This window comes from Neglectibacter sp. CSJ-5 (assembly GCF_032490475.1).
GTDB classification, from domain to species: Bacteria; Bacillota; Clostridia; order Oscillospirales; family Acutalibacteraceae; genus Hominenteromicrobium; species Hominenteromicrobium mulieris.
Genome location: NZ_JAVYJC010000003.1, coordinates 1 through 115,343 on the forward strand (window position 1 = coordinate 1; position 115,343 = coordinate 115,343).

107 protein-coding genes, 3 tRNA genes, 3 pseudogenes and 2 other annotated features (1 of these 115 running past the window's edge) are annotated in these 115,343 nt (G+C 53.7%); of the genes and pseudogenes, 38 read left to right on the top strand and 75 right to left on the bottom strand.

The window, feature by feature from the left end; genetic code table 11:
• The first annotated feature begins 279 nt into the window (after positions 1-279).
• The 3 genes from R2K26_RS06750 (at position 280) to R2K26_RS06760 (ending at position 4,148) form a co-directional block, all read left to right on the top strand.
• The gene (locus R2K26_RS06750) at positions 280-1,599 is read left to right on the top strand and encodes an ATP-binding protein (RefSeq protein ID WP_316519338.1); all 1,320 of its coding nucleotides are present in this window, start codon (positions 280-282) and stop codon (positions 1,597-1,599) included.
• Between the two features lie 442 nt (positions 1,600-2,041).
• A complete protein-coding gene (locus tag R2K26_RS06755) occupies positions 2,042-2,263 on the top strand; it encodes a hypothetical protein (protein WP_316519339.1) in 222 nt (73 codons plus the stop codon).
• 205 nt (positions 2,264-2,468) lie between these two features.
• On the top strand, positions 2,469-4,148 hold the full coding sequence (locus R2K26_RS06760) for a recombinase family protein (RefSeq protein ID WP_316519340.1): 1,680 nt from the start codon (positions 2,469-2,471) through the stop codon (positions 4,146-4,148).
• Here the strand turns inward: R2K26_RS06760 and R2K26_RS06765 are convergent.
• The 5 genes and pseudogenes from R2K26_RS06765 to R2K26_RS06785 form a co-directional block, all read right to left on the bottom strand.
• Positions 4,112-4,297: pseudogene (locus R2K26_RS06765) on the bottom strand (manganese catalase family protein); the annotation flags it as partial. The gene R2K26_RS06760 and the pseudogene R2K26_RS06765 overlap by 37 nt on opposite strands.
• A complete protein-coding gene (locus R2K26_RS06770; protein ID WP_176821399.1) occupies positions 4,297-4,551 on the bottom strand; it encodes a spore coat protein CotJB in 255 nt (84 codons plus the stop codon). The gene R2K26_RS06770 and the pseudogene R2K26_RS06765, both read right to left, overlap by 1 nt.
• Complete coding sequence (locus R2K26_RS06775; RefSeq protein WP_308448886.1) at positions 4,548-4,745, bottom strand: spore coat associated protein CotJA; 198 nt, start codon at positions 4,743-4,745, stop codon at positions 4,548-4,550. The genes R2K26_RS06770 and R2K26_RS06775 overlap by 4 nt, the downstream gene beginning before the upstream one ends.
• A 78-nt stretch (positions 4,746-4,823) precedes the next feature.
• Complete coding sequence (locus tag R2K26_RS06780; protein ID WP_316519341.1) at positions 4,824-5,912, bottom strand: cadherin-like beta sandwich domain-containing protein; 1,089 nt, start codon at positions 5,910-5,912, stop codon at positions 4,824-4,826.
• Between the two features lie 152 nt (positions 5,913-6,064).
• Complete coding sequence (locus tag R2K26_RS06785) at positions 6,065-6,418, bottom strand: integrase core domain-containing protein (RefSeq protein ID WP_316519342.1); 354 nt, start codon at positions 6,416-6,418, stop codon at positions 6,065-6,067.
• A 506-nt stretch (positions 6,419-6,924) separates the two neighbouring features.
• On the opposite strand from R2K26_RS06785, the gene R2K26_RS06790 reads away from it, so the two are divergent.
• The gene (locus R2K26_RS06790) at positions 6,925-8,526 is read left to right on the top strand and encodes an FGGY-family carbohydrate kinase (RefSeq protein WP_316519343.1); all 1,602 of its coding nucleotides are present in this window, start codon (positions 6,925-6,927) and stop codon (positions 8,524-8,526) included.
• Between the two features lie 81 nt (positions 8,527-8,607).
• Here R2K26_RS06790 and R2K26_RS06795 read toward each other — a convergent pair whose 3' ends face one another.
• The gene (locus R2K26_RS06795) at positions 8,608-9,075 is read right to left on the bottom strand and encodes an Hsp20/alpha crystallin family protein (protein WP_308448888.1); all 468 of its coding nucleotides are present in this window, start codon (positions 9,073-9,075) and stop codon (positions 8,608-8,610) included.
• 317 nt (positions 9,076-9,392) lie between these two features.
• Between R2K26_RS06795 and R2K26_RS15445 the strand changes: the two genes are divergently transcribed.
• The 4 genes from R2K26_RS15445 to R2K26_RS06810 all read left to right on the top strand — a co-directional run bounded on the left by R2K26_RS15445 (position 9,393) and on the right by R2K26_RS06810 (position 12,047).
• Positions 9,393-9,620 (top strand): integrase core domain-containing protein, encoded by a 228-nt coding sequence (locus tag R2K26_RS15445; RefSeq protein ID WP_396897229.1) that lies wholly within the window; start codon positions 9,393-9,395, stop codon positions 9,618-9,620.
• A gap of 141 nt (positions 9,621-9,761) precedes the next feature.
• Positions 9,762-9,835: transfer RNA gene (locus R2K26_RS06800), tRNA-Gly, on the top strand.
• Positions 9,836-10,067: 232 nt separating this feature from the next.
• On the top strand, positions 10,068-11,432 hold the full coding sequence (locus R2K26_RS06805) for a DUF4417 domain-containing protein (protein ID WP_316519344.1): 1,365 nt from the start codon (positions 10,068-10,070) through the stop codon (positions 11,430-11,432).
• Positions 11,433-11,483: 51 nt separating this feature from the next.
• Complete coding sequence (locus R2K26_RS06810; protein ID WP_316519345.1) at positions 11,484-12,047, top strand: histidine phosphatase family protein; 564 nt, start codon at positions 11,484-11,486, stop codon at positions 12,045-12,047.
• 71 nt (positions 12,048-12,118) lie between these two features.
• Here the strand turns inward: R2K26_RS06810 and R2K26_RS06815 are convergent, their stop codons facing one another.
• The 7 genes from R2K26_RS06815 to R2K26_RS06845 form a co-directional block, all read right to left on the bottom strand.
• Positions 12,119-12,580, bottom strand: a complete 462-nt coding sequence (locus tag R2K26_RS06815; protein WP_316519346.1) for an HD domain-containing protein — start codon at positions 12,578-12,580, stop codon at positions 12,119-12,121.
• Complete coding sequence (locus tag R2K26_RS06820) at positions 12,580-12,996, bottom strand: (deoxy)nucleoside triphosphate pyrophosphohydrolase (RefSeq protein ID WP_316519347.1); 417 nt, start codon at positions 12,994-12,996, stop codon at positions 12,580-12,582. The genes R2K26_RS06815 and R2K26_RS06820 overlap by 1 nt, the downstream gene beginning before the upstream one ends.
• 231 nt (positions 12,997-13,227) lie before the next feature.
• Positions 13,228-13,398 carry a FeoB-associated Cys-rich membrane protein gene (locus R2K26_RS06825; protein ID WP_316519348.1) on the bottom strand — a complete coding sequence of 57 codons (171 nt, stop codon included), beginning with the start codon at positions 13,396-13,398 and terminating at the stop codon, positions 13,228-13,230.
• A 62-nt stretch (positions 13,399-13,460) separates the two neighbouring features.
• Positions 13,461-15,953 (bottom strand): ferrous iron transport protein B, encoded by a 2,493-nt coding sequence (gene feoB / locus R2K26_RS06830; protein WP_316519349.1) that lies wholly within the window; start codon positions 15,951-15,953, stop codon positions 13,461-13,463.
• Positions 15,954-16,047: 94 nt separating this feature from the next.
• The gene (locus tag R2K26_RS06835) at positions 16,048-16,269 is read right to left on the bottom strand and encodes a FeoA family protein (RefSeq protein WP_176820351.1); all 222 of its coding nucleotides are present in this window, start codon (positions 16,267-16,269) and stop codon (positions 16,048-16,050) included.
• Positions 16,270-16,282: 13 nt separating this feature from the next.
• Complete coding sequence (locus R2K26_RS06840; protein ID WP_176820350.1) at positions 16,283-16,495, bottom strand: FeoA family protein; 213 nt, start codon at positions 16,493-16,495, stop codon at positions 16,283-16,285.
• 132 nt (positions 16,496-16,627) lie between these two features.
• Positions 16,628-16,927: a hypothetical protein gene (locus R2K26_RS06845; protein ID WP_316519350.1), complete on the bottom strand. Its 300-nt coding sequence runs from the start codon at positions 16,925-16,927 to the stop codon at positions 16,628-16,630.
• Between the two features lie 79 nt (positions 16,928-17,006).
• Positions 17,007-17,240: a binding site (T-box leader), on the top strand.
• Between the two features lie 318 nt (positions 17,241-17,558).
• Between R2K26_RS06845 and R2K26_RS06850 the strand changes: the two genes are divergently transcribed.
• The 4 genes from R2K26_RS06850 (at position 17,559) to R2K26_RS06865 (ending at position 20,988) form a co-directional block, all read left to right on the top strand.
• Positions 17,559-18,671 carry an iron-containing alcohol dehydrogenase family protein gene (locus R2K26_RS06850; RefSeq protein WP_316519351.1) on the top strand — a complete coding sequence of 371 codons (1,113 nt, stop codon included), beginning with the start codon at positions 17,559-17,561 and terminating at the stop codon, positions 18,669-18,671.
• 94 nt (positions 18,672-18,765) lie between these two features.
• Positions 18,766-19,851: a bile acid:sodium symporter family protein gene (locus R2K26_RS06855; protein ID WP_316519352.1), complete on the top strand. Its 1,086-nt coding sequence runs from the start codon at positions 18,766-18,768 to the stop codon at positions 19,849-19,851.
• Positions 19,848-20,264 (top strand): CidA/LrgA family protein, encoded by a 417-nt coding sequence (locus R2K26_RS06860; RefSeq protein WP_316519353.1) that lies wholly within the window; start codon positions 19,848-19,850, stop codon positions 20,262-20,264. Before R2K26_RS06855 ends, R2K26_RS06860 begins: the two co-directional genes overlap by 4 nt.
• On the top strand, positions 20,254-20,988 hold the full coding sequence (locus R2K26_RS06865; protein WP_316519354.1) for an LrgB family protein: 735 nt from the start codon (positions 20,254-20,256) through the stop codon (positions 20,986-20,988). The genes R2K26_RS06860 and R2K26_RS06865 overlap by 11 nt, the downstream gene beginning before the upstream one ends.
• A gap of 114 nt (positions 20,989-21,102) precedes the next feature.
• Here the strand turns inward: R2K26_RS06865 and R2K26_RS06870 are convergent, their stop codons facing one another.
• On the bottom strand, positions 21,103-21,723 hold the full coding sequence (locus R2K26_RS06870) for a cyclic nucleotide-binding domain-containing protein (RefSeq protein WP_316519355.1): 621 nt from the start codon (positions 21,721-21,723) through the stop codon (positions 21,103-21,105).
• 95 nt (positions 21,724-21,818) lie between these two features.
• Between R2K26_RS06870 and R2K26_RS06875 the strand changes: the two genes are divergently transcribed.
• Positions 21,819-23,150 (top strand): MATE family efflux transporter, encoded by a 1,332-nt coding sequence (locus R2K26_RS06875; protein WP_316519356.1) that lies wholly within the window; start codon positions 21,819-21,821, stop codon positions 23,148-23,150.
• Positions 23,151-23,248: 98 nt separating this feature from the next.
• On the opposite strand, the gene R2K26_RS06880 is transcribed toward R2K26_RS06875, so the two are convergent.
• The gene (locus R2K26_RS06880; protein ID WP_316519357.1) at positions 23,249-24,754 is read right to left on the bottom strand and encodes an MBL fold metallo-hydrolase; all 1,506 of its coding nucleotides are present in this window, start codon (positions 24,752-24,754) and stop codon (positions 23,249-23,251) included.
• 24 nt (positions 24,755-24,778) lie between these two features.
• Positions 24,779-25,399 (bottom strand): GDSL-type esterase/lipase family protein, encoded by a 621-nt coding sequence (locus tag R2K26_RS06885; protein WP_316519358.1) that lies wholly within the window; start codon positions 25,397-25,399, stop codon positions 24,779-24,781.
• Positions 25,400-25,656: 257 nt separating this feature from the next.
• Here R2K26_RS06885 and R2K26_RS06890 point away from each other — a divergent pair, with 257 nt between their 5' ends.
• Positions 25,657-26,640, top strand: a complete 984-nt coding sequence (locus R2K26_RS06890; RefSeq protein ID WP_316519359.1) for a D-isomer specific 2-hydroxyacid dehydrogenase family protein — start codon at positions 25,657-25,659, stop codon at positions 26,638-26,640.
• Between the two features lie 129 nt (positions 26,641-26,769).
• On the opposite strand, the gene R2K26_RS06895 is transcribed toward R2K26_RS06890, so the two are convergent.
• The 6 genes from R2K26_RS06895 to R2K26_RS06920 all read right to left on the bottom strand — a co-directional run bounded on the left by R2K26_RS06895 (position 26,770) and on the right by R2K26_RS06920 (position 33,639).
• Positions 26,770-26,967, bottom strand: a complete 198-nt coding sequence (locus tag R2K26_RS06895; RefSeq protein WP_308448901.1) for a hypothetical protein — start codon at positions 26,965-26,967, stop codon at positions 26,770-26,772.
• Between the two features lie 91 nt (positions 26,968-27,058).
• Positions 27,059-28,276, bottom strand: coding sequence for an aspartate kinase (locus tag R2K26_RS06900; RefSeq protein ID WP_316519360.1), 1,218 nt, complete (start codon positions 28,274-28,276; stop codon positions 27,059-27,061).
• Between the two features lie 42 nt (positions 28,277-28,318).
• Entirely contained in the window at positions 28,319-29,215 is an 897-nt protein-coding gene (gene thrB / locus R2K26_RS06905; protein WP_176820339.1) for a homoserine kinase, read from the bottom strand.
• A 24-nt stretch (positions 29,216-29,239) separates the two neighbouring features.
• Complete coding sequence (locus tag R2K26_RS06910; protein WP_316519361.1) at positions 29,240-30,484, bottom strand: homoserine dehydrogenase; 1,245 nt, start codon at positions 30,482-30,484, stop codon at positions 29,240-29,242.
• Between the two features lie 24 nt (positions 30,485-30,508).
• Positions 30,509-30,946, bottom strand: coding sequence for an ACT domain-containing protein (locus tag R2K26_RS06915; protein ID WP_308448902.1), 438 nt, complete (start codon positions 30,944-30,946; stop codon positions 30,509-30,511).
• Positions 30,947-31,152: 206 nt separating this feature from the next.
• Positions 31,153-33,639, bottom strand: a complete 2,487-nt coding sequence (locus R2K26_RS06920; protein WP_316519362.1) for a transglycosylase domain-containing protein — start codon at positions 33,637-33,639, stop codon at positions 31,153-31,155.
• A gap of 118 nt (positions 33,640-33,757) precedes the next feature.
• On the opposite strand from R2K26_RS06920, the gene R2K26_RS06925 reads away from it, so the two are divergent.
• A complete protein-coding gene (locus tag R2K26_RS06925; protein WP_316519363.1) occupies positions 33,758-34,192 on the top strand; it encodes a hypothetical protein in 435 nt (144 codons plus the stop codon).
• 55 nt (positions 34,193-34,247) lie between these two features.
• On the opposite strand, the gene R2K26_RS06930 is transcribed toward R2K26_RS06925, so the two are convergent.
• The 6 genes from R2K26_RS06930 to R2K26_RS06955 form a co-directional block, all read right to left on the bottom strand.
• Positions 34,248-34,442: an alpha/beta-type small acid-soluble spore protein gene (locus R2K26_RS06930; protein ID WP_176820334.1), complete on the bottom strand. Its 195-nt coding sequence runs from the start codon at positions 34,440-34,442 to the stop codon at positions 34,248-34,250.
• A 395-nt stretch (positions 34,443-34,837) separates the two neighbouring features.
• Positions 34,838-35,959: a 5-methyltetrahydropteroyltriglutamate--homocysteine S-methyltransferase gene (locus tag R2K26_RS06935; protein ID WP_308448905.1), complete on the bottom strand. Its 1,122-nt coding sequence runs from the start codon at positions 35,957-35,959 to the stop codon at positions 34,838-34,840.
• Positions 35,960-36,080: 121 nt separating this feature from the next.
• Positions 36,081-36,983, bottom strand: coding sequence for a LysR family transcriptional regulator (locus R2K26_RS06940; RefSeq protein ID WP_308448906.1), 903 nt, complete (start codon positions 36,981-36,983; stop codon positions 36,081-36,083).
• Positions 36,980-37,276 (bottom strand): cysteine-rich small domain-containing protein, encoded by a 297-nt coding sequence (locus R2K26_RS06945; protein WP_176820330.1) that lies wholly within the window; start codon positions 37,274-37,276, stop codon positions 36,980-36,982. Before R2K26_RS06945 ends, R2K26_RS06940 begins: the two co-directional genes overlap by 4 nt.
• Positions 37,277-37,352: 76 nt before the next feature.
• On the bottom strand, positions 37,353-37,769 hold the full coding sequence (locus R2K26_RS06950; RefSeq protein ID WP_176820329.1) for an RNHCP domain-containing protein: 417 nt from the start codon (positions 37,767-37,769) through the stop codon (positions 37,353-37,355).
• Entirely contained in the window at positions 37,759-38,142 is a 384-nt protein-coding gene (locus tag R2K26_RS06955; protein ID WP_316519364.1) for an RNHCP domain-containing protein, read from the bottom strand. The genes R2K26_RS06950 and R2K26_RS06955 overlap by 11 nt, the downstream gene beginning before the upstream one ends.
• A gap of 339 nt (positions 38,143-38,481) precedes the next feature.
• On the opposite strand from R2K26_RS06955, the gene R2K26_RS06960 reads away from it, so the two are divergent.
• Together R2K26_RS06960 and R2K26_RS06965 are read left to right on the top strand one after the other, a co-directional pair.
• Positions 38,482-39,276 (top strand): LytTR family DNA-binding domain-containing protein, encoded by a 795-nt coding sequence (locus R2K26_RS06960; RefSeq protein ID WP_316519365.1) that lies wholly within the window; start codon positions 38,482-38,484, stop codon positions 39,274-39,276.
• Between the two features lie 236 nt (positions 39,277-39,512).
• Positions 39,513-39,589, top strand: a tRNA-Met gene (locus R2K26_RS06965).
• Between the two features lie 259 nt (positions 39,590-39,848).
• Here R2K26_RS06965 and R2K26_RS06970 read toward each other — a convergent pair.
• Positions 39,849-40,022 (bottom strand): annotated as a pseudogene (locus tag R2K26_RS06970) (site-specific integrase); the annotation flags it as partial.
• Positions 40,023-40,282: 260 nt separating this feature from the next.
• On the opposite strand from R2K26_RS06970, the gene R2K26_RS06975 reads away from it, so the two are divergent.
• Positions 40,283-40,420, top strand: a complete 138-nt coding sequence (locus R2K26_RS06975) for a hypothetical protein (protein ID WP_316519366.1) — start codon at positions 40,283-40,285, stop codon at positions 40,418-40,420.
• 379 nt (positions 40,421-40,799) lie between these two features.
• On the opposite strand, the pseudogene R2K26_RS06980 reads toward R2K26_RS06975, so the two are convergent.
• The 13 genes and pseudogenes from R2K26_RS06980 to R2K26_RS07040 all read right to left on the bottom strand — a co-directional run.
• Positions 40,800-41,143, bottom strand: a pseudogene (locus R2K26_RS06980) (recombinase family protein); the annotation flags it as partial.
• Between the two features lie 356 nt (positions 41,144-41,499).
• A complete protein-coding gene (locus R2K26_RS06985; RefSeq protein ID WP_316519367.1) occupies positions 41,500-44,616 on the bottom strand; it encodes an S-layer homology domain-containing protein in 3,117 nt (1,038 codons plus the stop codon).
• Between the two features lie 227 nt (positions 44,617-44,843).
• Positions 44,844-45,158, bottom strand: coding sequence for a hypothetical protein (locus R2K26_RS06990; protein ID WP_316519368.1), 315 nt, complete (start codon positions 45,156-45,158; stop codon positions 44,844-44,846).
• A gap of 598 nt (positions 45,159-45,756) precedes the next feature.
• Positions 45,757-46,968, bottom strand: a complete 1,212-nt coding sequence (locus tag R2K26_RS06995) for a LuxR C-terminal-related transcriptional regulator (RefSeq protein WP_316519369.1) — start codon at positions 46,966-46,968, stop codon at positions 45,757-45,759.
• Between the two features lie 417 nt (positions 46,969-47,385).
• Positions 47,386-47,562: a hypothetical protein gene (locus tag R2K26_RS07000; RefSeq protein WP_316519370.1), complete on the bottom strand. Its 177-nt coding sequence runs from the start codon at positions 47,560-47,562 to the stop codon at positions 47,386-47,388.
• Entirely contained in the window at positions 47,559-48,521 is a 963-nt protein-coding gene (locus tag R2K26_RS07005; protein ID WP_316519371.1) for a carbohydrate kinase family protein, read from the bottom strand. The genes R2K26_RS07000 and R2K26_RS07005 overlap by 4 nt, the downstream gene beginning before the upstream one ends.
• A 36-nt stretch (positions 48,522-48,557) precedes the next feature.
• Positions 48,558-49,412 carry a class II fructose-bisphosphate aldolase gene (locus R2K26_RS07010; RefSeq protein WP_316519372.1) on the bottom strand — a complete coding sequence of 285 codons (855 nt, stop codon included), beginning with the start codon at positions 49,410-49,412 and terminating at the stop codon, positions 48,558-48,560.
• Between the two features lie 19 nt (positions 49,413-49,431).
• The gene (locus tag R2K26_RS07015; protein ID WP_316519373.1) at positions 49,432-50,391 is read right to left on the bottom strand and encodes an aldo/keto reductase; all 960 of its coding nucleotides are present in this window, start codon (positions 50,389-50,391) and stop codon (positions 49,432-49,434) included.
• 251 nt (positions 50,392-50,642) lie between these two features.
• Positions 50,643-52,472 (bottom strand): extracellular solute-binding protein, encoded by a 1,830-nt coding sequence (locus R2K26_RS07020; protein ID WP_316519374.1) that lies wholly within the window; start codon positions 52,470-52,472, stop codon positions 50,643-50,645.
• Between the two features lie 42 nt (positions 52,473-52,514).
• The gene (locus R2K26_RS07025; RefSeq protein WP_316519375.1) at positions 52,515-53,423 is read right to left on the bottom strand and encodes a carbohydrate ABC transporter permease; all 909 of its coding nucleotides are present in this window, start codon (positions 53,421-53,423) and stop codon (positions 52,515-52,517) included.
• Positions 53,424-53,439: 16 nt separating this feature from the next.
• Positions 53,440-54,363 carry an ABC transporter permease subunit gene (locus tag R2K26_RS07030; protein ID WP_316519376.1) on the bottom strand — a complete coding sequence of 308 codons (924 nt, stop codon included), beginning with the start codon at positions 54,361-54,363 and terminating at the stop codon, positions 53,440-53,442.
• Positions 54,364-54,409: 46 nt separating this feature from the next.
• Complete coding sequence (locus R2K26_RS07035; RefSeq protein ID WP_316519377.1) at positions 54,410-55,834, bottom strand: glycoside hydrolase family 32 protein; 1,425 nt, start codon at positions 55,832-55,834, stop codon at positions 54,410-54,412.
• Positions 55,835-55,865: 31 nt separating this feature from the next.
• Positions 55,866-57,284: a hypothetical protein gene (locus R2K26_RS07040; RefSeq protein ID WP_316519378.1), complete on the bottom strand. Its 1,419-nt coding sequence runs from the start codon at positions 57,282-57,284 to the stop codon at positions 55,866-55,868.
• A gap of 315 nt (positions 57,285-57,599) precedes the next feature.
• Between R2K26_RS07040 and R2K26_RS07045 the strand changes: the two genes are divergently transcribed.
• The 3 genes from R2K26_RS07045 to R2K26_RS07055 all read left to right on the top strand — a co-directional run bounded on the left by R2K26_RS07045 (position 57,600) and on the right by R2K26_RS07055 (position 59,547).
• Positions 57,600-58,580 carry a LacI family DNA-binding transcriptional regulator gene (locus tag R2K26_RS07045; protein ID WP_316519379.1) on the top strand — a complete coding sequence of 327 codons (981 nt, stop codon included), beginning with the start codon at positions 57,600-57,602 and terminating at the stop codon, positions 58,578-58,580.
• 95 nt (positions 58,581-58,675) lie between these two features.
• Positions 58,676-58,864 (top strand): hypothetical protein, encoded by a 189-nt coding sequence (locus R2K26_RS07050; protein WP_316519380.1) that lies wholly within the window; start codon positions 58,676-58,678, stop codon positions 58,862-58,864.
• Positions 58,865-59,046: 182 nt separating this feature from the next.
• On the top strand, positions 59,047-59,547 hold the full coding sequence (locus tag R2K26_RS07055; RefSeq protein WP_316519381.1) for a transposase: 501 nt from the start codon (positions 59,047-59,049) through the stop codon (positions 59,545-59,547).
• A gap of 333 nt (positions 59,548-59,880) precedes the next feature.
• On the opposite strand, the gene R2K26_RS07060 is transcribed toward R2K26_RS07055, so the two are convergent.
• Positions 59,881-61,371: a D-alanyl-D-alanine carboxypeptidase family protein gene (locus R2K26_RS07060; RefSeq protein ID WP_316519382.1), complete on the bottom strand. Its 1,491-nt coding sequence runs from the start codon at positions 61,369-61,371 to the stop codon at positions 59,881-59,883.
• A gap of 132 nt (positions 61,372-61,503) precedes the next feature.
• Here R2K26_RS07060 and R2K26_RS07065 point away from each other — a divergent pair, with 132 nt between their 5' ends.
• The 3 genes from R2K26_RS07065 to R2K26_RS07075 all read left to right on the top strand — a co-directional run bounded on the left by R2K26_RS07065 (position 61,504) and on the right by R2K26_RS07075 (position 67,757).
• Complete coding sequence (locus R2K26_RS07065) at positions 61,504-62,622, top strand: exonuclease SbcCD subunit D (protein ID WP_316519383.1); 1,119 nt, start codon at positions 61,504-61,506, stop codon at positions 62,620-62,622.
• On the top strand, positions 62,619-65,342 hold the full coding sequence (locus tag R2K26_RS07070; protein WP_316519384.1) for an SMC family ATPase: 2,724 nt from the start codon (positions 62,619-62,621) through the stop codon (positions 65,340-65,342). Before R2K26_RS07065 ends, R2K26_RS07070 begins: the two co-directional genes overlap by 4 nt.
• 159 nt (positions 65,343-65,501) lie before the next feature.
• Complete coding sequence (locus R2K26_RS07075) at positions 65,502-67,757, top strand: hydratase (RefSeq protein ID WP_316519631.1); 2,256 nt, start codon at positions 65,502-65,504, stop codon at positions 67,755-67,757.
• A gap of 292 nt (positions 67,758-68,049) precedes the next feature.
• Here R2K26_RS07075 and R2K26_RS07080 read toward each other — a convergent pair whose 3' ends face one another.
• From R2K26_RS07080 to R2K26_RS07135, 12 genes are all read right to left on the bottom strand, one after another.
• Positions 68,050-69,075, bottom strand: a complete 1,026-nt coding sequence (locus R2K26_RS07080) for a hypothetical protein (protein WP_316519385.1) — start codon at positions 69,073-69,075, stop codon at positions 68,050-68,052.
• 124 nt (positions 69,076-69,199) lie between these two features.
• Positions 69,200-71,056 (bottom strand): ABC transporter ATP-binding protein, encoded by a 1,857-nt coding sequence (locus R2K26_RS07085; protein WP_316519386.1) that lies wholly within the window; start codon positions 71,054-71,056, stop codon positions 69,200-69,202.
• Positions 71,053-73,269 (bottom strand): ABC transporter ATP-binding protein, encoded by a 2,217-nt coding sequence (locus R2K26_RS07090; protein ID WP_316519387.1) that lies wholly within the window; start codon positions 73,267-73,269, stop codon positions 71,053-71,055. The genes R2K26_RS07085 and R2K26_RS07090 overlap by 4 nt, the downstream gene beginning before the upstream one ends.
• Positions 73,266-73,766: a MarR family transcriptional regulator gene (locus R2K26_RS07095; protein WP_316519388.1), complete on the bottom strand. Its 501-nt coding sequence runs from the start codon at positions 73,764-73,766 to the stop codon at positions 73,266-73,268. The genes R2K26_RS07090 and R2K26_RS07095 overlap by 4 nt, the downstream gene beginning before the upstream one ends.
• Positions 73,767-74,041: 275 nt before the next feature.
• On the bottom strand, positions 74,042-74,410 hold the full coding sequence (gene rplL, locus R2K26_RS07100) for a 50S ribosomal protein L7/L12 (RefSeq protein WP_176820374.1): 369 nt from the start codon (positions 74,408-74,410) through the stop codon (positions 74,042-74,044).
• Positions 74,411-74,455: 45 nt separating this feature from the next.
• Entirely contained in the window at positions 74,456-74,959 is a 504-nt protein-coding gene (rplJ, locus tag R2K26_RS07105) for a 50S ribosomal protein L10 (protein ID WP_176820373.1), read from the bottom strand.
• Positions 74,960-75,021: 62 nt separating this feature from the next.
• Positions 75,022-75,166 (bottom strand) — a sequence feature (ribosomal protein L10 leader region).
• Positions 75,167-75,218: 52 nt separating this feature from the next.
• The gene (gene rplA / locus R2K26_RS07110) at positions 75,219-75,911 is read right to left on the bottom strand and encodes a 50S ribosomal protein L1 (protein WP_176820372.1); all 693 of its coding nucleotides are present in this window, start codon (positions 75,909-75,911) and stop codon (positions 75,219-75,221) included.
• A 68-nt stretch (positions 75,912-75,979) separates the two neighbouring features.
• Positions 75,980-76,405: a 50S ribosomal protein L11 gene (gene rplK, locus R2K26_RS07115; RefSeq protein WP_176820371.1), complete on the bottom strand. Its 426-nt coding sequence runs from the start codon at positions 76,403-76,405 to the stop codon at positions 75,980-75,982.
• A gap of 119 nt (positions 76,406-76,524) precedes the next feature.
• A complete protein-coding gene (nusG, locus tag R2K26_RS07120; protein ID WP_316519389.1) occupies positions 76,525-77,049 on the bottom strand; it encodes a transcription termination/antitermination protein NusG in 525 nt (174 codons plus the stop codon).
• Positions 77,050-77,095: 46 nt separating this feature from the next.
• The gene (secE, locus tag R2K26_RS07125) at positions 77,096-77,329 is read right to left on the bottom strand and encodes a preprotein translocase subunit SecE (protein WP_176820369.1); all 234 of its coding nucleotides are present in this window, start codon (positions 77,327-77,329) and stop codon (positions 77,096-77,098) included.
• Between the two features lie 16 nt (positions 77,330-77,345).
• Positions 77,346-77,495: a 50S ribosomal protein L33 gene (gene rpmG / locus R2K26_RS07130; protein ID WP_176820368.1), complete on the bottom strand. Its 150-nt coding sequence runs from the start codon at positions 77,493-77,495 to the stop codon at positions 77,346-77,348.
• 156 nt (positions 77,496-77,651) lie between these two features.
• Entirely contained in the window at positions 77,652-78,446 is a 795-nt protein-coding gene (locus R2K26_RS07135) for a hypothetical protein (RefSeq protein WP_176820367.1), read from the bottom strand.
• Positions 78,447-78,645: 199 nt separating this feature from the next.
• Here R2K26_RS07135 and R2K26_RS07140 point away from each other — a divergent pair, with 199 nt between their 5' ends.
• Complete coding sequence (locus R2K26_RS07140) at positions 78,646-79,668, top strand: ROK family protein (protein WP_316519390.1); 1,023 nt, start codon at positions 78,646-78,648, stop codon at positions 79,666-79,668.
• A gap of 294 nt (positions 79,669-79,962) precedes the next feature.
• Here R2K26_RS07140 and R2K26_RS07145 read toward each other — a convergent pair whose 3' ends face one another.
• The gene (locus R2K26_RS07145) at positions 79,963-80,589 is read right to left on the bottom strand and encodes a bifunctional 4-hydroxy-2-oxoglutarate aldolase/2-dehydro-3-deoxy-phosphogluconate aldolase (RefSeq protein WP_316519391.1); all 627 of its coding nucleotides are present in this window, start codon (positions 80,587-80,589) and stop codon (positions 79,963-79,965) included.
• A gap of 169 nt (positions 80,590-80,758) precedes the next feature.
• On the opposite strand from R2K26_RS07145, the gene R2K26_RS07150 reads away from it, so the two are divergent.
• Both R2K26_RS07150 and R2K26_RS07155 read left to right on the top strand, forming a co-directional pair.
• Positions 80,759-81,310 carry a TetR/AcrR family transcriptional regulator gene (locus R2K26_RS07150; RefSeq protein ID WP_316519392.1) on the top strand — a complete coding sequence of 184 codons (552 nt, stop codon included), beginning with the start codon at positions 80,759-80,761 and terminating at the stop codon, positions 81,308-81,310.
• A 36-nt stretch (positions 81,311-81,346) separates the two neighbouring features.
• Entirely contained in the window at positions 81,347-82,051 is a 705-nt protein-coding gene (locus R2K26_RS07155) for a class I SAM-dependent methyltransferase (RefSeq protein WP_316519393.1), read from the top strand.
• A gap of 266 nt (positions 82,052-82,317) precedes the next feature.
• Here the strand turns inward: R2K26_RS07155 and pyk are convergent, their stop codons facing one another.
• Positions 82,318-84,075, bottom strand: coding sequence for a pyruvate kinase (gene pyk / locus R2K26_RS07160; protein ID WP_316519394.1), 1,758 nt, complete (start codon positions 84,073-84,075; stop codon positions 82,318-82,320).
• Positions 84,076-84,202: 127 nt separating this feature from the next.
• On the bottom strand, positions 84,203-86,875 hold the full coding sequence (locus tag R2K26_RS07165; protein ID WP_316519395.1) for a calcium-translocating P-type ATPase, PMCA-type: 2,673 nt from the start codon (positions 86,873-86,875) through the stop codon (positions 84,203-84,205).
• A gap of 143 nt (positions 86,876-87,018) precedes the next feature.
• On the opposite strand from R2K26_RS07165, the gene R2K26_RS07170 reads away from it, so the two are divergent.
• Entirely contained in the window at positions 87,019-87,582 is a 564-nt protein-coding gene (locus tag R2K26_RS07170; protein WP_176820361.1) for a phosphatase PAP2 family protein, read from the top strand.
• A gap of 67 nt (positions 87,583-87,649) precedes the next feature.
• Here the strand turns inward: R2K26_RS07170 and R2K26_RS07175 are convergent, their stop codons facing one another.
• From R2K26_RS07175 to R2K26_RS07210, 8 genes are all read right to left on the bottom strand, one after another.
• On the bottom strand, positions 87,650-88,207 hold the full coding sequence (locus R2K26_RS07175) for a Sir2 family NAD-dependent protein deacetylase (RefSeq protein WP_316519396.1): 558 nt from the start codon (positions 88,205-88,207) through the stop codon (positions 87,650-87,652).
• An 81-nt stretch (positions 88,208-88,288) separates the two neighbouring features.
• On the bottom strand, positions 88,289-88,822 hold the full coding sequence (locus tag R2K26_RS07180) for a 2-oxoacid:acceptor oxidoreductase family protein (RefSeq protein WP_176820005.1): 534 nt from the start codon (positions 88,820-88,822) through the stop codon (positions 88,289-88,291).
• Entirely contained in the window at positions 88,819-89,574 is a 756-nt protein-coding gene (locus R2K26_RS07185) for a thiamine pyrophosphate-dependent enzyme (protein ID WP_176820004.1), read from the bottom strand. Before R2K26_RS07185 ends, R2K26_RS07180 begins: the two co-directional genes overlap by 4 nt.
• A 19-nt stretch (positions 89,575-89,593) precedes the next feature.
• Positions 89,594-90,649, bottom strand: coding sequence for a 3-methyl-2-oxobutanoate dehydrogenase subunit VorB (locus tag R2K26_RS07190; RefSeq protein WP_308448923.1), 1,056 nt, complete (start codon positions 90,647-90,649; stop codon positions 89,594-89,596).
• A gap of 17 nt (positions 90,650-90,666) precedes the next feature.
• Positions 90,667-90,873, bottom strand: coding sequence for a ferredoxin family protein (locus R2K26_RS07195; protein ID WP_176820002.1), 207 nt, complete (start codon positions 90,871-90,873; stop codon positions 90,667-90,669).
• 18 nt (positions 90,874-90,891) lie between these two features.
• Positions 90,892-91,560 carry a hypothetical protein gene (locus R2K26_RS07200; protein ID WP_316519397.1) on the bottom strand — a complete coding sequence of 223 codons (669 nt, stop codon included), beginning with the start codon at positions 91,558-91,560 and terminating at the stop codon, positions 90,892-90,894.
• A gap of 148 nt (positions 91,561-91,708) precedes the next feature.
• Positions 91,709-92,056 (bottom strand): four helix bundle protein, encoded by a 348-nt coding sequence (locus R2K26_RS07205; protein ID WP_308448925.1) that lies wholly within the window; start codon positions 92,054-92,056, stop codon positions 91,709-91,711.
• Positions 92,057-92,356: 300 nt separating this feature from the next.
• A tRNA-Gly gene (locus R2K26_RS07210) sits at positions 92,357-92,432 on the bottom strand.
• Positions 92,433-92,638: 206 nt separating this feature from the next.
• Here R2K26_RS07210 and R2K26_RS07215 point away from each other — a divergent pair.
• The 4 genes from R2K26_RS07215 (at position 92,639) to thiE (ending at position 95,427) form a co-directional block, all read left to right on the top strand.
• The gene (locus R2K26_RS07215; protein ID WP_316519398.1) at positions 92,639-93,109 is read left to right on the top strand and encodes a hypothetical protein; all 471 of its coding nucleotides are present in this window, start codon (positions 92,639-92,641) and stop codon (positions 93,107-93,109) included.
• 342 nt (positions 93,110-93,451) lie between these two features.
• Positions 93,452-94,006 carry an energy coupling factor transporter S component ThiW gene (thiW, locus tag R2K26_RS07220; protein ID WP_316519399.1) on the top strand — a complete coding sequence of 185 codons (555 nt, stop codon included), beginning with the start codon at positions 93,452-93,454 and terminating at the stop codon, positions 94,004-94,006.
• The gene (thiM, locus tag R2K26_RS07225; protein WP_316519400.1) at positions 93,963-94,772 is read left to right on the top strand and encodes a hydroxyethylthiazole kinase; all 810 of its coding nucleotides are present in this window, start codon (positions 93,963-93,965) and stop codon (positions 94,770-94,772) included. The genes thiW and thiM overlap by 44 nt, the downstream gene beginning before the upstream one ends.
• A 16-nt stretch (positions 94,773-94,788) precedes the next feature.
• A complete protein-coding gene (thiE, locus tag R2K26_RS07230) occupies positions 94,789-95,427 on the top strand; it encodes a thiamine phosphate synthase (RefSeq protein ID WP_316519401.1) in 639 nt (212 codons plus the stop codon).
• A gap of 301 nt (positions 95,428-95,728) precedes the next feature.
• On the opposite strand, the gene R2K26_RS07235 is transcribed toward thiE, so the two are convergent.
• Positions 95,729-98,368: a family 78 glycoside hydrolase catalytic domain gene (locus R2K26_RS07235; protein ID WP_316519402.1), complete on the bottom strand. Its 2,640-nt coding sequence runs from the start codon at positions 98,366-98,368 to the stop codon at positions 95,729-95,731.
• A 463-nt stretch (positions 98,369-98,831) separates the two neighbouring features.
• Here R2K26_RS07235 and R2K26_RS07240 point away from each other — a divergent pair, with 463 nt between their 5' ends.
• Complete coding sequence (locus tag R2K26_RS07240) at positions 98,832-99,404, top strand: manganese efflux pump MntP family protein (RefSeq protein ID WP_316519403.1); 573 nt, start codon at positions 98,832-98,834, stop codon at positions 99,402-99,404.
• Positions 99,405-99,493: 89 nt separating this feature from the next.
• On the opposite strand, the gene R2K26_RS07245 is transcribed toward R2K26_RS07240, so the two are convergent.
• From R2K26_RS07245 to R2K26_RS07255, 3 genes are read right to left on the bottom strand one after another with little or no spacing between them, the layout of a single operon-like run.
• On the bottom strand, positions 99,494-101,284 hold the full coding sequence (locus R2K26_RS07245) for a hypothetical protein (protein WP_316519404.1): 1,791 nt from the start codon (positions 101,282-101,284) through the stop codon (positions 99,494-99,496).
• Positions 101,285-101,343: 59 nt separating this feature from the next.
• Positions 101,344-102,270 carry a carbohydrate ABC transporter permease gene (locus tag R2K26_RS07250; protein WP_316519405.1) on the bottom strand — a complete coding sequence of 309 codons (927 nt, stop codon included), beginning with the start codon at positions 102,268-102,270 and terminating at the stop codon, positions 101,344-101,346.
• Positions 102,271-102,285: 15 nt separating this feature from the next.
• The gene (locus tag R2K26_RS07255) at positions 102,286-103,254 is read right to left on the bottom strand and encodes an ABC transporter permease subunit (RefSeq protein ID WP_316519406.1); all 969 of its coding nucleotides are present in this window, start codon (positions 103,252-103,254) and stop codon (positions 102,286-102,288) included.
• Between the two features lie 545 nt (positions 103,255-103,799).
• Between R2K26_RS07255 and R2K26_RS07260 the strand changes: the two genes are divergently transcribed.
• Entirely contained in the window at positions 103,800-104,447 is a 648-nt protein-coding gene (locus R2K26_RS07260; RefSeq protein WP_316519407.1) for an AraC family transcriptional regulator, read from the top strand.
• Between the two features lie 99 nt (positions 104,448-104,546).
• Here the strand turns inward: R2K26_RS07260 and thrS are convergent, their stop codons facing one another.
• Entirely contained in the window at positions 104,547-106,481 is a 1,935-nt protein-coding gene (gene thrS, locus R2K26_RS07265) for a threonine--tRNA ligase (protein WP_316519408.1), read from the bottom strand.
• Positions 106,482-106,915: 434 nt separating this feature from the next.
• On the opposite strand from thrS, the gene R2K26_RS07270 reads away from it, so the two are divergent.
• Positions 106,916-107,155 carry a helix-turn-helix transcriptional regulator gene (locus tag R2K26_RS07270; protein WP_316519409.1) on the top strand — a complete coding sequence of 80 codons (240 nt, stop codon included), beginning with the start codon at positions 106,916-106,918 and terminating at the stop codon, positions 107,153-107,155.
• A gap of 285 nt (positions 107,156-107,440) precedes the next feature.
• Positions 107,441-109,003 carry a ribonuclease Y gene (rny, locus tag R2K26_RS07275; RefSeq protein WP_316519410.1) on the top strand — a complete coding sequence of 521 codons (1,563 nt, stop codon included), beginning with the start codon at positions 107,441-107,443 and terminating at the stop codon, positions 109,001-109,003.
• Between the two features lie 303 nt (positions 109,004-109,306).
• On the opposite strand, the gene spo0A is transcribed toward rny, so the two are convergent.
• Together spo0A and spoIVB are read right to left on the bottom strand one after the other, a co-directional pair.
• Positions 109,307-110,065: a sporulation transcription factor Spo0A gene (gene spo0A, locus R2K26_RS07280; protein WP_316519411.1), complete on the bottom strand. Its 759-nt coding sequence runs from the start codon at positions 110,063-110,065 to the stop codon at positions 109,307-109,309.
• Between the two features lie 352 nt (positions 110,066-110,417).
• Positions 110,418-111,539 carry a SpoIVB peptidase gene (gene spoIVB / locus R2K26_RS07285; protein ID WP_316519412.1) on the bottom strand — a complete coding sequence of 374 codons (1,122 nt, stop codon included), beginning with the start codon at positions 111,537-111,539 and terminating at the stop codon, positions 110,418-110,420.
• A 650-nt stretch (positions 111,540-112,189) separates the two neighbouring features.
• Here spoIVB and R2K26_RS07290 point away from each other — a divergent pair.
• The gene (locus R2K26_RS07290; protein ID WP_176820205.1) at positions 112,190-112,399 is read left to right on the top strand and encodes a cold-shock protein; all 210 of its coding nucleotides are present in this window, start codon (positions 112,190-112,192) and stop codon (positions 112,397-112,399) included.
• A gap of 115 nt (positions 112,400-112,514) precedes the next feature.
• Complete coding sequence (locus tag R2K26_RS07295; RefSeq protein ID WP_316519413.1) at positions 112,515-112,757, top strand: hypothetical protein; 243 nt, start codon at positions 112,515-112,517, stop codon at positions 112,755-112,757.
• A 69-nt stretch (positions 112,758-112,826) separates the two neighbouring features.
• Here R2K26_RS07295 and R2K26_RS07300 read toward each other — a convergent pair whose 3' ends face one another.
• Both R2K26_RS07300 and R2K26_RS07305 read right to left on the bottom strand, forming a co-directional pair.
• Complete coding sequence (locus tag R2K26_RS07300) at positions 112,827-114,596, bottom strand: ABC transporter ATP-binding protein (RefSeq protein WP_316519414.1); 1,770 nt, start codon at positions 114,594-114,596, stop codon at positions 112,827-112,829.
• Positions 114,596-115,343, bottom strand: partial view of an ABC transporter ATP-binding protein gene (locus R2K26_RS07305; RefSeq protein ID WP_316519415.1) — the end only. The gene runs 1,025 nt beyond the window's last position; only the last 748 of its 1,773 coding nucleotides appear in the window; the start codon falls outside the window, past its right edge — the gene reads right to left on this strand; it ends in the stop codon at positions 114,596-114,598. The genes R2K26_RS07300 and R2K26_RS07305 overlap by 1 nt, the downstream gene beginning before the upstream one ends.

The following is a 115,343-nucleotide window of genomic DNA, read 5'->3' on the forward strand; positions in this document are numbered from 1 at the left end:
TTATTGTCCGTGTCCACTTTTGAAAAAACAACTTCTGCAAAAATATTCCTCATGTCTACTTTTGAAAAAGCAAATCAAAAATAAATATTTTTCGTGTCTACTTTTCTTGACTACTACAAATTTTCGTAGTTTTTGCAAAAAGTCGTTTTAAAAAGTTTTATTTTATCGCAAAAAGTCGTCCGAAAAAGTTTTCAATTTGTAATTAAAGTCCCTTGAAAAAGTTCACAATTTGTGATATGCTATGCGCAAAGTTAGGAAAACGATTCGGAGGGAGCCGCGATGTTAAAACGAAAAATAGAAAAGCGATTGACTGAATGGAAAAACACACCGGGACACAAACCATTGATCATTAAAGGATGCAGACAGTGCGGAAAAACCTTTTCCGTGCTGGAGTTTGCTAAGAAAAATTATAAGCATGTGGTCTATCTGAATTTCTTCGAGAATCCGGACTATGCTTCCGTTTTTGCGGGGTCTCTGGACATTGACAACATCGTCATGTTGCTTTCTGCGCTGCTTGGGAAAGAGGCAGATTTTGAGACCGGAGAGACCGTTCTGGTGTTGGACGAGATACAGGATTGCCCCGAGGCCCGAACCGCATTGAAATTCTTTCGGATCGACGGTCGGTACGATGTGATCGGTACCGGCTCTCTGCTCGGCGTAAAAGGCTATGGCAAGGAGCCGAAATCAGTTCCCGTAGGTTCGGAAACCGTAATTGATATGTATCCGCTAGATTTTGAGGAATTCCTGTGGGCAAACGGGATCTCCGAGCCGGTCATTGATATGTTGCAAAAAGCATTGGATACGGAAACGCCGGTGCCGGACGCATTACACAGCCGCATGAAGCAGCTCCTGCTGCAATATGCCGTCGTCGGCGGAATGCCGGATGCGGTACAGACTTTTGTGGACAGCAAGCAGATGAACGAAGTGCTGCGTATCCAGCGTGACATCGTGCGTTCTTATGAAGACGACATGGTGAAATACGCGGAAAAGAAAGACAAGTCCCGCATCAAGGAGTGTTTCCAGTCCATCCCCCGTCAGTTAGCCAAGGAAAATAAGAAATTCCAGTATTCTGTTGTCCGAAAAGGCTCCACAGCTGCGAAATATGCCGGGAGCCTGCAATGGATCGAGGATGCGGGAATCATCTCCCGCTGCTATAACCTCTCCATTACCGAACTGCCGCTGGACGGCAACGCCGAAGAGGACACTTTCAAGGTATATATGCGCGATATGGGTCTGTTCGTCAGTATGCTGGAAGACGGCACGCAGTATGACATTCTGCAGGGTAATCTTTTCGGCTACAAAGGTGCCATCTTTGAAAACCTGATTGCCGATATTTTTACAAAGATGGGACGGAAGCTCTATTATTTCCACAAGGATTCCGGCTTGGAAGTAGATTTTGTAATCCGCTACAAAGGCGAGTGTACGCTCGTGGAAGTAAAAGCTGCGACCGGCAACATCAAGAGTACGAAGACGATTTTGAATCATCCGGAAAAATATCACGTCAGCAGCGCCATCAAGCTTGGAGACTATAATGTTGGTCGCATGGGGCAAGTTCTGACGCTTCCATTGTATATGGCATTTCTGCTGAGGGCACTGTAATAACTTTCTTTTCACTTTATTTAATATTGGCTGATTTCAGAAAAAATTGCTTATCGCGCAGAGATTCGTATTATAGCAATCGAATACATCTGTATATCTTCCGTCGAAAAAAAGGTTCGCGCAAATTCTAATTTTTTGACAGAGGCACATTCTCCAATACTTGTCACATACAACAGAATAGATTTGCAAATAAAACAGTCAACGCCTATGCAGATAACTACATAGCCGAGAGGTTTTCACTATGAAAGCCCCTCGGCTTTTTCATGTCAGAATGTAGGTGAAACATATACCATATATCCCGTCGGAAGTGGTGGTAAACATCTATAAAGCCCTCGCCGTAAGTATCGGGTTATGGGATAAATGCTGAAAACATAAAGACTTTGTTTTTATTTGTTATCCGGTACAAGTAAGCTCCCATATACTTGCACCACGAGGTGGTAATTTGGCGCACAGAGAATTTATCTATATCGGTGAACCGCTTCCAAAATTGGATGAAAAGGAGCATGCAGCTTTCTTTCTGAACTTGCGGAAAAGCATTCTTCTCTCCTTAAAACAGCGAAATCTGCTGACACCCGCTCAATATCAAGAATGTTTAGCTGAACTGGGAAAAAGAGAAAGCAAAAATCAAATCTGTAATACCATAAAACAGAAACATTCCTTGTGAAAGAAAATTTCACCGATTTTTACACGAATATTTAACTGCCAACAGCATTCTCTAATGTGATCGAGAAAATTAACAACTTCAGGGGGCGGTATTGTGGAAAGCCATCCGAAACAAACTGTAAAAACAAATTTGCACATTCGACAAACCAATTTTCGCTTTCTATAATAATAGGCACAGAAACACTCACTGTAAAAGGGGGATTTATATGAACCGATATGAACGCATGAATCAAGAGCGAAAAATAGTCGATGTGCGAAAGCGTGTGGCTGCCTATTGCCGCGTTTCCACCGACCACGAAGATCAGGCAAATTCCTTTGAGAGCCAGCAGCGCTATTTCAGACAGTATATTGAGCGCAACCCCGATTGGGAGCTTTACGAGATTTTTGCCGACGAAGGCATCTCCGGCACCAACACCAAAAAGCGCAGCGAATTCAAGCGCATGATCGCCTGCGCCAAAGAGGGCGATTTCGATTTGATCATCACGAAAGAGATTTCCCGTTTCGCAAGAAATACGCTCGACAGCATCTATTACACGCGCGACCTCAAAAAACACGGCGTCGGCGTGATTTTTATGAACGACAACATCAACACCTTAGACGGCGATGCAGAGCTCCGCTTGGCGATCATGTCCTCTATTGCGCAGGAAGAAAGCCGTAAGACGTCCGAACGTGTGAAGTGGGGGCAAAAGCGCCGCATGGAACAAGGCGTTGTGTTCGGCAGGAGCATGTTAGGCTACGATGTTAAAGACGGCAAAATGACCATCAACGAAGACGGCGCCAAAATCGTGCGGCTTATCTTCCATAAGTTTGCAAACGAAAACAAAGGCACACACGTCATCGCGCGCGAGCTTCGCGAAGCAGGCATCACGCCTATGCGCGTCAAAGAGTGGAGCAACACCGTCATTTTGCGCGTGATCCGCAACGAAAAGTATTGCGGCGACCTCGTGCAAAAGAAAACTTTCACGCCGGATTTTCTCTCTCACGAAAAGAAATATAACCGCGGCGAAGAAGAATTTGTCATCATCAAAGACCACCACGAACCCATCGTTTCCCGAGAACTTTTTGAGAAAGCCAACCGTATTTTAGATGAAAAATCTCTAACGCAGGAAGGCAAGGCAAAGCACTCTAACCGCTATCCGTTCTCCGGCAAAATCAAGTGCGGCTGCTGCGGCTCCAGCTATGTGGCAAGATATAAAAATCGAAATAACGGAACCCGCTACAAAGCATGGAGATGCTACAAGTCCGCTACACAAGGCAGCTCGCACACCGATAAAGCCGGAAATCCGCTTGGCTGCTCAAATCCAAGCATTCGCAATGAAGATGCCGTTCATATCATGTACCTCGTGACCCGCAGTCTGCAATTAGAGGAAAAGAAAATCACCGCTAATTTGCTTTCGGTCATTCAATCCGTGCTTTCCGTAAACACCGACTATTCGCATATTGAAAAGCTCAAAGAACAAATTCAAACTGTCGAGGATAAGCGCACGCAGCTGATCGACCTGTGCATATCCGGCGCGATCACCAAGCAGGAATTCATCACTAAACGCGAAGCCTGCGATAAGGAGATTTGCGAGCTGCAAGATACGATCAGCGGCATAGACCAGCAGCACCTCCTCGCCGATCAGCAGGAAAGCGTGATGAAAGAAATCACCGCTGCCATTCATGAAATCGTCAGCGGTGTCGAATATGAAGATGCGTTTTATTCACAGATTTTAGACAAAATGGTCGTCCAAAGCAAGGATACCGTTGATGTTTACCTGAATTTGCTCCCAATTAAGTGGAGTTACGCCGTCGCAAAGGCCTCAAAAGGCGTTTTAGACCCCAAAAGCGGCATTTCTGAAACAGAGATACCGATATCCGTCAATATCGCCCGAAGCTCCGGGTAGGGCATGGAGTAGCGCTGGCTGAGGTAGCGCAGGGAAGCGCCTAATTCTCCGTGAGGACCGCCGTATTGGCTTATGATGAGCTTTGCGAGCGCGGGGTTCGGGTTTTTGATGCGTACGGGGTACTGCAGCTTCTTCTCATAAATCCACATTACTCGTTCGCCTCCGTTTCCCACGGCCACGGGTCGCTGATCCACGCCCAGCGGCTCGTTGAGCGCGAAGTCTCGTTTAAGGGGCCGTACGCTTTTTCGTACTCGGCCGTAAGCTTATCGTATTCCTCGCGGTAAGCAGCAAGCTTTTTCGCCGCTTCTTTGCAATACGGATGCGAATCAAGATACAAATGCAGCTCCCACATCGCGAACTGCACGGCGGAAATGTGCCGCCTTAAACGCTGCTGTTCGTTCACCGCGGCTCACCCCGCCTTCCGTAAAACGGTTTATTCAAAACCGGGAACAGTGTGCCGTCATCGAGCGCGCGCGCCGGCTCGTAGGTTTCGCTCCACTGCTGAAACGGCACGTAGGCCATGCCGGGCACGGGGTCCTCGGGCAGCGGCGTACAGGTGGTGCGGCAGCCGCGCAGCATGGTGTTTTCATCTGCCATGTGCTGTGTCTCCTTTCAAACTATACTTGCAAGACAAGCTCGCAGTTCATAGTATGAAAACGGAGCGCAGCGTGTGCATCATGCGCCGTGGCGCGGACCGGACTTTTCCCCCTTCTTTTCGGAAACACGCTGCCATAAAACGGCGAGCATAAAGCCAAACGCCACCGCAAGCAGCACGATGGCAGCCGTAACAAGACGGTCTGTCTGTGCCGCACGGGCGTTTTTCTCCGCTTCCGTATGGGTCAGATTCGCGTCGCGCGCTTCTCCTGTCACAACGGTTGTTTCGGCCGGTGCTTCTTCTGCATTGGCTTCGGCGGCCTCACTTTCCGCAGGCTTTTCACTGCTTGCCGCGTCTTTCCCCTTTGCGGCGGACGACGTGCCCGTCTTTCCTGCCACCGCCGTCACGGGTTTTGTCTCACGCGTGACGGCCACGGTGTACACTGCCGTTTCGCCACTTTCGGACGTCACGGTGAATTCAAAATCGACCGTGCTGCCGCCCGCGCCGAGATTTTTGCGGTTCACGCGCACAGAACAGTCTTCAGCCGGCTGGGCGTCGAAAACGAGTGACGTGACGGAAAACGGCACCGAGAGCGAATATTGGAACCTCTCCGGGTCAAAACTCGGGGAAAGCGTGCCCGTCGGCGGGATGAGCGAAAGCAGTGCCGCGCCGATCTCCGGCTCTTTTACGTAAGTGAACGTCTTTTCCGCCGTCTGCACCGTATCTATTAGTTCTTGCCCCACAGCGTTCGCCGCATCGGTCACGGAAAAGCTGACCGTCACCGCATCAAACTCCGCGCCGCGCTCCGTACGGAACACCAGCGTGAACGGCTCCGTGAGTACGCCGCCGTCCTTCGCCGTGTAAACGAGCGCAAAACGTCCGTCCTGCTGCGAGGTATACACGTGACGCGATTTCACACTTTCCGGCAACTCGGCCTTCGCATTGGCTATGACTTCCGCGTCAAAATCCGCAAACAGAACGAACGCGCCGATGTCCCCGCGCGCCGGCGTGCAGGTCACGGCGAACGATCCGCCGGGACGCACCTCTTCTGCCTGTGCTGCGAATGCGAACAGCGGCTCCGTCTCTTCTGCCATGGCCGAAACACCCGGTATAAAAAGAAACAGGAGTTCACACAGAAGAAACCACGCGCCAAAGTCGTGCTTCTTCATAGTGCACCTCCCGCAAATCATTTTTATATTGCTTTCAGTATAGAAATCGCCGAGCACACTGTCAATAAGTTGTGAACTTTAATCACTTTTTTTGTCTGCGTTGTAAATAGATATGACCCACAAAGAGATAAAAAGAGTGGGATAGAAAAGAATCAGGCGTTAGAAAGTATTTCACGGAGGAGATCAAGAGGGCTTTTGCCGCCTAACGTGCGCATGGGCTTTCTGTTGCTCCAGTGCAAATGATCTTTGAGCTTTCGGTTTAGATCTTTTACACTTGCAAACTTTTCCCAGTTGTAAAAATAGCGCCGGTCGTTTCGATGACTCCGCTCTACCTTGCCGTTGTGCCATGGCGTTCTGGGTGGAATCAGCTTGTGCTGCACGCCGGCGTTCTTCAAAGCGATGTCAAACGGACAGAGTTCCGTATCGCTGATGTACTTGTATGTAAACTCCGTCCCGTTATCCGTCTGGATTGTCTGAATCTTGAACGGAAATACTTTTTGAAGCATTTTGAAGAACTTTACCGAGTTTTCCAGTGTATGCTCCTCAAACCCGTAAATAAATCGTATTCAGGTGCATTCGTCTATGGCTGTCCATCGGTATAAGTGCTTTTCGTCCCGTCTCGCTGCGCCTTTCAGGCAGTTATTGTGCTGTTTTCACTACGGCTTGGCGCTTATATGCTTCTTGTGTTATCCTGTTCATGAGAAGTTACCTCTTTGTGGCGTTTTGGTGGTTTGTGGTGATTCTACTATACCACTTTGAGGTTTACTTCTCTTCTTTTTTTGGGTCATATCATTTTAGCACGGACAGGAAGTTCGTTTTGGGACATTTTTTGTTTTGAAGCAAACGGTTTCACACACGATACAAATTCCGCAGAGGAATTTCGGCAATGTTTTCTCTTGAAAAATGCGATGATTTTCGGTATGATTATATAGAGTTGTTCGTACAAGTGATACGAGTGACGGAATGAGAAAATCATACAAACGGCGGGTTTGCCGTGAAAGGACGGGTATATATGGAACGCAACGAGACTGCCGCGCTGATCCGCGGGGGCGAAGCGGTATTCGGTTTGGAGCTTGGCTCTACGCGCATTAAGGCGGTGCTCATCGGGCCGCACGGCGAGGTGCTGGCTTCCGGCAGCTATGACTGGGAAAACCGCTTGGAGCAAGGTGTGTGGACGTACCACATGGACGACGTTTGGCACGGCATTCAGGAGAGCTACAAGAACCTTGCGGCATCGGTAGAGGAGAAATACGGCGAGAAGATCACGCATTTGAAGGCGCTGGGGTTTTCCGCGATGATGCACGGCTATTTGGCGTTTGACCGCGAGGGTGAGCTGCTTGTGCCGTTCCGCACATGGCGAAACACGATGACGGAGGAGGCTGCCGCCGACCTTACGTCGCGCTTTGGCTTTAACATTCCGCAGCGCTGGAGCATTGCGCATCTGCATCAGGCGATTTTAAACAACGAGCCGCATGTGAAGGACATTGCGTTCATCACGACGCTTGCGGGCTATGTGCACTGGAAGCTGACGGGTGAGAAGGTGCTCGGTATCGGCGATGCCTCCGGCATGTTCCCAATTGACAGCGAGCACAACGTGTACGATTCCGGCATGATGGACACGTTTGATATTCTGCACAAGGAGCACAACCTGCCGTGGCGGCTGCGCGACATTCTGCCGCAGATTCGCCTTGCGGGCGAGGACGCGGGCGAGCTGACCGACGCGGGTGCGCTTTTGCTTGACCCCACCGGCACCTTAAAGCCCGGTGCGCCGTTGTGTCCGCCGGAAGGTGACGCCGGCACGGGCATGACGGCAACGAACAGCGTCCGTGTGCGCACGGGCAATATCTCCGCAGGCACGTCTGTTTTTGCGATGATCGTGCTCGAAAAGGCACTTTCTAAAGTACACACGGAGATCGACATGGTGACGACGCCGACCGGCAAGCCCGTTGCGATGGTGCATTGCAACAACTGCACGTCCGACATCAACGCGTGGGCGGGGTTGTTTAAGTCGTTTGCGGAGCTCATCGGCGCGAAGTGCTCCATGCCGCAGGCGCTTGATACGATGTTCTTTGAGGCTTTAAAGGGCGACGCCGATTGCGGCGGGCTCGTTTCGTGCAACTACTTCTCCGGCGAGCCGATCACTGGCATGGAGGAGGGCAGACCGCTGTTTATGCGCCTGCCGGACAGCGCGTTTACGTTCCAGAACTTTGCGCGCACGCAGCTTTACTCCGCGATGGCGACATTGAAAATCGGCATGGATATTCTGATTGAAAAGGAGCACGCGGAGGTTGATTCGCTGCTTGGCCACGGCGGGTTCTTCAAGGCGAAGGGCGTGGGTCAAAAGCTGATGGCAGGTGCGCTGCATACGCCGGTCTCCGTGATGGAAACGGCGGGCGAGGGCGGCCCGTGGGGCATGGCGCTGCTGGCTTCTTACCTTGTGAACGCAGAGGACGGCGAAACGCTGGAAGATTACCTCGATAAGAACGTTTTCGCCGAGGCAAAGAGCGAGACCGCAGAGCCCGATGAAACCGACATGCAGGGCTTTGAGAAGTTCCTGGGGCGCTATAAGGCAACACTGCCGGTGGAGAAATCCGCAGTGGAAACGCTGAAATAAAACAGAAACGGGGAGCCGCGCAAGGTACACGCACGGCTCCCCATTTCATTCTATATTATTCTGCGTCAAAGGACGGTAGGCTTATTCGATCTCAATGTGGCGCGCGCTGTCCGGCAGGGCCTTCTTCGGCATTTCAAGCTTCAAAACGCCGTTGTCGTAGGTCGCCTTCATGTGGTCGGCGTCTACGCTGCTCAGGTCAAACTGACGGCTGTACGAGCCAAAGGAGCGCTCGCAGCGGACGTAGTTGTTCTTGTCGTCCTTTTCTTCCTGCTCTGCCTTGCGCTCGGCGTGAATGGTCAGCGTGTCGCCGTTGACATCGAGATGGATGTCCTTCTTGTCAAAGCCCGGCAGGTCGGCCTCCAGCGTGTAGCTGTCGCCGTTATCCTTGATGTCGGTCTTGAACGATGCGAGCGCGCTGTGGTCGAACCAGCTGCCGAACGGATCGTTAAAGAAATTACGCTCAAACGCGTCCATTTCACGGAACGGGTTGTAAGCACTCAGGTTGTTTCTTCTATCATTATTGTTACGATACGGTCTCATGTCAAACATAAGTCATTCTCCTCTTTGTTGTGATGTTTTCGTCTTAAAAGCTGCATGTTTTCACGTTTATCGTGTTCACTTTATGTTCCAAGGGAACCACCTCTTTGTATTCATCTTTTCTTTTCGATTATCAGTATAGTGGTACTTTTCGCTTTTTGTGTTATGCGTTTTTTACAAAATTGTTAAACCTGCACTTTTTTCTTTTGAAAAATCATTGCACGGAAAATAACGCTGTGTTATACTGAAAAAAACGGGGTGCAGCCCCGCAGAAAGGGAGCAGGAGTTGATAGAACTTTTGAACAGAAAAAGTGATTAAAGTTCACAATGTGCGGCACAAGCTGATCCCACCCAGAACGCTTTGGCACAACGGCAAGGTAGAGCGGAGTCATCGAAACGACCGGCGCTATTTTTACAACTGGGAAAAGTTTGCAAGTGTAAAAGATCTAAACCGAAAGCTCAAAGATCATTTGCACTGGAGCAACAGAAAGCCCATGCGCACGCTGGGCAGCAAAAGCCCTCTTGATCTCCTCCGTGAAATTCTTTCTAACGCCTGATTCTTTTATATCCCTCTTTTCTTTACCTTCTGTGGGTCATATCTATTTACAACGCAAAACAAAAAAATGCCCCAAAACGAACTTCCCTCTTGATTTTTTCCTCAATTTATATTAGAATAGATAATATAGCAAAATGAATACGCGGGCGTAGTTTAATGGCAGAACATCAGCTTCCCAAGCTGAATACGAGGGTTCGATTCCCTTCGCCCGCTCCAAAAATCACGAGTCTTTTTGATTCGTGGTTTTTTCTTTTGAAAAAAGCTTTTGCACATTTCAAAGCTTCTTCTTTTCCAAAATCGTTAGTGAATGCCGTTTCGTTTCTAAAACTATTCATCAAAATATTTTTTGCAGAAAATGCAGCGAAAGTTTCCTTTTTCAGGGAAACTTTTGCCGTGTTTTCCTCTATAGGTAGAAAGACTTCATTTTACTTATAGAGGAGATGTAAAAATGACTGAAGAGAATCGAGAATATCGCACAAGTCAAATCATGCTAAGAAACCAGTTTCATGGCAAAGACAAATTTAAGATTCCTATTATTCCCAAAGGAAATTTCGGGGATAAAGACTTTCAAAATCTGCTGTTAATCGGCTTTGACCGCACCAACATCAGAGATGAGCATCACTTAAACCGCATGGTTCATTTCTTTTTATATGATTATAAATTTGAACGGATATGGAAAAAACCGGACTATGATATAGAAAAACTGAAACGCTACAGAGCCGTTCTATCTCCAGATTTCAGTATCTATAGAGAGATGAACCCTTCAATGCAGCTTTATAACACTTTTAGAAACCGCTGGTGCGGCGCATATTTTGCTTCAAAAGGAATTCGGGTTATTCCAACCGTAAGTTGGGGAGACGAAAATACCTTTGATTTCTGTTTCAAGGGCATTCCAAAGGGGAGTGTTGTGGCGGTATCCACTTACATGGTTTCTGAGCATGGCAATCACGCCGATCAAAAAGACTTTTTCCTAAAAGGTTATCGCGAAATGCTTCGGCAAATCGAACCCGAACGGATTATTTGTTACAATACCCCATTTCCTGAAATGGAAGGCAACATCATTTTTGTAGATTATGAACTTTCTTCTTGGAAATATCAAAACCATAGCAAGTCTTCAAAATATGCAAAATATCTCACAGGACAGTTGTCTCCTGTCAAAAGCCGTGCTATACTGATAAAAAGAGGTTATGTATTCCCCCAGCAAGAAGAAAAAGGCATGGGCAGTGCTTATGGCGGCGAATGGAAACCTAAGAAACCGGACGATGAAAGATTTATAGGTAAACCGGGAGAAATTAAAACTACCAAAGACAAAAATGGAAATCTTCGACTTACCAAAATCGGTGAAGATGGCAAAGCGGTTTCAGAACGACATTTTTCGGATCACGGTTACCCACGCCACCATTCCATACCGCACGACCACGAACTAGTCTGGGAACACAACCATTTTCATTGGGGCGACACTAAAAATTATTGGGACGGAAATGTCCCCGAATTCAAACAATATGGAGGTAACGATATGGACACTATTTTTCCTGCTTGCAACACTCTGGAAGACGATCGTTTTGAATCTATTGCGGAATTCAAGGACTGCATAGGGCGCGGAGATGAAATTGAATTCGAATGGAAAGGCGTTCATTTCGGAATGAGCGGCTGCCAACCGAAACCGGAGCATCGGATCATGGCCTATCTCTGGAACCAGCCGGATACCGAACAATACTTTGATACGCCGGACGACGCGCTGGAATACATCGTTGCCGGAGACCGCCTGCGCGATATCATCACACAGATAGACGTTCTCTCGCGTGCTTTTTGACGAACCCTATTTGCAGTGTGCAGCGACCGTATACTTTTAGGAGGTTTTTCCATGACCCATCTTTATTACGTCCGCCATGCGCAGCCGGATTACAGTGTTCACGACGATCTGACCCGCCCGCTGACCGAAAAAGGTATGCGCGACTGCGCCCTTGTGACCGCTTTTCTTGCGGACAAGTCTATTGATCGCGTGTTCTCCAGTCCTTATAAGCGCGCCGTGGACACCGTGCAGCCGTTTGCCGCACAGGCGCATCTTCCCATCACCCTGATAGACGACCTGCGCGAACGCCGCATTGATTCCGCTTGGATCGATGATTTCGACAGCTTCTGCAAAGCACAGTGGGCAGACTTTGACTACCGCTACACAGACGGCGAATGCCTGCACACGGTGCAGGAGCGCAACATCGATGCGCTGCAAAAAATTCTGTTGACCTGCGCCGGGCAGAACATCGTCATCGGCGGTCACGGTACAGCGCTGAGCACGATCATCAACTTCTATGATTCGGCTTTCGGCTATGAAGATTTTATCCGTATGCGCTCCAAAGCACCGTGGATCGTGCACTTCACCTTTGACGGAACAAGGTGCATCTCCATCGAAACACACGACTTGATTTAAATCGGATATTCAAAATCAGCCGGATACAAAAAAGCTCCCGCAAATTTTCTCCGCGGGAGCTTTTGTTGTTTTCACTTATTCGCTTTTTTCCGCTGCAAAACGGTCTCGCGCAGCGCGCAGTATTTATCGGCAAGGCACAAAACAGCCGTTTCTTTGAACCGCGGCGGGGCGGGATTTAACGGAAACATGTGCTTTTTGATCATGTCGCGCTCCGTGTCATTCAGCTCAAAGTCGCGGTCGGCATTGCGCAGGGCCGTTCCGGCGTGCCGAAACCCGTGCAGCCTGTGCGCGGGGTCGGGCGTGTGCCAATCGTAGAGGAAATAATCGTGCAGCAAAGCGCCGCGCACAAGAGCGCGCTGGTTCACTTTGAGGTGCAGTCGGTGCACAAGCCACAGGCACACAAGAGCCACGCACACGGAGTGCTCAAACACGCTCACAGACCCGTGCTGCATGTTCTCTTTTGCAATCTGCATACCCGGGGATTTCAAAATATCACCGCCGTGCAAAAACAGCGTGCGCAAAGTGGGGCGCATCAGTTTGCTCCCCCGGCAGGAAACTCCGCCTTGATCTTCGCGAGCACATCCACATCTGCGGGGCAGAACACAACGTCGTCGATCTCCCCGGGCGTGATCCAGCGAAAATCCTGATGCTCAAGCCGCTGCGGCTCGCCCTCTGTAATCTTCGTGTTATAGACAAACAGGTGTACGAACAGATCCGGGTAGTCATGCAGCACGTCCATAAAAAGCGTGCCCACTTCTACCGTAACGCCGATCTCTTCCCTGCACTCGCGGATGAGGGCTTCCTCGTTCGTTTCATTCGGCTCCGTTTTGCCGCCGATGAATTCCCACATACCTGCGCGGGCTTTGCCTTCCGGCCGCTGCCCGATGAGAAATTGATTCCCCTCACGCACAAGCGCCGCCACTACGGTGACGCTTCTTTTATTCTCCACTAAAAAGACCTCCCGTCTTTTGTAAAACAAACCGAATGCAGCGCATATCTCTGCATTTTCATTATAGCACGCAAATTGGGGAATTCAACTGAAAAGTTTCTTACAATACGCAAAACGGGCACAACCTGTTTCCAAGCTGTGCCCGCCTTTCAGGAGGTAGAGGCAACACCGAACAAAGAACGCCTATCGGTGCTGCCTCCATGTTTATGGTTAACGGAGGCCTCGCGGTCTTTACTTCTGTGCGTGCGCGCAGCCGCCGCGGCAAGCCGCGCAGTTGCCGCCGCAGGAGGACTTGCCGTTTTTCTTATCCCGCCTCATCGATTTTACGATCGCAGCGACGATGAGAACAACGACCAGCAACACGATTATTGTTCCTATGTTTTGCGAAAGCCAAGTCAGCATAACGATCTCTCCTTTCGGCTTGGATAATTCCTGAATTTGCGAATTTAAATTACGGAGTAAGATTACTTAACCTTAACAGCTCTGTCGGACAGCGTGGTGCTCTCCTTGTACGGGCGAACCAGCAGGAAGATAAAGAGCGCGATGAGCACGATGGAAACGATGATGCCGAAGACATTCGCCGTGCCGAGTGCAATGCTGCCGAGCTGGTTGACGACGAACGCTACAAGATAAGCAAAGCCGCACTGATAACCGATTGCGAACCAGGTCCACTTTGCGTTGTTCATCTCACGCTTGATTGCACCGATTGCCGCAAAGCAAGGTGCGCACAGGAGGTTGAACGCAAGGAACGCATAGCCGCTGACCACCGTGAAGTGGGAAGCCATGTTGCTGTAAACCGTGCCGTCGCCGCCGCCATAGAGGATACCAAGCGTACCGACAATGTTCTCCTTCGCAACAAGACCGGTGATGGAAGCCACAGCAGCCTGCCAGTTGCCCCAGCCAAGCGGTGCAAAGATCCAAGCAATCGCGTTGCCGATGGTAGCAAGAATGCTGTTGCTGATCTCGTCTTCGGTGAGCATTCTGAACGCGCCGTCGACAACACCGAAATAGGTGGTGAACCAAACAATGATGGTAGACAGAAGGATGATGGTGCCTGCCTTCTTAATGAAGGACCAGCCGCGCTCCCACATAGAGCGGAGCACATTGCTGACGGTCGGCCAGTGGTAAGCCGGCAGCTCCATAACGAACGGAGCCGGATCGCCCGCAAACATCTTTGTCTTCTTCAGAATGATACCGGAGCAGATAATCGCTGCAATGCCGAGGAAGTATGCGCTCGGAGCAACCCACGGTGCGCCGCCGAAGATAGCGCCCGCGATCATTGCGATAAACGGAAGCTTGGCGCCGCAGGGGATAAACGTGGTCGTCATGATGGTCATACGGCGGTCACGCTCGTTTTCAATCGTACGGGAAGCCATGATGCCCGGCACGCCGCAGCCTGTACCGATGAGGATCGGAATGAAGGACTTGCCGGAAAGGCCGAACTTACGGAAGATACGGTCCATAACGAACGCGATACGCGCCATGTAACCGCAAGACTCGAGGAATGCAAGGAAGATGAACAGAACGAGCATCTGCGGAACGAAGCCGAGAACCGCGCCAACACCGGCTACGATACCGTCAAGAATGAGGCCCTTCAGCCAGTCTGCGCAATTTACAGCGTCCAAACCGCTTTCGATGATACCCGGCAGACCCGGAACCCAAACGCCGTAGTCAGCAGGATCCGGCTCTTCGCAGCCGTAGGACTCATAAGTCGCAACCGCTTCCTTGAGCTCTGCGCCTGTGTAAGTGACATCCTCTTCAGCCAGCGTTTCTTCATCAACGAGGGTGTAATCCGCTGTTGCATCGTCCGGAACAGACTCTGCAAACGTATCCAGCGCAGAAGCCGCTGCCGCCGCGTCAAACGCTTCGTTCTCGGTGTCGATGGCGTCTGCAACGTCGTCCGCACCTTCAGCCGTTACGAATGCGTCGATGACATTTGCCGCATCGCCGAACTCGCCGGAAACGTCTTCGTACTCGCCTGCGCCGATGCCGAACAGATGCCAGCCGTCGCCGAACACGCCGTCGTTCGCCCAGTCGGTCGCAACCGTACCGACCGTCGTAACGGAGATGTAATAAACAATAAACATAACAACTGCGAAGATCGGCAGAGCCAGAATACGGTTCGTTACGACCTTATCGATCTTATCGGAAACGGTAAGACCGCCGTTGTTCTTTTTCTTATAGCACTGCTTGATGATGGAAGCAATGTAAACATAGCGCTCGTTCGTGATGATGCTTTCCGCGTCGTCATCAAGCTCTTTTTCAGCCGCTTCAATGTCCGTTTCAATGTGCTTGCGATTGTCCTGCGTAAGGCCCAGCTGCTCAATGATCTTCTCGTCGCGCTCAAAGATCTTAATCGCGAAGAAGCGCTGCTGCTCCTCGGGGAGGGTATGTACGGCAACCTCTTCAATGTGTGCAATCGCGTGCTCAACCACACCGCTGAAGCTGTGCTGCGGGACCGTCTTCGTGTTCTGGGCTGCATGGATAGCGGCTTCTGCTGCTTCCTCAATGCCGGTGCCCTTCAAAGCGGAAATCTCAACGACCTTGCAGCCGAGCGCCTTGCCCAGTGCGTTGGTGTCGATCTTGTCGCCGTTCTTATTTACGACGTCCATCATGTTGACTGCAACAACGACCGGAATACCGAGCTCAACGAGCTGGGTGGTCAGGTAGAGGTTGCGTTCAAGGTTCGTACCATCGATAATATTAAGGATGGCTTCAGGTCTCTCCTGAATGAGGTAGTTACGTGCAACAACTTCTTCCAGCGTGTACGGAGAAAGGGAGTAGATACCCGGCAAGTCCGTGATCACAACGTCGTCGTGCTTCTTCAGCTTGCCTTCCTTCTTCTCGACCGTAACGCCCGGCCAGTTGCCGACGAACTGGTTGGAGCCGGTCAGCGCGTTGAACAGCGTTGTTTTACCGCAGTTCGGGTTGCCGGCAAGGGCAATTTTGATCTTCATCTGTTACTCATATCCTTCCGATAAGATTAAACCCAAAGGTTAGAATTTACTAACCTTCAAGTAAAAGATAACTAAGTCGGTGTTTTGCGAGGGCTTATTCGACCTCGATCATCTCGGCATCCGCTTTGCGCAGGGAAAGCTCATAGCCGCGAACCGTTACTTCCACCGGGTCGCCGAGCGGCGCAACCTTGCGGACGAAAACGTCCACACCCTTCGTGATGCCCATGTCCATGATGCGGCGCTTTACGGCACCCTCGCCATGCAGACGAACAACCTTGCAGGTCTCGCCGATCTTGACTTCTTTCAGTGTCTTCATTGGTTCTTCCTCCTTATATCATGATCTTAGCGGCCATCTCGCGGCTGATTGCTACACGAGAGTCCTTAATGTTAACAATGATATTTCCGCCCATGGAGGTAATGACCTTCACGGCGGCACCGGCTACAAAGCCGAGGTTTTCGAGGTGAGCACGGACTTCCGCTTTTCCGCCTACCTGCTTGATGATGTTTTCTTCGCCCTCTGTGGCAAATGACAACGGCATCACAGTTTTTCCCTCTTTCCTGAAAATTCTCCGCGCCGAAACGGCACGGTTAGGCTGCACAAATTAGTTTTTGCTAACCCAGATGCTGTGAAATAGGTTAGATCACTCTAACCGTCACTAATCATACCGCCTTATTCATAATTTGTCAACACTTTTTGCCCCAAAAAGACGCACGCAGCCCCATTTTCGGCGTTTAGTCAAACACAAAGTTAGTTGCAGCAAATGCCTTTGTGCAGACTGCGCAAATTTTTCCGGTTCAAAGCCGCATAACGCGCCTGTTTGGGGCCAAACTGTGTTATTGTACATGAAAATGTCGCCTTTTGCCCCTTTGGCATAAACCGTGCCGCGGCAGAAAATTTGCATACCTGCCACCCCAAATAAGCAGGAAGCAGCGATGCAACTTGTAAATTCAAAGTGCTTTTTGATGAAATCCACAAATAAATGCAATTTCAGTTTAAACATCTTTCAAATTATGATGCTTGTTTTTTTGCCGGAAGACGTATAAAATAATAGTCACAAAGTGTTGATGGAGACAAGCGCACGGCATCTTCCTCAAAGCGAGCGGCGGGTGGTGAAAGCGCCGCAGGCAACCCCGTGTGATCATCCCTCCGGAGCAGCAGCTTCCAAAGAGAACGAGTAGAGGCTGACGGGATCTTCCCGTTACAGAAGAAGGAATTGCTGGATTCCGTTAAGTGCAGGGCAACCGCCCTGAATTCAGGTGGTACCGCGTGATTTACACGTCCTGAAGGTCTTAAAGAGACTTTCAGGACTTTTTTATTTTGAAGCAATACCGCGCAAAGAACGCCTGACGGCTCAGCACACAATATGCTTGCATATTTTCCGCCATTCCGCACATAAATCCCTTGACAGGCGCCAGCCTGCCTGCGGAATTTCTGTACGCCCTGACGAAAAATCTGTTTACGCATCTTGTGCACTGTCTTCGCGTGGTACTGCTTCTTTACTCCACTGTTCCACACCCTAACTTCCAGTAAAGCGTTTTTTATTTCATTTTCTTATTTCAATTTATTTAAGCGATCTCAAAAGGAGATCCAAAGGAGCGTTTATCATGGAAAACTACAATGTCAATTACAGCGTACATCTGCCGAGCTATTCCATCGGCCCGGATTGCTACAACGAAGTGCCGTATGTCACGCGCTTCTTCGGCAAAACGGCTGTTGTCCTCGGCGGCGAGACCGCTATGGAAAAAGCAAAGCCGGCTCTGCTTAAAGGCGTAGAAGGCTCCGACGTCGAGCTTTTGGGCTTCCTCCCCTACGGCGGCGATTCCACCTACGAAAACGGCGATGCCCTTATCGCAAACCCGCTCGTGCAGAAAGCCGACATGATCTTTGCTATGGGCGGCGGCCGCGCCTGCGATACCGGCAAGTATGTTGCCGATAAGCTCGATAAGCCGCTCTTTACCTTCCCGACCGTTGCGTCGAACTGCGCTTCCGTCACCGCCATCTACGTGATCTATAATACAGACGGCTCCTTCCGCGAGTATTATTACCCGAAGCTCACAAACCACTGCTTCATCAACTCCGCCGTCATCGCAGATTCCCCGGAGCAGCTCCTTTGGGCCGGCATCGGCGACGCGCTGAGCAAGGAGTGTGAAGCCATCTTCTCATCGAAAGACGACACGCTCGCCCACACCCCGCTCATGGGCCGTCAGGTCAGCCGCGTCTGCACCGATCCGCTCGTGCAGTACGGCAAAGAGGCGCTCGCTTCCATCCGCAACAAAACGGCATCCTTCGCGCTCGACCAGGTCACGCTGGATATCATCGTTTCCACCGGCATCGTCTCCAACATGATGACCACCGTAAATGATTATTATTACAACTCCACGCTCGCCCACTGCGTCTACTACGGCTCCACCGTCACAGAGCACGGCCACCATCACCTGCACGGCGAGGTCGTTTCGCTCGGCGTGCTGTGCCTCTTAGAGCATGCCGGCCAGTTCGAGGAAGAAGACCGCCTGATGCAGTTCAACGATTCCATCGGCCTGCCGGTCTGCTTCGACGACGTGGAAATCCAGGAATCCGAGTTCGACAAAATGGCGGATAAATTCATGCAGACGACCGAGTGGGCGCACATGCCGCAGGGCGTTACGCGTGAGAACTTCCTCGAGTCCATGCGCCGCGAAAACGCCAAGGGCCGTGCTTTCAAAGCCGCAAAGAAATGATTTAAGGATCCTATAAAAGGTAAGAAAAAACGAAACAGGGCGGCACGAGTTCGTCTCTGCCGCCTGTTTTACGCTCAAAAAGGGGTAATTTCCAATGTCCGCATTACAGAAATTCAAAACTTTCTTCTCCAAAAATGTGCTCCTGTGTTTGACGGTCCCCATGGTCGTCTTCTCCCTGCTTGTTCCGCAGCCGTTTGTGTGGATGGGTCAGAACATCTCGATTGACCTTTCCGGCATCCCGTTCCTGAAAGAAAACTTCCCGAGCTTCGGCTTCGTCAACATGCTCCTGTGCGTCATCATGTTCGGCATGGGCATGACGCTTAAAGCCGACGACTTCAAGTACATCCTCAAAAAGCCGACCGATGTGCTTATCGGCATTTGCAGCCAGTACGTCTTCATGGCAGGCTTCGGCTGGCTTGTCGCATCGCTGCTGTCCCTCACGGGTGTGGGTGACCCCACCGTCCGCGCACAGATTGCCGTCGGCCTCGTTCTGCTCGGCTGCGTGCCCGGCGGCACCGCGTCAAACGTCATGACGTTCCTTGCAAAGGGTGACGTGGCGCTCTCCATCACCATCACCATGTGCACCACATTGCTTGCGCCGGTGCTCACCCCGTCCCTCACGCTCGTGCTCGCCGGTCAGTGGATTGACGTCAACTTCTGGAACATGTTCATCAGCATCGTGCTCGTCGTCCTGCTGCCGATCCTCCTCGGTATCGCCGTACACACCGCGCTCGGCGACCGCGTAAACGGCCTTAAAGATTTCCTCGTCAAGGCTTCCACCGCCTGCATCATCCTCGTGGAAGGTCTGTGCGTCGGCCCGAACCGAGACCAGTTCACAACCCACGGCGTCACCGTCGTGCTCGTTACCGTGCTCGCCGTTGCGCTGCACCATGTGCTCGGCCTGCTCGCGGGCTACGTCACCGCCAAGGTGTTCCGTTTCAACGAAAAGAAGGTCCGCACGCTGTCGCTTGAGGTTGGTCTGCAGAACTCCGGCCTTTCCTGCACGCTCGCAAAGACCGCGTTCCCGGATACCATGGCCATCCTGCCCTGTGTCATCGCAACGGTCGTCCACCAGATCATCGGGCCTATCGTTGCCAGCATGTTCGCCGCAAAGCCGCTGCCTGAAGAGGCCGAGCCTGCTCCCGAAAAGAAAGAAGCAAAGGAGGCCGTCACCGCGTGAAGCACTTTTCCGAAATTTCCCTGATCGCAACGGTCTCGTTTATCGGTGAACTGCTGCACTACCTCATTCCCCTGCCCGTGCCGAGCAGCATCTACGGTCTTTTGCTCATGCTGCTCCTGCTCGTCACGCATATCGTAAAGCTTGACCACGTAAAAACCACGGCCGATTGGCTCATCACCCTCATGCCCGTCATGTTCGTCGGTCCCACTGTCGGTCTCATTGCGAGCTACGACAGCTACAAAGACATTCTCATTCCCATCATTGTCATCTCCCTCGCGACTACCGTCCTCACCATGGCGGTCTCCGGCCTGACCACACAGGGACTCATCCGTTTACAGACCAAAGAAGAAAAGGAAGAGCGCGCAGAAGCGCTTGAAGCATGCGAAAAGGAGGAACAAACCGATGTTAAATGATATTGCGTCGAATACCTCGTTTTTCGGCATTTTCATCACCGGCGTCGCCTATGTGCTCGCCTGCGCCATTCAAAAGCGCTTTAAGTCGTCCATTTTGAACCCGCTGCTCGTCTCCTGCGTGATTCTCATCATCTTCATGCTCGTCAGCGGCATCGATTACAACGTCTACCTGTATGGCAAGCTGAAAGCCGACGGCACATACGACGGCACGGGTGCCATTTTCTTCCAGAACATGCTCACCCCCACCACCGTCTGCCTTGCCATCCCGTTGTATGAAAAGCTCGTGTACCTCAAAAAGTACCCGGTCGCCATCATCGGCGGCATTTTGGCCGGCATGTTCGCGTGCCTCGGCGGCGTGCTTGTTTTGAGCATAGCATTCGGGCTTGACCACACCCAGTACGTCACACTGCTGCCGAAGTCCATCACCACCGCCATCGGCATGGGTCTTTCGGAAGAGCTTGGCGGCATGGTGTCCGTCACCGTCGCGTCCATCATCGTGACGGGTCTCTTCGGCAACGTCGCGGCAGCCGCCATCTTCAAGCTGTTCCGCATCAAGCACCCGGTCGCCATCGGCGTGTCCTGCGGCACCGGTGCGCACGCCATGGGCACCTCCCGTGCGCGTGAGTTCGGCGAGATTGAAGAAGCCATGAGCGGCCTCTCCATCGCCGTGTGCGGCCTTTTAACCGTCGTCGGCGCATCCATATTTGCGATGATCCGGTTTTAAACCAATCCATCCAATTACGAGTAAATCCGCACCGGCCCCTGTTAAACGCTCAGACCGTGCGGATTTTTTATAAGCAAAGCCGCGCTCCCGGAAAACTTCCGAGGGCGCGGTTGTTTATTTCAGCCTGTACTTTCCCTTCCCAACCTTCTCCACCGTATTCTCCTCGCACAGCTTTTTCAAAACCCTTTGCAGCTGTCTTCGGCTGCACCTTAGCTGCAAAAGGGCAGTCTCTATGCCGCCGATCTCCCCGTTCGGACACACATGCCGCATGTAGAGCAGCACGCGCTCCTCAATCGTTTTGGCGGAAGCCTCCAGCGTTGCCATCGTGTGAAATTTCCCCGCATACGAGCGCAGCAAAAGGTGCAGGAACTTCACGTCCCTGTCGAGTTCTGCGCGGTACGGCTCCATCGGCAGTGCGGCGCAAATAACCGTTGTTCGCGCCTCGGTAAATAAGCTCGAAGCGCCGCCCATCACAAATTCCGCGTCGCCGAGCAGCGCCGGCGCTTCGTGCCGGTTCACGGGTGTTACACTGCCGTCCTCGCGTATGCCGTAGATCTGCACCTCACCCTCGATGAGGAACAAAAGCTCCGCAAGCCGCCCGCCCTGCCTCGTCAGATACTCGCCCTTTTCAAATCGGCAGACGGAAAACGGCAGATTCTCCGTATCAAAATTCTCGCGGATATGCCCTTTTTGAAGCCAATACTCCACCTGTTTTTTATCTCGAATACGCCGCAAAAAAATCACCTCATTTTTATTTTATTGTGCCATGTGGCACAATAATTGTCAAGGCGGCGCTTTATAATAAGAACAGAAATAACTTGAGGTGAACTATGGAAAACGCAATTTTTGAGGAGAAAAAGGTCTCTAAAGCGTACATGAAGTTATCCCTGCCGCTGGTGCTCAGCATGACCGTCTCGCTGATCTACAATCTTGCGGATACCTTCTTTGTGGCGCAGACGCAGAACACGAACATTGTTGCGGGCGTTTCTCTGTGCGCGCCGCTTTTCACAACGCTGATGGCACTCGGCAATATTTTCGGGCAGGGCGGCAGCTCTCTCATTTCGCGTCTGCTCGGCAAAAACGATACAACTGCCACGCGGCGCGTAAGCGCGTTCTGCTTTTGGGGTGCGATTCTGATTGGCGTTCTGATGGGCTTTATCATGCTTCTTTTCCGCACGCCGCTGCTCTACGTCATCGGCGCAAATGAAGAAACGTTTAACTTCGCGCGCGATTACTATACGTGGCTCGCAATCGGCGCACCGGCACTGGTGCTCTCGTTCATCCACTCAAATCTCCTGCGCTCGGAGGGCATGTCGAAGGAATCTATGATCGGCACCATGGGCGGCGCGATCGTCAATATCCTTTTAGACCCCATTTTCATTTCCGTGCTCGGTCTGAATGCCGGCGGCGCAGCGATGGCAAGCGTCATCGGTTACATTTTCTCGGACGTATACTTCGCGGTCGTCGTCGCGAAAAAGAGCAAGGTCTTAACGCTCGACATCCAAGAAACCAGAATCCCCGCCGACCATGTCAAGGATATTTTCGCAATCGGCATCCCGGCTGCGGTCGTCAACATCATGTCCAGCGTCAGCGCCGTACTCGTCAACCAGTTTCTTCTGCCTTACGGCAACGAGAAGATCGCCGCCATGGGCATCGCGCTCAAGGTCAGCATGATTGTCCTGCTCCTGCTCACGGGCTTCTCGTTCGGCGGGCAGCCGCTTTTCGGCTACTACTACGGCGCAGGCGACAAACAGCGCTTCGGCAAGCTCTTCCGCTTCTGTCTGAAATTCATCAGCGGCCTCGCGCTCGCACTTTCGGCGGTCGTGTTCATTTTAGCCAAGCCCTTTATGCGCATTTTCATGGATAATGAAACCATCATCGCAGACGGCGCTTTGATGCTGCGCCTGCAGGTTGTCTCCATGGTGTTCGTCGGCGTCGTGCTGCTTATGACGATCCTTTTTCAGGCGACCGGCAAGGCGGTGGGCTCATCCATCCTCTCCGTCAGCCGTCAGGGCATCGTGTTTATGGCGGTGCTGTTCGTCGCGGCCAATCTTTTCGGCTGCATGGGCGTGCTGTTCTCGCAGGCCGTCGCCGATTTTCTCAGCGCCATCCTCGCCGTCGTCCTATTCAAAAAGCTCGTCTATAAAGAGATTTTTGAATAACCTTCTATAAACCGATTTCTACGAATCAATCGTTACGCTCCCTTAAAGCAAAGCCGCGCTCCCGGAAAACTTCCGAGGGCGCGGTTTTGTCTATTCTTTTATTTTCTTACCGATTCCATAAACACCATGTACGCGGTTTTATAGGTGGAGATAAATGCCGGCTCGCCGAAATTCATCGGGTACGGCTTCGCTTCGATTTTCTTTTCCAAAATGAGGTCGCACAGCGTCAGCATGTCGTCAATCTTCTCATAGCTGTTCGGCACATATTTGTCCTGCGGATCCTCGCCGCCCTCCTGCCGCCTGTGGCCGCCGAGGAACGCAAGCTCCGTATAGCCGGGCTTCTGCAATTTTTCTTTCAGACGCAGCACCGCGGCTTTATACTCCGAAATCGGTCGTGCAAGCGGCACCTGCATCCAAAGGCCGAATGCGTCTCCGGTAAACATGCACTTATGCGCGCGGTCGATGAACACGACGCTGCCCGGCGTGTGCCCCTCCACCTCGGCAACTTCAATTTTCACATCGCCGCCAAGGTCGATGACGTCGCCGTCTTTGATGTCGATAACGTCCTTTTCCGTAAAATTCTTGCCCGTACCGTCGTTTAAACGCGGCAGCAGCGGCACGTCTTTTTTGCTCATGTAGTATTTTTCGAACACATCGCCGCTCAGGAGATGGTCAATATGCGCGTGCGTTACGGCAAGCTCTACGGGCAGTGATGTCAGGCTCTCCGCCATTTTCCTCACGTTGCCGCCGCCAAGGCCGGTATCGATAAGCAGCGCCTTTTCTTTGCCCTCCACAAGGTACATGGAGTCGTTGTTGTAGTCCTCCATATAGAACACGCCCGGGCAGATAAACTCGATTTCATAGCGGTCAAAGCGCGTTTTGCCGAACATCCACTCCAGCGCTTCTTTGTTTTGGTACGCCGCCGTCCAAGAACCGTGCGGGTGCGTGTGGTACACGTTTTCCATTTCGCCCGCGGGATACTCCGTGTAGTGCGCGTCACGGTTGCCGGAGGAGCGCAGCGAGGACATCGCCATACGCGAGCCCACACCCACCGCGCCGTGCGGCGAGTGGTAATAGCCCGTCACCGGCACCACGGGGTCGTCTTCGGCATGGAACGCCCACACGGGCACATCTTTTGCCGCGCGCAGCTTAAACGGCTCCGCATAGCCGCAAATCGGCATGGCCGCCGCGATCTTATGCGGGTAGCGCGTGAGCAGTTCCCACGTGCCCGCGCCGCCCATGGAAACACCCGTCACGTACAAGCGGCAGATGTCCACCGGGTACTGCGCCGCCATCTCGAGCAGCGATTGCGCCAGTAAATCAACATACGGCACCCAGCACTGGTTTTCCGGGCACTGCGGCGCGAGGACAAAGCACGGGTGCTCCGCCTGCCACGCGTCCGTCATAAATGTGTCCGCGCCCGGCGTGAAATCGAGCACCAAATTTAAATCGTCTCCGCGCTCGCCCGCGCCGTGCAAAAACAGCACCAGCGGGTACGTTTTGCCCGGCTCCGTCTTCGGCGTGTACAGCGCGGCGTTTAAGTACCGCCCGTCTTTTTTCAGTTCTTTTACGGAAATGTTCTTCTTTTCAATACCGTTGATCATACAAAACAACCTCCTCTAAAGGGTTCATTCCTCCAGCAGATACGGCATCAGCTTTTCGAGCACCACCGCGTAGCCGTTTGCGTACATGTGCATACCTTCAATGGTGTATTCCGCTTTCAGATTGCCCTTTTCATCCAGCAGACAGTCGAACACATTGATGTATGTGCAGTTCAGCTCCTCTGCCATTTTTTCCACTTCGGCGTTCACTTCTTTCAGCTCCGCATTCGTGCGCGCGCCGAACTGTGCCTTCACCGCTTCCGGGTCTGCGCCGGGCAGCTCGCGGTTCACGGGGTAATAGCTCATCACGTAAATTTTCGTCTCGGGCAGACGCGCCTGAATTTGCATCAAAATTTTTCTGTACTGGCTCATCAGGCGCTCGCGCTTATATTCCGGGCGGCTAATGTCATTTGTGCCGATGTTGATGAACACCTTTTTCGGCTCGAGGTCAAAAATCGATTCATCCATGCGCTCCAAAAGTCCGTCCGTCACGTCGCCGCCGATGCCGCGGTTGTACACGCGGATGCGCGGATCCACGTTTTGCAGCATCTCGTTGATCGGGAACAGCTCGCACAGCGAGGAGCCCGTAAATACGATCTCGCCCTTTTTCACCAATTTATTGAGGCACATAAAATTATGCACTTTCATTTCCCAGTCCGTCATATAAAGCACCTGACTTCATTCGTTTTATTTCACAGTCATTTTAGCACAAAATCCGCACAGATACAACCTGTATTCTAAACATTTTCCCCTCTTGACGTGAAAAACCGCAGCATATATAATAATCACATAGTAATGCACTAATACGCGAAAGCTCACACTAAAGCGCTGTGGTGTAAGCACTTCAACGCGCAAAAGCAGACGTTGTAATCCGCCTGCACATTACCGAAAAGAGGAATATGAAAATGAAAATTGCCGCTTATGAAGTCCGCCGGGACGAACAGAAAGACTTTGCCTTCATCGCCGAAAAGCTCGGCGTGGAGCTCACCGAAACAGAGGATAACCTGACGCTCGAAAACATCGATACGGTAAACGGGGCCGAGGGCGTCACAATACTCGGTCGCACACGTTTTGACCGCGCCCTGCTCACCGCCGTCCAGGAGCGCGGCGTAAAATACATCTCCACGCGCACCATCGGCGCCGACCACATCGACCTCACCGCCGCAAAGGAGCTCGGCCTCAAGGTGTGCAACTCCAACTACGCGCCGAACGGCGTGGCAGATTACACCGTCATGCTCATGCTTCTTAGCCTGCGCAAGTATAAGCCCGCCCTGTGGCGCGCACAGGTCAACGACTACTCCCTTGCGGGTCTTCAGGGCCGCGAGCTGCGCAACCTCACCGTCGGCATCCTCGGCACCGGCAAAATCGGCGCGGCGGTCATCAAAAATTTGAGCGGCTTCGGCTGCCGCATTTTAGCAAGCGACATCCGCGAAAACCCGTCGCTCAAGGGACTTTGCACCTATGTGGATAACGAAACGCTCTACAAAGAGTGCGACATCATCTCGCTGCACATGCCGCTTTTAGACAGCACCCGCCACTTTGTGAACGCCGAGACCATCGCCAGAATGAAGGACGGCGTCACCATCATCAACTGCGCCCGCGGCGAGCTGATGAATATTCCGGATATGATCCGCGGCATTGAAACACAGAAGATCGGCGCGCTCGCGCTGGACGTTTTCGATAAAGAAGACGGCATCTACCACGAGAACCGCCGCGACGACATCCTCTCAAACCGCGATATGGCCTACCTGCGCCAGTTCCCGAACGTCATCATGACACAGCACATGGCGTTTTACACTGACGCCGCCGTGCAGAGTATGGTGTTCTGCGGCATAGAAGGTCTGTGCGATTTCGCCAGGACCGGTCACACCGAGACTGAGCTTGTATAAATGTCAAATATGACGATGAAATCGAGCTCGTGCTCACCCTCTAAAATAAATCTCTAAAATCAAATACTGTGTATAGAAAAGAGAAAACGTGTACCGAGCTCGCCCCGGCGCACGCTTTCTCTTTTCTTTTTACCTTTTCTGGTTATACGTGCGGACTAAGCGGTCCACGTCGTTTTCGCTGTGAATTTCGTACTCGTGCTGTGTGAGGTATTCCTTCACTTCCTCGGGCAGGTCGTCGAAATCCTTGTGCCAGTCGAAAAGCGCCGCGCCCAAAACGTAGTTTTCCGGCCCCCAGTAGCCGTTCATGCCAAAACCGTTCGGAAACATAAAATCACCCCCGGGCTTAGTATGCGCCAAGGGGTGACTTCAAATTCATTTCCCTACAAATTCAAAAAATGCCGTGCGTGTTTTCGTCAACTCACTGACCGATCTGTTCGAAGAACTTCGCGTGGATGGCGGCAACCGCCTTGTTCGCGTCTTCCTTCTTGATGAGCACGGAAATTTTAATCTCGCTCGTCGAGATCATCTGAATGTTCACGTTTGCCTCAAACAGCGCCTCGAACATATCGGAAGCAACGCCCGGGTGAGACTCCATGCCCGCGCCGACAATGGAAACCTTTGCCACGTCGTCGTCAAACACAACGCTGCTCGCGCCGATGGTCTCTACGTAAGACTGCATGAGCTCGATGGTCGCGTCCATCTTGTCCTTTTCCACGGTGAAGCTGATGTCCTTCGTGCCGTTTCTGCCGATGGACTGCAAAATAATATCGACGTTTACGTTCTTCTGTGCAAGCTTAGAGAAAATGCGGAACGCAAGGCCCGGCTTATCCGGCACGCCGATGACAGAGATTCTGGCGACGTTTTCGTCCTTTGCAACACCGCTGATGAGCATTTTTTCCACGTTGGTAGCCTCCTTAACGATCGTTCCCTTAGCCCGTGTCAGGCTGGAAAGAACCTCTAATTCAATATGATATTTTTTAGCCATTTCAACCGAGCGGTTATTCAGCACCTGCGCGCCCAGCGTCGCAAGCTCCAGCATCTCGTCGTAGGAGATGACGTCGAGCTTCCTCGCCGCCGGAATTTTGCGCGGGTCTGCCGTGTAAACGCCGTCCACATCCGTATAGATCTGGCACAGGTCGGCGTGCATGGAAGCCGCAATGGCCACCGCGCTCGTATCGCTGCCGCCGCGGCCCAGCGTCGTCATGTCGTCGTACTTGTTGACGCCCTGAAAGCCCGTTACAACAACGATGTTGCGCTTTGAAAGCTCCGCCTTAATGCGTTCCGGATTCACACGCTTAATGCGCGCGCTGCCGTAAGCCGTAGAAGTGGAAAAGCCCGCCTGCCAGCCGAGCAAAGAGACCACCGGGTAGCCCAAATCTTCAATCGTCATAGCAAGCAGCGAAGCAGAGATCTGCTCGCCCGCCGTCAAAAGCTGGTCCATTTCGCGCTTAGACGGGTTTGGGTTGATCTCTTTCGCTTTATCAATGAGGTCGTCCGTTGTATCGCCCTGCGCAGAAACCACAACGACCACGTCGTTGCCGTTCTTATATGTGCCGGTCACGATATCGGCGACATTTCTCAAATGCTCGGCGTTCTTAACGGAGGAACCGCCGAACTTCTGAACGATCAATGCCATAGAAACACTTCCCTTTCCATAACCCCTGTGGGATAATTCTCGTTATTCAATGATGATGCGCGCGCCCTGCGGGTCGGTATGCAGAAGCTCCACACGCCAGCCGTTGATGCCGCGGTCCTGTAAATGTGAATCGCACGCGCTCATAAACTCCTCCGCGCCCTCTGTGGGGATCATGGAGATGATGGTCGGGCCTGCGCCGCTCACATACGTGCCGAGCGAGCCAAGCTCGTAGCTCATGCGGAACACCTGGTCGTAATTTTCGATGAGGCCCGAGCGATACGGCTGATGGATTCTGTCCTGCACCGCCACGCGCAGGTTCTGCAGATCGCCGGAGAACAGCGATGCCGTCATTAAAGCGGAGCGCGAAAGGTTAAACACCGTGTCTTCGCGGGAATACTCCGTCGGCAGCACGCCGCGGGCTTTCTCCGTTTTGAGCTCGAACGGCGGGATCATCACCGCAAAGCTGATCTTGCCGGAAACCGGCACGGAAACGCTGTACACGCGCTTGCCCTCCATGGCAGAAGCGACAAGGCCGCCGGAGATTGCCGGGCTCGTGTTATCCGGGTGCCCTTCAATCTGCGCTGCAAGGTTAATGAGGTCGCTCTGCGACATCGGCGAGCCAAGCATACGATTCGCGCCCAAAATACCGGCCACGATGCACGCCGAAGAACTGCCGAGGCCACGCGCCATCGGAATGTTGTTTTCCTGAATGATATGCAGACCCGGCAGCGTTTTGCCGCAGATCTGGTACAAATGCCGCGCCGCCCAGTAAATGAGGTTCGTCTCATCGGTCGGCACTTTGATCTTGTCCGTCGTCGTGATCTTCAGCTCGTCCGCTTCTTCCATCCACACGCGGTTGCACATGGTCAGCGCAATGCCGAGCGAGTCAAAACCGGAGCCAAGGTTGGCACTGGTTGCCGGAATATCGATTCGGATCATAATGCTTTCCCCTTTCCGCTTTTATCAATAATCGGAGATGCGAATACGGCCTTCAACCTTTACGCCGCGCGCTTCCAGCGCTGCCAGCTTATCGCTGAGTTCCTTCTCCGTAAGGTTTTCCACCGTAAAGCCCGCTTCGCCCTGTACCGGTCTTTTCGCAAGCAGCGGTGTGATCTTGCCAAAGACGTCCGCCGCCGTGTTCAGCGCCGTATCGCTGTCCTTGGCGGAAACGCGCACGAATGCGGACGTTTCCATGCTGCCGAAATCCGCCACGTAGTTCGGCTTCGCATCCTCCCAGAAGAGGTACTTGCGCGCCTTAAAGTGCTTCACACAGTCGATGACGTCCGCCACAACGGCACTCGCCGTGGGCAGCTTGCCCGCGCCTTTGCCGTAGAACACCACGTCGCCCGTCGCGTCGCCGCGCACCATAATGCCGTTGAATACATCGTCCACGCTCGCAAGCTGGCTGCCGCGGTGCACAAACATCGGGCAAACCATAATATGCACCTGTCCGTTTTCGAGCTTCTTCACAGAGCCGATAAGCTTAATGACACCGCCCCAAACGTCTGCAAAATCGACGTCCTGCAGCGTGATCTTCGTAATGCCCTCTGTGTAAACGGAATCCGGGTACACGTGCGTGCCGAACGCCAAGGACGCCAAAATGCAGATTTTACGGCAGGCGTCCAGACCTTCCACATCGGCGCTCGGGTTGCGCTCCGCGTAACCGAGCTGCTGTGCAAGCTTCAAAGCATCTTCAAAGTTCATCTGCTCGCGAATCATCTTCGTTAAAATGAAGTTCGTCGTGCCGTTCAAAATACCGGCAATCTTCGTCACCTCATTTGCGGCAAGGCACTGGCTGATGGGGCGAATGATCGGAATGCCGCCGCCGACGCTCGCCTCAAACAGGAAGTTGAGGTTATTCGCCTGCGCAATCGCGAGCAGCTCCGCGCCCTTTTGTGCCACAAGCTCTTTATTGGAGGTCACAACGCTCTTGCCGCTTTCCAGACACGCCTTCACAAAGTCATACGCCGGGTGCAGGCCGCCCATCACTTCCACGACGATTTGCACCTCGGGGTCATTTAAAATGACGTTGAAGTCCTTCGTAAAGCGGTCGCTGTACGGCAGGCCCGGGAACTCCTTTAAGTCCAGAATATACTTAACATGGATCTCTTCCTTCGCGCGCTTCGCGATGCTCGCCGCGTGAGAGGTAAGCACCTCCAAAACGCCGGAGCCGACCACGCCGTGGCCGAGAACTGCTATGTTTGCCATTTCCATTTTCCTTTCCACGCGAATTTAACCGACGATGCTGTCAATCTTAATAACGCCCTGCACCTCAAAAAGGCGCTTCAAAAGCTCATCAATCTCAATGCTCATATTTTCGCTTCGCGCCGAGACCGAAACGAACGCTTTGCCCTTCACCGGAATATTCTGGTTAATGGTCAGAATGTTCGCGTTCGCCTTATAGAATACCGTCAAAAGGTTCACAAGCACGCCGGGCTTGTCGTTTAACACAACCTGCACCGTCATAATGGAGCCCGTTTCCTTTTTTGTATACGGAAAAACGGCGTTTTTATACTTATAATATACACTGCGGGAGATGCCCGCCATCTTGACCGCCTCTGAGGTGTTCGAGGCTTCGCCGGTCTCCAGAAGCTGGTTCACGCGGATGACCTTCTGGTATACCTCCGGCAGAACGGATTCGTCGATCAAAAGAAACGATGTGTTTTCCATTGTCCACCACCTAAGTACGTTTGTATTGCGTCGATAAACAGTGTAGCACACTTTTCGGCAAAATTCAACCCAAATTTCTTTCCTTTCCCCTTTTTTCTTATTTTGGTCTATCTCGCACAAAAAGCAACAGGACCCACTCTTAAAATGAGTGAGTCCTGCATAATGCACGTTAAATTTTTATCGTGATCCGCGTTCTGCAAACCGCTTTACGCCGCCGGCGTTTCCGGCTCTGTCGGCGGTTCCGGGGTAGGCTCTACCGGCGGTTCCGGGGTAGGCTCCGGCGTCGGTTCCGGGGTAGGCTCCGGCGTCGGTTCCGGCGTTGCGGTCGGGGCCAAGGTCGGCGTGGCCTCCGCCGTCGGCGATGCCGTAGGCTCCGCGCTCGGGGACGGGCTCGGTTCTACACTCGGCGAAGGCGAGGGCGACGGCGTTGCCGTGGCGCTCGTCTTTGCAATGTGGTCGGATCCTCCGTCACACGTTCTCGGAATGTTGTTCTGCGAATACCAGCCGTTTGCAATGTGCACGCAGTTCGGGCCGGGGCGCAGGCCGCTGTCGCGGCAGTAGGAAAGCTGCACCACGTTGTCGCTCAGCACATAGCTGCCGCTGTGGAGGAAGTCGTAGTAGTTCGCTTCCATCCAGTCGATGATGCCGTTATACATCTTCTTTGCACTGTTCGTGTCGTAGATCTCTTCCTTATATTCGTGGCCGTTCCAGATGCCGCACACGAAAGCGGTCGTGCCGCCCATGTACCACACGTCGTTGCTGTCTTCGGTCGTACCGGTCTTGCCGATCTGGTCAAGGTCGTCGCGGCGCACCATATTTGCCGTGGGGTATGCATCCGTATCCGTACCGTTGATCGGCAGGTGCAGCAGCTTATTCATAATGGTCGCCGTATCAAACGAGATTGCCTGCTCCTCTTTGTGGTTCTGCTGGTAATCGTAGATCACGTTACCGTCGTTATCCTCAATGCGGTACACGGTGTACGGGGTGTAATACTTGCCGCCGTTGCCGAAGATCTGGTACGCGCCGGTCATCTCGCGCACGGAAATACCGTTCGTCAAACCGCCGATGGCCACGCCGCCGACGTTATAGGAGTCTTCCTCCGAAAGCGACGTGATGTGCAGGTTCTGCGTGAGGAACTGGTAACTTACAAGCGGCGACATCTGGTTGATGAGCTGCGCCACCGGGGCGTTCAGAGATTCCGTAATGGCCTGATCCACATTCACCGTACCGGCGAACGTACCGTCAAAGTTGTTCGGGCCCTCGCTGCCGTCATCAAAGTAGTTCGGCAACGGCTCATCCTTCAGCACGGAGCCGTACGTGATGAGATTGTTTTCCAACGCCGGCGCATACACGCTGATGGGCTTAATGGAAGAACCCGGCTGGTTCGTGGAGTACGAAACGTTGTTCAGCACGCGGTTGCCGGTCTTTTTTAAAAGCTCGTTGTCATCGTTTGCCTGGTTCGTGTTCACGCAGAGGATTCTGCCGTCATATTCCATCAGGCACACACCGCTCCAAATGCCGTTGTCGCTCGTAAACTCCTGCCAGTTGTTTTTCAGGTAGTTTTCAAACGCCTCCTGCATCGGCACATATTCGGCGGAGTAGATCTTGAGACCGCCGTTATAAATGAGGTCGATTGCCATGTCGCGGTCGAGGTTTGCATACTGCATAAGCAGGTCAACGGTGTCGTTGAACACCTCTTCCTCGTACCAGTTCCACACCTCGGTGGAAACGCTCTGGGTATCGGTCTCCTCTTCTTCGTCGTCCATTTCAAAGTCCACGCCGCGCAGCTTCAGGTTTGCGGATTGTTCCATTGCCTCGTCGTACTCCGCGCGCGTGATACGCCCTTGGTCGTACATTTCGGAGATGACAAGCTCGCGGCGCTTGCGGTTCGCCTCCGGGTGGTAGAACACGCACAGCGCGGCCGGGTTTTGCGTCGTCGCGGCAATGGTCGCACACTCCGCAATGTTGCAGTCCCAAATGTCCTTGCCGAAGTAGCCCTTTGCCGCGGCCTCCACGCCGTAATAGCCGTTGCCGTAGTTGACAAGGTTCAGGTATGCTTCGAGAATTTCATCCTTAGTATACTTCTTTTCAAGGTTCAGCGCCATGAAGATTTCCTTCACCTTACGCATGACGCTCACCTGATTTTCGCCCGTCAGGTTCTTGATAAGCTGCTGCGTAATGGTGGAGCCGCCGGCGGTATCGTTGCCGGTCACCATACCGTATACGGCGCCTAACGTACGCTTCCAGTCTACGCCGTGGTGCTCGTAAAAGCGCTTATCCTCGATTGAGATCATCGCTTCCTTCATAATGTCCGGAATCTGCGTGAAATCAACGCGCGTGCGGATCTCTTCGGCGTTATAGCGCAGGCGCTGCGTCCATTCCGCATTGTCCACGCTGTCTATGTGCAGGGAATCCGTCACATACATAAAGCTCGATTCCTTCAGTTTAAAGGAAGCAAGGCTTGCGTTCATCTCCGCATCGTGGTAGCTCCAGATGACAGCCGCCACGCTCAAGCCCACAAGGCAGCCGGTAATGATGCAGATGCAAAGCACTGTCTTGAGGAGCTTGCCGAACATGGTAAGCACCGCATGTGCCGTGCCGCCGGCCGCGCGGGCCGTTTCGCCGTCTGTACGGCCCATGGGTCTTCCGCTCGGCTGCGCCGTGTTGTACTTATTGATGTCTTTTTTCAGCACGTTTGACCTCCTGAAAAATCAAATTGCGCGGCAAAAGCGCACTTTGTCTGCATAAATTGGCAAACCTTGGCGATACTAAAGCCGCAGGGCAAATCCTACTTAGAAAGGATGTATAGTCATGAAAATGCGTCTTGAGTCCCTTGTGCGCTCCGCTCGGCAGCGGTACGGCGCATGGGCGGCGATCTTTATTCTTTTCGCCGCGCTGTGCACGCTCTCCGTGTTTTCCGCACGCGATGCGCGGGAAGCTGCGGCAGACCCCGCAAAAGCAGAAAGCGACTCTTCCGTTTATTATAGCCCAAACGATGCGGCAAGTCAAGAAACCGACCGGGAGAGCGCCGCAAATTCAGCAAATTTTAAGGAATACGAAACATTCTTCACCGTGCGCGCCTATAACGACAGCGTGGCTGTTTTCAAAGACGGAAACGATGTGCCCCTTTACTGCATTGAAACGCCGCTTAGCAGCCTTACGGAGGAAGACCGCCGCCTGCTCGCCCGCGGCATTCGTGCCGAAACGCTCTCGGAAGCCTGCAAGCTGATTGAAGACTATGAATAAAACCGCAAAAAGAGGACGCCCGCTGCCGGACGCCCCCGATTTGCCTAAATGTCTTTTACTTCATGCTTTCTTCGTAGGACTTGATCATCTTTTTGACCATCTGGCCGCCGACGGAGCCCGCCTGGCGGGAGGTGAGGTCGCCGTTATAGCCCTGCTTGAGGTTGACGCCGACTTCGTTTGCGGCTTCCATCTTAAAGCGGTTCATCGCGTCCTGTGCTTCCGGTACCATCGTCTTATTGCTGCTGTTCATGTTTCATTCTCCTTTTTTCGGCGGCGCTTCACGCTGCGCCGCACTGCTTTTTTCGCGTTTGTTGTTCTTATTGTGCATGATGAAAGGAGCATTATGCGTGTCAATTTTTGCAAGAATGCGCAGTTTTTTGCGCCGCGCGGGAGAGAATATTCTCTCCCCTGTCCTTCTCCCGCTTCTCATTTTCGCGCTGAAAAATGAAAACTGAGATGCCGCATGCAGCTTATGCGGTACCTCTCTATTTCTTATTGTAATGATTCCGCCGCAAATGTCAAGTCAATTTAGAACATTTGTTTGCAATTTTGGCGGACATCTTTTCAAAAAAAGACCGCGCAGGGCGTTTTCGGCGCTGCGCGGTTCTTGAAATCCTGTTTGATCGATGTGTATTTAAATAGAAATCACTTGCCCCAGACTTCCTCGGCGATCTCCTTTACAAGCGCGAGCTTTGCCCACTGCTGCTCTTCCGTGAGCTTGTTACCGACCTCGCAGGAAGCAAAGCCGCACTGCGGGCTGAGGCAGAGGTTCTCGAGCGGCACATACTTTGCAGCCTCGTGAATGCGTGCGATGACGGCGTCTTTATCCTCAAGTTCCGGGCGCTTGGACGTAATCAGTCCCAAAACGACTTTTTTGCCCGGTGTGACGAAGCGCAGCGGCTCAAAACCGCCGGAACGCGCGTCATCGAACTCCAGATAATAGGCATCGACATTTTCATGCGCAAACAGGCGCTCTGCGACCGGCTCATAGCCGCCCCGGCTGGCCCAGGAGGAATTGTAGTTGCCGCGGCAAATGTGGGTTGCAACGGTGAGATCATCCGGTTTGCCCTCAAGCGCGAGGTTGTTGACCTTCAAAAGCTGATCCATGATGTCGCCCATCTTTTCCGGCTCCACGCCGAACACAAACGGCGCGGCGGGGTCTACGCAAACGCCCCAAGAGCAGTCATCAAGCTGCAGGTTGCGGCAGCCTGCGTCGTAGAGCTGCTTGATGAACGCCCGATAGATCTTTGCAACGTCCTCGAGCAGTTCTTCGCGGTTCGGGTAGATTTTATTCGTCGTCTCCGCGTTCATCGGGAAGATCATCTGCTCGTAGAACTGAGCCGGAGACGGAATGGTCTGCTTTGCGACGGTGTTTTCGTCCTCAAGCGCCTGCACAAACCGGAAGTGCTCCACAAAAGGGTGCGTACCCGTCAGCTTTAATTTGCCCGTAAGGTACGTGTCATCGACGACCGCAAGGACATCGTGGAACGGGATGCCGCCCTTGGGCGCAGAGTGGCTGACGCCCTCAAAGCCCCACATAAAGTCGAGATACCATGTCTTGCGGCGGAATTCGCCGTCGGTGAGCAGCTTATAACCCGCCGCCTTCTGTTTGGCGACAAGGTCGCGAATGGCGGTGTCTTCGGCTTCCTTCAGTGCTTCGTAAGTGGTTTTGCCGGCTTCATAATCGGCGCGAATCTTCTTCAAATCATTCGGACGCAGAAAGCTGCCTACATAATCGTAACGATACGGAAGTTTGATATTTTTCATGTTAATCACCTGCTGTTTGAGTTTGTGCTTACAGTATACAGGCAAATTTCCGTCTTGTAAAATACAAGAAAAAAGCGGTTTGCCATAGGTTTTTGCTATGACAAGCCACTTTCGGTTCGCATTATTGCATTGTGAACCTCTTTAAAGCGTCGATATAATATTGCGCAAACAAGCTCGGCTCCACGTTTTCGCGCGTGAGATAACCGATTTCCATGTAATCGTCAAGATTGAGCGGCACGGCGACGATATTTTTGCCGTTTAGACTCTCGTTGATGACGCCGCTGCAAATGGTGTAGCCGTTCAGCCCGATGAGCAGATTGAACAGCGTTGCGCGGTCACAGACGTGGATGTCTTTGGCGCACTCAAGCGTGCTCTGAATTTCCTCGGAAAAATAAAACGCATTGTGGTCGCCCTGCTCATAGGAAAGGCGCGGGTACGGCGCTAAGTCCTCCAGTGTGACGCTTTTTCGCTTTGCAAGGGGATTTTCTGCACCCAAAAACACGTGCGGCCCCGCTTTGAACAGCGGGTGAAACCCCAGCCCGTGCGCCTTAATCGTCTTTTTTAAGACCGTCTCGTTGAACGGGTTTAAATACAAAACGCCGACTTCGCTTTTTAATAACGCCACGTCCTCGATGATCTCATACGTCTGCGTTTCGCGCAGGTGAAAATCGTACGTTTCGCCGCCGTGCTCCTTTAAAAGCGCTACGAAGGCCTCCACTGCAAATGAATAGTGCTGCGTGGAAACGCAAAAACGTCTGCGCACGGGCGCGCCGCCGAAATACCGCTCACGCATAAGGTCTAATTGGCTGTTCACCTGCCGCGCGTAGCCGAGAAATTCCTCGCCCTCCGGCGTTAAGGTCACGCCCTTGTTCGTGCGGCGGAAAAGCGTGACCTGCAATTCGTTTTCGAGCTCCTTAATCGACGCGGTGAGGCTGGGCTGCGCGATGAAAAGCCGCTTTGCCGCCGCGCTGATGGTGCCTGTTTCCGCCACGGCAAGCACATATTGAATTTGCGTAAGCGTCATGCGTTCTCCCCGCTTTCGGTTCTGTTTTCCGCTTCCAGCCGTTTTAATACGCCCAGGATGTCCTTGTAGCGCGCGATAACCTTTTGGTAGTTTTCGCGTCGGTGCGGAAAAAGGCAGTTCGTGCAGTCCTTGATGCCGTTTTCTTTATATTGAAACGCGCCGCCGCAGTTGCGGCCCAAAGCGTAAAGCGGGCAGTAGCAGAAAAGACAATTGAAATTTTCCGGGTCCGCGCCCTTGTGGCAGGGAAAATACTCGCATTCTTTATGCGCAAAATAGCTGTAATTTTGAGACATATTGGCTCCTTTTAAGCGTGCAGGATACGCGTTTACGTGAACGTGAAGCTCGGGTTATGGTCACGTTTATCGCCTCTTATGCTTTGTCTTCCATGGTTTTCACCATGTTTTTGATGCGCTTTGGGTCGAGACGCGGGCTGCCGTAAGGGCGCAGGGCCAAAGCCATCAGCTTCATGGGGTTATCGTCCGCCGCAATGCGGTTAGAGCCCATTTTGCCGCACACCGTGCAGCGGTGAATGACAGCCCACTCCCCGTTTTTGCGCACCCACACGCTGATGGGCTCCATGACGCCGTGGCACGCGGACGCGCGGTCGCCGGGCTCGTTATCCACATGGACGCTCGAAAGGCAGTACGGGCAATGGTTGCGGTGGTCGCTGCCTGCGCCCTCGGGCAGAATTTCGCGCCCGCAGACCTTGCACGTGAACGGGTCTAAGCACGCATGCTTTTTGTAGTAGCCTTTTTCGTATTTTCTGCGCTTATTTTCACGGTTCACGGCCATATCCTCCTTTGTCGCCCGCGCCGCCCATCATGCGGGTAAGCTCCTCTATTTTTTCCAGTGGGAACGGCGGCATGGAAAGCGGCCGCCCGGCAATGGAAAGCAGCAAAACGGGGTCGTCCTCGTCCGAAACGTGCGTAGAGGCAATCTCGCCGCAAAGGCTGCACCGGCCTAAAATCTCCCAGCTGTCATCGGGCTTCACCCAAATGGAAACGGGCTGTAGCTTACCGCCGCATTCATAGCCCTCGCTGTCCGCTTCATGGACAGCGGTAAGGCAGCGCGGGCAGTGGGCATATTCTCTTTCGGGCACGTTTTCCGCCGGCTCAAAGCCACAGGCAGGGCAGTGAAAACGCTTGGGGGTATATTCCATAGGGTCGTTTCCTCCTTGTTTTTCGGGAAAATATCTATAAAAACAAGTATAATATGAATCGCCACATTCGTCAATTCCGTAAAGGGAAAAACGCCTTGCATTCCCGATAAAAAGGGACAATACCGCACATAAAACTTTCGACAGTGCGCGGTATTGCCCTTGACAGATTGATCAAATTGGAATAGATGAGATCAGAATAGCCGCTTACGTTCCCATAGAAACTTCTGCCGGTCTCATAGTTTTTTAAAAATCGTATTGATTTTAGCAGGGTATTGCAATATACTTTAATAAATACAACTTGTTTTTCGACAAATAAGACGTTTTTTTGCGAGGTGCACTATGACTACACAAGCTTTGCTGCGGCTTTCCGCCGACATTATAACGCGGTATTACAATAATGAGATCGAGCCGTTTCTGGCGGCCTGCCACCCGGACGTGCTGTGGATCGGCCCGGCAAATACACAGATTATCCGCACGCGCGAAACGCTCATCAAGGCGTTTGCCGAAGAGCACCACAGTCTGCGCTTTGAGATGCACGACCTTGTGACCGTGCCGCTCATGACGCCCAGCAGCAAGGTACTTGAGGTGCTGCTGTTTTTTGACGTAGACACCATTTGGCCGGACAACAGCATGCAGCGTGTAAAGCAGCGCATTCAGCTTTCGTGGGTGGTGGAAGGCGTGCAGCCGTTCATCCGCGTGTGTCACGTTTCCAATGCACTCGATTACGATGACCGCGATGTGATCTACCCCGTGCACTATGGAGAAGATCGTGTGCGCCTGGCGGTGCTTTCCGGCGAGGACCGCACGCCGCGCATCGTTTTAAAGGGCGCGAACAAGGCCATGCTGTACCTGCGCCCCGCGTATATCGATTACTTAGAGACAAGCGGCATGCACACCTATATTCACACACAAAACGACATACGGGAATCGACCGAGCGACTGACGGCGATCGATAAGCGCTACCCGGGACTGTTTCTGCGCTGCCACGAAAGCTACCTTGTGAACCCCGACCGCGTGACGGAAATCACCCGCTTTCATTTGACGCTTATAAACGGCATCACTTTGCCCATCCCCGAAAAGAAGTACACGACCGTTAAAAAGCGACTCTCGGAGATGCTGGCGAAAGAGAAATAAATTCCCCCACCGTTCATGTGGTTTCCCTCACCCCTATGGGATCCCGGCAACACCGGGTTATTTTTAACCTCTCGCACATAGGCAAAGCCTTACAAATCGTCCATGTGTTCGACCTCCTTTACCGCGCCTTCATACAAAATACAGCACTTTACGAATTTTTAAATTTTTTTAAAAAAACACTTGCTTTTTTCGTTTAGCTGTTGTATAATAATTGAGCACTTGAGAAGTGAATATATCGCGGGGTGGAGCAGTTCGGTAGCTCGTCGGGCTCATAACCCGAAGGTCGTAGGTTCAAATCCTGCCCCCGCAACCAAAAACCCCAGGTTTTGTTCCCTGGGGTTTTCTCTTGTATTTTTGTCGGACATTGCCAATAGCTACTGTCTTCATTTCGGTAATTGCTGTGCAATCAGCACTGTTTTTTCGCCAAAACGGACAGCAAAGAACCACTCCAGAGCTTCTCGGCTCCGGGGTGGTTTTTCGTCCTGACCCATATCTGACCCATACCGTTTTTCCCTGGGTTTGGGTCAAACTCTGGAGCGGATACCACCGCATACCAGCCCCTGGAATTTTTCTCACGGCATCCTCTGCCCCAGCACCCCATCCATCTTCTTCGCTGCCTCCCGCTGGGCTGTGGTGGTGACGTGAGCGTAGGTGTCCAGGGTAAACCCTGCGCTGAAGTGGCCCAGGACGGAGGAGACGGTTTTCACGTCTACCCCGTTTTGCAGGGCCAGGGTGGCGAAAGTGTGCCCTTACGGTATAATTACGACAAACCGGAAAAGCCCCGTATATCAAGGGTTTTCGGTTATCTGGCAAGGTTTTTCATCCTTTTCCAAACCGAAAAATCGAGCCCGAAGTAGTTATATTGTAGGGGGTGTTATAGTAACGACAAAAATAAAATACCGTTTGGGCGGGCTGTCAGCCCGTCCAAGAAATCAGGACATTTCCTCTGAAAAGAAGAAATGTCCTTTTTTTGTACCCAAAATCAGATGCCGACAGGAGGAACACAATGCCTGAAAAAGCAGTGCAGAAAGAACCGGGCAAAAAGCCGAAACCACAGCAGGAAGTGATCGTTCATGTTCCACTCTCCAGACTGCACGACTTTCCCAACCATCCGTTCAAGGTGCGGGACGACGAGGCCATTTAGTATTTTATTGTGCGGGATTTTCCGTATACGGATTCCCCGTGTACGGGTTTCCCAGATGCGGATTATCCGCGTGTGGATTTCCCCTGTGCGGATATTGCCACACGGAGACAGCAGAAAAATAATCCTTATGGCCTCTGAGAACTGTTAGCCGAGGTATGAATACGAGATACGGCAAGCCGTTCAAAAGCCGCTTATAGCGAAAGAAACCGCCCAAAATCGACCTTTATCTTGACAATTAAATCGCCCTGTTTATCTACCCATTCAAGGTAAAGAAAACCGCCTGTCCCTTTGGCCGATCAGCTCGGCCAAAGGGACAGGCGGTTTAGATTTACTGATTGCTAACGCACTGCTGATTTTGTGTCATTCTTTATTCGAGGTTGTCATTCATAATATTGCGGAATGGTGTGAAATCGTCCTCTCCCCTTTCGCTGTCCACCCCATCGTTGACGCGATGAAGTGGACGTTGTGCATGGGGAAAACGGTCTCCGTAAGCTGCCCAACCTCCAGATAGTTGCGTCCCAGACGGGACATGCCCTTGACAATCACGGTGGAGACTTTTCCCGCCTCCACCAAAGCCATCATCTTCTGGAATCCATTTCGGTTCATGGTGACACCGGAAACACCATCGTCCACGAAAATGCGAACATTCTTGAATTTGTGCCGCCAGGCGTAATCCAGAAGAAGGGCCTTTTGGTTGGAAATGGAGTTGCTCTCTCCCTCCAGCTCGTCACCCCGGGAAAAGCGTACATATGTTTGTACATTCTCCGATTTTCCGAAAGCTAGGGTAGCAAACGTGTGTCTCTCTGTCCTCGCAGAAAATTAGGTAGGCGTAGACCGACAGCTCACCGGGGGAAAGTTCCAGGGTGAAGATTTCGTTAGGCAAAAGAAAAAATCCTCCCTGCCGTAGTTTTCTCTTGCAAGTTTTTCTCATATTTTTTCAGCCGTCCTCCTTCCCGTTTTTCAAATTTTGTTTTGCGAAGCCTTTTTTTGTTTAATGCGGCTCAACTTTTGCGTGGGGGCAGGCCCTGCTTTTTTGGTACGCAAAAGGCCGGGATTGCTCCCGGCCTCCGCATAAAAATTCAATTTTTCACCAGGTTCTGGTCGAACCGCATCAAGATACTTGCCGCCTGGGTGCGGATGGCGGTGCCTCCCGCGTCGATGGTACCATCGTCGTGGCCGTTAATCAGCTCATTGCCATTGGCCCAGCTCATGGCTATCTCGGCCCAATCGGCTACGCTGCCGCTGTCCGGGAACTGGCTCAAATCACCCTCTGCCGTCAAGTCGTAGCCTTTGTACTTGGCGTAGTTATAAAGCATCTGGGCAAACTCCTGGCGGGTAATGCTGTCTGTGGGCTGGAAGGTGCCGTCCCCGTAGCCGGTGGCCACGCCGGTGATTCTGGCCCAATACACGGCATTGCCATACCATTCCTCGGCGTTTACGTCCTCGTAGGGGTAGCCCAGGTTCTCGCCGGAAAGGTCCGGCTGGCCCTCCAAATTGTAAAGAATCTGCGCGGCCATAGCCCGGGTCAGGGCGGTGGCGGGGGTCACGTCCTCAAAGGGCAGGGGTGTGGGGAGGAAGCTGGCCTCCACCGTCACCTTGCTGGCGGGCATGGTAAAGGTGTACTTGCCGTCGCCCTTATCCGTGAGGGTGATTTCCTCGCCCCGGCTGTCCAGGACGGTCAAGCTCTCCAGCTCATAGCCCAGGTCGGGGGTGGCGGTAATGGTGATGAGGGTGCTCCGGCTGGCCCTCTTATGAGATGCGGTGACGGTGCCGTACTCCGTGTCCGCCACGGTCACGGGATAGGTGGTCACCCCGCCGGAAGAACGCCGGGTCACAGTGACTTCGACGCTTTCACTGGCAAACTTGGTCCCGGCCGCTGCTGGGTACCGCACCCAATAGGTACCCGCGCTGATGCTGGATACTGTTTCATCGGTAAATGCCGTCCATGTAGCGCCATTATCTGTGCTGTATTCCATCGTGGTGTCTGCACCGTTGATTTTCAGGGTGCCGCCGGTGACGCCCTGGGGCGCAGCAGGCCGGGCGGGGATCGGGAGTTCCGCCGCCGCGCTGGCCGGCGCGCCGTCATCATCCGCCGCGTGGCGAATGTAGAGGATCTTTCCGGTGTAGCCAGCCAGGGAACTTCCGTCGGCAATCTCCGTGCCGGTGAAGTCCACCGCCGTGTTGACCTCATAGCCGCTATTGATCGTGATGGTTTCCGCTGTGTAGTTAATGGAATACCCCTCGCCCGTCTGCGGGGCGGCATAGGCAGTGTAGACCGTGACATCGGCGATTTGGGACGCCTCGGCGTCATCGGTTTCCGCCACGCGCACATAGAAAGTGTATTCCATGGCCGCCTTTAGGCCGGTAAATTCATGGGTACTGTTCCAATTCTGCTTGTCGGTGCTGTATTCCCATTCCGCATTATAGGGTAGGGTGATGGTGGTGTCCGTCGCGTCAATCCCGGTCACAGCGGGGGCTTGTCCCGGAGCGGCTTTCGTGGTGGCCTGGGCACGGGATTCCTCGCTGACGAAGTCGGGAGACTCACCCGATGTTACCGCTGCGTAACGGGCGTAGATGGTATAAGTCTTCTCCGCGGTCAGGCCGCCGAACGTCAAGCTGCCGTCCGTGCCCGTCTGCCACTGGTCATTATCCTCCAGCCGGTACTCCATGCCGGTTTCAGCGGTAATGGTGATGGTCGTGTCCGTCCGATCCGTGACCGTGGGCGCATCCGGGGCCCCGCGCCGGATGGGAATGGTAAACTCCGTCCAACCAGAGGGATTTTGGGTGATGTATTCCGCCTTGCGGATGTAGAATGTCTCACCGAGAGAGTCGGAGAGACCGCCGGAAAAAATCTCCGTCCCGCCGCTCTGGGCGGTAAAGACCTCATAGCCGCTGTGGATGGAAAGGGTCTCCTTTTCGTAGTCAATGGTATAGCCCTCACCGGCAACGGGCGCGGTCTGGGGGCCCCTGATGATCGTGCCGGTATTGACGACCGAGTTATTGCCCGCTATGGTCACCAGGCCGCTGCTGTTGTCCAGCGTGCCTTGGTTGGTCAGGACGCCGCTGTCGGTGATCGGGATGGTGCCTTCGTTGGTCAGCGTTATACCCGCCGGGATGGTCAAACTGGCGCCATCGGCGATGGCCAGCGTCTGGCCCTCTTCAACGGTAAAGCCCCCTGCAAGGGTTTGACGGCCGTACACCTGGCCGCTGCCGCCCTGAAAGATGATGCCGCTCCACTGGGACTGGTCGCTGCTGGGGTTGATGCTGCTCGCGTAGAGGATGGCATCGCCACCCGTGCCGGTGGAAAAGGTGTCGCCATTGATGCCGGTCCATCTTTCTGTAGCCGTTACCATGCCGCCGTAGATGGTAATCCAGTAGTCGTCGCCATCGAAGCCGCAGCCAATGCAGGCGCCGTTACCGCCGCCGGAGATGGTGACGGCGCCGTTACCGCCGCCGGTAGCCGTTACCATGCCGCCGGTGATGGTGATGTCGCCGCCGCTGTCGCCAGAGCCGCCGCCGATGCCGGCGCCGTCCCTTCCTCCGGTAGCCTTTACCGTGCCGCCGGTGATGGTGATGTCGCCGCCGGTGCCGCCGCCGATGCCGGCGCCGTCCCTTCCTCCGGTAGCCTTTACCGTGCCGCCGGTGATGGTGATGTCGCCGCCGGTGCCGCCGCCAATGCCGGCGGCGAATTCTCCTCCGGTGGCTGTTATCGTGCCATCATAGATGTTGATGGTACCACCTTCGCGTGAGCCGCCGGTGGCCGTCACATCGCCGCCGAAGATGGTGATGGTGCCGTCATTCGCGGGGGATTCATAGAGCTGGCCGCCGCCGAAGCCGGCGATGCTGGAGCCGCCGTAGATGGAGATGTAGCCATCGTGGCCATCGCCGCCGTCTCCACCACTGCCGTCATCTCCAACACGGCCGCCGCCAATACCGGCGCCGTTACCTTTACCGGTAACTTTTATATCGCCGCCGTAGATGATGATTTTGCCGCAGTTTTGGCCCGTTTCGCTGCCCAGCGCAGCGGCGTTTGCAATTCCGTCAATTTTCAGCTTGCCGCTGCTCTCTTTCTGCCCATAGATTGTCAGAGAGTTGCCCTCATTGACAATGATCGACTTGTTCGTGGTCATGCTGCAGCCATCTTCCAGAATCAGACAAACGTCCCCTTGGATCTCGATGGGTGCGTTAAACGTCACAGCGTCTCCCTTCCTGACGACATACCAGCCGCCCTTCCAAGTTATTCTCTCTACACTATCGCTGCTCTCTACGATGGTCGCATTTTTCGCACTACCCTCTATACGAGTTAGTGTTCCATCAGATAATAAATTATAATAGATATATTTTACATCATCTGCCGTTTCCGCCCAGGCCGGGGACGCCGGGAGCAGCGCAAACAGCATGCAAAAGCACAAAAGCACCGCTGTCAATCGTTTTCGCATGGCGATTCCTCCTTGGTTCCTGGGTTTGGGCCGCTCCCGCGGGAGCGGCCCGTTTTCTTCCGTTGCTCATTGTTACATACTCCCAGCAGGGAGCCGGGAAATTGGTGGTAATGGCGGCAGGAGCCGCAGTCAATGCTTGCTGGGTCATTGTCCACCATCTCGGCCTGGGGGCAGGCGTCCTCAATGGTTAACAGAATGGGACGGCCCGCCGTGGTGTAGACAGGCCCGTTATAGTAGCCCTCGTAGCTCTCCGCCTCTCTTTGGAGATGGTCGTCCCAATATACGGGAACTTCGATCACTTCCCCCTCAAACTCATGCCGCTTGACCTTTTCCATACCTTATCCCCCTTTCTCTCGCCCAGGGCCGTCCCCGCAGCAAGGGCGGCCAATATCAAAGCGCCGGAGCGGGCGCGGCGCTTTCGCTGCCGCTCTATTTCCTTGACCCGTTCCTTTACCAGCGCGACGCGGGTTTCATGGCTATACACTCTGCGGACCCCCCTCTCCCCAAACGCCGGGCCTTTCAAAACGCAAAAAGGGCGCGCCCCGCCCACGGAATAACCGTGGACGCAGCGCGCCCCTTGAAACGGCGTTATGAGATTCTTTTTGTACGCAGGAAAAAAGGACAGACTTATGCTGTCTGTCTGTCTGTCTGTCTGTCTGTCTGTCTGTCTGTCTGTCTGTCTGTCTGATTATGGGGGAGAAATCCCGTTTGTCAAGACTTATTTTGCAAATCTCCATCTCTTTTTTACCTGCATTTCTGCGGCAGACTCCGCCGCAGTTTGGGGCGGTGGTTCTATGGCCGCATTTTTATTATACAGGGAAAAAAGAGGGAATACCATCACCCATTTTGACCCCTAAAATGGATGACCCCTGGAACAGCTTTCAGGAGACATTTTGCCTATAAAAGCATATATTGTTTCAGGTCTTTTCGGTTCTGCACATTCAGCTTCCGCATGGCCTCGGAAATGTGGGTTTTGGCCGTATTTACCGATATTTTCAGGTGTTCCGCGATCTCCTGGGTCGTCCAGTCGCGGGCCGCAAGCATGGCAATTGCAAACTCCGTAGTCGTCAGATCGTCGGCCACATCGTGGCCTGTTCTGGGGTTGTGAACTCTACGCCACCCGGAAGAGAAACGATAGGTGATGTCAATAATCCTTTTGAAATCTTCCGGCCATTTTGGTTTGATAACCGCTTCCAGCATGGTCCCTAAAAGCCCGTGGTGTTCCCCAAAGCCCTCGATCAAGTCGTCGGGGCGGGCAATCTCCCAGGCGGCGAGCAGATGGGCCTCGGCCCGGTCCGTTTGTTTCATGCTCATGTAGTCCATGACCGCGATCAGATGTAAATAGATGGCGGGAATGGGATAGTCCGACGCGCCCATGGCAAGGGTGGCCTCCACAATCCCGGCGCTGTGGTCGTACTCCTGCTTCAAATAGAGGTAGTGGGCCTGGACATACAGGGCAAAAGCCCGCAGTCCCGGCGGCAGCAGGGGCAGGAAGCTCTTGGCCTGGGGCATTTCCTCCGGCAGCGGCAGGTGCAGCAGCACCGTCCCCGTAAACGAGATAAACGCCGCAGCCGCCCGAAACTCCGGCACCTGTTCCCCCGCGTTTGCAAGGGAAACATTCAATTCCCCCAGGGCAAACTCGGCCCGCTGAATCCGTTTCAGGGAGAGGTTTGCATAGGCATAGAGCAGGCAGGCGGACAGCCGCGCCCCCATGTCGGGGCTTGTGAGGTAGGCTTCCGCTTCTTTTGCCGCTTTCTCCGGGTGGCCTGTGAAGTAGTGGTATTCCGCTGTGGCTATGTCCCGCCGTGGGCCGGGAGCCATGACCTCCACCGTATCCCGGCACTTTCCCGGCGCAAAGGCCGTATTCATCAGGGGCATAAAGTTTGCCTGGTCTATCAGCGCGCCGGAAGCGGTCTTTACCGGGGCAGACTTCCCTTGCCTGCGCGTCTGGCGGGGGTCAGCGGGCTTCTCCGCGTCGGCGGGAATAGCCCAGGCTTTCCCCACCCGCTGTGCGCCGGATATACGCCCCTCGGCGCAGTATTGGTTTATTCTCCGTTCCGACACGCCCCATTTTTCCGCCATTTCTTGGGTAGATCGATAATTCGCCATATCCACACCTCTTGCTCAAGGGTTTGGCTTTGCCCTTTTTAGTATAACTCCGCGTCAGGTCCAGCCGCAACCTCTTTCCCTTGGATTTTTCTTTCAAGCAGTTGACTGCGCCCACCTCGCCGAGTATAATAGAAGCAGAAAGGGCGCTGTTGCAAACTTGTGACGGTTAGCCCCAACTGGTTAACATTTTTGGACAAATGCTAGCCGCTGGTTGCCGCCAGCGGCTAGCACACTTTTGGGGCAAACACTTATGGCCAGCGCCAAAACGACGGCCAAGCATATTGCAAAGCGCAGAGCTTTCGCCCCGCGGCTGTTTCCCATAAGTATCACCCCCTCTCTGCATGAAATTTTGAGGTGGCCCTCCCCTATTTCCGGGTAAGCAAAAGGCTGGAACTTCTTCCAGCCTCCGCATAAAATTCAGTTTTTCACCAGGTCCTGGTCAAACCGCATCAGGATACTTGCCGCCTGGGCGCGGATGGCGGTGCCTGCCGCGATGACTTCCATAACCTTGTTCTTCTTCCGTTTGGCTTCTTCCACGCTCAGAAAACTCCGCTTGGTGGGGGCCACCTTCAGCACGAGCCGCTGTTTTCTCATAGCTGCAATTTCCTCCCGTAGAATTCTACTCGCTGGTTGATCTCCGCGTAGTCGATCTCTCCGGTCTGTAAGTACTTTTGCACCGTGTCCCAATCCGGGATCCCCGCCCGGCCGCCGATACGGGTGCACTTGATGCAAGACGCACCCGTGGCCAGCCGCGCGGCCTCCTTGGGGAGCAGACCCCGCAACAGGCCTACCACATAAGCCCCGTGGAACACGTCCCCGGCGCCCACGGTGTCCACGACTGGAATCTGGAAAGAGGGTACTTCAAAATACCCATCCTCCGGGCTATACCCCACGCATCCCTTGGGTCCCAAGGTAAAGATGACGATGGACGGCCCTTTTTCACATAGGAACCTGCAGTTCTTCTCGTACTCCAGGTCCCGGAACAGGGCGTGGTAGAAAAACTCGGATCCGATAAACACATCGATGAGTCCGATGTTCTCCATCATCTCCGAGGAGTAGCTGTCCGCGTCTACGATTACCCCGGCGCCTGCCGCCTTGGCACGGCGCATGGCCTCCAGCGAGACCGCCGTCACATGGGAGATGAAGAACCATTGGCAGTCCTCCAATATCTCCTGATCCAGCTCCTCAAAAGTCGGCGGCTGAGCCGTCCCGCGCCGGTACACGATGGTGCGCCCGTTGGTCTCCCGGTCGCTGATGACGATAGACAGGGACGTGGTCTCCCCCTCCCGCACCTTCATCCCGCTGACGTCGATGCCGTGGCGCTCAAAGTCCCGGATGCAGAACTGCCCGTAGTCGTCGCTGCCCACCGCGCCCATCATGGCGCACTTGGCCCCCAGGCGGGCGCAGGCCACCATCCCGGAGGCCACCTTCCCGCCGCCCTGCCAGCTCATGTCCCGCACCCCTGTACCCCCGTTGGGCTTGGGGAACACGTCCACGTTCACCGCCAGGTCCACGCAGGGCATGTCGTACCCTGCCACTTCAAACCGTTTCAAAACAATTCCTCCTAAAGGCCCCCTGTGGGCCTTCCCTTAAAATGAAAACTTGTTGGGGTTTAAAAGCCGCATCTTCCCCCGCACAAACTCGATGGCGTCCTCCGCCGCCGCGTTCATCAGGCCGAACAGGTTCCCCTTGGCCTCTCCCGCGGCCACCTGCTTCTCCACGCTGGCGTAGCAGGCCCGGAAGTACTCCGTGGCGATGTTGAACTTGCTCATGCCCAGCCGCACGCTCTCCTGCAGCTGCTCGTGGGGGATGTCCGAGCACCCGTGGAGCACCAGCGGGATGGGCAGCGCTTTCCGCAGCGCGGCGATCCGCTCAAAGTCCAGGTTGGGCGTCTGGACGTAGGCCCCGTGGGCGTTGCCCACCGCCACCGCCAGGGACCCGCACCCGGTCCGCTCCACGAACTCCACCGCCTGCTCCACGTTGGTGTAGTGGTCCGCGTTGACAATGTCGTCCACATTTGCCCCGGATCCCACATGGCCCAGCTCCGCCTCCACGTCCACGTTGAACACGCCTGCCGCCTGCACCACTGCCGCGGTCAGCGCCACGTTCTCCCCATAGGGCAGGGCCGAGCCGTCCACCATCACCGAGGGGAACCCGTCCCGCACGCCGCCCACAGCGATGCCGTACCCCGCCGAGTGGTCCAGGTGTACTCCGATGGGTACCTCCGACTTCTCCGCGAAGTCCTTGGCGATGGACGCCACATGCTTTAAGGCGATGTACTTCTCAAACCCCGGGTAGAACTGGATGATTACAGGGATCCGCTCCCGGCCCGCCGCCTCCGCCACCCACTTGATGGTCTCATAGTTGCACACGTTCACCGCCGCCACGCCGTAGTGGTCCTCCGTGGCGTGCCGCAGCAGGTCGTTGACCTTTACCAATGGCATCTCAAACGACTCCTTTCTCTCAGTCCGCTGTGTTGGTGTTGAAGAACAGGGTGTAATGGGGCAGGCCCTCTGTGAACTCCCGGCTGGCCCGGTCGATGGCGGCGTAGTCCTCCTCTGAGAACTGCCACCCAGAGGCCTGGATATTCTCCGCTGCCTGCTTCCCGTTTTTCGCGCCCACAATGGGAGCTGTGATCCCTGGCGCCTGCAGTAGCCAGGCGATGGCCCCCTGGGCCGGGGTCTTGCCGTATTTGGCGCTGATCTCCTTCAACACCTGGGTCACCTCCAGGGCGCGATCATAGTTCTCCGGCTGAAACAGGGCGGCGCGGCTGCGGCCGTCCGTGAAAGTGGCACCCTTTTGATACTTGCCAGTCAGCAGGCCCTGAGCCAAGGTGCTGTAGGGAATAACCGCGATGTCATTTTCCAAGCTGAACTTCAAAAGCTCCTCGTCGTACCGCCATAGCAGGCTGTAGCAGGGCTGGATCACATCCACCTGCCCGTACTCCATGGCTGCCTTCATCTCCTCTAGGGAGAAGTTCGAAAGCCCGATGGCACGGATCTTCCCCGCTTTCTTCAGCTCCGTCATGGTCTCCATCCGCTCCTGAATGCTCACTTCCTCCTCAGGGATAGGGTAGTGCAGGAAGTACACATCCAGATAGTCCGTCCCCAGGCGGGACAAGCTGTCCTCACAGGCCTTCACCATCTTGTCGTGGTCCATGGACGGCTTGAACACTTTGGAGATAATCTTCACCTTGTCCCGGCCGATTCGCCGGGCGGCTTCTCCCACCACCCGCTCGGAGCGCCCGCTGCCGTAGATCTCCGCCGTGTCAAAGGTGTTGACCCCGTTCTCATAGGACACCCGCAGCGCCTCCAGGGAGCTCTCGTCCTCCGTGGCCCCAAAGTAGTCCCCTCCCATGGCCCAGCACCCCAGGATAAGCTCCGATACCTTTACTCCGCTTTTACCCAGCTCTTTATAGTTCATTTCCTTTCGCTCCTCTCTTTTTTGAGCGGTCCTAGCTCTCTCCAGGCTCTTCGGTCCAGAAAGGGCAAGGTTATTTCCCGCCCGCGTTTGTACGATACACTTGTTTTTCCTTGAATTTAGCGATTTCGAAATGTCAATGAAACGTTTTTAAATGCCTATTTTATGCAGAAAGCCCTATCAGCCAAACATTCACTTTGACTAATAGGGTTTCTGCTAGACGTTATCCCTATATTTTAACAAAAAGATGCATTTTACTCTGCATTATAGCGGTCCACGGCGCTCTGCCACACAGAGAGCAGATCAGCCAAACCGGCACCTTCCAGCTCACTCTGATAGCTCTCCCAGGACTCATCGGTCACGCCGTTGAGAACCCAATCCACCACATAGCGGTCCACAATGTCGGAAATGGTGGGCTGGATTTGAGAAATGCGGGAGGACTCTTCCACAGAGAGCATCACCTTGGGCATAACGCTGTCAGCGTATTCTTCCATAATCTCTTCCTTGCCGTTGGTGATTTGGCCATTGATAATTATGGGGGCGTCAAAGGTACACATATCGTAGTAGGAGTCCTTGATGATGAAGGAACCACGGCAGGGCGTGGTGTTCTCGCGGGCGGAATTTTGGCCGTCGGCGAACTCGCCTTGAGGAAGTGTGTTGCCGTTCTCATCGGTGGGCTTCAACAGGAAGCCGTCCTCTTCCTCCACAAATACAGAGCCCACAGAGCCCCAGTTAGAGGTGATAGCCAGCTTGGGATCACGGTTGATGGCTTCCAGCATCAGGCCGATGACATGTGGGAACTCGCAGTTGGTGGTGATGGCAGTGTTGGAGGTGTCTTGCAGCTCGGAGTAATTCAGGCGGAAACCGGTGCTGCCGCTCTCACCCTCCAAGCGGGGCAGGGCCTCATACTGGTTACGTACATCGATGTTGTTGATGGAGGCGCTGCCACCCCAAGTACTGAAAGTGCCCACTGTGGCCACATCCTGCTTCAGCAGGGAGTTTTCGAAAGACAGGCTAGTGTCGGCCTCGAAGGAGCCATTCCAGATCAGGCCCTCGTTCCACAGCATATTGAAGAACTCCGCAGTCTTGCGGAAGGCCTCGTCGGTGGCGGAGAAGGCGACCTTGCCGTTCTCGTCAATGTACAGGTGATCGGCGTAGTTGTTGCCGCCGCAGTAGGAATCGGCCTGGCCGAAGCAAGCGGTGAAGCGGTAGAACAGGTCGTTAGAGCCGAAGGTGTCGTGGGCGCCGAACTGCACAGCCAGGGGATACTCGTCCTCCACGCCGTTGCCGTTCAAGTCGCCGGCATCGCGGAAAGCCTTCAGGACTTCTACCCATTCGTCAACCGTGGTAGGCATATCCAAGCCAACCTGCTCCAACCAATCGGTGTTGATCTCAAAGGGGCCGGGGGTCAGCACCATTCCCGTCATCTCTTCAATGTAGGGGAAACCGTATATATGGCCGTCTGGCGCTGTGGCAATTTTGCGGTATTCGGGCTTACTCTCCAACAGGGCCTTGTACTCGGGCATATAGTTGTCGATGATGTCCTCGGTGGGGAGGAACACGCCCTGGTCCGCATATTGGGTGACAAAGTTGCTGGACTGGCCGTCCACAAAGTTCCAGAAGCAGTCAGGCAGCTGGTCACCGCCGGCGGACAGGGTCAGGTTGATCTTCTCGGCGACGCCGTCGTAGGGTACATCCTGCCATTCAAAACGAACTCCGGTGAGTTCTTCCCACTGCTTGACCATCTCCAGCTCGGTAACGCCCCGGGTACGGCTTCCGGTGTAGTGGACAAACATACTGATCTTCCCATACTTTTCTTCAAAGGCATCGGGGTCGGGGATGATGGGCATAGTGCCGTCCAGGTTGATTAAGCCCAGGCTTACGGCCTCCTTCTCCTGGTCGGTCAAACCGGGGTATTGGGTCTCGTCCACCTCCGCAGCGGAGCCATTGGAAACGCTGGAATCACCGGCTGCGCTGGAAGTCCCGCCGGATGAGGTGGAAGAGTCGCCGCCTCCGCCGCAGCCGGCAAGGCTTGCTACCAGCAGACTGAGCGTCAGGCACATGGCCAACAAACGTTTTTTCATTGTTTTTTCCTCCTTGCAAAAAAGTTTTTCTATCCTTCTTACTTACCCTTTCACCGCGCCGACCATCACGCCTTTTGCAAAGTATTTTTGCAAGAAGGGGTAAACTATCAGCAGCGGGGCCGCGGCAAGTACGACGGTACAATATTTCAGCTGCTCCGCCAAGCGCTGGCGCATGGCGATCTCCTGAGCGTTGCTGGTGATAGAGTTGACCTGGTTGGATAACACCAGGTTGCGAAGCACTACCTGTAAGGGCATCTTGTCCTGCCCAGAGAGAAACATCAGCGGGTTGAAGAACTGGTTCCACAGTGCGGTGGCGTAAAACAGGCACATCACTGCGATGATAGTGGAGGACAGGGGAATGACGATGCGGAAGAAAAACACAAAGTCGTTACACCCGTCAATTTTGGCAGCCTCCAGCATCTCTATGGGAATACCCGTGTCGAAAAACGACCGGCACACAATCAGGTTGTACACCGAAACAGCCACCGGCAGCGCCACCGCCCAAATGGTGTCGTAAATATGTAGGTTTTGCACCACCAAGTACAGGGGTACAATGCCGCCGTTGAAGAACATGGTGAAGGTAAACAGGAACATAATCACCCGGCGGCCCGGCAAGTCCATGCGAGACAGAGCGTAGCCGGCTGGAATGGTACAAATAAGCGAAATAATGGTACCCACGAAGGTGTAAATCAGCGTGTTTTTATAGCCCGTCCACAGAGGGGCATAGCTGAAAGCCCGCTTGTATCCATCGATATAGGGGGCTTCCGGGTACAGCAACAGCTTGCCAGTGTTGACCACCGTGGGGTCTGTAATGGAGGCGAGCAGCACATAATACAACGGATAGACAATGACAATGGTGATCAGCGTCATAATGATGGCATTGACAATGTCGAACACACGGTCGCCCGCGGACTGCTTAATCGGTCTGGTATTCTTTTTAAAAACCGCCATAATGCTCCCTCCTCCCCTAAAACACGCTGATATCGCTGAAGCGCTTGGACACAAAGTTCACCAAGACCAACAGGATAAAGTTGACAACTGAGTTGAACAGGCCTACCGCTGTGGCAAAACTGTACTGCGCCTGCTGCAAGCCCACCTTGTACACATAGGTGGAAAGCAGCTCACTGACCGTGGTGTTCATGTTATTCTGCATCAAAAAGGCTTTTTCGTAGCCAACGTTCATAATGTTACCCACGTTTAAAATTAGCATCAGGATGATGGTAGGAAGAATCAACGGCAAATCGATGCGGAGAATCCGCTGGAACCGAGTGGCGCCGTCCACAATGGCCGCCTCATAATAGTCGGTGCTGATACCCACCAAAGCCGCAATGTAGATGATAGCGTTAAAGCCCATGCTCTGCCACACCGATGATCCCACATATAAAGGCCGGAACCATTCGGGCAAGCTGGTGAAGAAAATCTCTTTTCCACCCAGGTCGGTGATGATGCTGTTGATGAGGCCGTTGGCGGAAAACAGTAGCGAGATAATGCTGACGATGATGACCGTAGAGAGAAAATAGGGTGCGTAGGAAATAGTTTGAATTGTCTTGCGCAGCTTTCCTCCGCGAATCTGGTTAAGCAGCAGGGCAAAGATGATGGGAACTGGGAACCCGACCACCAGCGTCAGCAAACTAATGATCACTGTGTTCCAAATGGCGTTCACCGCGATGCTGGTGCTAAAGAACGTTTCGAAATGCTTTAAGATCGGGTCTGCCCAGGGGCTTCCCAAAATGCCGATGTTTCCCTTGTAATCCTTAAAGGCGATCAACAGGCCATACATGGGATAATAGGCAAACAAAATCAACCAAACCACGGCCGGCAACAGCAACACATACAACTGCCACTTTTCCAGCACTTTTCTGACTGTGTACTTGTGTTTTCTACCCTCCATATCGGGCTCCATCCTTTCCGATTTGTCTCTAGTAACGCGAAACGCATTACAAGGTAAACAGCTCCAGGGCCTCGACCTCCACTTCCCCGTCGATGGCGAACAGACCAAACCGGCGGTCCTGATAGTCGTACATCCGGGCGTTCATGGCGATGTCGTCGTTGATGTAGACAACCAGGACGGTCCCCTCCACAAAAACCTTCAACTTATATTCCTTCCCGGCTTCCAGCCGAAGGGGACGCTCCATTTCCACCGCGTAGGGGAACATTTTGCCGCCCTCTCCGTCCTCGCCCCAAAAGCGAATGCCCGAAACATACTCCAAACGATTGCGGGCCGGTTCCAACACCAGATAGTAGCCAGTGTCGTAGTTTTCATCCACTTGCAGGGCGATGCCGAACTGTCGGGTCCCTGGCTTGAATTTTAAAGTGGCCTCCAGTTTGCACTGCCGTGGCACCTGGTTCATCAGTATACCACCAAAGCCTGTTGGCGAAGAGAGAACGCCTCCCTGACCCGCCGGCTGCCAGTTTCCTAGCAGGGGCTCCACCTTCAACGAAGCTTTATGTCCCAAGGCGGTGTCTACATGGGGCTCTGGCGCCACCCGTAGCGTGCCATCGGGGTTTTGCAACACCTTGTGTACCACCATGTTGCCGCCCCAATCCCAGGCGCACACGTCCTGACTAATGCGGTTGGCCGGGTTGAACATCTTTTTGGGCAGCTCCTTGGTGGGATTCCAGCCGTAGATATACCGGTCCTTTCCATCGGTTCCGGTTTTGGCGGCATAGTAGGCGCAAGAGTCGAAGGTGTCCTGCTCCGGGGTGATCCACGGGCCGTTTAAGGATTTGCTCATGCGATACATAGTGGTGAACCGGTCGCAGTAGTTGGAGAACACCAGGTAATACCAGTCGCCCATTTTAAACAGGTCGGGACACTCGCAAGCGCCGTCCGCAGCCATAGGAGCGTACAGAGGCTGCCGGTACTCCCACGCAGACAAATCCAGCTTCTTGCTGGCGCACAGACCCACACAGGCTCGGCGTTCAGTCTTTCCTATCACCGAAGTGGCCAACAGCATCCACCACTCCCCGGCCTCTTCATTCCAAAAGACAAAGGGGTCGCGCCACTCGGACAAATCATAAATTTCCCCATCAGGTGGGAGCACTTCGTCTAGGATCTCCCAGGAATCCAGGTCTTTGCTCAACGCATGGCGGACAAACTGGCGGCGGGGGTTATCTTTAAAGGTGCAGTAAAACATATGGTACACACCGTCCACCTTAATAACTGAACCCGTACCCCCTTTGATGTGGGTAGGATGCTCTTGAAAGTGGAGGTGGTCCTGGGTGGTGAGCATATGCCAGCCGTCCTCGTGGCCGGCGTTACCCCGAGTATTTTTCAAAAAGAACGGTTTAAACTTACCATCATCGTAAAACGGGATCACATCTCCCAAAACGGCTTTTCCAGGTCGGTAAAACAACTCCATAGGTTCCCCTTCTTTCTCATGCGATATTTTATCAGGTCCACAGGCGGATATTATCAAAACGGGCCGTTCCGTTGGAGGCGAACAGGCCGAACAGCTGGTGACTGTAGTCATACATTCGGGTGTTCAGGGCAACCTGCCCGTCTAAATAGGCCACCACGATAGAGCCCTGGATGAACACCTTCAGCTTATGAGGCATATTGGGTTCTAGGGCGATGGGGCGTTCCATCTCCACATCGAAGGGGAAAGTCCAGCCGCCCTCGTCATACATCCGCAGGCCCGATTTCCACTCCAACCGAGCCCTGTGGGGCTGATAGCTGAGGTAATATCCCGTGCCGAACTCCCGGTTCACCTGAAGGGCCACGCCAATCTCCCGCACTGTTTCAGAGAAGGTGAGGTCCATTTCTAGCTTGCACACCTCCGGTACCCGGTTTTGGAACAGCAGTGTGCTAAATCCGTGGGGATTTCCCGTGGCGGCAAAGGTCTCTCCCACTTCCCAGGGGCCGTTCATGGGGGACAACGGAATTTTGTTGTGGATTGTCAAGGCCTGGTCCACCGCGTCGGGCACAGTGACACCCAACGTGCCGTCGGGATTTTGCACCAACCGATGAACCACCATAGCCCCACCCCAATCGAAGGAATTGTAATCCTTGCCGGGGTAAATAGGAGGATTGTAATCCCAGTTGTTGTAATACCGGGTTGGGTTCCATCCGTAGAGATAACGGTTTTGGCCATCGGTCCCGGTTTTGGCCGCGTAGAAGCAGCGGGTGTCGAAGCTGTCGTTAGCCGGGGCGATCCACGGACCATTAAGAGATTTGCTCATACGATAATAGGTTTGAAAACGCCCCGTGTACTGGGAATAGATGAGATAGTACCAGTCGCCTATTTTAAACAGATCGGGACACTCGTGAGCGCTGGTGTGCATACGGGGGGAATAGAAAGGCGGATGAATCTCCCAATGGTGTAGGTCTTGAGAGACGCACAGGGCTGTACATCCGCGGCGGGCCGTTTTGCCTCGCTCCTTGGCTGCCAGCAGCATCCACCACTCTTTTGCGCCCTCGTTCCAAAAGACGAAAGGATCGCGCCAATCAGTCAATTCGTAGATCTCCCCGTCGGCGGTAAAGCTCTCTTCCTCCAAGGTCTCCCAGTGGGCCAGGTCTTTGCTAACAGCATGCTTCACCGTTTCCCGTTTTGGATTTTGCTTAAAAGTGCAGTAAAAGAGATGATACATTTCATCCACCAGCAGCACAGAGCCTGTTCCCCCTCGAATTCCCGTGGGAGTCTCGGTAAAGTGCAGATGGTCTTGGGTGGTGAGCATAGTCCAACCAGAGGTGCTATCATCTCCAAAGTAGCCTCTGTTCCCCTTGAGATAAAAGGGCTTAAAGCAGCCTTTATCGTAAAAGGGAATCACATCTCCTACCACCGCGTTTTTGGGCTCGTAAAACAACTCCATACGCCAAACGCCTCCCCTTTCTTTTTTGCCAACAGAGGTACCCCTGTTCTCAAAAAAATGTGGTTTTGTAAATTTCCGCTTGACAACGTTGTCAATTTGAGTTAAAATACACCTTAAAGGAAAGAGGTCTTTTTATCATTCTTTTCTTTACCTTTAAACAGCACAGAGCTTGCTTTTTTGCTAAGCGTTTTACACAATGATTACGTTGTCAAATCGTTTTATGTAGTTATTATAGTCGCAATTCGTCCGTGTGTCAAGAGCTTTTGAAAATTTTTTGAAATTTTTGTCTATTTTTTTCACAATGGAGGTTTTAATATGCCAACCAGCAAAGATGTTGCCGTTTTAGCGGGAGTGTCCCCAGCCACAGTGTCCCGGGTGTTCCGAGGGGAAACAGTGGTGAAGGAAAAGACCCGCAAGTTGGTTTTAGAGGCAGCCCGCCAGTTGAACTACACCCCTAGCCACGCCGCCAGTATATTGAAAAAGAACAACAACCATACAGTGGCCTTTTTAGATCCTGACCCTCGCAATCCCTTTTACATCCAAATGATCTCTCAAATTGGGGAGATCCTCCAAGAACAGTACGGCTTTTCCTTGTTGATGGCGCCTGATACCCACTATGACAAGCGGCTGATCCCCGCCATTCAAACGTTTCTCTCTTACCGGGTGGAGGCTATTGTGTTCTCCCCCATAATGAGTCGCTTAATCCCCCAGCTCTCAGAACTGCTGACTAAGGAGCAAGACTGTAAGTTTTTACAGCTTCACAGCAAGTGCTATCCCCAGGTGGATTCCATAGCCTACAACGATGTGCTGGGTATGGATATGGCTACCTCTTACCTGCTGAGTCAGGGCCACCGGCGTATTTTGATTGTTTCAGATGACGTGGATCGCATTCAGGGGTGTCACCAGGCTTACCGCAAAGCAGGCATCACTTCCCCGGAAATTCCTGTGGTCCCCTTGCCTGTAGGGGTCACCGCCCAAGAGGTGTTCCAGTGCATCAAAAAGGCTCGCCCCACGGCCATTATCGCGGTTTCCGAAATGCTGGGCCTGGCCACCTACAGCGCCTTATCCCGGCTGGACCTGCGAGTTCCTCAGGATGTGAGCTTGATCGTCTTCGATGACACTGCCTGGACTCAGGCTATGGGAATCACGGTCATTAAGCATGACGACCAAGAGGTGGTCCAATACGCCGTAGATCGCCTGACCGGTCTTATCGACGGCCGCTACACTCAGGTGGATCACCACATTATATTGCCTTATTTGGAGTATAGAAATTCTGTGCGCAAAATACTCCCTTAATCTTGCCTTTTGTTTTCCGTGGATTTCTATATAATCAAGGCAGAGTGGCAAAAGTATCTGCTTCATTCTATGATCGGAAGCAATTCTTTTTTAACATGGAAAAGGATGCTTTAATTCTAACCGCCGATTCCACTTTGCCTGTTGTGGGCGGATTCTCTGGCCCAGAAATTCCACTGTGCCGTTTCATCATCCAAACAGGGGATCTCAACACCAAGACAAAAATGTATTGGGAAGTTAAAACCAAAACATTTTCTGTGCTAGCTAGAAGCCAATCCAAAATTTGACTTTTTATAACAGATTTCCCATAGTAAAAAAATGAAATCCAAATATATACGACAAGGTAACGGAGAACTTTCCACAGGCAGAGACCATAGTGGCCGATGCTGCCTACAAAACACCCCATATCTGCAAGAAAGTGTTTGACGATGGGCGAGTTTTATCCACAGCCTATAAGCGGCCCCAGACCATGAAGGGCGGGCACGAGTGGTGGAAGTATGTCTACGACGAATTCTACGACTGCGTGATCTGCCCCGAATACCAGCCGTTAAAATACAGCACTACAAACCGTGACGGATACCGGGAATACAAGAGCGATCCGAAGAAATGCGCCAACTGCCCGACCAGAGAACTGTGTACCCATTCCAAGGACTGTGGCAAAACAGTGCAGCGGCATATCTGGAAGGACTATGAAGAACTGGCAGATGACGCCAGATATACGCCAGCGTGCCAGGAGCTTTACAGAAAACGCAAAGAGACGATTGAACGTGTCTTTGCAGATGCAAAAGAAAAACACGCAATGCGTTATACACAGTACAGAGGCCTCACACAGGTGACAAACTGGGTGAAGCTTAAGTTTGCTGCCATGAACCTGAAAAAGCTGGCAACATGGAGGTGGAACGACCAGCACCATCTCTTGATTTTCCACACTTTCTTCTGCGAATATGCCAAAAACCCGGTTGCTGCGTAATATGCAACCGGGTTTCTCGACAAGCTGAACAACCTTCGGTTGTTGTGAAATGCCTGCGGGCGTGAGGAGATTTATTTCATTTCATATTGCGGCGAAGACGCAATATATCACAATGCACAGCACACTTGTGTGCGAAGCGTTATTTCACATTTTGCGTCAGCAAAATATTTCACTAAAAATAAACCGATGGCGACCGTCCAGCCCCGACCGAGCCGGCAGGTGAGAACGTAGGAGATTATGGTGAAATTTGCTTTACGGCAAGTGAATTGTTCGCTCCGTGAACGTTAAAACCCCGATTCCGCACATTAAACGGATCGGGGTTTTGTTCTGTACTTATAAATCTCTGTATTTCTTTACGCGGCGGACTTTTTTGTTTTTACGGTTCATCAGGATGGCAAGGATAGCATACGCGGCAGCCAAGACCAGCAAAATGGTGGCCGTAACGATAAACCACGTGGAGGTGAGCACCTCCTGCCCCTGCTGCAAAACCTGCACGATCTCGCTGCGCTCCACGCTTTCCGCGGCGACGAGCGCAACGGTGGAAAGCTCCGTGCCGTTATAATAGAACGTGGCGGTACCGACGTAATCGCCCTTTTTGATGGGCGCTTTCACGCTTTCGGGCAGATCGAGCTTTGTGGTGATGGCGCCGCTTTCCAAACTGCTCGGCAGTGTTGCGGTGAGATTGCCCTGCGCCAGCACCTGCAGGCGGTCTTTGCCCCACGCGTATTTGAGGCTCACCTCGCCGAGAAGCTCGCCGTCCGTAACGAGCGTTTTGTTTTCGATATTCAAAAATGCCCAGCGGAACAGCGTCGCAGCATCGTACATTTCGCCGTGATAATCGATATGGTTGCCCTCGCTGTCGATATACGGGCTGCCCATGCAAACGACAAGGTAACTGTACCCGTCATACGTAGCCGTGGCGGAAATGCAGTAGCCGGATTCATTCAAGGAGCCGGTCTTTACGCCGGTGGCATAGGTGTAATACTCATCGTCATAGCTCAAAAGCATGCGGTTCGTCGTGGTGACGGTGCGTTCCTCGCTTGTCATGTTCGTCGGCGGCTGCGTGTAATACGTCTGCGAGGTGACGTCCGTAAAATACGGCATTGTCAGCGCATACTCCGTAATGGTCGCCATCTCACGCGCGGTGGTGTAGTGGTTTTCATCATACAGGCCGTGCGGGTTTACAAAATGCGTGTTCGTGCAGCCGAGCTCCGCGGCCTTCTTGTTCATCAGCTCCACACAGCTCATTTTGCCGTCACCGTTTTCGTCATACTGCGGGTCGTCGGCCGTGATATTCAAAGAATCCACATATTTTGCAAGCGTCAGCGCGGCATCATTGCCGGATGGCACCATCATCAGGTTCAAAAGCTCATAGATGGTAAAGCTTTCGCCCGTTTGAATTTCCGCCAAAGACGAGCCCGTGCCCTCAAGCTCCTCGGCAACGCTTTCCGGCACCGTAGTGCGCGTGTTTTGCAGGTCGCTGACCGTTTCCGCCGTGACGATATACGTCATGATCTTCGTCATGGAAGCCATGGGGCGGCGCTCGTCCGGATTATATGTATAGACAACGGTATCGGTGTCGAGGCTCACCATATAGATAGAAGCGCTGTTCGGGTCTGTGAGCTTATCGCACGGAAAGCCCATTTCGCTGCTTTTGGCCACGACCGTGTTTGTCGTTGTGTCGGTTTCCGAGGTCGAGGTATCGGAAGCTGTGGAATTTTCGCTCGCGGTGCTTTCGGCTGTATCGGCCAAAACGCCGGTCGTCAAAACGGAAAGCGACAGCAAAACGCTTGCGCATATCGATAAAAATTTATGTTTTCTCACTGTTTATCCTCCAACGGACATGATATAATACTGTTAACTATTTTATTATTATAGCACGGTTTGACACCCCTGAAAAGGTGCTCGCCGGCAAATTCAGAAAAAAGTCAGATTAAAAATTTGAAAGGAGACGCTATGCAGCTTTTACATATTGCAGACCTGCACTTCGGCAGGCTTTTGTACGGTCGCAGCTTAATGGATGACCAGCGGCATTTTGTGCGGCAGTCGCTTTTGCCTGCGCTGGATGAATATAAGCCCGATGCGCTGCTCATTGCGGGCGATCTGTACGACCGGCAGATTGCCTCGGTCGATGCGATTCATTTATTCGACGAGCTCATCGATGCGCTGTGCGAACGGAGCATCCCCGCCGTCATCATTTCCGGCAACCACGACAGCCCGGACCGCATTGCGGTGGGCAAAAACCTGCTTGCGCGGCACGGCATCCATATCATCACGGAGCTTAAAGACGCGTTTACGCCGGTCGAGATCGGCAACATACAGATTTTCCCGCTGCCGTACTTTGAAAACGCCCAGATGCGCGATTTTTTAGGCGATGAAACGCTGCGCGGCGCGGGGGCCTGCATGCGCGCGGCGGTAGAAAAAATGGAGAAAGCGTTTGACCCCGCGAAAAAGCACGTTTTGGTCGCGCACTGCTTTGCGGCGGGGGCCTCCACCTCCGATTCCGAAAGCCGCCTTTTCGTCGGCGGCGCGGGCGATGTGCCGACAGATGTCTTCTCCCCGTTTGACTATGCGGCGCTCGGGCACCTGCACGCGGCGCAAAGGGCAGGCGACACGGCGCGCTACGCGGGCTCACCGCTCAAATATTCCGTAGACGAAGCGCACCAGAAAAAAAGCATGACGCTCGTCACGCTCGGCGACACGGTGGAAACAATGTGCATTCCCGTAACCCCTCTGCACGACGTAAAGCGCATAGAGGGTACGTTTGCGGCGCTGCTCGAAAACGGGCAGGCAGCGCCCAATGAAGACTATGTGGAAATTCTGCTCACCGACGACGAGCCGGTTTTCCGCCCGGCCGACCGCCTGCGCCCCTATTACCCGAATGTACTCGGCGTGCGCAGCACGTGGTTTTTAAAGCAGCACGCAGGCACGCAGGCGGAAGCCGATCTGCACAGCCGAAGCCGCGCGGAGCTTTTCCGCGGCTTTTTAAAGGAGGTCTGCGGTGAGGAAGCGCAGCCGGAGGACGAAGCGCTGCTTGCGGAAATTCTAAAGGAACTGGAGGGCGATGCAACGTGAGACCGATCCGTTTGGAGCTTTCGGCGTTTGGGCCGTATCTGGAGCACACCGTCATTGATTTTGAAAAGCTGAACGAAGCGGGGCTGTTCCTCATCACCGGACAGACGGGCGGCGGCAAAACGACGCTGCTCGACGCCATGAGCATCGCGCTCTTTTATAAATCGACGGGCGGGCGGCGCACGTTTCAAGATATGCGCTGCCTTGCCGCCGCAGACAGCGACCGCACCGAGGTCGTCTATCATTTTGCGCTCGGCGAAGACGAATATTGCTTCCGCCGCGCGCTGTACCGCCGCAAAAAGCGCGGCAGCGACGATTTTATCACCGAGGAAGAAAACGAGTGTAAGCGCCGCACGGCAGACGGCTGGGCGCTTGCCGCTTCGGGTGCGGCGCGCAATGTGACAGGCTACGCGGAAAATCTGCTTTCCCTCACCGCCGAGCAATTTTCGCAGGTCATCGTGCTGCCGCAGGGCAAATTCATGCAGCTTCTGCGCGCGAATTCCACCGAAAAAGCAGCCATTTTAAAAACGCTTTTCTCCTGCGAGCTATGGGAGCGCATTGCGATGAAATTTACGGAGCGGCAAAAAAAGCTGTACGCAAAGCGCGAAACGTGCGAGACAAAACTGAAATCGCTGCTCGAAAAGCATGGCGCGGAGACCGCCGAGGCGCTCGCCGTGCAAACGGAAGCGCTTCGATCAGAATGCACACGGACCGAAAAAGCGCTCGCCGCCGCGAAAGAAGCACTGACTCTCGCACAAAAGCAATACACCCGTGCACTGCAATTTGAGCAGTGCCAAAAAGCCGAGACCGATGCCGAAGCGCAGCTGAAAACCGCCGAAACGCGGGCAGCTTCCGCCAAAGCGCAGTATACGCGCGCCGAGCAGAACCGCGCGGGACTTACAAAGCTGACCGCCGAAAAGGACACGCTTTTAAAACGAAGCGAACAGCTGCGCGCAGAGCAGGAACGCAGCCTGCAAAAGGAGCAGCTTTTAAAAGAACTGCGCGCCGAGGAGGAGCGCGAACGCGCCGTGCAGAAGCAAGCAGAGGACGACCGCCAAAAGCTGCCGGAGGTACTGCGGCGCATCGCGGTAGGCGAAGCATTCACCGAAAAGGCCGATGCCGCAAAAGACCGGCTCGCGTCGCTCTTACAGACGCAGACCATCTTAAGCGAACAGCTTGCCGCGCTGAAAACGCGCAGTGACGCCGCCAAAGCCGAAGCGCAGTGCAAAAAATTGTGGGGAGCTGCCGAAGACGCGGCGCGCACCGCGCGTCTGACCGTCGTGGGGCAGGATAAGCTGCTCTCGGCGGCAGAAGCCAAATGGAACCAGAACAGCGCCGCCGCGCTCGCCACAGGGCTCACGGACGGCACGCCCTGCCCCGTTTGCGGCGCGGTGCACCACCCCGTGCTCGCCGTGCCGTGCGCAGGTGAGACGACAAAAGAAGAACTTGATGCGCTGCGCAAAAAGCTTGAAGACCTGCGGCAGGAGCAAAGCCGCGCCGAGCAGACGGCCGCCGCCGCAAAAGCGCGGCACGAGGTCGCTTTCGCGCAGCTAAACGTTGCAAACGATGCCGCAAAAAGCATCACAGAAAGTGAAGAGGTGCTTACCGCGACCTACATTACGGCGCAAACGGCGCTCAACGAAGCGCAAAAGCTTGCAGCGCAGGCACCGGCCGCACACAAGAAACTTGAGACACTCAAAGCGGAACGTGAAGCGCTTATGCAGGTCGAAAGCCGCCACAACGCCGCGCTTGCCGCTTGCCGCGCCGCTTTAGAAGAAAAGCGCCGCCAATTAAGCGCCATGGACGCCGTGCGCGATGCGGCGCAAATCACCTTGGAGATGGCCGAAATCCAAAAGCGCATTCGCGTGCTTGAGCAGGAGACCGCAGCGCTTGATGAAGCGTTCCACGCCGCGGAAAACGCGCTTTCTGCCGCAAACGAGGCCGTAAAAGCTGCCGCACAGCAGATGTTCGCCGCAAAGGAAGCGAAAAATGCCCTCGGCGCAGCGCCGGAAAAGGACCTCCCGCAAAGCAAAGCGGAGCTGGACGCGAAAAGCACCGAAACGCAGACGCTTTCCGTGCAGCTTGGGCGCTTTGGCTCCGACCTGCGCACCATTGCGGAAAGCGCCGCCGCCGTGCAGCAATACACGGAGGAAGCCGCCGCGCTCGACGTACAGTACAGCCGCGCAGCAAAGCTTGCGGGGTACGTGACCGGCCGCAGCAACGCCTTGCGCGTGCCGCTTTTGCAGTACGTACTCGGCATGATGCTTGATGAAACCATTCAGAGCGCAAACCGCTTTTTCTCCGTTTTAAGCCGCGGGCGCTACGCTTTGCAGCACAAGCAGGGCAAAAGCGGCGCGGGCTACGGCGGGCTTGACATTGAGGTTTTGGACGGCATGAGCGGCACGTGCCGCTCCGTAGAGACACTTTCGGGCGGCGAGCAGTTTTTGGCATCACTTTCCCTTGCGTTCGGGCTTTCGGACGTCGTGCAGAGCTACTCGGGCGCGGTGCGGCTTGATTCCATTTTCATCGACGAGGGCTTCGGCTCGCTCGATACCGACACACTCGATACCGCCATGCGTGCGCTCGAGAGCATCCGCCAAAGCGGGCGCGTCGTCGGTATCATCTCTCACGTTTCGGAACTGCAAAGCCGCATCCCGACGATGATCCGCATTTGGAAGACCGCTTCGGGCTCCGCCGCAGCAAAAGTCATCGCGGAAGACTGAACCGTTTTTGAACAAAATGAAAAAGCTGAAATGCAAATTGCAAATCCGCCTTTATTATGCTATACTGAAAGCAACTAAGCGCAGGATTTTCTGCGCGGCCATGCAATGCTAAAAGAAAGGATCGCTTCCGGGCTCCTTCGGAAGCTTCGGTGAATGAATATGGTAAAGCTTTATGACGGCGGCGTTTACCTTGTGAACGGCACAGAGATCGTGCCGGAAGCCGCTGCACCCGAGACCTACCAAAAAGACACGGCAAAACAGGGTACCATTGCCTATTCCATTTTAAAAGCACACAACACCGCAGAGGATATGCAGAACCTGCGCTTAAAATTTGATGCGCTCGCCTCGCACGACATCACGTTCGTCGGCATCATTCAGACGGCGCGCGCCTCCGGCATGGAGAAGTTCCCCATCCCCTACGTGCTCACAAACTGCCACAACAGCTTGTGCGCCGTGGGCGGCACCATCAACGAGGACGACCACGTGTTCGGCCTTTCCGCCGCGCGCAAATACGGCGGCATTTATGTGCCGCCCCACATGGCGGTCATTCACCAGTACATGCGCGAGGCCATGGCGGGCTGCGGCAAAATGATTCTCGGCTCCGATTCCCACACGCGCTACGGCGCGCTCGGCACCATGGCTATCGGCGAAGGCGGCGGCGAGCTCGTCAAGCAGCTGCTCGAAAACACGTACGATGTCGCGTATCCCGGCGTTGTGGCGGTGTACCTCACCGGCAAGCCGCGCCCGGGCGTGGGCCCGCAGGACATCGCGCTTGCCATCATCGGCGCGGTGTTTAAAAACGGCTACGTAAAAAACAAGGTCATGGAGTTCGTCGGCCCCGGCATCAAGAGCATGACGACCGATTACCGCAACGGCGTGGACGTCATGACGACCGAGACCACATGTCTCACCTCCGTCTGGTGCACAGACGACGACACGAAGGCGTACCTTGCAAAGCACGGCCGCGCGGACGATTACCGCGAGTTAAAGCCGGCCGACGTGACATACTACGACGGCTTGGTCTATGTAGACCTTTCCACTGTAAAGCCGATGATCGCGCTGCCATTCCACCCGAGCAATGCGTTTGAGATTGACGAGCTGAACGCGAATCTCGGCGACATCCTGCGCGAGGTAGAAAAGGAAGCCGCGCGCTTGACGGAAGGCAAGGATATCGAATTCAGTCTGACGGATAAGATCACCCCAAAGGGCTTGCAGGTGCAGCAGGGCATCATTGCGGGCTGCGCGGGCGGCACATATACGAACGTCATGGCAGCAGCGCACATCTTAAAGGGCGCGCAGTGCGGTCAGGGCGAATTCACACTGGACGTCTACCCGTCCTCACAGCCGGTGTTTATGGACCTGCTCGCAAAGGGTGCCATTTCCGACCTCATGGCGACGGGCGCCATCGTGAAGACCGCATTCTGCGGCCCGTGCTTCGGCGCAGGTGATACACCGGCGAATAACGCGCTGAGCATCCGCCACGCCACACGCAACTTCCCGAACCGCGAAGGCTCCAAGCCGGGCGCAGGCCAACTGAGCGCCGTCGCACTCATGGACGCACGTTCTATCGCGGCAACGGCGGCAAACGGCGGCATTTTGACCTCCGCCGAAAAGTACGCGGACGACTACGAGGCACCGGAATACAATTACGATGATTCCTCCTACCGCGCCCGCATTTACAACGGCTTCGGCAAGGCAGAGCCGGAGGATAAGCTCATCTACGGCCCGAACATCAAGGATTGGCCGGAGCAGGAGGCACTTGCGCAGAACATTCTGCTGCGCGTCTGCTCGAAGATCATGGATAAGGTCACAACGACCGACGAATTGATCCCGTCCGGCGAAACGTCTTCGTACCGCTCTAACCCACTGGGGCTTGCGGAGTTCACACTCTCCCGCCGCGACCCCGGTTACGTGCAGCGTGCAAAGGATGTCCGTGCACTCGAAAAAACGAGACTTGCGGGCGAAGCACAAAGCGATGAAGCTCTGAAAAGCGCACTCGGGAAAGTGAAAAACATCCTGCCCGACGTCGATGAAAAGACAATCGAAATCGGCAGTGTCATTTACTGCGTGAAGCCCGGTGACGGCTCCGCGCGCGAGCAGGCGGCAAGCTGCCAGCGTGTCTTGGGCGGCCTTGCGAATATCTGCTCCGAGTATGCCACCAAGCGCTACCGCTCCAACGTGATGAACTGGGGCATGCTGCCGTTCCAGATGAAGAAGGAACCCGCCTTCGAGATCGGTGATTATATCCTCGTCCCGAACGTTTTGGATGCCATGGACGGCGATATGCAGAGCATTAAAGCGTATGTGCTCGGCGATGAAGTAAAGGAGATCGAGCTTTACATTGCCCCGATGACGGAAGACGAAAAGAAAATCGTCAAAGCCGGCTGCCTCATCAATTTTAACCGCAAGAATTAAAGTAAAGCATAAGAAAACGGCGAGTCCTGTTCAGGATTTCGCCGTTTTTTCGTCTTATGAACCTCAAAGTTTTGCTCAAGCTTTTTCAAGAAGCTTAAACCGAACGCACACGTTCGGTTACAGAATCCAAGGGCAAAGCCCTTGGTCGACTTCCGCAGAAGTCGAAATACCTTTTGCCTCCCCAAAGACTAGGAAGGTAGGTTCAAACGTCCGGGGGACGTTTGAACCGTAGGGAACTCAGTCGTATGGGTTCCCAAAAAGGCGGCATGCCGCCCTTTTGCTATACACCGCCTTATTGCTTGCTTTCAAAAAATGCAATAAACCGGTTCCAGTCCTCACGGCTGAAATAGTGCAGACCGGGACGGCGGTGATAGCCGATGCGGCCCGCGTACAGGTTAAAATCGTAGTCTTCTGACGTTTCTTCATAGGGAAACGCCTCCTTGTCCCCCGCTGCCGCCGCATAGCAGCTCAAAAGCTCGGACGCGGGGTCTGCCCAGTCGTCGCCCGCCGCAGACGCCACGTATACATAGCGCGGCGCAATGCTCGCGAGCAAGTAGTGCTGGTCAAACGGCAGCGCGTCCGTTTTGCCGACATACTGCCCGAACGATTCGCTGAACCAGAACGGAAACTGCCTATAAATATCGTCAAGCTGCTCGCCTTTTTTGCCGCGGAACAGCGCCGCACCGGCACAGCCGGAATCGTTCGAGTAGCCAAACGCGAAGCGGGTATCCAGCGCAGCAGTGAGCAGTGCCGTTTTGCCGAGGCGCGAATGCCCGCACACAACGGACTTTGCGCAGTCCAACCGCTCGTCGTGCTCGGCGTAATCCATGCAGCGCATCGCCGCCCACGCCCACAGTGCGATTTTACCCGCGTCATGCGGCGCGCGTTTTCCGTTTTCATACAGAACACCCGCAAGGCCGGAGGTGAAGTCGCCGTCGTCGCGCGTCACATCCTCATAGCCGAACGAAAGCACCGCAAAGCCGTTGTCAATGAGCTCCTCCGTCGGCATGTAGCGGTCCGGCACATCGCTTCTGAAGTTGATGTGGACAAAAAACGGGTGCGGCCCCTCTGCGGTCGGCACAGCCAAATACACCGGGAACGCAAAATCTTTGCCGTTTACCACAACGCGAAACGTCAGCTTTTCCAGCGTCGCCTTGCCCGCGCAGAAATTATCCGCAACGCCGGGCTCCGCTTCCCAAACGAACGATTCCGGCGCCTTCGGCAAGCAGCCGTATTCCTCCCGCTGCAAAAGCTCCAGCATCTCCGTGCGCGATTTCAAACTCGGCACATTCCTCTTTTTCAGTTCATTCATAAACATACAAACGCCCCCTTTATGCGGTTATTGTAGCCGTCCTTTTAGGCGTTTGTCAATCTTCAAAACCACCAAAAAAGCTGCCCTCTCTTTGTCAGAGAAGACAGCTTCGTTTTGTTTTACAGGCGTTTTACGCGCTTTCCTCTGCGTGCTCGAACTGGCTGTTGTAGAGGTTTGCATAGAAGCCGTTTTTTGCGAGCAATTCTTCATGCGTGCCCTGTTCCACGATGTCGCCGTCCTTCATGCAGAGGATGAGGTCAGCGTTGCGAATCGTCGAGAGGCGGTGCGCGATGATAAAGCTTGTACGGCCGCGCATCAGGTTATCCATCGCAGTCTGGATGGAAAGCTCGGTGCGCGTATCGACGGAGCTTGTCGCTTCGTCAAGGATCATGATGCGGCTGTCAGACAAAATCGCACGGGCGATGGTGAGCAGCTGCTTTTGTCCCTGCGAGACATTCGTCGCTTCTTCATTGAGGATCGTGTTGTAGCCGTCCGGCAACGTGCGCACGAAGTGGTCAACCTGCGCCGCTTTTGCCGCCTTGATGACCTCCTCGTCCGTCGCGTCCAAGCGGCCGTAGCGGATGTTTTCCATGATGGTGCCGCTGTAAAGCCACGTGTCCTGCAGAACCATACCGAATTCTTTTCTGAGGTCGCCACGGGCAAACTCCGTGATGTCCTTGCCGTCAAGGTAGATCCTGCCGGATTTAAGGTCGTGGAAGCGCATGAGAAGCTTTACCATGGTCGTTTTGCCTGCACCCGTCGGGCCGACAATAGCAATCTTCTGGCCCGCTTTCACATCGGCGGAGAAATCGTGGATGACAGTCTCGTCGGTGTCTTCGTAACCGAAGCAAACGTGGTCAAAGCGAATGTCGCCGCGGATATTGCTGTTTTCCACGGTGTATTTCGGTGTTTTTTCGACGATCTCGGGCTCATCAAGGAAATTGAAAATGCGCTCTGCCGCCGCCATGGTGCGCTGCACCTGACTTGAGATGCTTGCCATCTGGGTGATGGGCTGCGTGAAACTGCGCAGATACTGGATGAACGCCTGAATGCCGCCGATAGTCATGCTACCGCCTGCCGCCATAGATGCGCCCAAAATGCACACCACAACGTAGCCGAGATTGCCCACAAAGCCCATGATCGGCTGCATCAGGCCGGAGAGGAACTCCGACTTCCAGCCCGCGTTATAGAGCTTTTCGTTTTCGCACTCGAATTTCTCCATGGAGCGCGCTTCGCCGTTAAACGCCTTCACGACGACGTGCCCGCCGTACATTTCTTCCACGTGGCCGTTCACCGCGCCGAGGTATTCCTGCTGGCCGACGAAATATTTCTGCGAGGATTTCACGATGCGTCCGACAAGCAGCAACGAAATCGGGACAATGCACAGTGCGACAAGCGTCAACTGCCAGCTGATGGAAAGCATCATAATAAGCACGCCGATGATGGAGCACACAGACGTGATAAGCTGCGTGATACTCTGGTTAAGACTCTGGCTGAGCGTATCAACATCGTTCGTGATGCGGGAAAGCACGTCACCCTGACTCGTTTTGTGAAAATACGAGACGGGCAGGCGGTCAATCTTCTCCATAATGGCGCGGCGCATGTTGTACGAGACCTTCGCCGAAACGCCGGACATCGTAAATCCCTGAATGTAGGAGAACAGCGCGCTCAACGCATATAACCCTACAAGGAACAGTAAAACTTTCGCGATATAGCCAAAGTCAATGCCCTCCGCAGCGCCGGTGATGATGCGCATCAAGCCGGCCGTCAGCTCATCGGTCGCTTTTGCAAGGATCTTCGGGCCGACGATCGTGAACACGGTGGAAAGCGCCGCGAAAATGACAACAATGAGAATTTTGAATTTAAACGGGGAAAGATACGAAATAAGCTTTTTAAAGCTGCCTTTGAAGTCCTTGGCTTTTTCGGTGGGCATCATACCTCTGCCGGGCCCGTGCGGACGCGGTGCGTTTCTTTTCGGTTCGCTCATGCCAATTCCTCCTTTGAAAGCTGACTTTCCGCAATCTCGCGGTATTCCGGGCACGTTTTCAAAAGCTCTTTGTGCGTGCCCTTGCCGACGATTTTGCCTTCATCCAGCACTATGATCTGCTCGGCGTTCATGATGGTGGAAACGCGCTGCGCGACGATGAGCACGACAGCATTTTCCGTGTATTTCGTCAGCGCACGGCGCAGCTTTGCATCCGTTTTGAAATCGAGCGCGGAGAAGCTATCATCGAAAATATACACCGGCGCTTTTTTCACGAGCGCACGGGCAATGGCAAGGCGCTGCTTCTGGCCGCCGGAAACGTTGCTGCCGCCCTGCGCGATGGAGCTTTCCACGCCGTTCGGCAATTCGCTGACAAATTCCGTCGCCTGTGCGCAGTCGAGCGCTGCCAGCACCTCGTTCACATCGGCATCTTCCTTGCCGTACTTGATGTTGGAATCGATTGTGCCGGAGAACAGCACGGCCTTCTGCGGCACGTAGCCGATGTTATCGCGCAGTTCCTTTTGCGAAAGCGTGCGGATATCCTTGCCGTTCAGGTAAACTGCGCCGCCGGTGACGTCGTAAAAACGCGGGATGAGGTTGATGAGCGTCGATTTTCCCGCACCCGTCGCGCCGATAAACGCCGTCGTTTGGCCGGGCTTTGCGGTAAACGAAATGTGGCTCAAGGTATCTTCCTCGGCGTTGCCATAGCGGAAGGAAACGTCGTCAAAACGCAGCTCACCGCTTTCATTACCGAGTGTAACCGGGTTTTCCGGCTCTTTAATGGAAAGCTCCGTCGTCAGCACCTCCTGCACACGGTCTGCGGAAACCATGGCGCGCGGCACCATAATGAAGATCATCGCAATCATCAGGAACGACATGATGATCTGCATTGTGTACTGGATATACGCCATCATGTCGCCTACCTGCATGGTGGATTCCGCAATGGCGTGCCCACCCACCCACATAATGAGCAGCGTGACAAGATTCATGATGAGCATCATGATCGGCATTGTAATGCTCATCACGCGCTGGGTAAAGCGGTTTGTGCGGGTGAGGTCTTCATTCGCCTTATCAAAGCGCGCCTCCTCGAATTTCTCATTCGTAAACGCGCGTACCACGAGCATGCCGCTCAAATTCTCGCGGCTGACGAGGTTTAATCTGTCCGTCAAACGCTGCAAGCTCTTGAATTTCGGCATTGCAACGTTTAAAAGTACGACGACAAGCCCCAGTAAAACGATGACCGCGAGCGCGATGATCCAGCTTAACGAAACGCTTTTTTGCAGCGCGAAAATAATGCCGCCCACGCCCATGATCGGCGCGTAGCACATCAAACGCAGACCTATGGAAATAAGCATCTGCACCTGCGTCACGTCGTTCGTCGTGCGCGTGATGAGCGAGGCGGTGGAAAATTTATCGAACTCCGTGTTGGAGAAGCTTTCCACCTTGCGGAACACATCGCTGCGCATCTGCTTTGCCACGCCGGACGAAATGCGCGACGCGAAGAAGCCGACGAGCACCGCCGCCAGCACGCCGAGCAGCGCAATGCCGAGCATCTCGAGACCCTTCATCACAATGTAGTGCATCTGCTTCGCGTCCAAATCGACGCCGAGTTCCTTATAGAACAGCTTTGTAAACGTCGCGCCCACCTGCGAGCCAATCATCGACTGCGCGCTTTCGGCTGAATCGATCGCTTCGCTGAACGTCTCTTTCGGCATCTGCTGTAACATGGGGATAACAGCATAAAGCTGACGCATATCCATGTCCTGCACGCCGCTTTCGGTGTCCACCGCCCGGCCGGTCTGCGCGCCGTAATCCTTCAGAAATGTCATGAACGCATACGCCGCTTTACCGTAGGCATCGCCTACCGCCTGCACGTCTGCATCTTCGCTTAAAGCGACCGCATCAATGTCCTTGATATTCTCGTAGGTTTTCGCAAGCTTCGTCTCTTCATCGCTGCCGTGCTCCACGGGCGTGTAGGCGTTTTTGAACGTCCCCGCCTCCGCGTCGTTCATAAACAGCGTAAATAAGTCAACGGCCTGTTGGTTCAAAACCGCAGGTGCAGCCTCATCCACGCCGCCAAGCTGAATGCCGGTGTTCACAATGTCGCTCATCAGGTTCGGTAATGTCAAGTCACACATCGCCTGCCCGAAAAGCAGCAAAATGCACGCCAGCACCAGCGCCGCAAACGGCTTTAGGTACGTTTTCAGCAATTTCATTCGGTTTTCTCCTTTCTCATCTCCGGGTATCTGCCTGTCTCGGTAAAGTTTTCAAGGTTTCGCCGCATTTGCTCTATGACGCGGTGGAAGACCTGCATGTCTTCCGGGCTGATACCGGCGCACATTTTTTCATAATATTCATGCTTCAGCTCTCTGCACCGCTTAACAGCCGGCTCGGCCTTCGGCAACAAAACCAAATGTACCATGCGACGGTCGTTTTGGTCAGGTTTTGTTTCAATCCATCCGCCGCGCACAAGGTGATCTACCGCCTTACTCATCAATGAGCGCGAAACACCCATGCGCCGCGCAATGCGCCCGGCCGTATCGACCTTTGTTGTGGAAAGGCACATGATCACACCGGATTCCACCGCGGAAAGGTCTTCATCCGCCAGCACCTTGCGCAGCTCCGTATTGATGATGCGCGCGATCTGCGTTAAGTGCTCCGCAAGCCCGTCGTGAAACGGCACGGCCGTACACGCTTGCTCGTCTCGCTTCATTCCTCGCACCTCCTGTTGCTTACTGCTGAACATCGCCAAAAGTTCTTAACGATGTCCATTCCCGGAAACAGTTTAAAACTAAATTGTTCATTTTTGAACTGTTAAGGAATGAACATATTATAAACCGATAAAAACAAAAAAGCAATGACTATTTTGTGAACAAAGATGCCAAATTATATTTCAGAAAACCATATAACCGAAAATAAAAAAAGACCCGCAAACACAGCGAACTGCATTTGCGGATCTTGAATTAGGCAATTATAAGGTGAAGTAAATTACTTCAGTTCGACCTCAGCGCCGGCCTCGGTGAGCTTCGTCTTAAGAGCCTCAGCGTCGTCCTTGGAAACGCCTTCCTTAATGGTCTTCGGAGCCTCGTCAACCATAGCCTTAGCTTCCTTCAGGCCCAGGCCGGTAGCTTCCTTAACAACCTTGATAACGTTGATCTTGTTTGCGCCAGCAGACTTCAGAACAACGTCGAACTCGGTCTTCTCTTCAGCAGCCGGAGCAGCAGCGCCAGCGCCAGCGACCATAACCGGAGCAGCAGCGGAAACGCCGAACTCCTCTTCGATAGCCTTGACCAGCTCGTTGAGCTCGAGAACGGTCATGGACTTGATTTCTTCAACAAACTTTGCGATATCAGCCATTGTAATATCCTCCTAAAATTTTGAATTGAAAATTATCCTGCAAACTTATGCAGTTTCCTGAGCCTTTGCAACTTCACTAAGTGCAATAGCAAGACCACGCGGGCCGGATACGAGAACGCTAAGCAGCATCTGAACAAGACCTTCCTTGCTCGGGAGATCTGCGATTGCAGCGATCTCTGCCGGAGACATGACCTTACCGTCCATGTAGCCGGACTTAATCACGAACTTACCGTCGGAATCCTTTGCAAACTTGTTCAGGATTCTTGCCGGAGCGATCTGATCCTCGTGGGAAACAGCCAGAGCGGTTGTGCCTTCGAGAACCTCGGACATACCCTCGATCTCGGTGCCTTCGATAGCACGCTTGAGAAGAGTATTCTTAACGACAGTGTACTCAACGCCGGCTTCACGCAGTTCCTTACGGAGCTTTGTGTCGGCCTCTGCAGTGATACCCTTGTAGTCTACGACAACACCGGATACGCTGTTAGCGACCTTATCCTTCAGCTGAGCAACAATTGCCTGCTTTGTTTCCAAAACGCTTTTACTGGGCAAAATATTCACCTCGCCTTTCAGTTATGATTTGGAAAAGCGCCAAAATGAACGATTTTCCTCGGTGCGAAAACTAAAAATGCCTTCCCACTTACCGCAGGAAGGCATAAAAAGTACAAAGTAACTTTTCCGCTCCCTCGGCAGGCGGCAAAACCTTTCAGCCCGGAAAACCGGTGCACCTGCTGTCTTAGGTAAACAGCTTTGTAATTATAGCATGGCAGAAGAACTCTGTCAAGCCTTAAATTTAAGATTCAGACGAATCTTAGCCAACCTTGTTCGGGTTGATCTTCACGCCCGGGCCCATCGTTGCAGCAACAACGCAGGAACGGATGTACTGACCCTTTGCAGCAGCCGGCTTTGCCTTGTTGATGGCTTCCAGCAGCGTGTTGAAGTTTTCCGTCAGCTTCTCTGTGCCGAAGGAAATCTTGCCGATCGGGCAGTGGATGATGTTGGTCTTGTCGAGACGATACTCGATCTTACCGGCCTTCGCTTCGGTGATTGCACGTGCAATGTCCGGAGCAACGGTGCCGGCCTTCGGGTTCGGCATGAGGCCGCGCGGGCCAAGGATCTTACCGAGACGGCCAACCATACCCATCATATCCGGGGTCGTGATGAGGACGTCAAAATCCATCCAGCCTTCGGACTGGATCTTCTGGATCATATCATTGCCGCCGACGAATTCAGCACCGGCTGCACGAGCCTCGTCTTCTTTCTCCGGCTTGCAGATTGCGAGCACGCGGACGGTCTTGCCCGTGCCGTGCGGCAGGACGATAGCACCGCGGACCTGCTGGTCTGCATGACGGCCGTCAACGCCCAGCTTTACGTGGACTTCAACGGTTTCGTCGAACTTTGCTGTACCAGTCTTGACACAGAGGTCAAGCGCTTCCTGCGTATCATAAAGGCGGCTGCGCTCGATGAGCTTTGCGCCATCGACATACTTTTTACCGTGTTTCATTCATGTTCCTCCTAAAGTGGTAGATATCGGATTCTCAGAGAGTTTCCTCCCACCCGGGTAAAATCAAATCAATCGACTACTTCGATGCCCATGCTGCGTGCAGTACCGGCGATCATGCTCATAGCACTCTCGATGGATGCAGCGTTGAGATCAGGCATTTTCTGCTCGGCGATCTTCTTTACCTGCTCGCGGGTAATCTTTGCGACCTTTGTCTTGTTCGGTGTGCCCGAAGCTGTTTCGATGCCGCAAGCCTTCTTAATAAGAACTGCTGCAGGCGGCGTCTTTGTTACAAAGGTAAAGGAACGGTCTGCGTATACTGTGATGACGACCGGGATGATAAGACCAGCGTCGCCCTTGGTGCGCTCGTTAAATTCCTTTGTAAATGCCATGATGTTAACACCGTGCTGACCGAGAGCCGGACCAACCGGTGGTGCCGGGGTAGCTTTACCGGCAGGTATCTGGAGCTTAATAAAGCCCGTAACCTTCTGAGCCATTTGTTTGCACCTCCAAAATTCGTGGTTGATGGCGGAACGTCCGTGAAAATTCAGGCGTTCCTCCCACAGGGGGACGTATCCCCCTCAATAAAAAGCGGATTACCGCAATTTACCGTGTGTTATTCCACCGGTTCCGCCTGGTCAAGTTCCAGGTCAACCGGGGTTTCACGTCCGAACATCGAAACCGTGACGCGAATGTGGTTCTTGTCCACATCAATCTCTTCCACTGTTCCGATAAAGCCCTCAAGCGGGCCGTCGGTAATCTGGACGCTGTCACCGACATTGTAGGAGACTTCGACATTCCTCGTCTCCACGCCGAGTCGCTCCACTTCTTCATCTGTGAGCGGAATCGGCTTGGAAGACGGGCCGACGAAGCCCGTGCAGCCGCGGATATTGCGAACCGCGTACCACGATTCATCCGTGAGGATCATCTTTACAATGACGTAACCCGGAAAAATCTTGCGTTCCACTTCCTTGGTCTTGCCGTTTGCGGCAACTTCTGTGACCTTTTCGGTGGGTACGCGAATCTCAAAAATCAAATTCTGTAAAGAGTGGTTTTCCACCGTCTTCTCCAGATTTGACGCAACCTTGTTCTCATACCCGGAATAGGTATGAACCACATACCATTTTGCTTCGTCCGACATTTCGATTCCTCCGCTTCTCAAATAAACGCGCGATCATTCGCGCTGCTTATTTCGCCACTTGCATGACGAGACCCAGCAAATTCATGAAGACGGTATCCAGCAGGAAAATGAAGAGACCAAGCAGGATGATCGTCGCAAGAACGACACCCACATTTTTGAAAACGTTCTTCGGCGTAGGCCAAACGATCTTTTTGATCTCGCCCTTGCAGTCGCGGAAAAACTTTCCCGCTTTCTTCGTAAAGCGAACAAAGCCGTTTTCTTTTTTTGCTTTTTCGGCCATAACTTCGTTCCTCGCTTTACTTCGTCTCTCTGTGGAGCGTGTGCTTCTTGCAGAATCTGCAGTACTTGTTCATCTCAAGTCTGTCGGGATCATTCTTCTTGTTCTTCTTTGTGTTGTAGTTGCGCTGTTTGCATTCAGTGCAAGCTAAAACGACCTTTACTCTCATGACGGCACCTCCCGTTTTACGGAAAAAATTTGGGATGTTCTCCCAGCCTCCCTCAAAATTTGGGCGCAAAAAAATAGCCCCCAACTTGAGGTATACCTATAATAGCATAGGATATACGCCGCTGTCAAGAGCTATTTTGAGATTTTATGCGGTTTTTCAGTTGCTCAGGCGTGCCTCCACCTTTTTGCCCTTCTTCTTTACCTTTTCGGGCTTGATGTTCTTGCCGATAAGTTTTCTGGAGTGCTTATACACCTTCTGCAAGTCGCAGCCGTCCGTAAAGTTCGCAATGATATTCCGGATAGCCGCCTCGTCCTTAATATTATTCAGAACGCCGAACTGAATGACTGCACGGGTGTCCATATCACCCGCGGCGTACATGTCGCAGAAAATGGTGCACATGCGCTTCATGGGCTCGCTGTCCTTATAGTTCTTCGCAAGATTCTCGCACTTCGGCGCAACCTTCTCAGCAGCAAACAGTGCCGTGCGCACCTGACCGTACACGATGCGTTCCTCGTTCATTTCGTCGCGCAGCTCCGGGAACACCGGCACCAAGCGGTTGAGAAAGAACTGCGGATCCGCGTTGTTCTCTTCGTCCTTCTTGCGGCGCTTCTTCGCGGTCTGCACGAGCTCGCGGCGCTTAGAGCCCTGCACGAGCTCAAGAAAGTCGTTCGCGATGCTCTCCGCGTCCTGCATGGTGTTTTCACCTTCATCGAACAGCCACATGGAAAGCTGACGCCAGTCGCCCGGCTCCTTCGGGGTTTTCATCGTCGCGCTGCGCAGCACAAAGCGCCGCTGCTTCGTCTCATAGAAAAGGCCGTAGGCCACTTCGCCCGTCGTAAACATCACGCCGCGGCCGTTGTCGGTCTCCAGCGCCACAGCTTCGCCAAAGCCCTGCTCATTTAACGCTGCCTGCAATTTTTCCTGTATCAGTTCAAAAGCTTTCTGCTCCAAGTTATGATCACTCCGTTACATTAGTAATTTAGAGTATAGCACAGTTTTCGCGCATTGTCTATGAAAAATCCATGAATTCCCGGAAACTTATTTTTTATCGAAACGTAAATCCATTGCCATCATGCATTTTATATGCTAATATAGGCTCGTATTGAAAATATGCGGGCTCGGCCCGAAACAGAAATGAAGGAAATCGATTATGACAGAATACGGCGGCGCTGCCGCTTTAAAACAGAATAACCTCGCCGCTCTGCGCAGCGCGCTGTACCACACGGATTTCGCCACAAAAAAAGAGCTTGCCGAGCAATGCAGGTTAAGCCTTGCGGCCTGTACGGCGCTCCTCGGCGAGATGATCGACGACGGACAGGTGCTGGAGCTTGCCTTTGCCGCATCGAACGGCGGCCGTCCCGCGCGCCGCTTTTCCATCAACCCAAACTACGCGCACATTTTGTGCCTGTATACCGATAACAACGACGTGGAAAGGAGCGGCATCGCCCTGCGCGTGTGCGATTTAAAGGGAAACAGCTTGCAGGAAAAATTCTGCCCGCTCAACGACATTCTGCCGGAGGACCTCACGTTGTTCATCACACAGATGGTGCAGGCAGATCCGCTCATCCGCGCAGTCGGCATCGGCATTTCCGGCGTCACCGACCGCGAAGGCGCCATTGAATCCATTGCGTTCCCGGCATTAAACGGCTTCAACCCGAAAAAGGTACTCGAAGAACAGCTCGGCATCACGGTCATCACGGAAAACGACATGCACTTCACGTCCTACGGCTTTTACGTGCGCAACCCCTGCGACCACCCGTACTCCCTTTCCGTTCTCTACTGGCCGAGCCACCGCAGCGCCGGTGCGGGCACCGTAGTGGACGGACACATCATCGTCGGCAGTACAAAATATGCGGGCGAGCTCATCAGTCTGCCGCTCATCAACTCCACCGCTACAAAAGTCGAGACCGTCTCGCGCATGATTCACGGCGAGAATATCGTGCCGCTGATGCAGACCGCCGCCGTGTGCACCATTGCACTTTTGAACCCGGACATCCTCTTCCTCACCGGCTCTGCCACCTTGAACGTGCGCGAAAAAGACATCATCGATTACTGCAAGCAGAGCATCCCGGAAAACCACATGCCCGTTTTCCGTATGCAGGCGGACATCCACGAGGAATACATGACCGGTATCTTCTCTCTGACGCGTCAGGCTTTGAAATTCAAACATTGAGCCTCTTTTTGAAATGTACAGACAACGCCCTTTAAAATTTCCTAAATCTCACAAAAACTTTTCTGCTGCTTTTTTGCAAAATGTTTAAAAAGGGGCTTTACAAACGGAAGCGAATGTGATAAGATACCTTTTGTCAGAAAGTGACGAAAGTGTCCGATCCAAAAGGGATGAAGGACAATGGGGAGTTTATACGGGCGCGACACGCTGGGGATTTGCCCACACCGCACCCATAAATGAAGAAGACAGGACAAAGCGTTTTCAGATGCGCTTTGTCCTGTTTTTCGTTTTACAAAATCATTTCTTTACAATCTGCGCCGCTTCGCGTGCCAGCGCCTCAATGGCGTCAAAATCTCCGGCGTCCAGGAGCCCCCCCGGCACCATCCAGCTGCCGCCGCAGCACAGCACGTTCGGCAGCGCAAGGTACTCCGCCGCGTTCTGCGCGCTGATACCGCCGGTGGGCATGAATTTCATATTGCCGTAAGGACCGCCGAGGGCCTTCAGCATTTTCACGCCGCCCACAACCTCCGCCGGGAACAGCTTCACAAAATCGAGTCCCATGCGCATGCAGGCTTCCACCTCCGTCGGTGTCGCGCAGCCGGGGATGACCGGCACACGGTGCGCAATGCACCAGCGCACCACCTCCGGGTTCGTGCCCGGACTGATAATCGCGGAAGCGCCCGCCTTCACGGCGCGCTCTGCGGTCTTTACGTTCAAAACCGTACCGGCGCACACGCACACGTCCGGCACCTCTATCTTAATACGGCGAATGGCTTCCTCCGCCGCGTCTGTGCGGAACGTCACCTCCGCCGCGGGCAGCCCGCCTTTTTTCAGCGCCAGCGCCAGCGGCACTGCTTTTTTCGCATCGTTGATCTGAATAACGGGGATGATCCCGATCGATTTTAACGTTTCCCGAAAATTCATAGAACACCCTCCCGGTGATTTTCTTCAATTCATTGTATCATGCGCCGCAAAACTTTGCAATATATCCCCATTTCAAAAGAATTCCGTTTTATTTCAAATTTGCGCTTGACAAATTAAATAACATTCGATATTTTATCCTCATCAGCTGAACCGCACCCGGGAGGAAACTATGGCAAGAACACCGCACATCACGGCGGAAATGCTGCTTGAGGCAGGCGCCGCCATCACACTGGAAAAAGGCGCAGATGCACTCAATGTCCGCAGCGTCGCCGCTAAACTCAATTGCTCCGTGCAGCCCGTTTTCCGCAACTTCGGCAGCATGGAAACATTCCGCCGCGCCGTCATCGAATATTTAGACGGCACGTATCAATCCTTCGTCGCGCAGTATCTCGATAAATCGGACTACCTGTTCACGATCAGCCTTGCGCACATTCTGCTCGCCCGCGACAGGCGCAATCTGTTCGGCGTCCTGTTTTTATCGAACGAATACGGCAGCCGCACCGTACCGCAGATCATCTCAAGCCCGTGGAACCGCGAGGCCATCGACTGCACGGCGGTGCAGTACGGGCTCACGGTAAAGGAAGCCGAAGCCGTTTATCGCGACGTGCGATTTTATACGTTCGGCATCGCCGAAGCGCTGTACGCGGGTTCACTTATTGCGGAGGAAGATGAGCTGCGGCAGCTGCTGCGCGGCGCCATTCGCAAATTCTGCGCAAAATAACGCAGTGTTCTCATTTAAAGAATTTGGAGAAAAAACATGGTCATCAATGCACAAAACAAAGAAAAATATTTGGAAGACTTAAAAAATTGGCTCCGCGAGCTCGAAAGCGCCCCGCTTGAAGAAATGGGCGCGTTTTTCCGCAAGCGCCTGCCGGAATACGAAGCACGCATGACAAAATTCTGGGGCGAAGACTACAAGCAGTTCGCACGCGCCGTGCCGCAAAGCGCCAAGCGCATTTTAGACCTCGGCTGCGGCACAGGATTGGAGCTCGACGCGCTCTACAATTTGCGCGCGGATATATCCGTCACCGGCATTGACCTTTCGCCCGATATGCTCGACGCCCTCATGAAAAAGCATGGGGATAAAGACCTCACGCTGCTGTGCGGCAGCTACTTTGCCGTGCCGTTCCCCGGTGCGTTCGACGCTGTCATCTCGTTTGAATCGCTGCACCACTTTCTGCCGGAGCAAAAAAGCAGTCTTTTTCGGAAGATTTACGCCTGCCTGAAACCGGGCGGCATGTTTGTAAACGGCGATTACTTCGCCTGCTGTGACGAAGAAGAAAACCTGCTGCGCGAAACGTGGAGCCGCAAGCGCCGCGAAGAAAACATTCCCGACGACGCATTCGTCCACTTCGACATCCCGCTCACAAAAGAGCACGAAGCCGAACTGCTGAAAAAAGTCGGCTTCACCGTCACGTTGGAAAACGGTAACGATTGTTTGATTATAAAAGCGGTGAAATAACGCACAGCGAAGCGACGAATAAAGTTTTTGATCCAACTTTTTTCAAAAAGTTGGTGGGGTCTCGGGGCAAAGCCCTGAGGCGCGCTCCGCAGAGCGCGAAACCCATTTGCCTAACCTAAAACTAGGAAGGTAGGAGCGAACTTCCGGTGGACGTTCGCTCCGCAGGAAACCCGGTTGCATGGGTTTCCTGATAGGCGGTCAAAAGACCGCCTATTTAAAGCGCCGCACCCACGTTTTCCTGCGAAGGTGCGGCGTTGCTATTCGTTTTACTTTTCCGTGCTCGGTGCACTGACGCTGAAGATCGCACCTCTAACGCCGTCCAGCTTCACGGTTGTGCCGGAGCGCAGCAGGTCGGTCGCGTGCGCCGCGCCGACGATGGCCGGTTTATCCAGCGCCATGGCGGCGATGGCTGCGTGAGAGTTCACGCCGTCCATTTCCGTCACAATACCCGAAGCCTGACGGATCAGCGGCATCGTTGCGTTTGTGGTCTTCGGCAGCACCAGAATGTCGCCCCTGCGGAACTTCTGCAGCGCTTCCTCCTCCGTTTTGCACACGCACAGCGGGCCGCAGGTACTCAGTACGTTCACAACGGTGCCGGAGACGAGCACGTCGCCCACAAGGTGTACCTTCAGCATGTTCGTCGTGCCGGAAATGCCCAGCGGGATGCCCGCCGTGATAACGGCAATGTCGCCCGCCTGCACAAGTCCGTGCTCCTCCGCAACTGCAACAATGTGCTCAAACAGCTCGTCGGTGCTGGTCTTTTCCTCCAGCATCACGGGGATTACGCCCCAGGAAAGGCCCATCTGGTTCAGTACCTTGCGGTCGGTCGTGCCGCTGATGATTGGGCACGCCGGGCGGAATTTCGAAATCATGCGCGCCGTAAAGCCTGTTTTCGATACGGTCATGATGGCCACCGCACCGAGGTCGTGCGCCGTCGTGCACGTTGCGTGCGAAATGGCAGAGGTCACGTCCTTTTGCACCGGCACATCCCACTGCTCCAGCTGGCGCACGTAGTCGATGTCGTTTTCGGTGCGCTCCGCAATGCGAACCATCGTGCGCACGGCCTCCACCGGGTACGCGCCTGCGGCCGTCTCGCCGCTCAGCATAATAGCGCTCGTGCCGTCGTAGATTGCGTTCGCCACGTCGGTCGCCTCCGCACGCGTCGGGCGCGGATTTTTGATCATGGAGTCGAGCATCTGCGTCGCCGTAATGACCTGCTTGCCGGCGACATACGCCTTGTGAATGAGCTGCTTTTGCAGCACCGGGATCTCCTCCATCGGGATCTCGACGCCAAGGTCGCCGCGCGCCACCATAATGCCGTCCGAAACGCGGATGATGTCGTCGATATTCTCCACGCCGTCCGTGTTCTCAATCTTCGCGATGATGCGGATGTCGCGGCAGTTGTTCTTTTCAAGCTCGTTGCGGATCATCACAATATCCTCTGCCGAGCGCGTGAACGAGGCGGCGATAAACTCAAAATCTTCCTTCACGCAGAATTCAAGATCTGCGCGGTCTTTTTCGCTGATATACGGCATGGAAAGCGTCACGCCCGGCACATTGATGCCCTTATAAGACGTGATGGGGCCGTCATTCAAAAGGCGGCACTCAATGTCCGTGTCTGTCACTTTTTCCACGACCATTTCAATGAGGCCGTCGTCGATGAGGATATGCGAGCCGCGGTGTACGTCCTTCGGCAGGTCCTTAAACGTGATAGAGCAGCCTTCCGCGTCGCCGGGGCGCTCGTTCGTCGTCAGTGTGTACTTCTGCCCGTGGGTCAGCATCACCTTTTCGGCAAACTGCCCCGTGCGGATCTCCGGGCCCTTCGTGTCGAGCAGAATGGCGACCGGCACGTCAAGCTCTTTTCGCAGCTTTTTCACCATATCGGCGCGGCGCTTGTGCTCCTCATGCGTGCCGTGCGACATATTCAGGCGCGCCACGTTCATGCCGCTCAAAATCAGCTCGCGCAGCACAGCCTCGTCATCGGTAGAAGGACCCAGCGTACATACGATCTTGGTTTTTCTCATCTATATCGACCCCTTTCGTTTTCGCAGACCCCATGGCCTGCACACCAGTGTGGGCTATTTTTCCTTATTATAGCTGAAAAAAGAAAAGGAAGTCAATATGACGGCTAAAAATTAAAAAAGTAACAGGCTATTTGTTGAAAATGACTCGCTTTTTCACACCGGAAGTCATATTTTTCACTTTTGCCGTGCGAGAAAGTATCCTTTTCTGCATTTCGCAGATCGGCAGAGGCAGCAAAGCAAGGATTGCCACGATGCCCCACTGTGTCACGGTCAGCGGTACGGAGCCGAACAGCGCCGCCGCTTGCGGAAACACGACCACGCCCGCCATCAATGCCGAGCAAATCAAAAACGATACGTTCAGACCCCGGTTTTTGAACATACCGCGTCCCAAAACCGGCCCCGTACTGCGCATATTATAGCTGTGCACGAGCTGCGAAAGGCTTAGGACCGCAAACGCCATCGTGCGCCCCACGGCGGGCTGCATGGGATCGGCGTCAAAAAACACGCGTCCCACCGTGAACGCCAAAAGCGCCAGCGCGCCGATCATCATACCCTCCGCCGCCATCGCAAAGCCGAGCCCGTTTGAAAACGCACTGCTGTCCCGCGCGGTAGGCGGGCGGCGCATCACGTCGCCCTGCGGCGGGTCACTGCCCAGTGCCAGCGCAGGCAAAGAGTCCGTCACAAGGTTCACCCATAATAATTGCGCCGGCAAAAGCGGCGTCGGCGTGCGCAGCAAAAACGACACAAGCACCACCAAGATCTCGCCGATGTTGCACGACATCAAAAAATGGATGGTCTTGCGGATGTTGCCGTACACCGTCCGCCCCTCCCGCACGGCGGAAACAATCGTCGCGAAGTTGTCGTCCGTCAATACCATGTCGGCGGCGTTTTTCGCGACCTCCGTGCCGTTTTTGCCCATCGCGCAGCCGATGTCCGCCGCTTTCAGGGCAGGCGCGTCGTTCACACCGTCGCCCGTCATCGCCGTGACGAGCTTCAGCCTGCGAAACGCCTTGATAATGCGCATTTTGTGCGCCGGAGAGACCCGCGCGTACACGGAACACGTCTGCACCGTCTGCAAAAGCGCGTCGTCCGAAAGGCTTTCCAGCTCCGTACCCGTCATCACAGTTTTATTTTCAATGCCGAGCCGTCCGGCAATGGCTGAGGCCGTCGCAGGTTGGTCGCCGGTGATCATCACCGGGCGAATGCCCGCACGCTTGCACTCGGAAACCGCCTCCGCCGCTTCCGGGCGCGGGGGATCCTCCAGCCCGATAAGTCCCAAAAAGCACAACCCGCTTTCCGCCGCATCGTCCGTCTCGGGGCAAGCTTCCGTGCGCTTTTCCGCTGCCGCCAGAACACGCAGCGCGTCGTTTGCCGTGTCGCGGTTTTTTGCGCTCAGTGCCGCCCGCATCTCGGGTGTTAACGTAACGTTCTTCCCGTTTAAAAGCACATACGTGCAGCGCGGTAAAATCGCCTCCGGCGCGCCCTTTGTGATGACCCTGTACCCGCTCTCCGTTCGCAGTACGACTGTCATACGGCGGCGTTCTGCCGTAAACGGCACCTCAGCTGCTTTCACGCGCTGCTTTTGCAGACTCTCCCAGCCCGATACCGCCGCGACAATCGCCGTTTCGGTCGGGTCACCGAGCAGCTTCTCGCCGCTGCCCTCCACGCTCGTGCACAGCGCCGCCGCAGATAACAAAGCGTCTCTATCCTGTCCGTTCAGCTCGCCCGCCGCACCCGCGCAGCGCACTACCGTCATTTTGTTCTGCGTCAGCGTGCCGGTTTTGTCGGAGCAAATGACCTCGCAGCTGCCAAGCGTCTCCACGGCAGGCAAATGCCGAATGATGGCTCGCTTTGCCGCCATGCGCCGCACGCCGAGTGCCAAGACGATCGTCACCACGGCAGGCAGGCCCTCGGGTATCGCCGCCACCGCAAGGCTGATGGAGATCATGAACATTTCAAGCGGTTCTGCCTTTTGGATAAGCCCGATCAAAAAAATCACCGCACATATCCCAAGCACCAAAAGCCCGATGAGCTTGCCCGTGCGCCGCAGCCGCAGCTTTAACGGCGTGTCGGGTGTTTCTTCGTCGCCGAGCATCGCCGCAATGCGACCCATTTCGGTTTGCATGCCCGTCGCGGTCACAATGCCCACGCCCTGCCCGGCAGAGATGCCCGTGCCGGAAAACAGCATGTTTTTGCGCTCCGCCGCGCCGCATGTTTCATCACATACCGCATTCGCACTCTTGCCGCTCGGCACGGATTCCCCCGTCAGCGCGCTTTCCTCGGCCTGCAAATGCACGCTCTCCAAAAGCCGCAGGTCGGCAGGCACTACGTCCCCTGCGCGGATATATACGACGTCCCCCGGCACGAGTGCTTCGGCGGAAATGACCGCGCGTTTGCCGTCCCGCAGCACATCGGCGTGCGGCGCAGAAAGCGTGCGCAGCGCTTCCAACGCCCGTTCTGCCTTCGCCTCCTGCACCGTGCCGACGAACGCGTTCGCAATGACGATGCCCAAAATCAGCAGCGGGTCGGCCAGATTCGCTTCCCCCTGCATGCACGAGACGGCAAACGACACTGCCGACGCGATGAGCAGAATAAGCACCATAAAATCGCCGAACTGCAGCATAAATTTCTTTGCGAAGCTCGTTTTCTTCCCCTTTTGCAGCCGATTCTCACCGTAAACGCCGAGCCGCTTTTTCGCTTCGGATCCGCTCAGTCCGCGCCCCGCGTCGCTTTGAAGGGTTTTCACAGCCGCCTCCGCCGTCATGGCATAGAATTTTGCTTCCGCTATGGGTTTTGACATTTTCCTGCCCCCTTTTCCGGTAATTCTATGCGCAGGCGCGTCCGTTTAGAATTTTGAAAGAATTCTTTCATAGAAATCCACTGGCATTTTTTGAAAAATTGCAGTATACTATAACTCAATCAAAGCATTGGAGGTTTACTAAGATGAGTTTTCCCGGCATCCCGTCGCTTGACGCCGCCGTCATGGCCTTTATACAGACGCACTTTCATAACACCGTGACCGATACGGTCTTCCCCATCATCACATCGCTCGGCGAAGCGGGCATTGGGTGGATCGTCCTTTCGCTCGTTTTGCTCTGCTTTAAAAAAACGCGCCGCACCGGTGGTTTGGTGCTTATCGCCATGACGGTCACGCTGCTTTTCGGCGAGCTGACGCTGAAAAACATCATCTGCCGCCTACGCCCGTGCAACGTGTTCACGGATTTTCCGATGCTCATCGCGCGCCCCACGTCCTATTCGTTCCCCTCGGGCCACACATCGTCAAGCTTTGCCGCAGCGCTTATTTTGACGCTCCGCCACAAAAAAGTCGGCTGGCTCGCGTACATTCCGGCAGTGCTCATCGCGTTCTCCCGCATTTTTCTTTTTGTCCACTACCCTACCGATGTCCTCGCCGGCATCCTCCTCGGCACCCTCGCCGCCCTCCTCACCTACTTTGCCGCCAAGGCGATTCAAAAACGACAGGCAGAGAAGCGCACGGCACAAATTTGAACCGTTTATTTCGACCGATAAAAGCAGCGCGCAGGTTTCACAGCCTACGCGCTTTTTCTATCTCTGTTCAGTTCTTTCTTGTCCATTCTTCCAACACTTTCCGTACATTATGCGCGGCGTCTTCCTGAATCTCAATGACCTTTGCACCGGCGTGCTTTGCTACGTCCCGCAGGTCGCACGCGATGGCGGTGTGGTACGAACAGCCGATGACAAGAAACACGTCGCCGGGCTTTAATTCAGCCACCATTTCGTATGCTTTCACATAGTTCGGCGCGGGGTCACCGTACAGCACGGGCTTATTATAAAGCGCCCACGCCTTGTCCGTTTCGTCGTCCTCCGGCAGGCCGCCGTGCAGCTCCAGTGCGTCGCTGCCCGCTTTTTTATGCAGCCCGTCAATGTTCATCGTGATGACCGGCACCTTGTATTCCGCCAGTGCAAAATGCGCGTCGTTCGGCTCCGCGCCGTTCATATTCGCTTTCAATTCGCGAATGACCTCGTTATACTCCTTGTGGTGATGCTCCGCGAACGTGCGGAACAGCTTTTCGCGCACGTCGGGTCGCTCCATAAACGTCGGAATGTTGCTCTGCTTGCTGATGCCCGCGCCCGTAAACGCCAGAATTTTCATAAAGACCGCCTCCTTGGCTCTCAATTTAAAGGAACGGCGCAGATTTTAAGCCTGCGCCGTTCTTTTTATATAAATTCAATTTTACTGCGCTTTGCCGATCTCCAAGGCTTTTCTATTGAAACCGAGCATATCCGCTTTTCTTGCGGGAATGCACTTTTGCAGCGCTTTATCGAGCGTTTCTTCCGTGCAGAACGCAAGCTCCTTGCGCAGCTTACCGACCAAGATGATGTTCGCAAGGCCTTTCAGTCCGTTTTCCTCCGCCAGTTTTGATGCCGGGACATAGAAAACGGTCACATCGTCGCGCTCTACACGCTCGTCGATGAGGCTGCTGTCGAGTAAGATCGTGCCGCCGGGCTCGACCTCGTTCACGAACTTATCGAGTGACGGGCGGTTCATGGCGATGAGCACATTCGGGTTCGTCACAAGCGGCGAGCCGATGGGTTCATCGGAGAGACAAATGCTGCAATTCGCGGTGCCGCCGCGCATCTCCGGGCCGTAGGACGGCAGCCAAGAGAGCTCCCTGCCCTCGATGAGGCCTGCATACGCCACAACTTTACCGGCGAACAAAATGCCCTGACCGCCGAAACCGGCAAAAACGATGTTCAAGTCTTTCATTTCAGCCTGTCCCCCTTTGTGCCGTCTTTATACACGCCGAGCGGGTAGTACGGAACCATGTTCTTTTCGAGCCAATCGAGCGCCTCAACAGGCGACATGCCCCAGTTCGTCGGGCAGGTGGAAAGCACCTCTACAATGGAGTAGCCTTTGCCCTCAATCTGGTTCTGGAACGCCTTTTTGATTGCCTTTTTTGCGATATTGACATTCTTCACGTTATCGACGGTCACGCGCTGTGCAAGCGCCACGCCGTCCAGTGTGGAGAGCATTTCGCAGATGCGCACCGGGTAACCTGCCGTGTTGACATCACGGCCGTATGGGGTGGTCTGCGTGACCTGATTCGGCAGGGATGTCGGCGCCATCTGGCCGCCTGTCATGCCGTAAATTGCATTGTTTACAAAGATAACGGTGATGTTTTCGCCGCGCGTTGCCGCGTGGACGGTCTCCGCCGTACCGATGGCCGCAAGGTCGCCGTCGCCCTGATAGGTGAACACAACGTCCTCCGGCTTTGCGCGCTTGATGCCCGTTGCGACCGCTTGGGCTCTGCCGTGCGGCGCCTGCACCATATCGCAGGTGAAATAATCGTAGCACATAACGGAGCAGCCGACCGAGGCCACGCCGACCGTTTTGCCGTCAATGCCGAGCTCTTCTATCGCTTCCGCAACAAGGCGGTGAATGATGCCGTGCGTGCAGCCGGGGCAATAATGCAGCGGCGCGTCTGTTAGCGTAGACGGCTTTTTAAATACAACTGCCATTTGATTCTATCCTTTCGCCTTATTTCAAAAGTTTATCGATCTCGCCCAGAATTTCCTTCGGGGTAGGAATCACACCGCCGGTGCGGCCGTAGAAGTGCACCGGCACGCGGCACTCTGCCGCAAGACGCACATCGTCTACCATCTGGCCCATGCTCATCTCCACAACGAGCAGCTCTTTGGCATGGTCGGCTGCACGCTTGATTGCGTCCTTCGGGAACGGCCACAGCGTGATGGGACGAATTAAACCGACCTTCTTGCCGGCTTCACGCGCCTTATTCACGGCGCTGCGCGCCACACGGCTCGATGCGCCGTAAGCGACGACGATGACATCTGCGTCCTCCGTGCGATATTCCTCCGCACGTTGCTCTTTTTCTTCGACGATCTTATAGCGCTCGTAGCGGGCACGCACAAGGTCTTCAAGGGCGTTCGGCGTAAGGTAAAGGGAGTTGATGATGTTGTGCTCTCTTTTATTTTCATGGCCGCAGGCTGCCCACGGCTTTTCGGGAAGCTTCCTGTCTTTGTGCTCCGGCAGCTCCACCGGCTCCATCATCTGGCCCAGCATGCCGTCTGCAAGGATCATCGCGGGCATGCGGTATTCGTCGGCTTTATCGAATGCGTCGGAGACGAGGTCAACCATTTCCTGCACCGTGGACGGCGCGAAAACGAGAATCTGGAAGTCACCGTGGCCGAGGGCTTTCGTCGCCTGCCAGTAATCGGACTGTGAGGGCTGAATGCCGCCGAGGCCCGGGCCGCCGCGCTGCACATTGATGATGAGCGCCGGCAGGTCGGAGCCTGCCATATAGGAAATGCCTTCGCCTTTAAGGCTGATGCCGGGCGAGCTTGAAGACGTCATGGCGCGCACGCCGGCCGCAGCCGCGCCCAGCACCATATTGACCGCCGCGATTTCCGATTCAGCCTGCAAATATGTACCGCCGATCTTCGGCATACGCTTTGCCATATAAGCCGCAAGCTCTGTTTGCGGTGTGATGGGATAGCCGAAGAAATGATGACATCCCGCCTGAATAGCGGCTTCGGCCAGGGCTTCGTTGCCTTTCATCAAAACTTTTTCTGCCATAGTTTTTAACTCCTCTCTCAGCGTTCCACCGTGATCGCCGAATCCGGGCACATGGTCGCGCATGCCGCACAGCCCACGCACGCTGCCTCATCGGTCAGCTCTGCGGGGTGATAGCCCTTCGCGTTCAAACGATCCTTCGCGAGCGCGATGATCTTTTTCGGACACGCGTGAATGCACATGGAGCAGCCTTTACATACTTTTTCGTCTACAATGATCCTTGCCATTCGGTTTCCTCCTTTATCCTACTCGGTTTCGTCCTCCCAGACGAAACGTACATATCGCTTTACCGCTTTAAATCCCTCGGGCAGCGTGTTTTCCACCGCAAAATCCGGCACGGTGGAATAGAGAAGCGGCAGATGGCATAATTCTGCGGCTTTTTTCGCAAACGGCACAGCATCAAGCACCGTTTGCATATCGGTCTGCACAGCGAGGTTTGAATTGTTCACGATTGCCGTCGCTTTCAGGTGCGATGCCGTTTCGATCTCCCGAAGGAGCGGAAGCGTTTCTTCCGGCTTTGTGGAAAGCACACGATACCGGTTTACAACGTACAGCATCTCGTACCCGGCAGTCTCGATCTGCCGATGCAGCTGCCCGAGCGCCGTAGCGCCCACGTCGTCACCGCCCGCATCGATAAAAATATCGGCGTTCTCCATATTAAAGATGGAGAAGATCTCCGGCGGCAGCACAGGGGTATCGAGCGTTGTGTTCGCGAACACCGGCGCGATGAGCTCCACGCCGAGCTTTTTGAGCAGCGCGGAATAATCCGACGAGCGGAAATACGGGTTCACGACGTCCATATCGACAACAACGCTGCGTCTGCCGCGCTGCGCCGCCTCTGCTGCCAAATTCAGCACGAGATTGGTCTTTCCGCAGCCGTAATGCCCGCAAATGACCGTAATGGAGCTTTTCATGCGCTCACCCTTTCTTCTATAAATAAAGCGGTCCGGTACTCATCATCATACCACCGGACCGCTAAAAAATCAACCTTTCCCGCCGACTTCACCGCTTTATTCATAAATTTTTGTAAGTCTTACAGAATGTGGGATTCGTGAAAATCTTTTAGGCTTTCGGTTCTTTGGCGGTGTTGATGGAAGAAATCAGCATTCTTCGGATGGTGCCGCATAAGGTATACAGCTCCCGCGCCGCCTCTCTACCCAAAATATCGGATTTCACAAATATCTCTATCCAATACTCCGTTTCATAACACTCTTTGAGCGCGATTTGCAGCTTTGCAATGAAGTCCGCTTTTCCGTGCGCATAGTTCGCTTCCCGAATATTCGCACCGATGGAAGTTGCGGAGCGTTCAAGCTGATTAACGATAGACCGATGCCCGTGGATCGTTTCCGTTAACTTTATCGCCTTGACCGCAAAGTCCGTCGATAAGTCGCGCAATTTGGATTCTGACACGCTATCACCTTCCTTTTTAGGAAAGTATAGCATAACTTCAGCGATGAGAAATATATTTAAAGGAAATTAGAAATTTTCAGAAGTTTTTTAGTGAAATATTTTGCTGATGCAAAATGTGAAATAATGCTAACGCATTGTGAAATTTGATGCCGGCATCAAGTGAAATGAAATAAATCCACGCACGCCCGCAGGCATTTCACACGCCATAGGCGTATTTCACGTGCGAAGCACATTTCACAAATCCGGCAGGATTTATTTCGTTGAAAAAAGACCTTTGTCAATTGACAAAGGTCTTTTTTCTGGAGCGGACGACGAGGCTCGAACTCGCTACCTCCACCTTGGCAAGGTGGCGCTCTACCAGATGAGCTACGTCCGCATTTCGGATTTCGTGTCACTTGTTTCGCAACGTGATCTATTATAACGGAGATGGCCCGATTTGTCAAGCCTATTTTTGAATTTTTTCCGACTTTTTTCGTAAATGCTTGCAATCCGTGAAAAAACTGCTATACTTTATGCAATGATTTTCGGCAGCACTGTGCGAATACGGAGCTGCTTTCTGTTATTTTAGAAGGAGTTATGTTTATGTATTGTAAAACCTGCCGTCAACCGCTGCCTCACGATGCCCGCCGCTGCCCAAACTGCGGCGCACCTGTTGAAAACACCGTTTTGCAAAGCGGCGCACGGGATTTCACCGCCGACTACGACCCGCGCGACATTCAGGAGAACCGCGGCTGGGGCATTCTTTCCTACTTCGGCTTTTTGGTACTCATCCCCATTTTCGCCGCGCGCAACTCGTATTTTGCGCGTTTCCACGCAAACCAGGGGCTTGTGCTGTTTCTTTTCTACACGTGCTATTCCGTGCTGACACGCATCATCACGAACATCTTAAACCTCACGCTCGGCTTTGTGCCGTTTATGCCGGGCATGATCTCCGCCGCGCTGCAATTTATCGGCATCATCTTCTTTGTGCTGATGATCCTCGGCATCGCAAACGCCGCTTCCGGCAAAGTAAAGGAGCTGCCGTTCATCGGCCGTATTCGCCTTTTGAAATAACCGTACATAGCAAAATTGCCCTGCGGGATTTTCTTTCGCAGGGTATTTTTATACGCGAATTTCGCAAAACCGTTGCGCACAAAGTCGATATATGCTATACTGCGTAAGGAAAAATTCAGCGTTCGGCGGATTTTAATCAAGCGGCAGCGCGGGGGAGCGCCCGATTTGCCGTGCCGGACTGCTTTCACATAGCGATGGGACTCCGTGTTTCGGATTGAGAGGAAGCAATTGAGCTTCGACCGCCCGGCCTGAATTTACATTCGGGCGCGCTTCGCTATGTGCATTTGGGCGCCTCTTTTAAATACGGGTCGGAAACGCTTATATTTAGAGAGGTACAAAAAAATGAAAAGAGAACACATTCTGAAAATGGTCATGCTTGCAATGCTCGTCGCCATCGGCGTCGTCATTTCGCCGATTTTGCGCGTGGAGGGCATGTGCCCCATGGCGCATCTCATCAACATTGTCTGCTCCGTTTTCCTCGGTCCATGGTATTCCCTGCTGTGCGCCACGCTTATCGGCATCATTCGTATGACGCTGATGGGCATTCCGCCGCTTGCCTTAACCGGCGCGGTGTTCGGCGCGTTTCTTTCCGGCGTATTTTACCGCTTTTCGGGCGGCAAGATCCTTTGCGCAGTGCTCGGCGAAGTGTTCGGCACCGGCGTCATCGGCGCGCTGGCTTCTTATCCGGTGATGACGTACATCGTCGGGCGCGAGGGGTTGACATGGGCTTTTTATATTCCGTCGTTCATCGGCGGCACGCTGATCGGCGGCTCCATTGCGTTCGTGTTCCTCATGGCGCTGCGCCGCAACGGACTGCTTGCAAAATTCCAGCATGATTTGGGGGCGAAGGTCTATGACACCACAGCTGCAAAACGCGCTGCTCAAAGCGCGAAATGATCTGCGCGAGACGGCGCCGCTCATCCACTGCATCACGAATCCGATTGCAATCAACGACTGTGCGAACGGGATTCTCGCCGTGGGCGGAAAGCCTATCATGGCGGAGCATCCCGACGAGGTGGAGGAAATCACGTGCATAGCGGGAGCGCTCGGCGTAAACATCGGCAACATCACAGACGCGCGCCGCACCTCCGTTTTGACGAGTGCCAAGGCGGCGAAAACGGTCGGTGTGCCGGTCTCTTTTGACGCGGTGGGCGTGACGTGCAGCTCCCTGCGCCGCGACCTGACGCACACGCTGCTGCGCGAGGCCTGCCCGGAAATTTTGAAGGGCAACGACGCGGAGATTCGCGCCATTGCGGGCGCGCATTTTGAAAGTCGCGGCATTGATGTTTTACGGACAAACACGGCGGAAACGATTGAAATTGCAAAAATGCTCGCCTCTACCCTGCACTGCGTGGTGCTCGTCACCGGCAAAACGGACATTATCACAAACGGCGAAACAACTGTGCTGTGCGGAAACGGCACACCACGCCTGTCGCTCGTCACCGGCACGGGCTGCATGGTACACGCGTTGTGCGCTTCATACAGTGCCGTGACGGATCCGTTTACGGCTGCGGTTTTGTCTGTTTCCACCATGGGCATTTGCGGCGAGCTGGCCGAACGGAAATCCGAGGGGCTCGGGTCGTTCCGCATCGCGCTTTTGGACGCACTCTCGCTGCTTTCGGACGATGATTACACGCGTTTATTAAAGCTGCGCGAAGTTTAAAAGAAGGAGTTTTTCTATGAAATTCGATCCTACCTTATACCTTGTGACCGACAGCACCGGCCGCACGGACGATGACTTTCTTTCCATCCTCGAAAGGGCACTCACGGGCGGTGTGACGCTGGTGCAGCTGCGCGAAAAAGAGCGCGGCGGCGGTGAATACCTGCGCCTTGCGCGCCTCACAAAAGCTGTTTGCGACCGCTACCGTGTGCCGCTTATCATCGACGACCGCGCGGACATCGCCATGGCGGCAGATGCGGCGGGCGTACACGTAGGTCAAAGTGATCTGCCCGTCTGTGAAGCGAGAAAGCTTTTAGGTGAAGATAAAATCGTCGGCGCAACGGCAAAAACCGTGGAGCAGGCGCAGAAAGCGTACCGCGAAGGCGCGGACTACCTCGGCACGGGCGCGATCTTCCCGACGACCACGAAGGTGAAAACCGTGCTGACGCCGGTTTCGCGCCTGAACGATGTCTGCCGCAGCGTTCCGATCCCGGTCGTGGCCATCGGCGGTTTAAATGCCGGGAACATGGATGTTTTGAATGGCAGTCCCATTGACGGCATAGCGGTTGTTTCGGCCATCATGAAGAGTGCGGATCCCGAAGCTGCCGCGCGGGAGCTTTTCGCGCGCGTGCGGGTGATTAAAGAGAATAACCGCTGAAAGTCATAGAATGCTACACTTTGTGCTGATTTCACAAATTGAAACGACATTTGGCGGTGAAATCTTTTCCGAAATGACACACGGTTTTTACGCGCGGTTTATTGACTCTGCGTTTTACCGGTAGTATGATAATGGTAGAAGCAAAATTCCCCATAATTTGCGTACAAGCCCCTTTTCATAAATCCACACCTTAAACGAAAAAATCACCGAGTTTTTCCTCGGTGATTTTTTCGTTATAAAGCGTCGGCAAAAAGATTTTTCGTTCTTTTTGCCGTCGCTCTCTGTTTATTCTTAAAAACTTTTACAGCGTAAACGTATACGTGCCCGCGGTGAGCGTCATTTCTTCCGTGGTACCGTCTTTTTTCGGCAGATAGACTTCCGCTTCGGCGTCAAACGGGATGACAACGGTGTACGTCACTTCGCCGTTATCCTCATACTGCCAGCCGGTTTCAAAGTAGCCTGCGGCGGTATTGACCATAGCTTTTGCCGCGCCGAGTCTTACATCGGGCTGCGGACGGATGACGGCCTTTTTATAACCGGGCACGTCCGGCACGGGGTTCAGGCCGCAGACGTTCTTATACACCCACTCGAACACCGCGCCGTAAGCGTAGTGGTTCATGGAGTTCATGCCGATGCCGCTGATCTTGCCGTCCGGATTGACAGAGTTCCAGCGCTCCCAGATCGTCGTGGCACCCATGTTGACCTCATACAGCCAGCCGGGATTTTCCTCGTTCAAAAGCAGCGTATAGGCTTCTGCATTCGCGCCGTTATCGGAGAGCGCGCGGCACAGCACAGGCGTGCCGAGGAAGCCGGTCTTCAGCTTGCCTTTATTCATCGCGAGCAGGCCGCGCAGGGTTTCGGTGATCTTCTCGCGTGCGAACTCCGGCGCAAGCCCAAACGAAAGCGAAATGGCGTTGCCGGTCTGCGTTGCGGCCGCGCATCTGCCGCCCGCGGTGTAAAACTCGCGGCGGATGGCGTCGAGAATTTCGTCTGCACGCTTTTTGTAGACGTCGTACTCGGTCGTTTTACCGAGCGCGCGTGCGGCGTTTGCAACGCACATGGTGCTCTTATAGTAGTAGGCGGAGCACAGGAACGTGATGTCCGTGCCGCCGAGAACAGACTCGGGATTGAAGCCGGATTCCGGGCCGTCCAGTGCGAGCCAATCGGCAAAGTGGAATTCGATGCCCGGCCACAGACGCGTTGCGCCGTGCGCTTCGTCGTAGCGGTAGATCCAATCTGCCCACAGCTTCATGCTCTCAAAGCCGTTTTCAAGCACGCTGATGTCGCCCGTTGCAATGTAGGTTTCCCAAGGGACGATGGCTGCGGCGTCTGCCCAGCCGCAGTGACCGCCGCCGTTTGCGAGCATTGGGTTTGCTTCGCCCGGCTTGCGGCCGATGAGCAGCGGGGCGACATCCGGCACCTTGCCGTCAAGGCGCTTCTGTTCCTCCAAAAGGTCTCGGATATACTTCGTATAGAACGCGCCGCAATCCATGTTGTAGTTCGCCGTGGGGCAGAACGCCTGCGCGTCGCCCGTCCAGCCCATGCGCTCGTCGCGCTGCGGGCAGTCGGTCGGCACGTCGAGGAAGTTATCGCGCTGGCTCCAGACAGAGTTCAAATACAGGCGGTTGACCTTCTCGTTTGCGGTCGTGATCTCGCCGGTCTGCTCGAGGTCGGAATAAAGTGCCCACGCCTGAATATCCGTGATGCCGGTGAGATCTGCCACGCCGGAGAATTTGATGTAGCGGAAGCCGTAGAAGGTCGCAATCGGTCGAATAAAGGCTTTTTTGCCCGTCGAAATATAGCGGTACTCGGAAAGTGCGGTGCGCAGGTTATCGCGGTAGAAGCAGTCATCCTGCAACAGCTCGCCGGTCTGCACGCGCAGCTCGACGCCTGCGGGCAGGTCGGCCATGAACGTGAACCAACCCGTAATGTTCTGGCCGAGGTCGAACACAAGCTCGTTTTTCGGCGTGGTGATCTGCTTCGGGGTGATAATATGCTTTGCTTTTACGGGCAGCGAGAGGCGCGCGGAAATTGCGCCGAGGTTCGTCGTGGTATTAAGCTTCACCGGCTGCCAATTTGCATAGGTGCAGGACGGCGCGCACCAGTTTTCGATTTCAAGGTTCGCATCGTAGCGCTCGCCGTCATAGATGTTGCCGAACGTCAGCGGGTTCGGAGCGCACTGCCAGTTTTCGTCCGTGACGATGACGGTCTCGCCCTGCGTGGTGGTGACGTGCAGCTCACCGAAGAGCAGGTATTCATCTGTGTACATGTTGCAGGGTTTTCCCGGGAAATTCGTTTCGTAATCGCCGACAACGCCGTCAAAGCCGAAGCGGCCTTTCGCCCAGCCGTTGCCCAAAATGGCGCCGATGACGTTTTCGCCGGTGTGAATGAGGTCGGTCACGTCGTAGGTCTGATACTGAATCCAGCTGTCGTAGGCGGTGCAGCCGGGGGCAAGGTACTCATCGTTCGCCTTTTCGCCGTTCAAATAGAGCTCGTAGATGCCGAGACCCGTGAAGTATGCGCGGGCAGAGAGAACTTCGCCGGTGATCTCAAACGCGCGGCGCATGTACGGGGCGGTGTCCGGCGCAAGGCACGGAGAAATACGCTGTGCCGTGAACGGCTCGTCGAGCTTTGCGGTCTCGAACCACGCGGTGTCGCTTGTGGACGTCTCACCGTTATCGCCCATGACGGTAACGCGCCAGAAGTAGCGCGTGCGAGGCTCGAGGGCAACCTCCACCGGTACACCGAGGGACGACGCGGTTTTGCACGCGCCGGTATCAAAGATAACGTCGGCAAAATCCTCCGTTTTGGAAACCTCCACGCGCGCCCAAAGCTGCTTTTTGGCTTCGGTATCCGTGACTGTCCACGAGACGTGCGGCGTTTTCAGATCAAAACCGAGCGGGTTGACGATACGGTTTGTTTTCATTCTCTGAATTTTCATGTTCCGTTCCTTTCTGTGCGTTTGCACATGCGGCTTTTTGCTTTGTATTCCGGCCGCATAAAGCTGCGGTGTTTTGTTCTGTTTCACAGAATATCAGATATGAAGATGAAAAACAAGGACTCAATTTCCGCAAAAATACGTCTTTATTTTTACTGATTTCACATGAGGATGTGGAAATAAAACAGTTTTCAAAATTCTTATAAGTTAGTCGTGACTTCAGCTTGACACAAGTCCATATTTGTGGTTTAATAGGCAAACAGGATTATCGGCGCCGCAAAGCGGCACTGCGATAAGGGAGTAGTCGGCGCGAAGCGCTGTATGGTCGACACACTTGAGGAAACTCACGGCTATGCATGAAATGACGAGACTTATCCGAAAGGCATCTCCGGCTTTTCGGGTGAGTCTTTTTTATTGCCCGCGCACGTATACTTTTATGACAAAACAACGGAAAACGGTGATTAAAATGAGCTTATGGGAACTCTTCATTCTGGCAGTTGGCCTTTCAATGGACGCATTTGCGGTTTCGGTATGTAAGGGGCTTTCGGTGAAAAAGCTGAAAGCGAAACACATGCTGACTGTGGGTGCCTATTTTGGCGGATTTCAGGCACTGATGCCTCTATTAGGGTACATTTTGGGTATACAGTTCCAGTCAATGATCCGGCAGTTCGACCACTGGATTGCGTTTGTGCTGCTGGTGCTGATCGGCCTGAGCATGATAAAGGAATCGCGCGAGGAAGCGGAGAACCTCAACGATTCGTTCAGCTTTAAGACGATGCTGCCGCTCGCGGTGGCGACGAGCATCGACGCGCTGGCGGTGGGCGTAACGTTCGCATTTTTGCAGGTCAACATCGTACCGGCCATCAGCTTTATCGGCGCAACGACGTTCATTCTTTCGGCGATCGGTATTCGCATCGGCAACATTTTCGGCGCGAAGTATAAATCGAAAGCAGAGCTTGTCGGCGGCATCGTGCTGATTTTGATGGGTGTGAAAATTTTGCTTGAGCATCTCGGCGTACCGGATATGATTTTCGGTTAAGAACCGGAAACAAGAAAGCGCCCCGCTTCCTTTTATGGAAAGCGGGGCGCTGTTTTGTTTTAATTTACGAACTAAAGTAACCCGTTAAATTACTTCTTTGCGTCGTAGTAATCCTGATATGCGGTGTAGCCCTGGAGCTCGATGTTCGATGCACGCTTATCGGTGTAGATCTTCTCAATGTCATGAACCTGATTGGACTCAGCAAAGTCTTTCAGATCCTGAACGAGCTTATCGAACGTTGCGTCGTCGGAAGCCATGATGATCTGCGGGATACGCATCTTGCACTCATCGGTGATGGACTGTCTTGCCATACCGAGGTCATCGGTCGGATCGATCTCAAGAGAGAGGCCGGTGTTTTCGTCGGTCAGGAACTTCTGGCCGGGGATTGCCGGATGGATGGAATCTTCCGGAGTGAAGACGTGATCCTGAATGGAGATAACCCAGCTTCTGGATTCTTCCGGCTGCTGCTCGTTAACTGCATACTTCGTCAAGTCAACGTTGTCGGAGTGAGCCGGCTGAGACCAGAACCAGCAACCTGCTGCGTTCTTTTCGTCAGAGGTAAGCTCTTCTTCCGGCTTCTTGAGGATCGGGTTGCCCTCGTCGTCCTTGCCTTCCCAGAGGCCGCCCTCAGGACCGTACATCATGTTGATGGAGCCGTCCTTCGTGAGCATCCAAGTATAGAGGTCAAAGATACGCTGCGGGTTTTCAGCCTTTGTGGTGATGCAGTTGACGTTCCAACCAACTGTGCCGCCTTCTTCGCCATATACCCAATCTACGCCTTCAGCTGCCGGGTAAATCGGAGAATCCTTAAGCTCCCAACCGAGGAGATCGTAGGTGTTGCCGTCTTTCTCCTGAAGGAGGGTACGGAAGTGTGTGGTATCGTCCTGAGAGAAGTCATAGTAGGTAACAGCTGCACGGCCGTTCGCGAGCTTCTCTGTGAACTGATCGTTGCTGTCGGTGTACGTGGTCTCCGGGAAGAGGCCTTCCTTATACCACTGGTTAGCAATCTTCAGAGCTGCAACATAGTTGTCGTCATAGACAGCAAGCTTAACGTCGTTATCCGCCTGAGACCAGTACGTATCAATAAGGTTCGGGTTGCCGTAGGAACGATAAATAGCGGAAACGGTGTAGAAGCCGTTATCGTCCTGTCTCGGGAGCCACGGGAAGATGCTCTGGTCGTCGGAAGTCTTAACGCCCTTTTCCTTAGCATCCAGCATGAACTGATGCAGGTCTTCAAGGGTCTTGAGTTCCGGGGAACCGAGCTGCTCATAAACGTCGTGGTTGACCATCCAGCTCATGTTACCGCCGGTAGCGCCCTTACGAGCCCAGTTCGGGATACCATAGAGACCGCCGTTAACGGACAGCAGCTTCTGGGTGGATTCGAGGATGTCCTCATCAAAGGAGCAGCCTTCATACTTCAAGGTGTTGACATCGACGAGCTTACCGAGGTTGATGAGCTTCAGCCAGTTCGCGTTACGGTCGAGGATGATAACATCCGGCAGGTCGTCGGAGGAGATCATCAGGTTCAGTTTGGAATCCGCATCAGCTTCCGGGCAGGAATAGTTGACCGTGATGTTGAACTTATCGTTCATGTACTTCGATGCAGCGTCTTCGCCCCAGGGCTTAACGGAACCCTGATAGCTGTAATATGCATCAAATTCGTAGTGCTCGGTGGTGTCGTCCGGGCCGGAGGAACCGGTTACCTCGGAGCTTGCGTCACCGCCGTCTGTGGATTCCGCTGCGGAAGATTCCGTTTTGGAAGATGTGCTGCTGCCAGACGTGGAAGAGTTTCCGCCGCCGCCGCAGCCGGCTACTGTCAGAATCATGGATGCTGCCATGACTGCTGCCAGAGCCTTCAAGAGAGAGTTTTTGGACTTCATACTTTGCCTCCTTAAAGAATGCTTCGTCAATACACCTGCATTGACAATTTATTTTATGATTAGCCCTTAACGGAACCGATCATAATGCCTTTTACGAAGTAGCGCTGCAGGAACGGATAAACGATGATGATCGGAATGATCGTAACAAACATCGTAGCCATTGTGATGGAGCGCACGTTGGTCTGCTTGCCCTTCAAAGCGTTGCCGTCGATGGTGACGCCCATGCCCGCAGAGGACATCTGTTCTGCGAACTTCGCTTCGTTGACGATTGCGAGAAGGACGTTCTGCATCGGCTTCAGGTAATCCTGCGTAATGTACAGGTTTGCCTGGAACCAGTCGTTCCAATGCTGCACACCGAAGTACAGGGCGATCGTCGCGATGATCGGTGTGGAGAGCGGGAAGTAAATTTTAAAGAAGATGGTTATGTAGTTTGCGCCGTCGATGAGGGCAGATTCTTCAAGCGCTTCCGGCAGAGACTGGAAGTAGCTGCGCATGAGGATCATGTTCCACAGGTTGACGAGTGCCGGGATGATGTACACGAGGAAGTTGTTCTTGAGACCGAGACTGAGGATCAAGAAGTAGGTCGGCATAAGGCCGCCGCCGAAGTACATCGGGATAAGACACAGCATTGCGTAAACTTTTTTGCCTACGAGGTTCGTTCTGGAAATTGCGAACGCCAGCATACCGGTAATGAGCACGCCGCCGACCGTACCGATGACGGTACGTGCGATGGTGATGAAGTACGCCATCCAGATCTTCTGGTTTGTGAAAACCAGCTCGTAGTTTCTCCACGTAAACTTACGCGGATAGATGGTCAAACCACCAAGGGTGGTATCGTTGGAATCGTTCAAGGAAATCGCAAGGGAATTCAGGAACGGGTACAGCGTAAGGACAAGAACCAGAACGATGGTGACGATCATGATGATATCGATCACGTAGTCGCTGGCCACGCGCTTGGCGCGGATTTTGTTTGGATTTTTTGCCATCTCTCTGTTCCCCCCTTAGAAAAGCTGTGCTTCGCCGAATTTACCTGCTACGTAGTTGGAACCAAGGAGCAGTGCGAAGTTGACGATGGACTTAAAGAGACCGGCCGCTGCTGCAAAGGAGAAACGACCCTGGCTGACACCCAAACGATAAATGAAGGTATCGAGCACGTCTGCGTATTCTTTCAACATGGAGTTGCCCATCTGCTTGGTGAGCATCATGATCTGGTCGAAGTTTGCATTCAGGATGCCGCCGACCTGGAAGATGAACATCAGAATGATGGTCGGTTTGATGGACTTAATTGTGATATGCCACATCTTCTGTGCGCGCGTTGCGCCGTCGATATCAGCCGCTTCATACATATCCTGGCTGATGCTCGTGATAGCGGAGATGAAGATGATCGCGTTCCAGCCAAGCTCCTTCCAGATATCCGTGCACAATGTAATGCCCCAGAAGTACTTGCCTTCGGTGAAGAAGCCGACCGGTTCTTTAACGAGGCCGATCCACATGAGGAACTCATTGATGGCGCCGCCGTCGGTGGACATGAGGTCGAACATCAACGTTGCACATACAACCCAAGAGATGAAGTGCGGCAGGTAGCTGACGGTCTGAACCGTTTTTTTCAGCGGCTGGAAATTCATTTCGTTCAGCAGCACTGCGAAGAGAATCGGCAGCGGGAAGCCAATGAACATCTTAAGGGCGCTGATGACCAGCGTGTTGCGCATGGCCAGTCCGAAGTACTTATCGGCGAACATGGTCTGGAAGTGTTTGAAGCCTACCCACTGGCTGAAGCCCGGGAAATCACCGAGCTGGAAATCCTGGAAGCCCATAACCACGCCGTACATCGGTACGTAGCTGAACAAGAGGACTAAGAGGATGCCGGGAACTAACAATATCTGCAGATCCCACTGGGCAAGCATTCTGGAAAAGACGTTCTTTTTGCGTAAGACCGTCTTTCCACTCGCTTGTGCTTGTTTCAATCTCATCACGCTCCATTTCCACAAAAGATGGAAAATTTTTTACAAAAAGCAGAACTCAAAGCCTGCTTAAAGTCAAAATTTTTTTGAAACCGACTGCCTTTTGCAGCTTTACGGTTTTCTCGTCGAAAGCCCTGAACGATGTTCGGACGGTTTCCAAATTTGTCTAAATCTCCGCAACAGTTCCGTTAAGAACTGTTCACATTATACACATGCCTTCGTAACAGTTCAAGGACAAATTGCGCAAAGCATATTGACAAATTATGCAAACCGTGTACAATATAGGTACAAAAGGTAAATTTTATGGTGAAGTTGGTGGGCATATGTTACAAGACACTATCTTAGACACACAAAAATGCGAGCATGAAACCGCATCCATTTTGAACAATTTTACTATAGCCTTCGGAAAGGTGCATTGGGGCTTCCCGGATCTTGAAATATTCGACAGTTTATTTGAAGATCAGCAGTTCTTGCTGCTGCTCTGCACAGAGGGCAAGGCAAAGGTCGAGTTGAATCATCACATTTCGAATATGCTTCCGGGAGGACTTATTTGCGTGCGCAAAAGCGACGCTTTCCACTTTGCGGAATGTGAAATGCACGATATGCAGTTTTTGTGGCTGCCCTTTACCTTTAAGCGCATTTGTGAATGCTCCTGTGCCGATGCGGCGGTGCTGAACGATTTTCTTTGTGGAAAATTGAGCGCTGTTGGTTATGATGAACAACTTGTCGATTACAGCATGTTCTTGAAAAAGCGCATTTGCGGCGGCAAGCGTTGCTGCCTTGAGCCGGTGCTCTCCGGCTTTATATTAGATTGTATATTCGCCTTGGCGCAAAACCGTGAGGCGCTTTCTGACCGCGAGAAGCTTGTGGCCTATTTAAAAGAGCATGCAAAGGATAAAATCAGCGTGCCGGAGCTTGCAAAGATGATGTCCGTTTCCGAGCGCTCGCTTTTCTATTTCTTTAAGAAGAATTTCCAGACCTCGCCGACCGATTTCATCAACTGTGTGCGCATGAACGCCGCCGCAGAGCACATTCGCCGCGGGTTATCCGTGAAAGAAGTGACCGAAATGTACCACTTTTCGGAATCTTCTGCGTTCTGCCGGTTATTTAAGAAGCACTTCGGCATCACGCCGACGGAATACCGCCAGCTCGCGGAAAAAGAGCAGCTGAAAATCGTCTCGCAGGACAAGCTGAAGGATTAACCGTATATCTTTCACGCGATCCATAGATAACAAAACACCGCCCGTTCGGAAAAGCTCCGAGCGGACGGTGTTCTTTATCTTCTATTATATTGTATTCGATCAGTCAATGACCTTGTTGTCGCGATCCGGAACAATCTTTGCGAGGAACTGCTCTACGGTCATGGCGCCGAGGTCGCCCTCTTTGCGCTTGCGGATAGAGATGGTGTTGTTTTCGATGTCCTTATCGCCGACAACAACCATGTACGGCACCTTTTCAAGCTGTGCTTCGCGAATCTTGTAGCCAATCTTCTCGCTGCGGTCGTCAACCTCGCAGCGGAAGCCCTTGTCTTCCAGCTGCTTCTTGACTTCATAGAGATAGTCGAGGTGGCGGTCTGCGATGGGCAGCAGCTTCACCTGTACCGGGGCGAGCCACAGCGGGAACGCGCCTGCATACTTTTCGATGAGCAACGCGAGGGTACGCTCGTAGCAGCCGATGGAGGTACGGTGAATGATGCACGGAGTCTTCTGCTTGCCGTCCTTATCGGTGTAGACCATACCGAACTGCTTGGCAAGCATCTGGTCAATCTGAATGGTGATAAGCGTATCTTCCTTGCCGTACACGTTCTTAATCTGGATATCGAGCTTCGGGCCGTAGAACGCAGCTTCGCCGATGCCGACCTCGTACGGAATCTCGAGGTGGTTGAGGATGCGCTCCATGAGGCCCTGTGCCTCGTTCCACTGCTCTTCCGTACCGATATACTTTGCGCGGTCATTCGGATCCCATTTCGAGAAGCGGTAGGAAACGTCCTCATACAGACCGAGTGTCTTCAGCATGAAGATTGCAAGCTCCAAGCTCTTTCTGAACTCGTCTTCCAGCTGCTCCGGTGTGCACATGAGGTGGCCTTCGGAAATGGTGAACTGGCGCACACGGATCAGGCCGTGCATCTCGCCGCTTGCTTCATTACGGAACAGTGTGGAGGTCTCGTTGTAGCGCAGCGGCAGGTCGCGGTAGGAACGCTTGCGGTTTAAATAAGCCTGATACTGGAACGGGCAGGTCATCGGGCGCAGGGCGAAGACTTCCTTGTCCTTCTCCTCGTCGCCGAGCACGAACATGCCATCCTTATAATGATCCCAGTGGCCGGAAATCTTGTACAGGTCGCTCTTTGCCATGAACGGGGTCTTTGTCAACAGCCAGCCGCGGCGCTGCTCCTCGTCCTCGACGAAGCGCTGCAGAAGCTGAACGATGCGTGCGCCCTTCGGCAGCAGGATCGGCAAGCCCTGACCGATGACGTCGCTTGTGGTGAAAAGCTCCAGCTCACGGCCGAGCTTGTTGTGGTCGCGCTTCTTGGCTTCCTCCAGCATGGTGAGGTGCTCTTCCAGCAAGCTCTGCTTCGGGAACGCGATGCCGTAGAGACGCTGCAGCATCTTATTGTTTGCATCGCCGCGCCAGTAAGCGCCTGTGATGGAGGTAAGCTTTACAGCCTTGACATTGCCGGTGCGCATGAGGTGCGGGCCTGCGCAGAGGTCTGTGAAATCGCCCTGCTTATAGAAGGAGATGTGCTCGCCCTCGGCAGCGTGCTCACGGATGAGCTCCTCTTTATAGTCCTGACCCTTCATGAGCTCCAGTGCTTCCGCGACCGGCAGCTCGAAGCGTTCAATCTCGATGTCTTCCTTGATGATCTTCTTCATCTCGGCTTCGATCTTTGCGAGGTCGTCGTTGGTGATGGCCTGCGGCAGCTCCATATCATAATAGAAGCCGTTATCCACAGCCGGGCCGATGGCGAACTTTGTGCCCGGGTACAGACGGTTTACCGCCTGCGCCATGATGTGGGACGCGGTGTGCCAATATGCCTTTTTGCCTTCTTTATCGTCAAACGTCAAAATCTCTACCTTGCAATCTTCGTTGAGCACGGTGCGCAGGTCGCACACCTCGCCGTTCACTTTTGCGGCACATGCGGACTTATAAAGACCCATGCCGATGCTTTTTGCGACTTCCGCTACGGAAACGCCGCTTTCAAATTCCTTTTCGCTGCCCTTCAGGTCAACCTTGATCATGATTCTCAATCCTTTCCTAATTCTATGATAAAATAAAAAGCCCCGGGATCCCTCACCGGGATCTCGGGGCGACACTGCGCGGTTCCACCCGAGTTCCTGCGTGTTAAAACACATTTGTGTTAACACACAGCTCGTTCTTCCGCCTTAACGCGGCAGCAACGTCCGCCTTTTCGGTAAACCGTTCGGCGGCGGCTCAAAGGTGGTATTTCGGTTTCGCTTTCCGCGGTGCTTTCAGCCGGTGGCAACCGCTCTCTTTTGAAAAGACCTGAACCCGAACTTCCTTATCAAAGCCCTTTTCTTGTCCCCATACTATCACCGTTTTTCTGAAATGTCAACACCCAAGAAAAGAGTTTTTCACATAAATTCTTCATTGTCTATTATCGTAGACAATGAAATGTCTATTTACGCATACAATTTTTGTAGAGGTGATACACTTGCTTTGGGAAAACAACATTGTGGGTCAAACGATACGGTCTGTGCGCAAAGCGAAAGGCATGTCGCAAGAGGTTTTAAGCGGCTTTGCGGGCATCGCGCGCACGCATTTGACGATGATCGAGCGCGGGACAAAGCAGGCGAATTTCTCGACGATATGCAAGATTGCGGAAGCGTTTGATATGCGCCCCAGCGAGCTTGTCCGCAAAATGGAAGAAGCGGAAGAAAAGCGGGATAAATAGACCCGCAGAAAAAATTTTTCTTCTTAAAAGCAAAAAAATCGGCTTATATACTGGGCTCTTGTATAAAACAGAAAGAAACCGTAACTATTTCTTAAATTCTTTGGTTGACATATGCAAGGAAAAGAGATAAAATTGTACATGGAGTGTTTTACACTTTTTAAGTCAGCCGTGTTCCGAGCAGTTTATGCGGCTGCTTTTTGTGTGGAGCCTTCACAGGGAATAACGCACCCTGCATAACCTAATTTAGTAATTGAATATCGAAAACCTTAGCGAAGGAGGTGCCCAATGCCACAAGTACCAATTTGGCTGTGTATTCTGATCGCAGTGTTGGCAGCCGCCGTGTGCGGTGCTGTCGCTTTCTTTGCGGGTGTGAATCATCGAAAAAGAGAAGCGGAAGCTGCCATCGGTTCGGCAGAAGACGAAGCCAAGCGGATCATCAGCAACGCGATCAAAACGGCTGCCGCAAAGAAAAAGGAAGCCGTGCTCGAGGGCAAGGACGAAATTCATCGTCTGCGCAACGAGTCCGAACGCGAGATGAATGACCGCAGAAAAGAAATTCAGCGCCAGGAGCGCCGCGTTTCCCAGAAGGAAGAATCTTTGGATAAAAAGATGGAAAATCTGGAATCCAAAGAAAACGCGGTCGAAAATAAGATGCGCAAGGCGGAGGAACGCCTGAAAGAGGCAGAATCCGTTAAGAAAAGTCAGATCGACATGTTGGAGAGGATCTCTTCCTTTACCGTGGACCAGGCAAAAGAGTATTTGCTCAAGTTACTTGAGGATGATCTTGTGCATGAAAAGGCCATTAAAGTAATGGAGTATGAACAGCAGACGAAGGAAGAATGCGACAAGCTGGCAAGAGAGATCATTTCGGTCGCCATTCAGCGCTGCGCGGCGGATCACGTATCCGAAGCCGCCATCAGCGTCGTTCCGCTGCCCAACGATGAAATGAAGGGCAGAATCATCGGCCGCGAAGGCCGCAACATCCGCGCCATTGAACAGCTTACCGGCGTGGATCTCATCATCGATGACACACCTGAAGCCATTACGCTTTCGAGCTTTGAGCCCGTAAGACGTGAAGTGGCAAGAATCGCCCTTGAAAAGCTGATCTCGGATGGCAGAATCCACCCGACCAGAATTGAGGAGACGATTGAGAAAGCCCGCCGCGAAGTGGATGCGACCATTAAAGCCGAGGGCGAACGCGCCGTGCTTGCTGCCGGCGTAAACGGCATTCACCATGAGCTTGTTAAGCTGCTTGGTCGGCTGCGTTACCGCACCAGCTATGGACAGAATGTCCTCAACCACTCTCTGGAAGTTTCTTACCTTGCCGGTATGATGGCTTCCGAACTGGGTCTTGACCCCACCATTGCAAGAAGAGCAGGTTTGCTGCACGATATCGGCAAAGCGCTCGACCACGAGATTGAAGGCTCCCATGTGGAGATCGGCGTGGATGTTGCAAGAAAGTACAAGGAAAGCGAAGCCGTTATTCACGCAATTGCCGCACACCACGGCGACATTGAAGCGAAAACGGTTATTGCCTGCCTGGTGCAGGCAGCCGATGCCATCTCGGCAGCACGCCCCGGCGCGCGCCGCGAGAACATCGAAAACTATATCAAACGTCTCGAAAAGCTCGAGGCCGTGGCTGCATCGTTTGACGGTGTGGATCGCTGCTACGCCATTCAGGCCGGCCGCGAGATCCGCGTCATGGTAAAGCCCGAAGTGATCAACGATGAGAAAATGACGCTGCTCGCCCGCGACATCTGCAAGAAGATTGAGGAAGACCTCGAATATCCGGGTCAGATTAAGGTCAACATGATCCGTGAAAGCAGAGCGGTCGATTTCGCGAAATAACATAGTTCGTCACAACGCTCAACCGAATCACAAGCAAAGCCCTCCGGGAGGAATCTCGGAGGGCTTTTGTTATGTAAAACCGCGCGTCGGTGGGTTCTCCCCCACCTCGGCACGCGATTTTGCTGTAAAAAAAGCAACACCTCTTACCCTGCCGACAAGATCAAGCATAAACGCTCGGATTTTCGGTGCTACGGTCAAAAGGTGTTGCTTTGCAAAATGCAGTTTTAATTGTGTACTGAAATTTGTGTTAGCTTTGATAAATGGGGTGCACGAAATATGTGTAAAAAATTCACATTTTGTCGATTAAGACGCATTGTCCATCTGCAAACACAGTTTATCGGAAATCATGGCGATGAACTCGCTGTTCGTGGGCTTGCCCCGCGTATTGTGAATGGTGTAACCGAAATACGAATTCAACACATCCACATCACCGCGATCCCAAGCGACTTCGATCGCATGGCGAATGGCGCGTTCCACACGGGAGCTCGTGGTCTCGTACTGCTTTGCTACACTCGGATACAGCTGTTTTGTCACCGCATTGATAATCTCCGGGTCTTCGATGGCCATGATGATGGAATCTCGAAGATAGTGGTATCCCTTAATGTGGGCCGGCACGCCGATCTGGTGCAGGATCTCCGTGACCTGAATGCGCAGGTCGCTGCGGCTGGTGCCGTTTGACGGATGCTGTGCCGCACCGGCCAACGTAAAGATGCGGTCGATGATCTCGGTTTTGCTGAACGGCTGGATGGCGTAATAATCTGCGCCGGCCTCCATGATCTGCCGCTCCAAAGTGTTTGAGGAATGCGCTGCCGTGATGATAAACACCGGCTTTGGCAGTCCCTCGGCTTTCACAGCGTGCATAACGCCCAGCGCATCCACGCCCGCCATAAAGAGATCCATTACAACCACATCCGGTTTTTCATCCCGTATTTTGGTCAGTAGCGCTGTTCCGTTCCTGGTTACGGTCACAACCTGTGCACCCCGCGAAGCCAATGCGTCGGTGTTTTCACGGCTCCATTCGCCGTCATCCGCACAAATGATGACCTTTATTTGCTTTTCCATGGCTTACCTCCTGCGTGATTTAAATTGTGAACAAATTTTACCATATCATACACGCTATTTCAAGAGGGTAAATGAAATTTCTTTAATTTATTTGTTTCCTAACAAAAATATGCATCTTGATTTTGTTAGCTTTCATCATGTTTTCGGTTGATACACTTCTAATTTCGACAAAAATCAGCAGATAATCAAATATTTTTATTACAGCCAATATCCTGGCGAGTTTCTTACCAAAAAGATGTATGAAACAGAACGGAAACCGATTCTGTAAGATTGTGTCATACCTTCTGTGAGAAACATGGCAATGCGGCGCGAAAAAGGGACGCGTGCGCCGCAGCCCACCGTCCCCCTCGTCTTAATTTTCGTTCAGGTTTTCGAGCATCGTTTCGGCAAAAATGCCATAGCCGCGCGTAGCATCATCTACGAAAACGTGCGTCACCGCACCGACCAGCTTACCGTCCTGCAAAATGGGGCAACCGCTCATGCCCTGCACAATGCCGCCGGTACGTGCAAGCAGCTCCGGGTCGGTCACGTGCAGCACAAGGGTACGTGTTTCCTGCTTGCCGTCTGTGCTGACGCGCTCAAGCTCCGCATCAAACAGCCGCATACCCTCATCGTCGATCGTGGCGGCGATCTGTACGGCACCTGTATGCACATTTCCGCGCGGCAGCACCTCTACGGTCTCGCCCTCGTGCGGTGCGGAGAGTTTGCCGTAAAGCCCAAGCTCCGTGTTCTGCGTCAGCGTGCCAAGGCTCTTGCCGCCCGTAAAATACCCGCGCAGGCGGCCCGGCCGGCCGCTGCTGCCGCGCTCGATGCCGCAGACGGAAACGGCAGCCGGCTCGCCGCTGCGGATCTCCAAAACATTGCGCGTGTCGGCATCGCAAATGCCGTGGCCGAGCGCGCCGAACGCTTTGCCGTCTTCGGTGTAAAACGTCACGGTGCCGATGCCCGCAGCGCTGTCCCGTACCCACATGCCCGCTTTGTACGAGCCCTCGCACAAAACGGAAGTAACCTGCGCCGTGAACGTTTCCGTGCCGCGCCGCAGCGTGAGCGTGTTCGTTTCGTTTTCGGAAAGCACAGCGGAAAGCGCAGCGTTCGTCTCTACATTATTGCCGTTTACGGAAAGGATATAATCGCCGGGCTGAATGCCGGCTTCGCGTGCAGGGCATTTTAAGCCACCGTCTGCATAAATTTCCGAAAGTGCGGCAACAATAACGCCGTCCGAAAAAAGTTTTATGCCGAAAACATCGCCGCCAAGCTGCACGGTGCGCACCGTTTCTGTCTTTGCCGTGATATGGGAAGCGGAAACGGCGTGCGCCGTTGCGTTTTCCGGCAGCGGCAGGCCGATGAGCCCGCACACGGAAAGCATCAGTAAAGCCGCCGTGCCCACGCTTGCCGCAAATGTGCGGATGCTCTCAAAAAGCGAGATGTCGCGTCGTTTTGGGGCGTGCGGTTGCGGTTCATTTTCAAAATTCAAGCCTTCTCATCTCCTTGCAGAAAAATTCAGAAAGCTCAAACGAGCCTTCTGTTTTTACTTTTCCACGCGGAGAGAAAAGTATTTGCGGCAATTAAAAACACCTTTGCACAACGAAGGAAATCGTTACGCAAAGGCGATCGTTTTTGGTCTGCCGCACTGCCGGGCTCGCAGCACCCGGCAGAGGACAGTGGAGTAAAAAAATAGGGGTAATATCGGAAGAAACGAACTGTTCCCGATTTTGGCTCCGCGTAAACGCTGTGGGGAAGCAGCGCCCGGCTATCGACCCGGTGCGGAACGTTTTAAAGAAATGAAGGAAGTAAAAAATGAAGAAGTTTGTAACTCATTCGGTTCTCTCTTGTTCCTCCTGAGTACATTACGTAGTATAGAGGAAGAATATGAAAATGAAATTGATATTTCGTGAAAAAAGGAGGAAGTTTTTTTGAAAAACATGTGAACAAAAAAGGCCGCATACTCCACAAATTTTGATTGACTTTCGGCGGAAAAGCTGTTATACTTTGGATAGTGTAATAAACAATGTCAATGTCTCACAGGTTTTCTTTGTAAGTCATTCTTTGGGTGGTTTACAGGACCTGTGTTTTTTTGTATGGCGTTTACGAACACAATCTTTATTTTTATATGGAGGTACCACAATGAACAACGGTACAGTCAAATGGTTTAACGCAGAAAAGGGCTACGGCTTCATCTCCAACGATGAGGGCGGCGAGGACGTATTCGTACATTTCTCCGCAATTCAGGGCGACGGCTTCAAGACGCTGAACGAAGGCCAGAAGGTCACCTTTGAGACCGAGACCGACCCGAAGAACGGCAAGCTCCGCGCAGCAAATGTCGTAAAGCTCTAATTGTAAATTAGAACAGCGAGATAAAAGGCACCTGTGATTGATTTCACCGGTGCTTTTTCTTTTGCATAAGCTTCGCTTTTCAGCGCACAATACTGTGGGAAGGAAGGGATGCCAAATGCAAAAGAAAAACGAAAAGAAGTTTACCCACGGCGAGCATGTGACGATTTACCCTGATACGCCGGAGAGCGTCGCAAGCGCCACGGAGTGCACCGGCCTCATGCCCACGCCGCCGCAAAACGACGCGAAGTTTACGTCGTACCAAGACCTGCACAGCATGGAGATCCCCAAAAAGCTCCCCGGCAAGCGGAACTTCGAGCTTGGCGTGTACGACGATAAGCCGGAAGATATTCAGTTATAAAAAGTCAGCCTCATCGGTCGGATTCGGCGCGATGAGGCTGGTTACTTTTTAGCTTTATATTCGCTTGTTTTACTCTTCCAGCTGTGCGGTATAAAGCTGGTAGTAGTGGCCCTTCTGTTCCATGAGCTCGTCGTGGCTGCCGCTTTCGGCAATGCCCTTATTCGAGATGTACAGGATGCGGTCACAATTTTTGATGGTGGACAGGCGGTGCGCGATGATGAAGCTTGTTCTGCCCCTTAAAAGTGCCTGCAGGCCTTCCTGCAAAAGGCGCTCGGTCTTCGCATCAATGGAAGACGTGGCTTCGTCCAGCACAAGAATCTTCGGGTCAGAAAGCAAAGTTCTTGCAAACGCAATAAGCTGCTTTTGGCCCTGCGAGAGGCGCGAGCCGCGCTCGTTTACCTGCGTATAGTAGCCATCCGGCATTTCGCTGATGAACTCATGCGCACGCACGGTCTTTGCAGCGGCGATGATCTCCTCATCCGTGGCGTCCAATCGACCGTAGCGGATGTTATCCATGATGGTGCCGGAGAAAATGAAGCTGTCCTGCAGCATGATGCCCATTTGCGCGCGCAGCGAGTGCAGCGTCACCTTGGAGATATCGTGCCCGTCGACAAGCACCCGGCCGGAATTGATGTTGTAGAAACGCGAGATGAGGTTGACGACCGTCGTTTTGCCGGCACCCGTGGGACCCACAAGCGCGATGGACTCGCCCGCTTTCACATCGAGATTGAAGTGCTCCAGAACGTTGATGGAGCCGTCGTAAGAGAATGTCACGTCGTCGAACGTCACGTCGCCCTTAATCGGCGGCAGCTCCGTTGCGTCCGGCGCGTCATCGACAAGCACGGGCTCATCGATCATCTCGAAGATACGCTCCAGATACGCCACGGCATTGATGAACGTATTGTAGAGGTTGGAAAGCTGCAAAATCGGCTGCCAGAAGCGCCACGCATACGCGGAAATGGCGATAAGCGTACCGATTTGCACGGCGGGACCCAAAAGCGAGAAGCCCACAAGGTACATAGCGCCAACGACCCATGTGGAGATGTTGTTGACGGAAAACCACACGAGGTTCGAGGTGTACTGCGCCTTCATCCAGCTTTTGTACATTTTGGTGTTAAGATTGTTGTAGATCTTCGCATTTTCCTCTTCACGCGTGAACGCCTGCGTGATCTTCATACCGTCAAGGCTCTCGTGCAGGTAGGCGTTGAGGTTGGAGCTCTTATTGGAGACATCCTGCCAAGCGCGGCGCTGTGCAGGCTTGATGACGAGCACGATGATGAGGAACAGCGGGATGCCCGCCATGACGACGAGCGAGAGCCTGACATCGCACATGAACATGAACACGGCGATGAGAATGAGGTTGAAAATTTCGAGAATGAAATTGATGATGCCGTTGGAGAGCGCATCGGAAACAGAGTTCACGTAGTTGATGACACGCGTCAGAATTTTGCCGTGCGGGCGGTCGTCGTAGAACTGGAACGAAAGCCGCTGCAAATGCTCAAAGAGATCCTTGCGGATGTCGTAGATGATGGCCTGCCCCACCACCGTCATGTAGCGTGAGCGCTTGACGGAAAAGAAAATGGAAAGCAGAATGGATAAGAGCATGATGCCTGCCAGAATGAACAGCATTTTATAATCGCGGTTCGGCACGGCGACGTTCAAGGCGGTCTCGATAAGCTTAGGACCTACGAGCGCGCACGCGGCGGAAATGGCGGAGAAAACGAGCGATAAGATCATTTTCTGTTTGTGCCGCTTGATATACACGCCTGCACGCAGCAAGTGTTTGATATTAAATGGGGTTTCCAGCGTTTCGTCAACGTCAAAACGATTTCTTGCCATTACGCAGCACCCCCTTTCTTTTCACCGGCAATGCCGTTTTGCAGCTCATAAACCTCGCGGTAATAGCCCGGGCGGGAAATGAGCTCCTCGTGCGTGCCGACATCCACAACGCGGCCCTTATCAAGGATCACGATGCGGTCTGCGCGCTTCGTGGTGGAAATACGCTGCGCGACAATGATCTTCGTGCAGTCGAAATCAAGGTGCGCAAGCTGGTCTTGAATATATTTTTCGGTCTCCATATCTACGGCGGAGGTGGTGTCGTCCAGAATGAGAACAGACGGCTTGATGGCAAGGGCACGCGCCAGCGCGATACGCTGCTTTTGACCGCCGGAAAGACCGGTGCCGCGCTCGCCGATGACCGTGTCAAAGCCTTCGGGCAGCTTATCAACGAAATCGACGCAGGCGATCTTTGCGAAGCGCTTCACATCGTCCTCGGACATTTCGGGGTCGCCGTAAGCAATGTTGCCGTCTACGGTATCGGAGAACAGGAACACGTCCTGCGTGGCGATACCGACAGAGCCGCGCAGCTTTTTGAGATCATACATACCGACAGGCGTGCCGTCCACGGAGACGGTACCGCCGGATACATCCGAAAAGCGCGGGATAAGGCTGATAAGCGACGTTTTGCCGCAGCCGGTTGGTCCCATGATGGCGATGGTCTCGCCGGGTTTGATGTCAAGATTGATGTCGTGCAGAACCTCTGTGCCGTTGCGCTTTAAGGTTACGTGGTCAAACTTCACGGCGCCC

Bases quoted from the DNA above. Each gene is read 5' to 3' on its own strand.
- R2K26_RS06750 (WP_316519338.1), top strand. From the start codon at position 280: ATGTTAAAACGAAAAATAGAAAAGCGATTGACTGAATGGAAAAACACA.
- R2K26_RS06760 (WP_316519340.1), top strand. From the start codon at position 2,469: ATGAACCGATATGAACGCATGAATCAAGAGCGAAAAATAGTCGATGTG.
- R2K26_RS06775 (WP_308448886.1), bottom strand. From the start codon at position 4,745: ATGGCAGATGAAAACACCATGCTGCGCGGCTGCCGCACCACCTGTACG.
- R2K26_RS06780 (WP_316519341.1), bottom strand. From the start codon at position 5,912: ATGAAGAAGCACGACTTTGGCGCGTGGTTTCTTCTGTGTGAACTCCTG.
- R2K26_RS06785 (WP_316519342.1), bottom strand. From the start codon at position 6,418: ATGCTTCAAAAAGTATTTCCGTTCAAGATTCAGACAATCCAGACGGAT.
- R2K26_RS06790 (WP_316519343.1), top strand. From the start codon at position 6,925: ATGGAACGCAACGAGACTGCCGCGCTGATCCGCGGGGGCGAAGCGGTA.
- R2K26_RS06795 (WP_308448888.1), bottom strand. From the start codon at position 9,075: ATGTTTGACATGAGACCGTATCGTAACAATAATGATAGAAGAAACAAC.
- R2K26_RS06805 (WP_316519344.1), top strand. From the start codon at position 10,068: ATGACTGAAGAGAATCGAGAATATCGCACAAGTCAAATCATGCTAAGA.
- R2K26_RS06810 (WP_316519345.1), top strand. From the start codon at position 11,484: ATGACCCATCTTTATTACGTCCGCCATGCGCAGCCGGATTACAGTGTT.
- R2K26_RS06815 (WP_316519346.1), bottom strand. From the start codon at position 12,580: ATGCGCCCCACTTTGCGCACGCTGTTTTTGCACGGCGGTGATATTTTG.
- R2K26_RS06825 (WP_316519348.1), bottom strand. From the start codon at position 13,398: ATGCTGACTTGGCTTTCGCAAAACATAGGAACAATAATCGTGTTGCTG.
- feoB (WP_316519349.1), bottom strand. From the start codon at position 15,953: ATGAAGATCAAAATTGCCCTTGCCGGCAACCCGAACTGCGGTAAAACA.
- R2K26_RS06835 (WP_176820351.1), bottom strand. From the start codon at position 16,269: ATGAAGACACTGAAAGAAGTCAAGATCGGCGAGACCTGCAAGGTTGTT.
- R2K26_RS06850 (WP_316519351.1), top strand. From the start codon at position 17,559: ATGGAAAACTACAATGTCAATTACAGCGTACATCTGCCGAGCTATTCC.
- R2K26_RS06855 (WP_316519352.1), top strand. From the start codon at position 18,766: ATGTCCGCATTACAGAAATTCAAAACTTTCTTCTCCAAAAATGTGCTC.
- R2K26_RS06865 (WP_316519354.1), top strand. From the start codon at position 20,254: ATGTTAAATGATATTGCGTCGAATACCTCGTTTTTCGGCATTTTCATC.
- R2K26_RS06875 (WP_316519356.1), top strand. From the start codon at position 21,819: ATGGAAAACGCAATTTTTGAGGAGAAAAAGGTCTCTAAAGCGTACATG.
- R2K26_RS06880 (WP_316519357.1), bottom strand. From the start codon at position 24,754: ATGATCAACGGTATTGAAAAGAAGAACATTTCCGTAAAAGAACTGAAA.
- R2K26_RS06885 (WP_316519358.1), bottom strand. From the start codon at position 25,399: ATGAAAGTGCATAATTTTATGTGCCTCAATAAATTGGTGAAAAAGGGC.
- R2K26_RS06890 (WP_316519359.1), top strand. From the start codon at position 25,657: ATGAAAATTGCCGCTTATGAAGTCCGCCGGGACGAACAGAAAGACTTT.
- R2K26_RS06895 (WP_308448901.1), bottom strand. From the start codon at position 26,967: ATGTTTCCGAACGGTTTTGGCATGAACGGCTACTGGGGGCCGGAAAAC.
- R2K26_RS06900 (WP_316519360.1), bottom strand. From the start codon at position 28,276: ATGGCATTGATCGTTCAGAAGTTCGGCGGTTCCTCCGTTAAGAACGCC.
- thrB (WP_176820339.1), bottom strand. From the start codon at position 29,215: ATGATCCGAATCGATATTCCGGCAACCAGTGCCAACCTTGGCTCCGGT.
- R2K26_RS06910 (WP_316519361.1), bottom strand. From the start codon at position 30,484: ATGGCAAACATAGCAGTTCTCGGCCACGGCGTGGTCGGCTCCGGCGTT.
- R2K26_RS06915 (WP_308448902.1), bottom strand. From the start codon at position 30,946: ATGGAAAACACATCGTTTCTTTTGATCGACGAATCCGTTCTGCCGGAG.
- R2K26_RS06925 (WP_316519363.1), top strand. From the start codon at position 33,758: ATGAAAATGCGTCTTGAGTCCCTTGTGCGCTCCGCTCGGCAGCGGTAC.
- R2K26_RS06930 (WP_176820334.1), bottom strand. From the start codon at position 34,442: ATGAACAGCAGCAATAAGACGATGGTACCGGAAGCACAGGACGCGATG.
- R2K26_RS06935 (WP_308448905.1), bottom strand. From the start codon at position 35,959: ATGAAAAATATCAAACTTCCGTATCGTTACGATTATGTAGGCAGCTTT.
- R2K26_RS06940 (WP_308448906.1), bottom strand. From the start codon at position 36,983: ATGACGCTTACGCAAATTCAATATGTGCTTGCCGTGGCGGAAACAGGC.
- R2K26_RS06945 (WP_176820330.1), bottom strand. From the start codon at position 37,276: ATGTCTCAAAATTACAGCTATTTTGCGCATAAAGAATGCGAGTATTTT.
- R2K26_RS06955 (WP_316519364.1), bottom strand. From the start codon at position 38,142: ATGGAATATACCCCCAAGCGTTTTCACTGCCCTGCCTGTGGCTTTGAG.
- R2K26_RS06960 (WP_316519365.1), top strand. From the start codon at position 38,482: ATGACTACACAAGCTTTGCTGCGGCTTTCCGCCGACATTATAACGCGG.
- R2K26_RS06975 (WP_316519366.1), top strand. From the start codon at position 40,283: ATGCCTGAAAAAGCAGTGCAGAAAGAACCGGGCAAAAAGCCGAAACCA.
- R2K26_RS06995 (WP_316519369.1), bottom strand. From the start codon at position 46,968: ATGGCGAATTATCGATCTACCCAAGAAATGGCGGAAAAATGGGGCGTG.
- R2K26_RS07000 (WP_316519370.1), bottom strand. From the start codon at position 47,562: ATGAGAAAACAGCGGCTCGTGCTGAAGGTGGCCCCCACCAAGCGGAGT.
- R2K26_RS07010 (WP_316519372.1), bottom strand. From the start codon at position 49,412: ATGCCATTGGTAAAGGTCAACGACCTGCTGCGGCACGCCACGGAGGAC.
- R2K26_RS07015 (WP_316519373.1), bottom strand. From the start codon at position 50,391: ATGAACTATAAAGAGCTGGGTAAAAGCGGAGTAAAGGTATCGGAGCTT.
- R2K26_RS07020 (WP_316519374.1), bottom strand. From the start codon at position 52,472: ATGAAAAAACGTTTGTTGGCCATGTGCCTGACGCTCAGTCTGCTGGTA.
- R2K26_RS07025 (WP_316519375.1), bottom strand. From the start codon at position 53,423: ATGGCGGTTTTTAAAAAGAATACCAGACCGATTAAGCAGTCCGCGGGC.
- R2K26_RS07030 (WP_316519376.1), bottom strand. From the start codon at position 54,363: ATGGAGGGTAGAAAACACAAGTACACAGTCAGAAAAGTGCTGGAAAAG.
- R2K26_RS07035 (WP_316519377.1), bottom strand. From the start codon at position 55,834: ATGGAGTTGTTTTACCGACCTGGAAAAGCCGTTTTGGGAGATGTGATC.
- R2K26_RS07040 (WP_316519378.1), bottom strand. From the start codon at position 57,284: ATGGAGTTGTTTTACGAGCCCAAAAACGCGGTGGTAGGAGATGTGATT.
- R2K26_RS07045 (WP_316519379.1), top strand. From the start codon at position 57,600: ATGCCAACCAGCAAAGATGTTGCCGTTTTAGCGGGAGTGTCCCCAGCC.
- R2K26_RS07050 (WP_316519380.1), top strand. From the start codon at position 58,676: ATGGAAAAGGATGCTTTAATTCTAACCGCCGATTCCACTTTGCCTGTT.
- R2K26_RS07055 (WP_316519381.1), top strand. From the start codon at position 59,047: ATGAAGGGCGGGCACGAGTGGTGGAAGTATGTCTACGACGAATTCTAC.
- R2K26_RS07065 (WP_316519383.1), top strand. From the start codon at position 61,504: ATGCAGCTTTTACATATTGCAGACCTGCACTTCGGCAGGCTTTTGTAC.
- R2K26_RS07075 (WP_316519631.1), top strand. From the start codon at position 65,502: ATGGTAAAGCTTTATGACGGCGGCGTTTACCTTGTGAACGGCACAGAG.
- R2K26_RS07080 (WP_316519385.1), bottom strand. From the start codon at position 69,075: ATGTTTATGAATGAACTGAAAAAGAGGAATGTGCCGAGTTTGAAATCG.
- R2K26_RS07085 (WP_316519386.1), bottom strand. From the start codon at position 71,056: ATGAGCGAACCGAAAAGAAACGCACCGCGTCCGCACGGGCCCGGCAGA.
- R2K26_RS07090 (WP_316519387.1), bottom strand. From the start codon at position 73,269: ATGAAATTGCTGAAAACGTACCTAAAGCCGTTTGCGGCGCTGGTGCTG.
- R2K26_RS07095 (WP_316519388.1), bottom strand. From the start codon at position 73,766: ATGAAGCGAGACGAGCAAGCGTGTACGGCCGTGCCGTTTCACGACGGG.
- rplL (WP_176820374.1), bottom strand. From the start codon at position 74,410: ATGGCTGATATCGCAAAGTTTGTTGAAGAAATCAAGTCCATGACCGTT.
- rplA (WP_176820372.1), bottom strand. From the start codon at position 75,911: ATGAAACACGGTAAAAAGTATGTCGATGGCGCAAAGCTCATCGAGCGC.
- rplK (WP_176820371.1), bottom strand. From the start codon at position 76,405: ATGGCTCAGAAGGTTACGGGCTTTATTAAGCTCCAGATACCTGCCGGT.
- nusG (WP_316519389.1), bottom strand. From the start codon at position 77,049: ATGTCGGACGAAGCAAAATGGTATGTGGTTCATACCTATTCCGGGTAT.
- secE (WP_176820369.1), bottom strand. From the start codon at position 77,329: ATGGCCGAAAAAGCAAAAAAAGAAAACGGCTTTGTTCGCTTTACGAAG.
- rpmG (WP_176820368.1), bottom strand. From the start codon at position 77,495: ATGAGAGTAAAGGTCGTTTTAGCTTGCACTGAATGCAAACAGCGCAAC.
- R2K26_RS07140 (WP_316519390.1), top strand. From the start codon at position 78,646: ATGACAGAATACGGCGGCGCTGCCGCTTTAAAACAGAATAACCTCGCC.
- R2K26_RS07145 (WP_316519391.1), bottom strand. From the start codon at position 80,589: ATGAATTTTCGGGAAACGTTAAAATCGATCGGGATCATCCCCGTTATT.
- R2K26_RS07150 (WP_316519392.1), top strand. From the start codon at position 80,759: ATGGCAAGAACACCGCACATCACGGCGGAAATGCTGCTTGAGGCAGGC.
- R2K26_RS07155 (WP_316519393.1), top strand. From the start codon at position 81,347: ATGGTCATCAATGCACAAAACAAAGAAAAATATTTGGAAGACTTAAAA.
- pyk (WP_316519394.1), bottom strand. From the start codon at position 84,075: ATGAGAAAAACCAAGATCGTATGTACGCTGGGTCCTTCTACCGATGAC.
- R2K26_RS07165 (WP_316519395.1), bottom strand. From the start codon at position 86,875: ATGTCAAAACCCATAGCGGAAGCAAAATTCTATGCCATGACGGCGGAG.
- R2K26_RS07170 (WP_176820361.1), top strand. From the start codon at position 87,019: ATGAGTTTTCCCGGCATCCCGTCGCTTGACGCCGCCGTCATGGCCTTT.
- R2K26_RS07175 (WP_316519396.1), bottom strand. From the start codon at position 88,207: ATGAAAATTCTGGCGTTTACGGGCGCGGGCATCAGCAAGCAGAGCAAC.
- R2K26_RS07180 (WP_176820005.1), bottom strand. From the start codon at position 88,822: ATGAAAGACTTGAACATCGTTTTTGCCGGTTTCGGCGGTCAGGGCATT.
- R2K26_RS07185 (WP_176820004.1), bottom strand. From the start codon at position 89,574: ATGGCAGTTGTATTTAAAAAGCCGTCTACGCTAACAGACGCGCCGCTG.
- R2K26_RS07190 (WP_308448923.1), bottom strand. From the start codon at position 90,649: ATGGCAGAAAAAGTTTTGATGAAAGGCAACGAAGCCCTGGCCGAAGCC.
- R2K26_RS07195 (WP_176820002.1), bottom strand. From the start codon at position 90,873: ATGGCAAGGATCATTGTAGACGAAAAAGTATGTAAAGGCTGCTCCATG.
- R2K26_RS07200 (WP_316519397.1), bottom strand. From the start codon at position 91,560: ATGAAAAGCTCCATTACGGTCATTTGCGGGCATTACGGCTGCGGAAAG.
- R2K26_RS07215 (WP_316519398.1), top strand. From the start codon at position 92,639: ATGTATTGTAAAACCTGCCGTCAACCGCTGCCTCACGATGCCCGCCGC.
- thiW (WP_316519399.1), top strand. From the start codon at position 93,452: ATGAAAAGAGAACACATTCTGAAAATGGTCATGCTTGCAATGCTCGTC.
- thiM (WP_316519400.1), top strand. From the start codon at position 93,963: ATGACACCACAGCTGCAAAACGCGCTGCTCAAAGCGCGAAATGATCTG.
- thiE (WP_316519401.1), top strand. From the start codon at position 94,789: ATGAAATTCGATCCTACCTTATACCTTGTGACCGACAGCACCGGCCGC.
- R2K26_RS07235 (WP_316519402.1), bottom strand. From the start codon at position 98,368: ATGAAAATTCAGAGAATGAAAACAAACCGTATCGTCAACCCGCTCGGT.
- R2K26_RS07240 (WP_316519403.1), top strand. From the start codon at position 98,832: ATGAGCTTATGGGAACTCTTCATTCTGGCAGTTGGCCTTTCAATGGAC.
- R2K26_RS07245 (WP_316519404.1), bottom strand. From the start codon at position 101,284: ATGAAGTCCAAAAACTCTCTCTTGAAGGCTCTGGCAGCAGTCATGGCA.
- R2K26_RS07250 (WP_316519405.1), bottom strand. From the start codon at position 102,270: ATGGCAAAAAATCCAAACAAAATCCGCGCCAAGCGCGTGGCCAGCGAC.
- R2K26_RS07255 (WP_316519406.1), bottom strand. From the start codon at position 103,254: ATGAGATTGAAACAAGCACAAGCGAGTGGAAAGACGGTCTTACGCAAA.
- thrS (WP_316519408.1), bottom strand. From the start codon at position 106,481: ATGATCAAGGTTGACCTGAAGGGCAGCGAAAAGGAATTTGAAAGCGGC.
- rny (WP_316519410.1), top strand. From the start codon at position 107,441: ATGCCACAAGTACCAATTTGGCTGTGTATTCTGATCGCAGTGTTGGCA.
- spo0A (WP_316519411.1), bottom strand. From the start codon at position 110,065: ATGGAAAAGCAAATAAAGGTCATCATTTGTGCGGATGACGGCGAATGG.
- R2K26_RS07290 (WP_176820205.1), top strand. From the start codon at position 112,190: ATGAACAACGGTACAGTCAAATGGTTTAACGCAGAAAAGGGCTACGGC.
- R2K26_RS07295 (WP_316519413.1), top strand. From the start codon at position 112,515: ATGCAAAAGAAAAACGAAAAGAAGTTTACCCACGGCGAGCATGTGACG.
- R2K26_RS07300 (WP_316519414.1), bottom strand. From the start codon at position 114,596: ATGGCAAGAAATCGTTTTGACGTTGACGAAACGCTGGAAACCCCATTT.